Raw genomic sequence first — 115,343 nt, 5'->3', positions numbered from 1 at the left:
CGCGGTCACGGAATTCGTCGGTACCCATGACGCCCGGTGTCCGATTGCCCAGCGCGACGACCTGAGCGCCGGTGAGAGTTGCCGTGTCGATGAGGTAATCCGGGTCGTCCTCGCACGCACGCACTATGGCGTCGGCGAGCACGAGGCGTCCCTCGGCGTCGGTGTTGATGACCTCGACGGTGATGCCGCCGTATTGGGTGAGTACGTCACCCGGGCGCTGAGCGGTCCCTGACGGCATGTTTTCTGCCATCGGTACGGTGGCGACGACGTCGAGGGGCAGTCCGACCTTCGCGGCGAGGATGACCGTCGCGATGACTGCCGCGGCGCCTGCCATGTCGGAGGTCATGTTCTCCATGCCGGCTGCGGGCTTGATGGAGATGCCGCCGGTGTCGAACGTGATGCCCTTGCCGACGAGGGCAACCTTCTTCGACTTTCTTTTGCCTCCGGAATGCGTCAACCGCACCAGGCGTGGCAGGCGCGAAGATCCCTTCCCGACGCCGTGAATTCCGCCGTACCCGCCCTTCTCCAACGCTTTGTCGTCGAGGATCTGCACGCTGAGTCCCACGTCGGTACCGAGTTGCTTCGCCCGGTCCGCGAATTCCTCGGGGTACAGGTGACTTGGGGGAGTGTTGACGAAATCGCGGGCGATCGCGACGGATTCTGCGATCGCGATCGACCGCGACAACTCCGCTTTGGCTTCGCGTGCGCGAGGGTCGGTCACCAGCAACTCGACGCGAGCGAGTGGTCCTGCGTCGGGTCCCGGTGCGGACAAGGCCGACTTGAACTCGGTGAAGGTATAGGCGCCGAGGAAGAATCCTTCAGCGGCAGCGCCGAGATCGAGTGAGCCGAGCGTGGTGGCCGCGGTTGCGGTTCCAGCCAATGCTCGCGCGGCGGTGCCTGCCGATCGACGGATCCGCTCGGTGTCGATGTCGGCGGACGTGCCGAGTCCGACAGCGAGAACGCTCGCGACACCCAGTGAAGTGGGTGCGGGAATGCGAGTGAGCTCGTCGGCCTTGCCGGTCGCTCCGACGGCCTCGAACGAATCGAGTAGCGCCGACGCATCGGCGTCGGAGATGGAATCGGTGACGACGAGTTCGAGGCCGTCCTCGCTCGTGCTCAGTGCGACGACCAGGACGTCGATGTTCTTGCCGACGCGGTCGGCCAGCACCAGCTCGGGTCCGAGGGTGCGGGGTGAAGTCGAAGGCACGGGGCAGCTCCTACAGAAATGGGATCGATTGTGTCGGTCGCATTCGATCGTAGTGACCTCAACCCGGGCGCCGGTGGTCCGCTAGCGTTGGCCAGCATGAGTGCAGCCGAACTTGTCCACGGTCCCGCCCACGGCGCCCACGTCGAACTCGGTGCCACATTCGCGCCGTTCGGAGGCTGGGAAATGCCGGTCTCCTACTCGGGCGTGGTCGCCGAACACAAAGCGGTACGGCAGTCCGTCGGAGTGTTCGACGTCAGCCACCTCGGAAAGGCGCTCGTCAGTGGCCCCGGCGCCGCGGAGTTCGTGAACGGCGCCCTGACAAACGATCTCGGTAGGGTCGGGCCAGCTAAGGCCCAATACACACTGTGCTGCACCGAATCCGGTGGCGTAGTAGACGATCTGATCGCCTACTACGTCAGCCCCGACGAGGTGTTCCTCGTTCCGAATGCAGCAAACACCGCTGCTGTCGTCGCGGCGTTGACCGCCGATGCGCCGGACGGGGTCAGCGTGATCGATCAACACCGTGACTTCGGAGTTCTCGCGGTGCAGGGGCCGGGCTCGCGCGCCATCGTCGAGCAACTCGGCGTCCCCGTGGATATGGAGTACATGGCGTTCGTCGACGCGCTGTGGAACGGGAAGCCGGTTCGTGTGTGTCGCACCGGATACACCGGTGAGCACGGATACGAGCTCCTTCCCGACTGGGCGGGTACCGAGGCGTTGTTTCGTGCGCTCGTCGAACTCGTCCGCGCCGGCGGCGGAGAGGTCGCCGGTCTAGGCGCACGAGACACGCTGCGGACCGAGATGGGATACCCGCTGCACGGTCACGAACTGTCACTCGATATCTCGCCGCTCCAGGCGCGGTGCGGATGGGCAGTCGGCTGGAAGAAGGATCGATTCTGGGGCAAGGCGGCCCTGACTGCAGAGAAAGAGGTAGGCCCGTCGCGGGTGCTACGGGGCGTCAAGGCTCTCGACCGCGGAGTCCCACGACAGGGCCAAACGGTGCTGCGCGACGGTGTTGCAGTGGGTGTCACGACGTCGGGCACGTTCTCGCCCTCCCTCGGAATCGGAATCGCGTTGGCACTGATCGATTCGAGCGCCGAGCTTGCCGCGGGAGACCTCGTCGAGGTCGACGTGCGCGGCCGTGCTCTGCGGTGCGAGATCGTAGCTCCGCCGTTCGTTTCGGTGAATACCAAGTGAGGTGAATGCGAAGTGAGGTGAACACCAAGTGAGTGGTCATGACCGCGTTGGATAAGATCGGATCATGACTGGCCTACCCGACTTCACCCGCGCGGCCCATCCGTCTCCGGCACCGTCCGAGGCACGAGAGGCCGTACTGGCTGCGCCGGGGTTCGGGAAGTTCTTCACCGACCACATGGCAATCATCGATTACTCCACCGACAAGGGGTGGTACGACCCGACGATCGCCCCGTACGGTCCGATCCAACTGGATCCAGCAGCGATGGTTCTGCACTACGGGCAGGCCATTTTCGAAGGACTGAAGGTCTATCGGCAGCCAGGCGGTGACTTCGCGTCGTTCCGCGTTCGGTCCAACGCCGAGCGATTCCAGACGTCGGCACGGCGGTTGGCAATGCCCGAACTGCCCGAGGAATTGTTCCTCGCCTCGATCGAACAGCTTCTCGCGGTCGACCACGAGTGGGTGCCGGAAGCGGGCGGCGAAGATGCGTTGTACCTGCGGCCGTTCATGTTCTCGACCGAGGCGGGCCTCGGTGTCCGTCCCGCTGACGACTACCGATACATGCTCATCGCTTCACCCGCTGGCGCGTACTTCCCCCGCGGAGTCAAGCCGGTCAAGGTCTGGCTCTCGACCGAATACGTGCGTGCAGCTCCCGGCGGTACAGGAGCGGCCAAGTTCGCCGGAAACTACGCGGCATCGCTTCTGGCGCAAGCGCAAGCAAGCGACGAAGGGTGTGATCAGGTCGTGTGGCTCGACGCCATCGAGCGTCGCTTCGTCGAGGAGATGGGCGGGATGAACCTGTTCTTCGTCTTCGGCTCGGGATCCGACGCCCGCCTCGTCACACCGTCGCTGTCCGGCTCCTTGCTCCCCGGCATCACTCGCGATTCGCTGCTGACGCTCGCAACCGATTCCGGCATCCCCGTCGAAGAGCGTCGAATCTCTACCGAGGAGTGGCAGAAAGGCGCCGAGTCGGGTGAGATCACCGAGGTGTTCGCGTGTGGAACTGCCGCTGTGATCACCCCGGTTGGCACCGTGAAGTCCGCTGAAGGGGAGTACACCATCGCAGGCGGCGAGCCGGGTGAGATCACCCTTGCGTTGCGAGACACACTGACCGGTATTCAGCGGGGTACCTTCGCAGATACCCACGGTTGGATGACCAAGCTCGGCTGAGAACTCACCGACCGATCAGGAGGCCGACCACCGCGATCGCGGTGGTCACCTCGATCGCCGCGCCGAGGACATCGCCGCTGATGCCCCCGAATCGCCTGGCGCAGTGCCGAACTGCCAGTACCACTGCGGCGAGCGCGAAAACCACCACCGCCGGACCCTGCCACCAACGGCCGTCGACAGTTCCTGCCGCTGCGACCACGGCCAACACGGTCCACGCCGCGACGGGGACGGCCGATTGTGTGTCGGCGACGAGCGCCCCGAAGCCGGTGGTCCCGGCTGGGGGAATCCCGCGTCGGCATGCGAGAACCACCGAAACGCGACCGACCGATACGGCAAGAACGATCGACCACCAGGAGCCGTCGGCGGCGAGTTCACCGAAACCGACTGCCTGGATGGCCAGAACGAGGGACACGGCTGCTACCCCGAACGGTCCGGCGCCTCCGGATTGCATCACTTCGCGCGCCCGCTCGGGTGGCCCGTAACAACCGAGACCGTCGGCGGTGTCCGCGAGGCCGTCGATGTGCATGCCCCGGGTGAGAAGGGCTAGTGCCGACACCGTCAGCAGGCCCGCGAGCAGGCTGGGAAGCGACGCTATACCGATCAGCCACAACAGAAGCGCCGACACTGCCCCCAACAACAATCCGACGAGGGGAGTAGCCGATATTGCTGCACGTCCATGGCCGCGATCTATCTCACGCGGGCCGTCGATAGGCACGACAGTCAGCCACGACAGTGCCAATCGTGGTCCGGCGAGCACGTCACTCGGCCGTATCGGCGGTGATTTCGGTACTGACCCCTGCATCGGCAAAGGTCGACATGTTCGAGAGCGTCGCGACTGCCGCGTGTACGAGACCGAGAGCCACGAGCGCTCCCGATCCCTCACCCAGGCGCATGTCGAGTTCGAGCAGTGGCTCGATCCGCAAGTGCTTCAACGCAATCGAGTGCGAAGGTTCGGTCGATCGGTGGCCAGCCACCCACCATTCGCGGGCGCCGCGCGCGGACTCCTCGGCCACGAGCGCTGCTGCCGTCACGACGAGTCCGTCCAGGATGACCGGCGTACGGCGGTGCGCAGCCTGCGCGAGAAACCCTGCCATCGCGGCGATGTCGGCACCGCCGGCTACACGGAGGAGCGCGATCGGGTCCTTCACGACCGGGCGTGCTCTGCGCATCGCGTCGCGAATGGCAGCGGTCTTGCGAATCCACCCGGCGTCGTCGACACCCGTTCCGCGCCCCACGGCCGCGACCGGTTCGGTGTCGGTGAGTGCCGCGATCAAAGCGGTTGCAGGCGTGGTGTTTCCGATCCCCATGTCGCCTGCGATGAGAAGGTCGGCGCCGCTGTCCACTTCTTCGTCGGCTATTGCGCGTCCGGCGTCGATGGCGGCCAGGACCTCGTCATGGGTGAGCGCGTCCTCGCGATCGATGGATCCGCTCGACTTCCTGATCTTGTGGCCGCTCACCGACGGGTCCGTGTCGGTGAGTACCGAGATGTCCACGACCCGTACCGACGCTCCCGACACTTGCGCCAACGCATTGACCGCTGCGCCTCCCGCAGTGAAGTTGGCTACCATCTGCGCGGTGACCTCGGGTGGGTACGCGGACACGCCGTGTACCGCGACGCCGTGATCTCCGGCGAACACAACGACGCGGGGACGAACCAGCGGAGAAGGCGGGCATCGATCCTGGCATGCGGCGATCCATTCACCGACCGCTTCGAGTCGGCCGAGGCTCCCGGACGGTTTCGTCAGCGAGAGTTGGCGCGCGGCAGCGTCGTTCCGAGCTCCCGCAGAAGGTGGAGGTACGGGCCGGAGGGGTGTCGAGTTCGTCTCCGGCTCGGGAGTGGCTGTCACGGTGGGCCTTTCGTCATGAGGGTCCATCGGTGCTGCGATCACTGGACCGCGGATTTCAAGGTCAAGGGTTGGCCTGCGACGACCAGTACGACCGAATCGCATACCGCTGCCAAACGGCGGTTGAGCGTGCCCATCTCGTCCTGGAACAACCGGCCGGAACGCGTTTCGGGAACAACACCCCAGCCGACCTCGGGGCTCACCAGGACCATCGTTCCGATTCCTTGTGAGACCGCGTTCACCAGTGCATCGGACTCGGGCGTGATCGTTCCCCTCGGCAGGTCCCAGGCCTCGCGGTCGTCGATCGCCCCGGTGAGCCACGTACCCAGATCGTCGACGATCGTCGCGCAGTCAGTCGGTGTCGCAAGAACATCGGAAAGGCCCCGGGGGCTTTCCACGGTCGTCCACGACGACGGTCTTCGAGCGCGGTGGGTGTCGATGCGGGCTTCCCAGTCGATGTCCGAAGGGTCTCGTCGCCCTGTCGCCACGTATCGAACGTGCTCGTAGTGCGCGACGAGATTCTCGGCGTACGCCGACTTGCCCGACCGCGTGCCGCCGAGAACGAGTGTGCGTGTCGCCGACGTCACGTGGGGACGTGTCGTCAGACTGCGGCGCCGCGGTCGACGCGGGGCTTGGGCGCGCGCATCTTCCGCAGCTGCGATGCACGGACGAATGCGTACCAGCCGAGTTTGAAGCCGCCGTCGGGGGTGTCCGGGAAACGCTCGCGAACGCGATTGTTTATCTGACGGCCGATGAAAATGCCCTCGATGACCATGAACAGCATCATGACGAACATGGCCAAGGTGACGAAAGCCTGCACGGCGGGGCTCAGGAACAACGCGAAGATCAGCAGCAACGCCAGTGGCATGAACAGACCGACTAGATTCCGTCGGGCATCGACGAGGTCGCGAGCGAACGCGCGAACGGGGCCCTTGTCGCGAGGCAACAGGTACTTGTCCTCACCGGCGAGCATGCGCTCGCGGCGTTCCGCCGACGCGGCACGTCGCTCGGCCGACGCCTGCTTGCGATCGGTCTTCGATCCCTTGTTCGCCTTTCGGCGCTCGCGGGCTTCCTTGCTCGTCATCGGGGGCGGAGCAACCGGACCACGGCGTCGCGCCTCGGACTCACGGCGTTTGGGAGTCGGGCGCCCCTTGCCGACAGCCTCGGTGGACGAAGCCGGGATCGAGGCGGAGGACTCGGTTGATTTCGAGTCGTCTCCGTCCGAATTGTCAGAGTTTCCGCGACGTAGCAACTTCACCCTCCCAGGTTATGGGATGGCGACGCAGCAGAGAACACCGGCCACGTCGGAGCGCTGACGTGCCGCCGGAAGGCGACCGACCTACACTGCTGACGATGCGAGTGATGGTTGCACCCGATTCGTTCGGCGAGACGCTGACTGCTACCGAGGCGGCAGCGGCGATAAGCAGAGGATGGAGTGCGGCGCGGCCGTCCGACGACGTGATTCTCGCGCCACAATCCGACGGTGGACCGGGGTTCGTGGACGTCGTTGCGAGCCGGCGCGGGACCGTGCGCACGGTGGAGGTAGAAGGGCCCCTCGGCCAAGTCGTGTCGGCGTCCTGGCTGCTCGACGGCACTACCGCGTACATCGAGGCGGCTGCGGCCTGTGGTCTCGGCGTCCTCGGCGGGCCGCCGACGGCGCACAGCGCGCTGAAGTCCTCCAGCTACGGCGTCGGTCAGTTGATCGAAGCGGCCCTCGCAGAAGGCGTCGCGACCATCTACGTCGGCCTCGGTGGGAGCAGCTGTACCGACGGCGGGCGAGGGATGGTGCGGGCGCTCGGTGGACTGGGCGAGGCGGCGGCGCGGCTGGGCGGCGTCGATCTGGTGGCCGCGACAGACGTCGAGAATCCGCTTCTCGGAGAGTTCGGCGCGGCGCGCGTGTTCGGTCCACAGAAGGGTGCAGATCCCGCGCTGGTCGACATGTTGGAAGAGCTGAACAGGGATTGGGCGACGGTGCTCGAGCTCGAGTGTGGACGAAACGTGGCCGACCTGTCGGGCGCAGGCGCAGCCGGAGGCATCGGTGCCGCACTCTTCGCGCTCGGCGGGCGGAGCGAGTCCGGCGCATCGGTGGTCGCCGAAGTGACCGACCAGAGTGCCCTGCTGGCTACCGTCGACCTCGTCCTGACGGGGGAGGGCAAGTTCGACAGTCAGTCATTGCGCGGCAAATTGGTGACCCGTCTGGCAACGGCGGGAGCAGGCTCAGGTGTGCAGACGCTGGTGTTCGCAGGTCAGGTGCAGCTCGACGACGCCCAGCTGCACTCGACGGGAATCACCGCTGCGTACTCGATCACCGAGTTCGCCGGATCGGTGGAAAAGTCGATGTCGGACGCCGAACACCAGCTCGAATTGCTTGCACGAGAGGTGGCGGGATCGTTCTCCGCTCGATCTTCTCGTCCGACCGCGTACGGACCGTGAGGAATAACTGCATCCGGAGTACGGTTGAGGCGTTCACGGGTTTGGTACGACTGACAGGGAGAGCCCATGACCGTCTCGAACGAGACCATCACGCACAAGGTCACGATGACAGAAGCTGCGTCGTCCAAGGCCAAGGCGTTGCTGGATCAAGAAGGCCGCGATGATCTCGCGTTGCGTATTGCTGTTCAGCCTGGCGGCTGTGCAGGACTGCGCTATCAGCTCTTCTTCGACGACCGTAGCCTCGACGGCGACCTCGCAGTGGACTTCAACGGAGTCACGCTCGCAGTCGACCGGATGAGCGCTCCGTACGTCGAAGGTGCTTCCATCGATTTCGTCGACACCATCGAGAAGCAGGGCTTTACGATCGACAACCCGAACGCGACAGGCTCATGCGCCTGTGGTGATTCGTTCAACTGACGCTCGATCGTCGTCACGTCTGACCGGTATTCGCTCCGCGGGTACCGGTCAGAAGTGTGTTCACTCACTTTTTCCTCGCCCTGCGCGGAACGCCTTCGGTCTAGCATGGGTGTTCTGCCGGCTACACGACCGAAAGGCCCAAGCACGTGACTCTCGCGGTATCGGGATCCATAGCGACCGATCACCTGATGCGATTCCCAGGCAAGTTCGCCGACCAGTTGGTTGCGGACCAGTTGAAGAACATTTCGCTCAGTTTTCTCGTCGACGATCTGGTGATTCGCAAGGGTGGAGTCGGCGGAAACATCGCGTATGCACTCGGCGTCCTCGGCGGTTCTCCGCTGCTGGTCGGCGCAGTGGGACCGGACTTCGCCGAATACCGGTCGTGGTTGGAGTCCAACGGGGTGGATTGCGACGGAGTCCGTGTGTCGTCCACCGCTCACACTGCGCGATTCGTGTGCACCACCGACGAGGACATGGCACAGATCGCGTCGTTCTATCCCGGTGCGATGAGCGAAGCTCGCGAAATCTCGATCATCGACCTCGCATCCAAGACGCCACTCGAACTCGTCCTGATCGGAGCCAACGATCCGGACGCCATGCTCGCTCACACCGAACAATGCCGGACCGCGGGCATCCCGTTCGCAGCTGATCCGTCGCAGCAGCTGGCTCGTCTGAGCGGCGAGCAAGCGTCTGCGCTGATCGACGGCGCTGCATACCTGTTCACCAACGAATACGAGTGGGGCCTGCTTCGTCAGAAGACCGGGTTGTCCGAGGCCGAGCTCGAGGCCAAGGTGGGCATTCGAGTCACCACGTTGGGCAAATCCGGCGTCGAGATCGTCTCCGCCGACGGAACCACAACACACGTCGACGTCGTGCCCGAGACGAGCAAGGTCGACCCCACGGGTGTCGGCGACGGCTTCCGTGCCGGTTTCCTCGTCGCTCATCTGGCTGGAGCATCGGTGGAGCGCGCTGCACAGCTCGGATCGCTCGTCGCCGTGCTGGTTCTAGAAACAACCGGCACGCAGGAATGGACGTTCGTCCGTGACGATGCGCTCAAACGTCTGGGCGCGGCCTACGGTTCGACGGCCGCCGACGAAATCGGCGCACTTCTGCCTGCTTGATCTAACTTCCAACACACGAACGGCCCGTGGCGATCGCCACGGGCCGTTTTCATGCGAACAGGTCTTCAGAGATCGACGGGGTACGTGGGCTCGGCAATCTCGGGCACGATGCGCTTCTCGACGAAGATGCCGTGCCACACCATGAAGATCAACACCGTCCAGAGGCGTCGACTGTGGTCGGATTTGCCGTCTCGATGCTCGTTCAGCATCGCGGTGACAGCGGCCTTGTTCAGAATGTGATCGGTCTCGGACTCCGCGATCTGCTGATGCGCCCAGTCGAAGAGTTCCGTGCCGCGCAGCCAATGCCGAAGTGGCACTGGGAAGCCGAGCTTCGCACGGTGCAGAACATGGGCAGGGACGATCCCCTCCAGCGCCTGTCGGAGTGCGTACTTCGTGGTGTCCTTGGTGATTTTCTGTTCCAGCGGCAGCTTCTCCGCGACGGCGAAGACCTCGTTGTCGAGAAACGGCACACGCAGTTCCAGCGAGTTGGCCATCGTGATCTTGTCGGCCTTGACGAGGATGTCGCCTCGCAGCCACGTGAACAGGTCGAGGTGCTGCATCCGTGCCACTGGATCCCAGCCGCGGGACTGTGCGTAGATCGGTGATGTGACGTCGGTGTGCGTCCACTCGGGCCGGAAGTCGCGGAGCACAGCCCTGAGTTGCGCGTCGCCGAAACTGCGGGCGTTGCCGTAATAACGCTCCTCGAGGGACATCGAACCGCGATGGAGAAGGCTCTTGCCGCGCGTCCCGTCAGGAATTTTGTCGCTCAGTGCGCCCGCGGCCCGGCGAAGTCCCTTGGGGAGGTATTCGAATGGTTTGAGCGACAACGGTTCCCGGTAGATCGTGTAACCGCCGAACAGTTCGTCTGCGCCCTCGCCGGACAGCACGACCTTGACGTGTTTGCGCGCTTCTTTCGCGACGAAGTAGAGCGGAATCAGCGCCGGGTCGGCGACCGGGTCGTCGAGATACCACACGATCTCGGGAATGGAGGCGGCGAACTCGGCAGGGCCGACGACCTTGACGACGTGGCGTGCGCCGATGGCCGCAGCGGACTCGGCCGCGACATCGACCTCGGAGTACCCCTCGCGTTCGAAGCCGGTAGTGAACGTGATGAGGTTCGGGTTGTGACGAATCGCCAGCGCAGCGATGGCAGTCGAGTCGATTCCGCCGGAGAGAAAGGAGCCAACCGTGACGTCGGCGCGCATGTGCTTGGCAACGGAATCTTCCAGGGCTTCGGCGATCTCCTGGTATCGAGCCGACTCGGAACCGGGCGCGAACGGCTTCACCGGGAACTTCGGTGTGAAATAGCGCGTGATCTTCAGCTCGGCACCCGGGGTGAGCGTGGCGTAGCTGCCGGATTCGAGACGGCGAATCTCGGTATGGAGGGTCTCGGGTTCGGGTACGTACTGAAGGACTGTGTAGTGCTCGATCGCGCGTGGGTCGAGTTCGGTTCCGATTCCGATGAGATCGGTCAATTCCAGCAGGCTCTTCTTCTCGCTACCGAACGCTGTGCCGCCGGTGCCGGTGGCAACGAACAACGGCTTGATTCCGAACGGGTCGCGTGCCAGAAACAGCTCACGAGTATCGGTGTCCCAGATGGCGAAGGCGAACATGCCGCGGAGGCGTCGAACAGCCTCGGTGCCCCAGTAATGGAACGCTGCGACGATGGACTCGCCGTCCCCCTCGGTGAAGAACTCCGCACCGTGCTCGCGGGTCAGTTCTTCGCGCAACTCGAGGTAGTTGTAGATCTCGCCGTTGAACGTCAGTGCATAACGGGTCGGATTCTCGGGCGGACCCCAGCGAAGCGGCTGGTGAGAATGCTCGATGTCGATGATCGACAGTCGGTTGAACCCGTAGATGACGTCGTCGTCGTGCCACGTTCCGGGCTCGTCGGGGCCGCGGTGACGCATGCAGTGCATGGCGCCCTCGACGAGTTCGACTCCCGCAGCGTCGGTGCCGGTCGACGTCAGAACACCCAGTAGTCCACACACAGCGTCTACTACCTCGTTTCGCAATCGGGAGTAGTGCCGGCACTGGCGATCGTGCATGACGCCCGTGGCGGCACGGAAAGTACGAGTATGCCGTAGACACGGACGAAGAAAGGTAACGACCCGACAGTGGAGTTGCGACCGCTTTGGTCTACGCTGCGTAGTACTAGGGCATCCGCATGTGGAGGCCCTCATTCTTCAGTGGTGAGCGATCAGGAAGGCGTGAACGTGGCGCAGAGTCGGATCCTTCGGCGAGCCGGGCTGACAGCATTTCTCGGCGTAGCCGCGTTGCTGTTGTCGGGCTGTTCCATCGACAACGAGGTCCTGCGCTTCGGCTTTCCGGTGGGAGTCACTCCCCAGGGGAAGTCGATTCGCGAATTGTGGACGTGGTCCGTGGTGGCAGCCCTGATCATGGGCATCATCGTGTGGGCTCTGATCTTCTGGGTGGTCATCTTCCACCGTAAGAAGAAGGATTCGCCGGAGTTCCCACGCCAGACGGCGTACAACGTCCCGCTGGAGCTCTTCTACACAGCGGTTCCTTTCGTCATCATCGCGGTGCTGTTCTACTTCACCGTCGTCGTGCAGAACTACGTCGACGAGAAGCAGCCGAACCCCGACGTCACGGTCGATGTGACGGCGTATCAGTGGAACTGGAAGTTCGGCTACCAGACGGTCGACCTCAAGGACGGCGTCGCCAAGTACGACGGCACCGACGTCGAAGCTCAAGAAGCAGCCGAAGCAGCCGCGACTCCGCCCGAGGGTGAGGCCGAAGGCAGCGAAGACGGTGAATTCGTTCCAGGAGCAATCCACGGCGTCAGCCCGCAGGATCTTTCCTACCTGCATTACAACCAGATCGAGACCGTTGGCACGAGCAACGAGATCCCGGTCCTGGTTCTCCCGACTGGCAAGCGAATCGAGTTCGTGCTCGCGTCTTCGGATGTCATTCACGGTTTCTGGGTTCCGGAGTTCCTGTTCAAGCGCGACGTCCTTCCCAACCCGAAGGAAAACCACTCGGACAACGTTTTCCAGATCTCCGAGATCGAGCGTGAGGGTGCGTTCGTCGGACGTTGCACCGAAATGTGCGGCACGTTCCACTCCATGATGAACTTCGAGGTTCGTGCGGTGTCCCCGGACGACTTCCAGGAGTACATCGAACTCCGTAAACCGGAGTCCGACGGTGGAGAAGGTTTGACCAACGCTCAAGCTCTCGAAGCGATCGGCCAGTCTCCGGTCGCCACCAGCACCTACCCGTTCACGACGGATCGTGGACTCAAGTCCGAATCCGTCGCCGAAGGCAACTGACCCAGGAAGATTGCTGAAATGAAAATCGAAGCCAAGATCTTCGAGATCCTGACTGTCTTCTTTCTTCTCGTCGGGATCGTGTACGCCCTCTTCACCGGCTTCTCGCGCACCGGCGTCGAATGGGCAGGTGTTACGGCCATCGCTCTGTCGGTCGGTCTAACGCTGATCATCGGAACTTACTTCCGGTTCGTCGCGAGGCGTCTCGACACGCGTCCCGAGGACTTCGATGACGCCGAAATCAGCGATGGAGCTGGTGACCTGGGCTTCTTCAGCCCCGGCAGCTTCTGGCCGATCGTTCTCGCGGGCGCCGCTTCCGTCACCGCCATCGGGTTCGCGTTCTTCCTGTGGTGGCTCATTGCGTTCGGAGTCGTGCTGATCCTGTCCGCTGCGGCCGGCCTGGTGTTCGAGTACCACGTGGGACCCGAGAAGCACTGACCTGCCAGCTGGCTAGACGTTCCACAAGCGCCGACCTCGTTACACGGGGTCGGCGCTTTTCGTTGTATGTGAGGGTGCCTGGGGTCAGGAGGCGTCGGCCCGCGTACAAGCGCGCGACACCGTCGCCGCGACGTCGTCGAGTGAGAGACCCAGTGCTCTGCACAGCGCTGACACCGTGAAGAACGCCGGTGTAGGAATTCTGCCGGTCTCGATCTTTCGAAGCGTCTCCACCGAGATCCCAGCCTCGCCGGCAACCTCCGTCATGGTCCGCTGACCCCGGGTGGCACGGAGCAGCTCACCCAGTCGCAGTCCACGAGAGAGCTCTTCGGGGGACAGGGGGATTCTCACCATGAGTCCAATAGTAATACCGGGACAGCTGTCGATGCCGCGGACATTGCTGAGCGGGACACTCGTGGGTGTCGGCGATGGTGACGGGTAGGGCGTCGGCGATGGGGTCGCGTGGGCGTCGGCGATCTACCCTCGCGTTGTACGGTGCTGGGCTCGTTCAGCGCACAATGCGAGGGTAAGTGTGAGCGAGGGTCAGCGCTTCTCGACGCGATTGCAATGTGCTCACGCTGCCGGTGGGGGAGCGGGGTAGGCGCCACCGCTGGGCGAGACCGCTGGGCAAGACGCAGAAACGCCACAGGGCGGCACCCGTGTTGGGTGCCGCCCTGTGGCTGTGAAGCTGTCTTCTAGTGCTCGCTATCGCTCTCCTGGCGGGCGGGAGCATGATCGCCGTCGCCGTTCGAGTGACCGTTGCCGTTCGCGTGTCCGTTGGAACCATTGCCGTTCGAATGACCGTTGCCGTTGGCGTGGCCGTTGCCGTTCGAATGGCCGTTGGAACCGTTGCCGTACAACGAAGCCTGGTAGTTCTTCAGCATCGTCAGCTGCTCGACCTCGCCGTGGTGCAGAGCTTCTTCCAAAGCCTTGCTCTCCGAGACGGGGTCGGGACGGAAGATCGATCCCGAACCCGGCTTGCCGGCAGAACCGAGTTTGCTCATCTTCTTCGGAACGGCAGCGCCCTGGTACTCGAGCGGAATCGGGTGTCCGTGATCGTCGACCGGTCCGAGAGGCTGATGAACCTCGACGTACTGGCCGTGGGGCAGGCGCTTGATGATTCCGGTCTCGATTCCGTGATCGAGAACCTGGCGGTCGCTGCGTTGCAGACCGATGCAGAACCGGTATGCGACGAAGTACGCGATCGGAGGAAGCACCAGCATGCCGATGCGTCCGATCCACGTCATCGCGTTCAGAGAGATGTCGAACTTGTACGCGATGATGTCGTTGACGCAGGACAGCGTGAGCACGATGTAGAACGCCAGAACCATTGCGCCGATGGCGGTACGGACCGGCACGTCGCGCGGGCGTTGAAGCAGGTTGTGGTGCGCGGTGTCACCGGTGAGACGCTTCTCGATCCACGGGTACGCAATCATGACCGTGAACACCAGACCCATGATCAGGGCGACGGCGAACACTGCGGGGATCGTGTAGCGGCCGGCGATGTAGATATCCCATGCCGGCCACAGTCGAGCGAGACCGTCTGTCCACATCATGTAGAAGTCCGGCTGCGATCCTGCGGACACCTGGGCCGGGTTGTACGGACCGAGGTTCCACACCGGGTTGATCTGGAACAGACCACCCATCAACGCCAGCACACCGAAGGTGACTGCGAAGAATGCACCGGACTTGACGGCGAAGACCGGGAGGATACGAACGCCGACGACGTTCTTCTCGGTGCGGCCCGGTCCGGGGAACTGGGTGTGCTTCTGGTACCAGACCAGCGCGAGGTGGGCGGCGATCAACGCAAGGATGATCGCGGGCAACAGCAGTACGTGTGCAACGTACAGACGCGGAATGATGATCGTGCCGGGGAAGTCACCGTCGAAGATCAGCCAGTGCAGCCAAGTGCCGACGATCGGAATGCTCATCGTGATTCCGGAGAACGCGGCACGGAGGCCGGTGCCCGAGAGCAGGTCGTCGGGGAGGGAGTAACCGAAGAAGCCCTCGAACATCGCGAGGATCAGCAGCAGGCAACCGAGAACCCAGTTGGCTTCACGCGGACGACGGAACGCACCTGTGAAGAAGATGCGCAACATGTGCACGATGATCGAGCACGCGAACATCAGTGCGGCCCAGTGGTGAATCTGACGCATGAACAGTCCGCCGCGCACCTCGAACGAGATGTTCAGCGTTGTTTCGTACGCACGCGACATCGACACACCGCGGAGTGGTTCGTAGATGCCGTTGTACTCGACTTCGCTGAGCGAAGGGTCGAAGAACAACGTCAGGAACACTCCCGAGATCAGCAGGATGACGAAGCTGTACAGCGCGATCTCACCGAGAAGGAAGGACCAGTGTGTCGGAAAGACCTTGTTGATCTGTCGACGTAGGCCTGGCGCCAGGTGGTAGCGACTGTCGACGTCGTTGGCCTGTTTGGCTGCAAGGGTTTGCAACGAGGGACTCATAATCAGCTCTCCCTACCGGTGGGACGCTCCCAGAAGGCGGGTCCCAGGGCTTCGATGAAGTCGCCGTCGGCCACGAGGAATCCATCCTCGTCGACGGTGATCGGAAGTTGAGGCAGCGCGCGCGCAGCCGGTCCGAAGATCGGCTTGCCATATTCCAGTGCATCGAACTGCGACTGGTGGCATGGGCACAGAATGCGGTTCGTCTGCTGCTCGAACAGGGAGGTCGGGCAACCCAAATGCGTGCAGATCTTCGAGTAGGCGAAGTAGTCGCCGTAGTTGAAGCTTTCTTGACCCTTGCGCTTGATGACCTTCTGCGCGTCCTCGGTGCGTAGGCGGATGAGCATTACGGAGTTACGAATTCCCCGCAGCGAAGCGAGTAGCGCGTGGTCGTCGTCGCGGTCGGCCTCGCGGAACGGGAAGACAGTCTCCATGGCTCCAGCATCCATATCCTCGGGGCGAACCAGCACGACGTCGTGTGGACGTCCTGTGTCGCGCCGAAGGTAGATCGTTTCTCCAGGATAGCGCGGGGTCCAGCCCGAGACCCAGAGCGGAGATTTGTCACCTTCCGCCCACGGGTTCTTGATCAAGCCACCGAGGGGGAGCAGCGCCATGATTCCGAGAGCTCCACCACCGAAGAACAACGAACGCTTGATGACCTTGCGTCGACCGATCGTCGAGGTGTCGAGCGAGTCGCCGAGTTCTGCGACGACCGTCCGACGGTCGACCTCGGACGATCCACCGTCGTGACGGTCCTGGATCGAAACCTCTTCGGGAATGAACTTCTTGGTGAACTGGACGGCACCGACGCCGACGCCGAGGATGGCGAGGCCCATGGTGAGACCGATGAGAGGCGTGTACAGCGAGTACGCGTCGTAGTTCTCCTCGCCGCGGCCCGCGTACTGCCACGGCCAGAAGAGGTAGATACCAATGAAAGCCACCGCGGAGATGCCTGCGAGCGTGAACCATGCTGCGACACTTCGCTCGGCGCGCTTCTCGGCCTTGGTGCCCTTGACCGCCCAACGGTCACGTCGGAAAGCGACGTCGACGTGGTCGAGGTTGGTGCCGAGCTCGACCAGCTGGTCGCGGCTCATTCCCGCCAGTTCTTCGTCGGTGTACTTCTTGTTCACATCCACCTTGTCGACCTTTGCGCTGTCAGCGTGGTCGCTGCCGGTACGCCCGGAGTCAGCATCGCTCATGACCTTGATCCGATCCATAGTGTCGCGCCGACCACGGCGGCGATTCCGACTACCCAGATGGCGACCATTTCGGTACCGGGTCCGAAGCCGCCGAGACCCCATCCGCCGGGGGCCTTCGTCTCCTGCGCCGACTTCACGTAGGAGATGATGTCGACCTTCTCCTCCTGGGTCAGCTGGCGGTCCGAGAACTTGGGCATGTTCTGGGGTCCGGTGATCATCGCTGTGTAGATGTCCTGCTCGCTGGCAGGCCCGAGAGCGGGGGCGAACTTGCCCGAGGACAACGCGCCACCCTCACCGGTGAAGTTGTGGCAGGACGCGCAGTTGAGTCGAAACAACTCACTGCCCCTGGCGATGTCTCCACCCTGCAAAGAGGACTGAGCAATTTCGCCGTTGCTGTCACGGATGACCGTGGGTCCGCCGCCGTTGGCCTGGATGTACGCACCGAGGGCATCGACCTGCTTGTCGTCGAACTTCGGTGGCTTGCGCATGATTTGAGCTTCATTGCGGACTGCGGGCATACGACCGGTCGAAACCTGGAAGTAGACGGCTGCCTCGCCGACGCCGATGAGGCTGGGCCCACGATCCTGTACGCCCTGGAGGTTCACGCCGTGGCATGTAACGCAAGACGTGTCGTAGAGCTGCTTGCCTTCGCGGATCAACGCTGCCGAATCCTGATCGGCAGTGGCGACCTGGGGCGTCGGGGTGAGTGCGGATGCGAGGAATCCAGCGCTGAGGAGACCCAGCATCAGGACGAGTGCTCCGGTCACACGACGGCGGGTCTTGCGCTTCCGTCGGCTCTTGACGGCAGACACGGACTCGGCTGCTTCGAGTCCATGTGTGCTGTCACCGGATGCTGCTGGGGGAGATGAACTCATCTTCTATCCCTTGTCGTGTCGGGACGGACCGAACGTCGGGGGCTGAGACCGGACGTCCGCTGCGGTTGGCGAAGTGAAAACACGTGATCTTTAACGTTGACTAGCGAACGAAGTAGATGGTGGCGAACAGCGCGATCCAGACGATGTCGACGAAGTGCCAGTAGTACGACACGACGATCGCGGCGGTTGCCTGAGCCGGCGTGAACTTACTGACCAGCGTTCGCGTGATGAGGAATACGAATGCGATCAGTCCGCCGATGACGTGCAGTCCGTGGAATCCGGTCGTGATGTAGAAGACCGATCCGTACACGCTCGACGACAATGTCGTTCCTTCGTGCACCAGGTGGTAGTACTCGTAACCCTGGCCTGCCACGAAGAACGCGCCCATGGCCAGCGTGATGATGTACCAGCGTCGCAGTCCGAAGACGTCACCTCGCTCGGCGGCGAACACACCGAGCTGGCAGGTGAACGACGACGCAATCAACACGGCAGTGACCGGGACGGCAAGCGCGAGGTTGAGCTCGGTCGGTTCCGGTGGCCAGTTGCCGTTCGCTTGCGCCCTCGCGACGAAGTACATCGCAAAAAGTCCAGCGAAGAACATGAGTTCGCTCGACAGCCACACGATGGTGCCGACGCTGACCATATTGGGACGGTTCAGCGAGTGCACGCGTTGGGTGATTGCCGATCCTTGAGTCCCTACAGCGCTCGTCACAGAAAGAAGTATGACTGCCCGTAGTACCGAACGCATACCCGGGTCCGGTCTTGGCGCGTCGCCGCATGGGCCTTACGCGGGAACCGCTACGAAAGGCCAGCTCAACAGGTGGGAGCGGACGTTCGGAAGCGTTGCGTGGAAGGCTTGCCTAATGGCAACGAACGACGGTAGATCCTGGTTCCGGCGACTTTTCCGCCGAGCGAAGCCGGCTCCTCTCGACCCCACAAGAGCAGATTTGGTGATAGTGGCTTTCTCGTTCGACGACGCCGAGTCCGCGTCGTCGGCGCTGGATCGAGCCAGTGCGTCGGGAGGGTGGAATGAAACGCAGGAAACGGTCTTCCGGCACCACCTGGTTCTGCCGGCCGATGCGGTCTCCGACGCCGAGGCAGTTGCATCGCAGGACGACTATGTTCGGGTTTCCCACCCGACGCCTGCCCCGGAAGTCCCGACCTCCGGGTACCGCGCCGATGTGGCGGACGGCGTCGAGGTCACCCTTCAGCGCGTTCAGGTCGTCGATGCGCTGCACATCTCACAGGAGCGGTCGCGGATGGCCGGGTTGGCTCAACGCCGCGGAGGGATAGTCACGGGCTGGGATGCCTTGCAACCGGGGGAGGCTGGTGCGGGCGTCCCTGACTAGGATTTCGTGCGTACGGGTCTCGCCCGCCGGGAGCTCGAGAAAGGCATGTGCCGAGGATGACCTCATCGAAGAGTGTCGACGCGATCAGATCCTGGAAGAAAATTCTCGGAACACTGACGTCGAATGCCGATCTTTCCAGCGAGGACACGAGCTGGGCGATGGACGAGATCATGTCGGACAATGCGACCGCGGCGCAGATCGCAGCCTTCGGAGTCGCGCTCAAGATGAAGGGCCCGACGCCTGCCGAGGTTCGCGGGCTCGCCGATTCCATGCTCGCCCACGCGACGTTGGTGGACAGCGACGCCACGGCGGTCGACGTCGTGGGAACGGGCGGCGACGGTGCCGATACGGTCAATATCTCCACGATGGCAGCGATGGTGGCGGCATCAGCAGGTGCCCGCGTGGTGAAACACGGAAACCGCGCCGCGTCCTCCCAGAGCGGAACCACGGACGTTCTCGAGGCACTCGGGGTGAAGTTCGGTCTCGGTCCGGTCGGAGTAGCGACCACGGTGCGCGAGGTGGGCATCGGGTTCTGTTTCGCGCCCGTCTACCACCCGGCTTTGAGGTTTGCAGGTCCGCCGCGCAAGGAAATCGGCATCCCGACGGTGTTCAACGTATTGGGGCCGCTCACCAATCCTGGACGACCGAGGGCCGGGCTCATCGGCTGTGCGTTCGATTCGCTCGTACCCGTTGTTGCGGCCGTTTTCGCCGAGCGCGGTGCGAGCGCGCTGGTGGTACGAGGCGACGACGGTCTGGACGAGATCACTCTGTCCACCACGACCACGGTTCACGTCGTCTCCGGCGGCCAGGTGACCACGACGACAATCGATCCTCGGAACTTCGGGTTCGATCTTGTTCCCATCGACGCGCTGAAGGGCGGAGATGCGGCATTCAACGCCGATGTCGCGCGCTCGGTCTTCGGCGGCGCCGACGGACCGGTCCGCGACGCCGTTCTTCTCAACGCCGCCGCAGCAATCACAGCGTTCGACGGTATTTCCGACGGTATCGATCCGCATGCCCTCGACGTGCAGCTAACGCGCGGGATCGAGCGCGCCGCCGAGGCGCTCGACTCGGGCGCGACCTCCGAGTTGCTGAACCGTTGGGTCGCGCGGTCGAACGAACTGGACTGATCGACCTACTCGCCGATGGAGAACCCTGCCTCGATATCCGCGCTGGAGTAGGACTGAAACGCGATGTGGGTGGCGGTGTTGACGACGCCGGGAACCTTGTTGATTCGCTGTGTGACTACTTCGGCGATCTGTTGGTGGTCACGGACCTTGACTATCGCGATGAGATCGACATCTCCGGCGCACGAGTACACCTCGGTGACCCCGTCCACGTCTGCGACCGACTGCGCGGTCTCGGGGATCGCGTGAGCCTCGGCGTCGATCATGACGATTGCGTTGATCATGGTGCTCCTTCACAGCTACGAACGAGTTCGTCGAACACGTGAAGCAAGCTTAGAACGCTCGTCCGCCGCTATCGTCGATTGCGTTGCGCTCGCGGCGTGACACCGTCTTGGCGGTGATGCACCAGTCCCTCCACGAACCTGCCCCGTGGACGGGCTCGCCGTAACCGTCCGTAGTGCGCACGATTCTGACGCCGTCCGAATCGAGCCATCGTGCGACCAAACCGACTTCCTCGGGCGATGCGCCGCGAAGCGGGGTGCCGTCGGGAATCACGGTTTCGGCTGCGGCAACGATCGCCTCGACAACAGGCATGGGATGAACCCGCCGCGGCGTGATCGCGGCTCCGGTGAGCCGGCCGTACCGCACTACTGCCAGTTCCCAACCGCCGTCCGGGGCTCGGCGCGCGACGACGAGTTCTGTTATCGCTGCGATCGCGCCGAGGCGGTGCATTCTGCGCAGGACATCGGCGAGAATTGCGAGCCTGTCTCGCAAGCGGGTGGCGGACTCGAAAAGCTCGGCGTCGGCCAGCGTTGTGATTCTGTCGCGGATGGTGAACAGCACTCGATCGTCGAGCCCCTTCGCGAGCGTCACGAAGCGGCCGGGTGCTGCGGAGTACTCGTCGGGTGCGACGGCACCGGATGACGCTGCGGCACATCCACCTACTGCTGCAGGCAGGCAATCGTGAACGGTCGACCGGGGGATTCGATTGGTGCATGTGCGGATGCCACAGAACTCGGCGATCAGGGCTGCGGTGTCGGCTGCGTCGGATCGAGCGGTGAAAGGGCCGATCGAATCGGGTGTGGGTGTCCGCACCACGGACAACCGAGGAAACGCCTCCGTCGTGATCGTGATCCACCAGCCCTTCTTGGGGAACTTGGACCGGCGGTTGTACGGCGGGATGTGGGCGGACAACAATCTCAGCTCTCGAACGCCCGCTTCGAGTCCGTGGGCGCATTCGACGTAATCGACGTCGACGGCGAGCCCCACCATCTCTTTCATGCGCCCGCGTGTCTCCGAGCCGGTGAAGTAGTTGCGAACACGCCGCTGCAGATTGGTCGATGTCCCGACGTACAGGACTTCGTTGCCCGGTCCCTTGAACAGGTAGACACCAGGCGACCTCGGTAGGTGGGCGGCAAGCGAACGTTTCGCGCGTTGCCCCGCCGATACGCCGGGGAGGTAATCCACGAGCTCTGCGTAGCTGTGAACGCCTTGATTACCCACCCGCTCGATGAGTGCGTGCAGAACATCGACGGTGGCTCGTGCATCGTCGAGTGCCCGGTGTGTCGGTTGTGTGCTCACTTGGAACAGTGCCGACAAAGCCGACAGCTTGACCGACGGTGCCTCGTCGCGTGTCAGCACCCGTCGCGCGAGCTTGACCGTGCACAGGACTTGAAACCGGGGCCAGGCGATGTCGAGCCGCGACGCGGCAGCCTTCAGGAATCCCATGTCGAAACGGGCGTTGTGGGCCACCAGAACCGAGCCGCGTGCGAATTCGAGAAAACTGGGAAGCACGCGCTCGATCCGCGGCGCCCCGATCAGCATCGCGGTGGTGATGCCGGTCAACTCCACGATGTACGGGGGAATGGATCGGCCGGGGTCTACCAACGTGGCGAATTCGGCGACGACTTCCCCGCCTCGGATCTTGACCGCGCCGATCTCGGTGATTGCTTCGGTGTCCGCGCTGCCGCCCGTGGTCTCGAGGTCCACGACGACGAAGGTCGTCTGGTGCAACGGAGTATCGAGTTCGTCGAAACTCAGTTGAATCGGCAGGCTCACGAATCAGGACGGTATAGCCGGGTACCGACATGGCCGGTTCGAGAGTGCGCTTCGTGCTTCGTCGAACCCGAACATGTCGGAGGGCGACGTTAGGTTCGTGAACAAGCGACCGGAAACGCGTACTGACCTACGAAAGAGATGAGGATCACATGATCGTCGATTGCGGTGATTGCGCAGTGCGGGGTGACGCATGCGCCGACTGTGTCGTGACGGTACTTCTCGGGGCCCCTGGATGGCTTGTGGGCGTGGAGGCGCGAGTCGGATCGAAGCTGCCGCGAATTGCCCTCGACCAGGAAGAGTTGGGTGCGATGGACGTGTTGGCCGAGGGCGGTCTGGTGCCTCGCCTACGGCTTGTCACCGACTCGGCGGAGGGCTCGACCGGCGGGTCGTTATCGTGCCGTGACACACCGGACGGAAGGCGCGCGATCTAGCGCCGAAACGGGCTGATTTCGGATCTTCGGCGCGTTGGGGTCGACACAGGGGTATGCCATTTCGTAATCTTCCTGAGACCTTGCGGAGTCTCGCCAATCCAAACCGGAGCGGCGTCGCAAGTCACCGCCTAATCGGGACCACTCGTGAGAGTGCCCGTACCGGGAACCCGATTTCCACTGGGGTGAATCCTGCTTCGATCGCAATACGCGGTCGAGTGGGTAGGGCTGATCTTCCCAGCCCGAACCCGTCAGCTAACTCGGTCGGCGGATGATTGGAAGAAACGGAGCATCCCCTTCTCGTGGCGTCACACACTTCTCCCCGCTCATTGCGACGAATACTCGTAGCCGGCGCGATCACTGCCGGCGTGGTAGTTCTTCCCGCAGCCCCCGCAATGGCGGCCCCCATCACCATCCCCGGAATCGGTACGTTCGAGGTTCCGGAAATTCCAGGTCTTCCGCCGCTTCCGACCGCAATCCCGGGCCTCCCCGGTGTTCCGGCTCCGGTGGCTCCGCAGGTGACCCCGGCTGCCAAGGCCGTGCAGGCTGCAGAGTCCAAGATCGGCGCGCCCTATGTCTACGGCGCATCGGGCCCGAACTCGTTCGATTGCTCGGGACTCGTCCAGTGGGCGTACAAGCAGGCCGGAATCAGCCTGCCTCGCACCAGCTACGACCAGGCCGCTGCCGGAACTCCGGTTTCGCAGGCCGACCTCCAGCCAGGTGACGTCGTGTCCTTCTACGGCGGTTCCCACTCGGGCATCTACGCGGGTGGCGGCAACGTCATTCACGCGTCGACGTCCGGTGTCCCCGTGAAGGTCGCCCCGGTCTCCTCGATGCCGTTCGACGGAGCGCGTCGCTACTGATTTCGATGAACTGCAGGATGAGCAGCACCAGATTGTGTCGCGAGGCGGCGCCATCTGGTGCTGTTCTCTTTTTCGGAGCAAATGCGGTCCGGATGGACTACGACGACACCGTTCCGTAACCTTGCCGAGACCATCGGGGATTGGTGAAGAATCCCAAGGTTCACCCAGGCCCGATCTTTCCGACTGCATTCCTGCCCGCGGTGCGTTACCAGTGGGTAGGGTTTGTTTTCTGCATTCGGCTGGTTCCAGACGGGACGGCCGTCGGGTGCAGAACACGCCGAAACTTCATCTCGTTCGATCCACCTGCTAGGAACGGAGAGTCACCTTCCGTGGCGACACCGACGATCAAGCGCATCACCCGCTCCAAACGGAGCATTCTCGCCGCGGCGGCCCTGGCGGCTTGCCTGATGGTCGCGCCGACCATTCCGGCCACCGCGCAGCCGGGCGTCGACAGTTCTTCCGATGCGCAGACCCGACTGGCGGACCTGTCGAGGGAGTCGGAGCAAACGAACGAAGCGTTGCACAACGCAGAGATCGATCTGGAGGCGAAAACAGTCGCACAGCGCGACGCCGAAGCTGCCGTCACGGTTCATCAGCAAGCGTTCGATGCGGCGGAGGCCGCGCTCGCGCAGCTGAAGCCGGCTGTGGACAAGGTTGCCAACGTCAACTACCAGGGCGGCCGCACCAACCGTCTGTTCGCGGTGATGGTGAGCGATTCGCCCCAACAGCTTCTCGACCAGATGTCGGCGCTCGACATCATCTCAGCGGAGACCGCGCGTCAGGTCGAGCTTTTCAAGCAGGCTACGTCCGACGCTGCAGCAGCCGAGGAAGCCGCACGGCTTGCCGCGGACACTGCGCGGACAGCCGCCGAACAGGCCAAGGTCGTCAGTGACGATCTGCAGTCCAAGCAGAGCGAACTGCAGGGTCAGATGGCAGAGGTCATCGCGAGCTTCAACGCCCTCTCAGGAGCAGAGCAGGCCGATCTCGCCGGTTCGCCACTCCCGCCGGGATTCGACCTGTCCAAGATCTTGTCCACTCTCGTTCCAGGCTCGAGTTCGGGTGCTCTGCAGGCCGGACTCACGCAGATCGGCAAGCCGTATGTGTGGGGAGCGACTGGGCCAGACGGATTCGACTGCTCCGGGCTTGTGGTGTGGGCGTACAAGCAGGTCGGCAAGACCCTTCCGCGGTCCAGCCAAGCACAGGCGTCAGGTGGAACCCCTATCGATCAGAAGGACCTGCAACCAGGCGACGTCGTGCTGTTCTATCCGGATGCATCCCACGTCGGGCTGTATGCAGGAAACGGCAACGTACTGCATGCGTCGACGTTCGGCGTTCCGGTGAAGGTGCAGTCGATGGCGTCGTTCCCGTACTACGGCGCACGCCGCTACTGACCGCTGGGTCGGCTCCTCCGCAGTGATTTCACGTCCGTCGCGCCTGATCGTCTCCGTTCTCTGCTGCGGCTTGGTCGTGTCCGGGTGCGCCGCGGACGGCACGTCACCCGGATCCACGCAATCGGATTCACCGACGTCCACCGCTTCGTCCAGCCCCTACGAGACGCAGCGCCGCGAAGGCACACAGGACGTTCTCGACCGGTGGGCGGATGCGATCCGCAGCAACGACGTCGACGCGCTGAAAGCGACGCTCGATCCAGCGGCAAGCGAACAATTCGTACAGTCCGAGATCCGACGAGCTGCTGCTGTCTCGGCACTACCACTGACGGACTGGAGCTACGAGCTGCTCGACGAGCCCGAAACCCCGGTTCCGTCGGAAGTGGCAGGTCCGCTCGACGCCGCCGATGTGTGGGCGCCGTCGGTCGTACTGCGTTACGCGGTCTCGGGACCCGATGCCGAACCGACTTCGCGCCAGGTCTCGCTTCTGGTCGCCGAACGCGACGACGAGTGGAAGGTCGTGTCCGACGCGGATATTCCTGGTATCGAGCGCACTACGTGGCGCGGTCCCTGGGATTTCGGGCCCGTGATCACACGGTCGGTACCGACCTCGGGCGGAGTGTCCGTCGTTGTGGGCCATCCTGACCGGTCGGTGCTCGTCGACAATCTCGCAGCCGAACTGCCGGCGGCAGTCGATGCGGTCTCGGACTTCTACGGCGACCGATGGTCGCGCACTGCCCTTGTTTTCGTGTCGGATTCGGTAGAGGAGTTCGCGGCGTCTGCAGGCGATGCGTCGGCAGCAGCCGACGTTGCTGCTGTGACGGTCTCGGATGCGGTGGTCCCGGGGGCGCCTGTGACTGGACAGCGAATCGTGTTCAGTCCTGCGGCGCTGGAACGATTGTCCGAGTTCACCACGCGGTCTGTTCTGCGCCACGAGCTGACCCACGTCGCAGCACGCGCCGACACCGTCGACGGTTCGCCGATGTGGATGCTGGAAGGATTCGCCGACTACTCCGGTTACCGAGGATCCGGCGTTCCGTTCGCACGGATCGCGCCGACGTTGAGCCGAGTCGTGGCTGTCGGCGGACCGCCTATCGTCCTTCCTGAGGACTCGGACTTCGCAGCGGGCGGATCGAGATCGACTCTCGCGTACGAGTCCGCGTGGTCGGTCTGTGCGTTCGTCGCAGAACGGTTCGGTGAACCAGTCCTGTCGAACATGTACGAGCGTCTCGCGACCGGACCGAAGTCGGCCGCCGAGACAGCGGACGCCATTGGGGCGGCCACGGGTTCGAGCGCCGAGGACTTTTTGCAGGCATGGGGGTCGTGGGTGGTCGAGCAGTCGTCCTGACCTACGGTTGTCTCATGCGTCGGACCCTGCTGGTGACGAACGATTTCCCACCGCGCCCCGGTGGAATCCAGTCGTATCTGCACAGTTTCGCTACACGCTTCCCCGCCGACGAGTTGGTGGTGTACGCGCCCCGGTGGCGAGGGGACAGTCACGTCACGTTCGATGCACAGCAGCCGTTCGAGGTCGTGCGCCATCCGACGACACTCATGCTGCCGACGCCTCTCGTCGCCCGCAGAGCGGCCGAGCTGGTCCGGTCCCACGGCTGCGAATCGGCCTGGTTCGGAGCCGCAGCCCCGTTGGCTGTGATGGCGCCTGCGCTTCGGCGTGCGGGCGCAGGCAACATCGTCGCGAGCACGCACGGCCACGAGGTGGGCTGGTCGATGGTCCCTGGCGGGCGTGCGACGTTGCGGGCGATCGGCAATTCCGTCGACACGGTCACGTACGTGAGCAAGTACACAAGGGGGCGATTCGCGTCGGCATTCGGTTCTCGTGCCGCTTTGGAACACGTCCCGCCTGGGGTGGACACCGACCGCTTCACACCGGACCCGGCTGCCAGGGAAGAACTGCGGGCGCGCTACGGGCTCGCTGATCGTCCGACGGTGCTGTGTCTGTCGCGGCTGGTCCCGCGCAAGGGCCAGGACTACCTCATTCGATCGATACGAGGGATTCGAGACCGTGTCGACGACGCGGTCCTCGTCATCGTAGGAGGGGGGCCGTACGAGGGAACTCTGCGAGCGCTGGTCGACAAGGAAGGCGTCCAGGACCACGTGATCTTCACCGGCACAGTGCCTTCTGCGGAGCTTGCCGCCCACCACACCATCGCCGACGTCTTCGCCATGCCGAGCCGAACACGCGGAGCCGGGCTCGACGTGGAGGGACTCGGCATCGTCTATCTCGAGGCGTCGGCGTGCGGCGTCCCCGTGGTCGCAGGCATGTCCGGTGGTGCGCCGGAAGCGGTGCAGCAGAACAAGACCGGGCTCGTCGTCGACGGTCGTTCGGTCGAACAGATCACCGATGCCGTTGCAACGATCCTGTCCGATCGCGCGCTCGCCGCGTCCATGGGAAACGCGGGCCGTAGCTGGGTCGAAAACAATTGGCGCTGGGACGTTCTCGCGGGAAAGCTGCGCTCGTTGCTCTGAACGGTGCGTGGCATGCGCCGTTACTTGGTGTAGATCGCCTCGATCTCGTCCGCGTAGGTCTTGACGATCACATTTCTCTTCAGCTTCATCGTAGGTGTCACCTCACCGGCTTCCTCCGTGAAATCACCCGGCAGAATTCGGTATCTCTTGATGGCCTCGGCGTGCGACACCGATGTGTTCGCATCAGCGATCGCGGCGTCGATCTCGGCCGTCAAATCGGGGTCCTTCGCGAGGTCGGACGGGGTGGCCTCGGCTGGCTTGCCGTGCGAGTCCTTCCAGCCGGAGAAGGCGTCGTCGTCGAGGGTGACGAGTGCTCCGATGAAGGGCTTCTGATCGCCGACCACGATGGCCTGGCTGATCAGTGGGTGCGCGCGCAGACGGTCCTCCAGCCCGGCGGGGGAGACGTTCTTTCCTCCCGCGGTGACGATGAGTTCCTTCTTGCGCCCGGTGATCGTGATGTAGCCATCCTCGTCGACCGATCCCAGATCGCCGGTACGGAACCAACCGTCGTCGAGCGATTCCGCGGACGCATCGTCGTTTCGCCAGTAGCCGGCGAACACGACGGGTCCGCGGAGTTGGATCTCTCCGTCCTCGGCGATGCGTACCGTGTTCGCAGGCAGTGGGCGTCCGACGCTTCCCACGCGCTGATGCCCGATGGTGTTCACGGCGAACGCAGCGCTGGTTTCGGTGAGCCCGTAACCCTCGTAGATCGGTACACCGATTCCGCGATAGAAGTGGCCCAGGCGTGCGCCGAGTGGCGCTCCACCTGAGATCGCAAGCTGGCATCGACCGCCGAGAGCCGCACGCAGTTTGGTGTAGACGAGTTTGTCGAACAGTGCGTGCTTGATGCGCAGTACGAGTCCGACGCCGGAGTCCTGGGCTTCGCTCCATGCGACGGCGGTGTCTGCCGCTGCGTCGAAGATCTTGCCTTTGCCGTCGGCGTGCGCCTTCTGCTTCGCGGTGTTGTAGACCTTCTCGAACACGCGTGGGACGGAGAGAATGAAGTCAGGTTCGAATGCCCCGAACGTCGAGACGAGATTCGGGATATCGCTCGTATGACCCACGGCGACACCGGCATCGAACGCTGCGATCGTGACGGCCCTCGCGAGCACGTGGGCCAACGGAAGGAACATGAGGGTGCGATTGCCGGGGCGAAGCAGCGACTCGAGCGACGTCTCGCGGATTCCGCGAGACTCGGCGAGCAGGTTCGCGTGGGTGAGCTGCACACCCTTGGGGCGCCCGGTCGTTCCGGAGGTGTAGATCAACGTCGCGGGATCCGAGGAGCGCAAAGCTGCGACCCTGGCCTTCACGTCATCCCCGGATACGGTGTTGCCCAGTGCGGTCAGTTCGGCGATCGCGCCGGTGTCCGCAGTGGGCCCGTCGATGCGGAACGTGCGTCGGACCGTGTTCGCCGCGGCGACGACGTCGGCGGTTTCCGTCACGTGAGACTCTGTCTCGAGCACGAGGAGAACCGGTTCGGCGTCGCTGAGGATCCATTCGACCTGGCCCGCCGACGAGGTCTCGTAGATGGGGACGGTGACGCCACCCGACGCCCAGATCGCGTAGTCGATGACCGTCCACTCGTACCGGGTCGAGGACATCAGCGCAACGCGATCGCCCTGGTTCAGGCCTGCGGCGATCAAACCTTTCGCTACGTCGGTCACCTGAGCTGCGAACGTTTCGGCGCTCACGTCCGACCACTGACCGTTCACCTGACGGGAGAACGCTGTGGACCCGGGTGAATTCGCCGCGCGTGCGAAGACCGTGTCCACGGCCGACTCGCCTTCTTCGATGACGAACGCTGCGGGCGATGTGAACTCACGCACGGTGACCTCCAGGAAAGAAAAGGTTAGCTCTACTCACGAGTAGCTCGGATTCGCTTCACTGTAGACCTGACCGGACGCACCGATCGACCGCCTCGTGTGTGCAGCGTCTGGCCGATGTGTGAAGCTCATCCGATGAGCAGTATCCAAGTTGCCGATCAGACATTCGTCGCCGCTCCGGGTGCGGTGCTCGCCGCATCACTCGGGCAGCCGCGGCGCTGGCGGACGTGGTGGCCGGACTTGCGCCTCGAGGTCACCGAGGATCGAGCCGACAAAGGCATCAGGTGGGCGGTCGGCGGTGCATTGACCGGGACGATGGAAGTGTGGCTGGAGGCCGTTTCGGCGCTCGACGGCGTCATCGTGCATTATTTCCTCCACGCGGAGCCTGCAGGTGCAGCGAACACCGATCTCGCTGTCGAGAACCGCAGACGCCGTGTCGCGGGTAAGACCATGGCATTCGACCTCAAGCGTGAGCTCGAGGTAGGCCGCCCTGCTGGTGAACGTCCGCAGCACACGCAGCTCTGACCGACGGCCGTTGTGCGCCAAACGGCGATCGTGTGAGATGAACATGGATAAGAGCTCCACGAGCCGGGTATAGCCCGAGCCGAGAGGACTTCACGAGAACAGAAGGGACACCGAGAAACCACGATGGCCGAGAGAACACAGAGGTCGATCACTGTCGACGCTCCATCTGCGCAGGTGATGGACGTGATCGCCGATTTCGACGCATACCCGTCCTGGGTGTCGGCTGCGAAATCGGTGGACGTGCTGGCGACAGGCGTCGATGGACGAGCGGACCGTGTGAAGTTCGTGCTCGACGCAGGAATGGTCAAGGACACGTACGAGCTCAGCTACCAGTGGGCATCGGACGGAAAATCTGTTTCTTGGGAACTGGTGTCGGGTGAGATGCAGAAGTCTCAGACCGGGTCCTACACACTGATCGAGAACAAGGACGGTGGCACCGAGGTCACCTACGAACTCGCCGTCGACCTGAACATTCCGATGATCGGCTTGTTCAAGCGCAAGGCCGAAAAGGTCATCACCGACACCGCACTCAAAGAACTGAAGAAGAGGGTCGAAGGCTGACCGACGACCGCGCAGAGGTCCACACCACCGTCCGGCTGTTCGTCGGCAAAGGTGGTGTGGGCAAGACGACTCTTGCGGTGAAGGCGGCACTCGACCTTGCGAGATCCGGACGGCGCGCCCTCGTGGTGTCTTTCGATCAAGCTCACTCGCTCGGGGACGTTCTTGCCCTGCCTTCACGGCGGTCGGACTTGTCGGACGCGATGACGGTGGACGCCGGGTTGGACGCGCTGGAGCTGAACACGCTGGAGCTGGTCGCTACGCGGTACGCAAAGCTCACCAACCTACTGTCGATGACTGGCGCAGGTCATGAACACGGCGTTCGATTCGGCGCTGTAGACCCCGAGGAGATCGTCGGTGCGCCGGGCGTCCAGGAGCTGCTCGGTTTACACCGAATCGTGGAATTGGTCGACGAAAAGCGATGGGACACGGTGTTCGTCGACTTTCCGGCCACCGCTGACGCTGTTCGTTCGCTCCAGCTCCCCGATCTCGTCGGCGGCTATCTCGAACGTCTGTGGCCCCAGCACGATCGGATAGTCGCCGGTACAGGAACCGATCCGCGGTTGACGGTTCTCGTTGCCATGATCGAGAGCGTCGTGTCCGGTGCCGACCGAGTCCGCACATTGCTTTTCGATCGACAGCGGACCTCGGTCGCCGTCGTGCTGACCCCGGATCGAGTCGGACTCGCCGAGACGCGTCGTACCCTGTCGGCAGCGGCATTGACAGGGCTCCCCCTCGACACGGTCATGGTCAACAAGGTTCTGCCAACACTGAATTCGGCGTCGGTCGGTCTCGTCGGAGCACATCCGGCTGTCTTCTGGTTCGAGGCGTGGCGGTCGGCGCAGCAGGACGTCATGGCCGAGATCGAAATAATGGCTGCAGGACGTTCGCTGGTGGTCGTGGAGCAGACCTCGGCCGAGCCGGTAGGGTTGTCCGGTCTGGGCGCACTTGCGCCGCGATTCGACGCGTCGCACGCGTCCGAATACGTGGGTGAGGATGGACCGACGGTTGTGCACGAATCCGGTACGGGGTTGGAGTCGATCTACACGATGACGATGGTGCTTCCGCTCGTCGATCCGTCGACGCTGACACTCGGCCGGGTCGAGGACGACATGATCGTCGGCGCAGACGGCGTTCGTCGTCGTGTGCACCTGGCTTCGGTATTGAGGCGGTGCATCGTCGTCGGCGCTGATTTCGAGGCCGGGTCGCTCGTCGTTCGTTTCCGTCCCGACGCGTCCGTGTGGCCGGTATGAGAGGGGAGCGGACCGTTGGCTGATCGACATTCCGACGTGTCCGCCGAACTCTGGGCGCTTGCCGAGACGGTGCTGACTCGTCTCGAGCCCGTGTTGCGCCAAGCGGTCGAGGACCAACGACAACGCCCCCAGCAGGGATGTAGTTGGTGCCCGGTCTGCGCGATGGCTGCGCTGGTACGAGGCGAACAGCACGACCTTCTCACCCTGGTGGCATCGGAGGGGGCAGCCGTGATCGCACTGCTTCGTCAACTGATGAGCGAACACACCGGCGCACCCGGCCCGAGCGGGACCGAGCGAGCGGGGCGGGAGGATCGGCCCTCCGGTGGCGAGGCTCACAGCGACGACCCGGCTGTTCCACGCGACACGGAAGACCCAGTAGTGCGACGGGCGAAGTTCGTACCGATTACCGTTACCGTGAAAGATCCGAATCCGCAGGATTCACCGAACTGACACGCAGTCGGTCTCTGTCCTGGGTCGGGAAGCACAGTTCTGCACGCCGTTGGGGGGCGGCCGAGAAAGGTCCGAGAATGAAGCGGCAGCGAGAATCGCACACGATCGGCATCGATGTGGGCGGCACCAGTTTGCGGGCATCCGTCGTCGATGCGTCCGGCCAGGTCATCGATTCGACGCAGTCTCCGACTCCGCATTCGGCCGAAGCGCTCGAGCAGGGACTGGAGCGAGTGGTACGCGAACTCGCGGCACGTCACCATGTCGCCGCGGTCGGCCTGGCGGTGGCCGGCTTCGTCGATTCGGACCGAACGTCGGTCCGATTTGCTCCTCACCTGCCGTGGGTCGACAGCCCGGTCGCACGCCGCATGAGCGATCGTATCGGCCTGCCGGTCCTGCTCGAGCACGACGCGAACTCGGCGGCATGGGCCGAATACCGTTTCGGGGCAGCGGCAGACGGCCACAACGTCGTCATGGTCGCGATCGGCACCGGAATCGGAGCGGCTCTGCTGATCGATGGCAGGATCTACCGCGGCAGTTATGGCGTCGCGCCGGAGTTGGGGCATATCCAGGTGGTACAGGACGGCCGCGCGTGCCCCTGCGGAAAACGTGGATGTTGGGAACGCTATTGCAGTGGAACAGCTCTCGTGGATACAGCGGTCGAGTTGCTCGCGGCGGATCACGGATCGTCCACGATCCTTGCGCGTGAGGTATTTCTCGACCCGGGTTCGTTGACCGGCCGGAGGATCGCGTCGGCAGCCCAGGACGGCGACGAGATCGGCAAGCAAACGATGCACGAGTTCGCGCGGTGGCTCGGAATCGGGCTGTCCATGGTGAGCGACCTCTACGACCCGGATCTGATCGTGATTGCGGGGGGTGTGGCGACGTCGTCGAGCCAGTTCTTGAACGAAGCAACCGAGCACTGTGCACGGTCGGTCACCGGCGCGGGTCACCGCCCCCTCGCACGGATCAGAGCCACCCAACTCGGTGAGGCGGCAGGGATGATCGGTGCGGCGGATCTTGCCCGGTCTGCGTTCCTGACCACCGTGCGCTGACGGACTCGATGTGAAGTCCATCGCCCCTCGGCTGTTGGTGTGGCTGGCGTCATAAACGGTAGGTACAGTTTCCCGTGGACCCTCGCCGTGTTTGTTTTCTCCTCAGGAAGGACGCCATGTGGTACTGGCTGTTCAAGTACGTCTTCATCGGTCCGATCCTGATCGCGCTCGGTCGGCCGTCCATCGAGGGCGTCGAGAACATCCCGGCACGTGGTCCCGTGATTCTGGCGAGCAACCATCAGGCCGTTCTCGACTCGTTCTATCTTCCCCTGAAGGTGCAGCGACGCATCACATTCCTGGCGAAGAGTGAGTACTTCACCGGATCCGGAGTCAAGGGCGCATTTCAGAAATGGTTCTTCACCGCGGTAGGCCAAGTTCCGATCGACCGAACCGGAGCGGACGCGGCCCAGGACGCACTCAATGCCGGCGTTCGGGTGATCGAGAAGGGCAAAGTGCTCGGCATCTACCCGGAAGGGACTCGGTCGCCCGACGGCCGGTTGTACAAGGGCAAGACCGGAATGGCGCGGCTGGCGCTGCAAACCGGCGTTCAGGTGGTGCCGGTGGCCATGATCGGGACCGACAAGATGAATCCAATCGGTTCGAAAGTATGGCGTCCGGCGAAGATCACCATCAAGATCGGTAAGCCGATCGACTTCTCCCGGTTCGAGGGGCTCGCGGGCAATCGGTTCGTCGAGCGTGCTGTAACAGACGAGGTCATGTACGACCTGATGTTGTTGTCCGGCCAGGAGTACGTCGACGTGTACGCCGCGTCTCTCAAGAAGACCGCCACCGCGTCGACCGAAGCTGCGACCCCGGTCGACCCGGAGCGTGTCCCTGACACACGCGCTAGCTGACGGCGGCGTCCTTACTGGGCGGTGGAGCGCGCGGGCGCGTCGACGAGACGCAGGGTCACGGCTGTCACGCCGAGTGCTGCAATTCCCCACCAGACGTACGACGACGCCGCCACCTGATCCCACAGCGGCCATCCGAGTCCCGAATAGCGACCGACGGACAGCGTCCAGTGTGGCGCGAAATGCAGTATGACCACGCCTGTTCCGACAAAGGCCAGCACCGCGTAGCGTCGCTGCCGGTACGCGAGGGTTCCCAGGGCGACCACGAACGGCACTGCCCATACCCAGTGATGCGACCAGGACACCGGCGACACGAGTAGACCGAAGATCGCGTTGGCGCCGAGAGCAAGGGCGGTCTGGCCCGACGAGAACGCTCGGCGCATGGCTACGGCTGCGAGTGCGAGAAGGGCGAGCGACAGCACAATCCACAGGATCGAACGCAGCGAATCATCCAGACCCAGTCGGGCGAGCACACCTGTGACGGATTGATTCGCTGGGTACGCCGGCCGCCCGATTCTGTCCGAATCGATCAACGTGTCGGTCCAGTACGTGATCGAGTCGGAGAAGGTCGCGAGGAAGCCGAGCGCGGTGAATGCCGCGAAGCTGACGCCCGAGATCACCGCGGCACGAAAGTCTCTGCGTAGCAAGAAGAACAACACGAACACAGCTGGTGTCAGCTTCACCGCAGCCACGAAGCCGATCAGAACTCCGCGCGGCCACGGTGTCTTGCGGGGCAAACAGTCCGCCGCGACGAACGCCATCAGCACGATGTTGATCTGTCCGTAGTCGAGCGTCGAGAACACAGGTTCGAGGATCAGCGAGACGGCGAACACTGCGCCTGCCGCCCACAACAGAAGGGTTCGCGGGGCGTACCCGAGAGACCTGAGCGTGAGAACGATCGTCCCGAAGAGGAGCGTCAGAGACAGAACAGTCACCACGATGCCGGCCCAGTACAGAGACAGGGCGGACAGGGGACTGAACAGGACAGCCGCGATGGGCGGGTACGTGAACGGAAGGGTGTTGCCCAACTGAGTCGGTGGCATCTCGCCGTACAGCGGTGCGTGTGCCGCGAAGACGCCACCACCGAGACGGTAGACATCGAGATCGATTCGGTAGTACGAACCCAGCGCGCGAAGTCCGGGTAGGCCGACGAGGTTGTAGGCGATTCCGGCCAGGGCCGCCGCGGTGATCGACACACACGCGATCACCGCTACCGCGTGTGGAACGGCGCGCCGGGGCGTCCTGGGGGTCGCCGGCACATGCGCGGTGGTCTCGGGTGTGGTCAACATCGTTCCTTGGTTAGGGTGATCGGTGTGCGCTACTTCTATGACACCGAGTTCATCGAGGATGGTCGCACAATCGACCTGGTCTCGATCGCCGTGGTCTCCGAGGACGGTCGCGAATTTTACGCCGTCTCCACCGAGTTCGACCCCGAGCGTGCAGGTAAATGGGTCAAGCGCAACGTGCTTCCCAAGCTGCCACCTTACTCGTCGCCGCTGTGGAAGAGCAGATCAGCGATCCGTGACGAGTTGCTCGACTTCCTCGTGCCGTACCCCGGCGCGGAGGTCGAATTATGGGCCTGGATCGCCGCCTACGATCACGTAGCGCTGTGCCAACTGTGGGGGTCGATGACCGAACTGCCGCGGGCGCTCCCCAGATTCACGCGCGAATTGCGTCAGCACTGGGAAGATCGTGGAAGCCCGTACCTGCCGCCCGCGCCCGACGACGCGCATGATGCTCTCGCCGACGCCAGACACAATCTCGTCAAGTTCAACGCTGTCGAGGCTGCGTCGAGTTGACTGAAGGCCGCGGCGACGAGGGTGCCGCGCGCCGACACCGGAGCGAGAGGCAATATCCTGTAGCGGTGAACTGGACTGTCGACGTACCCATCGATCGCTTACCCGACCTTCCGCCGTTGCCGGGTTCGTTGCGTCAGCAACTCGACGATGCTCTGGCCAAGCCCGCGGCGCAACAGCCGTCCTGGGATCCTGCCCAGGCTGCCGACATGCGCAAGGTGCTCGAAAGTGTTCCGCCGATCACCGTCGCAGGCGAAGTCGAGACTCTGTCCGATCAGCTGGCCGCCGTCGCGCGCGGTGAAGCGTTCCTGCTGCAGGGCGGTGACTGCGCCGAAACGTTCGTCGACAACACCGAGCCGCACATCAAGGGCAACATCCGCACTCTGCTGCAGATGGCAGTGGTGCTCACCTACGGCGCCAGCATGCCGGTGGTGAAGGTCGGCAGAATTGCTGGGCAGTACGCCAAGCCGCGCTCGGCCGATGTCGATGCCCTCGGTCTGAAGTCGTACCGGGGTGACATGGTCAACTCGATCGTCGCCGACGAGGCCGTCCGCAAGCACGATCCGTCGCGATTGGTACGTGCGTACGCAAATGCCAGCGCAGCTATGAATCTCGTGCGGGCACTGACCGGCGCGGGCATGGCCGATCTGCACAAGGTGCACGACTGGAACCGTGAGTTCGTTCAGAATTCGCCCGCAGGTGCGCGATACGAGGCGCTGGCCGAGGAAATCGATCGAGGTCTGCGGTTCATGGATGCCTGCGGCGTCAACGATCCGAACCTGGAAACAGCGCAGATTTTCGCCAGCCACGAAGCGCTGGTTCTGGACTACGAACGCGCAATGCTGCGGCTCGACGACGCGAACGCGGAACACCCGAAACTCTACGATCTGTCCGCGCACTTCCTGTGGATCGGCGACCGAACTCGTCAGCTCGACGGCGCCCACATCGCTCTTGCAGAGTTGATCAACAACCCAATCGGTCTCAAGATCGGGCCGTCGACTACTCCGGACATGGCAGTCGAATACGTCGAACGACTGGATCCCACCAACAAGCCTGGACGGTTGACTCTCATCTCTCGTATGGGCAACGGCAAGATCCGTGAGCTTCTTCCGCCCATCATCGAGAAGGTCCAGGCAACCGGGCATCAGGTCATTTGGCAGTGCGACCCCATGCACGGCAACACGCACGAAGCGTCCACCGGTTACAAGACGCGGCACTTCGATCGTATCGTCGACGAAGTACAGGGGTTCTTCGAGATTCATCGCTCTCTGGGAACGCATCCAGGGGGCATGCACGTCGAGCTGACCGGTGACGACGTCACCGAGTGTCTCGGCGGCGCACAGGAGATCTCGGATCTCGATCTGGCCGGACGTTACGAGACAGCGTGCGACCCGCGACTCAATACACAGCAGTCGTTGGAACTGGCGTTCCTCGTCGCCGAAATGCTGCGTGGCTGATCGTCACGGCAGCGATACGACGGTGACGCTCGATCCCGGGGCTACGCGAGAGCCTGGCCCTGGGGTCTGCGACACCACGAGTGAACCGTCGGTGTCGAACACCTGACGGACACGAACATCGAGTTCGAGACGCTCCAACGTCTCACGCGCCGACCCGACCGACCGGCCGAGCAGCGACGGCACTTGAATCGCGTTCGAGACCTGCAGGCGCACACTGCTTCCCGCAGTCACGCTCGTACCGATCTCCGGCGATGTCGCGCTGACCTTGCCACCGTCCGTGCTGTCGTCGAACGCGATGTCGGTGGCGGACACCGTAATTCCCACCGAATCCAAGGCCGCGACTGCCTCGTCCGCCGACATTCCCGACACATCCGGGATGTCGACTGGGGGAGCGCCTTTGGAGCGCAGTATCTTGACCGAATCACCGACCGAAAGCGTGGTTCCCGGCGGGGGTTCGAGCGCGGCGACCCCACCCACCGGAGTCGTCGTGCTGAAGGCATCGCCGCCGTCGACCGGTTCGAATGTGCGCTCGCGCAATTGATCCTGCATCTCGCCGATCGACACGCCCGGTGACACATCCGGCACGCGTGGCTGCCCGAGTGAGACCAGTAGGTACACCGTTTGGCCCCTGGCGACGCGCACACCGGTTGTGGGATCGCTGCCCAACAGCGAATCGACCGGGACCGAATCGGAATACGTACCTCGGGTCGCACTGGTGAGATCGGCTGCCACGATGGCACTCTCGGCCCCGGTGAGATCGAGGCCACCTACCTCGGGAACGGTCGTGTACCGACCCGAACCCATCCACCAGCCACCTACTCCGACAAATACGGCCAGCAACGCGACGACGGTCAACCAGATGACGATCGCGCGACGTGAGCGCTGCCTGTCGGCGTCGAAATTCGGGAATTCGTACTGTCGACGTCCGCCGCGGTCTGGAACCTGGACCTCGGAGTAGTCGTTGCCGCGCGAGGTCGGCGCAGTATGCACGCGGGTGTGATTGGGCTCGATGTCCTGCTGTACCGGCGCCGGAACTGCGCGAGTCGGGGGAGCGGGCGGCGGCCGGTGTCGATCACCGGCGAAGGTGGTGGGCGCCCCCAACGCTGCGGCGCTCCTGTGCTCCGCCGACCGCTTCGGCGCGGGGACGCGATACGGAGGTAGTTCGAGCCGTGCGCAGACCGACCGAAGTGCACGGGCCATGTCGTCGGCGTTCTGGAAACGGCCGGCCGGATCGCGGTTCGTCGCGCGCGAGACGAGTTCGTCGAACTCCTGCGGTACGCCTGCGATGAACGTGCTCGGCCTGGGGACGTCGTTGTCGATTCGCTGGTACGCGATCGACAGCGACGTGTCACCGGAGAAGGGTGTGCGCCCGGTGAGCAACTCGAAGAGTACGACTCCTACGCCGTACACATCGCTGCCTGCATTGGCCGACCCAGTCGTGACCTGTTCGGGCGACAGATACGCGGCTGTGCCCAAGATCACCGAACTCGATGTGGCGTTCGACGCCGCAACCGCGCGCACGAGCCCGAAGTCGGCAATCTTCACGTCGCCCGAATCGGACACGAGAATGTTCTCCGGCTTGACATCGCGGTGGACCAGACCGGCTCGGTGCGCCGTACCGAGTGCGTCCAGGACCGGACGAATCACCGCTGCAGCGGCATGCGGAGGCATCGGACCGCGCTCTCGCAGGAGCTCGCGCAGTGTTCCACCCTCGACCAACTCCATCACCAGAAATGCGAACTCGCCGTCGCGGCCGTGGTCGTATACGGCCACCAAACCCGGGTTGTTGAGCCGCGCGACCGCCCGGGCCTCGAACTCGAATCGCGCGACGAACTGGGGATCCTCGGCGAATTTGGGATCCATGATCTTGACGGCGACCGGACGATCGAGGCGTGTGTCGAGCGCGCGGTACACCGTGGACATACCGCCGCGGGCGATGGGGGCGTCTATCCGGTAGCGCCGATCCAGTAACGAACCTGCCAACACGGATGCACGCGGGTCTCCCCGCAGGCTCCACTCCTGGCCGGATGTCACGTCGTCTACCTCCTGAAAGTTCACTGGCGTTTTCGTTCCCGTCGCGCTACCTAGGCGATGGTAGCCAGATTTGGTATCGGCTTCGTCTCGGAACCGACGGCACGCGTACGGCATTTTCGTATCTCGAGACCCAACCCGTTAACGTTACTGCAGTGAGCACAATCCCTTACTCCGACGACGTCCTGGATCCATCGGTTTCGCTGTTGCAGCTGGCCGACGTGAGCAAGATTCTCGAGGTCCCCAAGTCCAGGGTCGAACAAATGCTCCGAGATCGTCAGCTTCTGGCCGTCAAACGAGACCGAGTGCCCGGTGTGCCGGAGGTCTTCCTGAACGCAGCAGGGAAACAGGTTGTCAAAGGACTCCCCGGGCTTCTCGCCGTTCTGCACGACGGGGGATACGAAGACGAAGAAATCCTGAAGTGGCTGTTCGAAGCGGACGACAGTCTTCCGGGCACTCCGATCGACGCCATGCACGGCGATTTGATGCGTGAAGTGATCAGACGCGCGCAGTCGATGGCATTCTGACGGAAGAGTGGGTTCGGAGAGCGGTCCACCCGGTGGACACCAATCGTGGACCCGCGACCGAGAGACGGCGCCACCCTGGGACACGCGCTCGCTCGTACAGCACGCGGTAGCCGTTGTCCTCGACCTCGCGCAGGATTCCGCCGTACAGCAGTAACGCTGTTCGCATTCCTGGGCGTACCCGCGGGTCGAGCATGTCGATGCCGGGCTCGGCGACGCGGTAGATCGCGCGCGTGTGGGCGATGAGGTGGGCAAGTGCTCGGTCGATGCGAGGATCGGTCCGAGACTCACGCCTGCACCAGCGCAGAAGCTCCTCGTCCACCCCGAACGCGGCCAGCTCGTCGGTCGGCAGATAGATTCGGTCGCGATCGAGGTCCTCGCCCATGTCGCGAATGAAGTTCGTCAACTGGAACGCCTCGCCGAGCGCAGCGGCAGGTGCCTCGGCGTCCGCGCTTGTCGACCCGAGGATGGGAAGCATCTCGAGGCCGATGACAGCTGCGGATCCGTACATGTACTCGGACAGCTCCTCCATCGTTCGATACCGCGATCGGAAGACCTCCGACCCCGGTATGTCCATCCGCATCGAGTGGAAGAACGCGTAGAAGTACTCGTGGGGGATTTGGTATCGATCGACGGTGTCGACGAATGCCCGTAGGACTTGGTCGGAAGGGCTGATTCCGAGTTGCTCACCCCTCAGAGCGTCCCGGACTCGTTGCTCGAGCACGTCAACCTCGGCGCCTGCGCGTCGGTCGGCGGGTGCGATTCGAGCGTCGGGCGACGGATCTTCGGTGAGTGACCCGTCGACATCGACGTCGATGATGTCGTCGACCATTCGTGCAAATCCGTACAGCGCGTGCACCCCTGCCCGTCTGTCGACGGGAAGTAGACGTGTGGCGAGAAAGTACGTCTTACCGTGGCGGGCGTTGAGGCTGCGGCACAGCATGTACGCATCGTGCAGAGCTGGGTCGATCGCGTCGAGTTCACCCACGGCTTCGCCCGCTAGTCTCGCGTGCCACCGACGAATCTCCGGGTGCGGAGGTGGTGGCCGGCTTACCGCGCAACCTCAGTGGATCGACCTTCGTCAGCGACAGCGCAGCGACAACTGCGGCGAACGTAGCGAGTGCGACGTGCGCGACGGTGTAAAGGCCGATCGAGCCGTCGGGACGGAAGACGAGCATCAACCAGGTGGACAGCCCGACCAGAATCATCAACGTTCGCGTGGACAATGCGAAACCCGCAGCCAGGGCCAGGGGCCACGAGTAGTACCACGGCAACGCCGCAGGGGAGAGAACGACGATCGCGACGAGAGCGATGACTATGCCTTTGACCGCATCACGCTCGGTACGGCGATAGAGCCACCAGGTTCCGACGATGATCACGGCGAGCGCTACGGCACACAGCAGTCGGGTCACTTCGAGAACGGGGCCCAGGCGCGAGTCGAGGAACCACGAGGTACTCACGGTGACCAGGTGCGCCAGAATCGTGGGGAGGGACAGCCAGTTGATGATCTTCGCCGAGCCGGACAACGCGGTGAGCCAACCGATGCCGACACCTGCCGCCAACGATGCGACCGCGAATACCGCAGCGAACACACCTGTGCCTGTACCCGCTGTCTTGACGAAGGACATGACGGGGGACATGGGCTTTCTGCCTTCGGCTTCAGCTTTCTCGCGTTCGTGAATCATCCAGATCCAGACCATGAAGGGAAGTGCCAGACCTGCGGTCGCCTTGATCGCGACCGCAATCGCAACGAGGGCAACTCCTCCGACATGTCTGCGTTCGAGCACGAGCACAACTCCGGCAGTCATCAGTCCGACCATCAAGAGTTCGTTGTGGACTCCGCCGATGAGATGGATGAGTACGAGCGGATTGAGAACTGCGAGCCACAACGCGATCGTCGGCTTCCCACCGAGATGAGACGCGAGCTTCGGCACCGCCCACATCATCAGCGCGAGTCCGGGCAACATCGTGACGCGGAGCAGCATCGTGCCAGCGATCACGTTGTCGCCGGTGACGGCGGTGATCGCCTGACCGAGAAGGAGAAAGAGTGGGCCGTACGGCGCGGTAGTCGTCGTCCAGACATTGCTCACGTTGTCCAGGAGAATTCCGGGATTGGCCACCGGTCCGACGGCATACGGGTCGAAGCCGTCGCGCAGCAAGGCCCCCTGCGCGAGGTACGAATAGGCGTCGCGACTGAACATCGGTACGGACAGCAGCAACGGCGCAGTCCATGCAGGAACAACCCAGCGGAGTTCGCGGAGAGTTGTTCGCCCACCCAGCGTCGCGCGCCCGAGCCGTACCCACGCCACGATCATCAGGACGACGCCGAGCCACACGATGATGCTCGAGAGAATGAGCCCGTGTCCGAAGCGAAGCCACGACAGATGCATCGATTCCAGCAACGGGTCACGGCGTCGGACGCTTCCTGCACCGAAGCCGCCGAACGTGATGAGGGCGGCGCCGACGAGACCGAGGATCGCTGCGTGACCTTCCGGGCTGCGTAGGAACAAGCCCAGGTGGCGAACGGACGACTTTTTCGAGTCCACGGAGGACGCTTCGGTTCCGGTGGTCGGGTCGGGTTGCGCCGTACCCGAGGCCGGGGAACCGTGGACCGAGGACATAGCGGCGTCCGTCCTCCTCTCCAGATACTCGACCCATGCTCGATAGCACGGAATGGACGGCCGCCGGGTGAACACGAGGTTCACGCTCGATGGCCGCAGTCAGTTTAGTGGGTACGACGCGATAGTCCGAACCATCCCGACGCAGAACGTCGATGTCATCGCATCTCGGCCGCCGCGTCGCGTAGTCAGCGGATTCGTTCTGCGGCCAGTTTGCCCGACACGAGGACAGTCGGCACCCCGACCCCTGGAGTGGTCGCCGAACCAGCGAGCACCACGTTCTTCAGGCCGCGCACGACGTTGTGTCTGCGAAACGGGCCCGTCTGTCGGAAGACGTGTGCGGATGAGAAAGGACTTCCCAACAGCATTCCTCGGTCGGCCCACGTCTGCGGCGTGTCGACGTGGTCGACCGTCATGGTGGACATACCGCGGTAGCCACGGCGCTCCAACTCTTGTTGAAGTTCCCGAACGTAGGGATCCTGCAGACGAGTCCAGTCCAGGGGCGCGCTCCTCAGGTTGGGGCACGGCGCGAGGACCGAGACGGGTTCGCATTGTTCGCCACCTCGTTCGACGAGCAGAGCCCGATCGGTCACCGAGGGCCTCGTGACGAGCAACGAGGGGTCGGCCATGAGAGTGCCCTTCCCTCGGCGGGCGGTGATTCGTGCGAAGGTCGACGACCATTCTGCGCCGAAGTCGATCGTGTGGTGCGACGAAGCGGGCCACATGTCCGTGACGCGAGTCGGAACCGTGCCGTGGAAGACGACGGCCGACGGCGACACTGTCCCGTATCCGCGCCCCCGTCCACGCGCGGACACGGCGGCACCGTCGAGCAACGCGTCGACGACGGGGAGGTCTGGAGTCAGGATCAGGGCGTCACACGGGTAGACGGTTCCATCGGACGTTCGAACCGACGTTGCTCGCCCTTCCCGCACGTCGATATTCGTCACTTCGGCGCCGGTGACAACGGTTCCGCCGTTTCGGGTCACGGCGTCGGCCATACCGGCTGCGACGGTTGCCATGCCTCCTTCGGGGAAGTACACGCCGAGGGAGGTGTCCATGTGCGCGATCGCTCCGTAGACCGCGAGGGCCTTGGCGGGCGCCATGCCCGCATACAACGCTTGGAAGGTGAACACGCGTCGAAGTCGTTCGTCCTTCAGGAATTTCTCCACCCGCGGTCCGAGCCGGCCGAATCCCCCCAGCCGCGTGATTGCGAGTGTGTCGCGAAGCGCTGACGGCGTGGACACCAGGTCGAGGGGAGAATCGAAATTGGAGTCGATGAACCGATCGAATTCGGCGTCGAAGATCGATGCCAGCCACCGCCGAAGTGCGCGGTACCCCTCGGCCTCGGCGGATCCGCATTTTCGCGCGACCTCCTCGGCCATCGCTTCGGGGTCGGAGAAGACATCGATCGACGATCCGTCGGCATACCGCGTGTGATAGCTGGGGGAGAGGGCACACAGCGAGATCTTCGGAGACACCGAGTCGAACGACTCTCCCACCGCGGCGAGGGCGGACTCGATGAGATCGGGCATGGTGAGAACACTTGCCCCGTTGTCGATCTCGTACAGGGTCTTGCCGTCGTCGCCCGTCACGGGGTAGACCCCGACTCGGCCACCGACGGCGGCCTCGCGTTCGATGATCGTGACGCGTTTGCCTGCACCGATCAGATGCAGCGCCGCCGAGAGTCCCGCGAGGCCTGCGCCTACTACGACGATCGTGTCCGTCGGACCGTTTATGGTGCGCACGTGTACCTTTCGTAAATCTCTTCTCGAGCTCAGTACGATCGCTGGGTTGCGGCGATGGCCATTCCACGAAGCTGCTCGGCGGCCTTTGCTTCGACAGTACTGGCGTCGAGAGTGGCCAGTGCTCGCTCGGTGAGGTGGGAGATGCGCTGCTCGACATCGGCGACGGCGCCCAACTCGGTCAACGCGGTTCGAACTGCTTCGATGCGGTCCTCCGACTGTTGCTCGTCGCCGAGGCTCTGTCGGAGCAGGGATGCCGACGGCGGATCGACCTCGTCCGCCCGTGCCATCGCGACGGCCATCAACACTGTCCGTTTGCCCTCGCGGATGTCGTCTCCCGACGGTTTGCCCGTCACTTCTGGGTCCCCGAACACGCCGAGCAGGTCGTCCCGGAGTTGAAAAGCGAGTCCGATATCGGTACCGAAGGACCGCAAGTCGGACACCAGCTGCGGCGGAGCGTCGGCGAGAACGGCGCCGATCTGCAACGGCCGTTCCACCGTGTACGCGGCCGTCTTGTACCGGTTGACCCTCATGGCAGCGTCCACCGACTCGTCGAGGCCCGCTTCGGCCTCGATGTCGAGGAGCTGGCCACCGAGCACCTCGGTTCGCATCGCGGACCACACGGGCGATACGCGCGCCGCGGTCGTGCCGTCGATTCCGGACTCGCGCAGCATGTCGTCGGCCCAGCACAGTGCGAGATCGCCGAGCAGAATGGCGGCCGACTCGCCGAAGCGAGCGGAGGAACCCGACCATCCTGCGTCACGGTGACGGTCGGCGAGGCCGATGTGAACCGTCGGAAATCCGCGACGGGTGATCGACGCGTCGATTATGTCGTCGTGGATGAGAGCGCACGCCTGCACGAGCTCGAGAGATGCGCACGCGCGGATCACGGCAGCCGCGTCGTCGCCGTTCGGGTTGCCGCCGGCGCCGAGCCATGCGGTCCACGCGAACGCGGGCCGGATGCGCTTTCCCCCGCGCAATACGAACGTGGTGAGGTCGCGCACGGCCGAGGTGTATCCACCGCCCACAGCAGCAACTTGTTCACTTCGTGACTCGAAGAATGTGGTCAGTGCCGATTCGACGAGCGTACGAACTGTCGGCGCGCCGTCCGGCGAGTATTCGGTTCTGGGCGTGGTCAGTTTGCCGGACAGGAGATCCTCCAGTCGATCCGAGTGGGCCGAAGTGCAGTTCAACACTAGCTGGCTCGTGCCGAGTCGCTCGTCGAGCGTTGGCCTGTCGTCAGTGAGTGATGCCGAGGAATCTATGATGACGCTGTGACATTTGATTCCGTCAGGGGGCGGTCGAGCGACGGGTGGACCACTCGAACTCCGTCGATTGTCGATAATCTGCGCTCGGACTCGACGAGTTCGATCCCGTTCTCGGTCGAGTTCTCGCCGCCTCGCGACGAGGCCGCCGAGGCCAGGCTGTGGCGCGCAGTACGCGAATTCGAGCAGATGCGCCCAGCATTCGTGTCGATGACGTACGGAGCCGGCGGGTCCACTCGGGATCGAACAGTGCGCGTCACCGGGCAGATCGCCGAGGAGACGACTCTGCTTCCTGTGGCTCACCTCACAGCCGTCTCGCACAGTGTCGACGAACTCCGATCGATGGTGGGCGCCTACGCGGACCGCGGCATCTCCAACATCTTGGTTTTGCGGGGCGATCCGCCAGGGGACCCACTCGGAGATTGGGAAAAGCATCCCGAGGGCGTCGAGTACGCCGAGGAACTGGTCAGCCTCGTTCGTGAGCTCGGCGATTTCCACGTCGGAGTCGCATCGTTTCCAGAGGGCCACTATCGTGCGCTCGATCTGGAACAGGACACTCGTGTTCTTGTCGACAAGCTCCGGGCAGGCGCCGAGTACTCCATCACGCAGATGTTCTTCGACGTCGACGACTACCTGCGTCTGCGAGACCGCGTCGTAGCCTTCGACCCCGAACAGGGGGCCAAGCCGATCATTCCCGAGATCATGCCGATCACATCTCTGGGAACCGTTCGACGTGCGCTTGCACTGTCGGGTTCGGCACTACCCAAGGCGCTCGACGACCGATTCACTGCAGCCGCCGGAACAGGTCAAGAAGAAGATCGCGCGGCGGTGCGCGAGGTAGGCATCGAATTGGCGACGAACATCGGTGAGCGGTTGATCGCAGAGGGCGCTCCCGCGCTCCACTTCATCACCCTCAACTTCTCTCGCGCCACCCGGGAAGTGCTGACCAACCTCGGTCTGTGCCCGGCGAGGGTCTGACTAGGCGTCGATCCACCCATACCGAGATCCAACGGAGCGCGGCGTCTCAGGCCGCGACGAGTGACCTGCCCTTCCACCTGGTCGTTCCGTTGCGACGTCGACGGAGAGAATCGACTGTGAGCGCTGCGTAAATCAGTGCGGAGACCGGGTGGGCGCTCGATACGGCCAGCGTTCTCGACACCGAGGTCTCCGGTCCCGAATCTGCACGCGCGGACACCGCACGTGCCAGGACCGCAGCTGCATATCCGGCTGCTCCCCACATCCGGGTCCGGCCCGAACCGACGACTGCGGCGACGGGCGGCGCGAGGTAGGCCACCGAAACGGCGCTCAGAACCGCGACGGATCCAGCGGGACCACCGAACGCGCTCCACAGCCAGCGGGTGTATCCCTCTCGGACATCGGCCCACCCGTCGTACATGCGGCAGCGAACCAATCCGCCACCGGACACCACGGCTGTCCGGTGGCCGCGGCGGCGGAGAACCCGAGCGATGTCGAGATCCTCGGTCGGGCTGCCGAAGACGCTGCGATGTCCTCCGATCGAGCGATAGGCGTCGGCATCGAACATCAGGAACTGGCCGCACGCCACCACCGTCGACGGCATGTACGACGCGTTGGCTACGCGCACCGGAAGCGTCGACATCCAGGAAAATCTCAGCAAAGGTTGGACCAACGCTTCGGCGAGGGTGTTGGCCTCCTGCCGGGGCCAGGGACTGACCAGTGAGGCTCCGCTGGAACGAACCTCGGACACTGCCGCGGCGATGGCGCCCGTGTCGAGTCGCACGTCGGCGTCGACGAAAGCGATGAACCGGACTGGCTGTGCACACGCCAGTTCGGCGAGTACATGGCACGCGGCGGCCTTACCCGTCCACCCAGCCGGAGGCGCCGCCGTCGACCGCTCGATCGTGAACCTCCGGTCGGATCCGACCACGGACATCGCGGCGTCCGCGGTTCCGTCGACGGAACCGTCGTCCAGAACGAGCACTCGTAGTGAGCGGCAGTGAGTCTGGGCTCGAAGGTCGCGCAAGAGGTCGGGGAGTGTAGCGACTTCGTCTCTGGCCGGAATGCACACGACCACGGGATCGTCGATGTCGTCCTGCGGGCGGACGAGCGCGCGCATCGTTGCCGCATTCACGATGGTCGCCGCTGCGGCGAGGCCGGACAGCACACTGCCAGCCGCGACGATTCGCCGGAACGAAACGGAGTTCTCGATCACGCAGCAGTTTCGCGGCGCCGGATCGGGGGATTGCGCGTTACCCATGCCATTGCACCGACGATCGCCGCCACGCCGACTGTGACGCCCCCGACGATTCCGGCCCAGCCGGCGAAACTACGCGTGTTCGGGTCCGGGTAGCTCACCTCGGCGCGCATGGACGTCACTTCTCCCGCAGGGAGTTTCCACGTGATGATGTTGTCGCCGTCGCGGGTGCCGTTGGTCGTACCGATGCGGGCCGGAAAAGCGATGGTGAACTGGACATCGGTCCCTTGGACAGGGACCGACTGCAAATCTGCCTTGCCGTCGAGCGTCACCGTGTCGCCCGATCGCTGCAACACCAATTGGTAGCTCCCCGTTGCCTGCTCGGACATCGACCCGAGGGTCTGCACGTCGCCGAAGGACAGATCACTGAACCGAGCTTCGCTGCCCACGTACCCGTCCTGCCGATACTCGGATATGCGGATTTTGTTCGCGAGCGAGGACGGCGCGGTCAGCATCGGACCCGTGTCGGCCTCGGAGGTGGGGATTGTTGCCGCGACGATCTGTCCCGAGACTCGGTCGTCCGCGGACACACCCATCGATACCTGAGCCCTGAGGCACCCGGTCAGCAAAGGAGCCAGAAACAACGCCAGCGCGAGGGCGGACAGAAGTTTGCGGCGATTACGGGACTTGCCTTCACGGGATGTCGACTGCACAGCGACATCGTGCCAGACGGCACGCGGTGGCGGCGTGGAGGTGGTGCTCAGGAGAGTGGGGTCGCCGAACTTCGTCTGAATTGACGCGTCCAGACCCAGATCACGGGTACGCCGATCACGCCCATGGTGACAAAGCCGTAGACAGCCGAGAATCGGAGTTCGGGTCCGGTCAGAAGGACAGCATGGGCTAGAGCCGATCCGAGCCAGGTCCAGAAGAACAGCAGGCCGGGTACGGCGTCGGACACGCCCGCCCGCGGCGCTCGAATCCGGTGACTCGTGACTTCGATGACCGTGGCCATGAGCAGTGCAACCAGGAACCAACCGAGATAGTTGGTGAACGGAATCGACGGGAGGCCGGGCAATCCGGGGAACGACGAGGTCCACGTCCATTGTCCGTCGGTCACCATCTGGGTATCGAGATACAGATCCCATCCGACCATGCCGATTGCCGTTGCAACGATCCGACGACGAGACCCCGCGGCGGGTGACCCTCCGGTCCTGTTCACCAGGTAGGTGACCATGCACCACACCGGGTAGAACCCGGCAGTCCACGCCAACGGAACGATCGCAGGGACTCCGACGACGTCAGGTCCGAGACGGTCGGCGGCATAGAAGTAGCTGCCGAACGGATAACCGGTGGCGGTTCCCACCATTTCGGCGAGGAGGCCGATGCCCGCGGTGGTGAGGAACAGAATCGTTGCCCACAGCGCCCCTCGCGAGTACCCAGCGTGGACAAGGGCTGTCACCGTGAGCAGAACGACCACCGCGACAGTGACTGCATCACGAACCGATCCAGAGACGAGTGGGTACACGATCTGCGCGGCAATCGCGCATCCGGCGAGGATCCCGATGACCTTGTTCATCGCAGCTTCGCTCCCAACCATCGACGGATGGGCCCCGCCGAGAAGTCGGCTGTCGCGATCTTCGCGGCGCTTCGCCCGCTCGCCGCCGACACTCCGCCGCCCGGATGTGTGGAGGCCCCAGTCAGATACAGACCCGGTGCGCCGGGGACACGATGCTGGGCCAGCGGCGGTATCGGCCGCCACATCATCATCTGATCCAAGGACATCTCGACGTGCATGATGTTGCCGCCGATCATTCCCAGTTCACGTTCGATGTCGACCGGCGACTGGACGTGCCGGTGCAGAATCGAGGACCGGAAGCCGGGTGAGTAGGTCTCGAGCTGGTCGACCACGCGGTCTGCTTCGGATTCGGCGAGGTCGGCGGCATGGACCTCCGAATCGGCTGTGCGCCAGCGTCGTCCGTCGGCGAGAGTGTGCGGGTGCCATTGCGACCACAGTGAGATCTGGTGTTCGCCTGCCGGGGCGACGCTCGGTTCGATGGCTGTGAACGACATGCCGAGAACTGCTGGGGTGGGGGGAAGCTCACCGGCCAGGGCGTTCCCGTGTGCGCGCCGCAACTGCGCACGGTCGCGAACCAGAAGCTGCAAACCCGACGTCGCGAATTCCGGTGTCCGAATACTCGAATATCGGGGGAGTGCCGAGGTCGCCAGTCGAACAGCCATCCCCAGTCCAGGGCCGACACGGATGCCTCGACGCCAGCGATCGATCTGTTTCCCGTCGTGTCCGCCGGCCTCCAGCAGGTCGAGCGTGGTCAGGATGTGACACCCCGCGATGACCATCGCGCTGCGAACCATCCGTCCCGACTCGGTACGCGTGGACCACGACTCTCCATTCCGGGTCAGCGACTCGACGCCGTCGCCCGCCGTGACCTTGCCTCCGTCGGCGACAAGTTTCGAAACGAGGGCCTCGGTCAAAGCGCCGCTACCGCCGACGGCTCGCCCGGGTGGAAGGGTGTGCATCAGAGCGGCAAATCCGACCATCGGTGCGGTGCCCGGCTCGGACATCGGCGGGCCGGACTGTGCCCCGAACCACGCCAGTGCGGCCTTGAGTCTTTCGGATTCGAACATTTCGTCCAGAAGAGCGTCACCTGTGGTGAGGAACTCGCGTGAGAGTGCACTGGCTCCGTCGGGGGCGCCGAGTCCCCAGAAGGAGCGGAGTAGCGAGCCGCCGGTCGGTGGCGACGAGAACGCGCGCATCGTCCGAGCGCTTCGCGGTCCCCAGATGTCGACGAATCGCCGGTAGGCGCGCGCGTCGGCGGTGCCGCACGCATGCGCGATCGATTCGACGGTGGCCTCGAGATCGCGGTGGAACACAATGGCGGGCTCGTCGGTCGCCGGGGCGCCTGGCGCGAACGCCCATGGGTCACATTCGACGTATCGCAATCCGTGTTCGGCCAATCCGAGTTCTTCGATGACCCCTGTGTGTCGGACCATGATGTGGGCGGAAGACCCGCGGTCGACGCGGTGCCCGGGGAATCGGTCCGTGGAGGAGACCCCGCCGCCCACGATCGAATCCTTCTCGAGGACTTCGACCGACAATCCGGCCCCAGCGAGGTAGCAGGCTGAAGTCAGGGCGTTGTGGCCGGAGCCGACAACCACAACGTCGATCACTTCATCAGGCTATAGGTCGTTGGGAAGTGCGCTGGTCGAGGCCGGCTCGAAGGGCAATGAGCGACCGAGGACGGCGAACGGTCGTCGATCACCGGCGAAGGTGAAATTGCGAAGGACGTCCTCGAATCCGAGTCTGCGATACAGGCGCCACGCTCTGTTGTCCTCGCGGTCGACCTCGGGTGTGGACAGAAGCACGGTGCTCTCGGGGGTGCCGTCGAGCAGACGACGGGTGAGCGCGGTACCGAGCCCGTGGCCTTGGGCTTTGGGGGAGACATGCAGTTCGGTCAGTTCGAAGTAGTCGGCGAGCACCGAATCGATGTGGTCGACGTCTCTTCCCGAGCGGCGCAGGCCTTCCCTTACCTGCTGGTGCCACCACTGGTGGCGAGCGCCTCGATACCCGTAAGCGACCGCGACCAGAGGTGATCCCTCGGTGGGTAGGACTGCACCGACGCCCCGCCAGCCGGGACGGAGAACGTGTTCGGCCCACATGGGGGCCCGGTGGTACTCGGTGCCCTGCGGGTACCCCATGGCGTCGACGTAGATCGCCAGGGCCTCGGGTAACCGTCGGCGAATCTCCTGGGCGGACAGGTCGACCAGGTACGGGGTCGTTTCCGCGTCGGTAGCGACTGTTCTCAACCTTTCCTTGACTACTTGTCGGTGTGCACAGCTATATTGAATATGTCGAACGGATGTTCGATGTCGGTGATCCGGCGAAGACCCCGAGGGAAGCGGGGCTCGCCGGATTCCGACCTTAGATCGTCGTCGACGTCCGAGCGTGTCGGATCTGCGGTACCGAACGGCGAATGCAACGGGAGGTGTTCGAGTATGGCCACGAAAGTTCTCCGCGGCGATGTACGTCCGCCGGTTTCGCCGCGTGCCCGCGTTCTACTGGGCCGTGCGGATGCTCTGCTGTCCGGTTCCGTCGGCGCCGAGAGCGTGTCCGATCAGTTCCTCGACTGCTACATGGCCGCGTTGCGTGGGGCGGCTGCGATTCTGGAGGTCGCACCGATCTCCCCGTCGCGCGCGCGGTCGAGGAGTGCTTGGGTTCTTCTTGCGAAGGCGGCACCCGAGCTCGAATCGTGGGCCGAGTACTTCGCCGGATACTCCGCAACGAGGGCTGCGCTGCAGGCCGGAGTTTCCAGACCCCTCGATGTGATTGCGGCAGACGAGTTCTACCGCGAGGTCGGTCGGTTTCTCCACGTCGTCGAGGACTTCATCGGCGCCGAATCGAGGCTCGACCGAGTGACGCTGTATCCGCGGTCGATGTCGGCGTGATCAACGTGCTCGACGCCCTTGTCGAGTTCGGTGAGGACGACTTCAGTGCCGAAATGACCTTCCGGGGCGTGTCCGCCATGTCGGGTTCCGGGGCCCTCCTGGACCGCTGTGCAGGGAAACTTCGGACATTCTCAGGAACACATCGGCCGAGTAGGTGGTAAGCAGCCCAATCTGCTCGTATTATCAGTGGCAGGTAGCCGCCAAGGTCAGCTTCCCGTCGTTTCGCAACCGAAATGACTTTCAATATCAGTGCAGGGGGAGGTACCGTGCCACTCTCCGAGCACGAGCAGCGCATGCTCGATCAGATCGAGAGCGCTCTCTACGCCGAGGATCCCAAGTTCGCATCTCACGTGAGAAGCGGCCGTATGCGTACGGCATCGAGCAAGCGACGCTTCCAAGCGGCAGCATTGTTCGTATTGGGGCTTGTCTTGCTCGTAGCCGGGCTGGCGCTGCCGTTCAAGCCCGCCGGCTTTCCGGTCATCAGTCTTGTCGGCTTCGCCTTCATGTTTGGCGCAGGCGTGTTGTTTCTACTCGGTGGTCCTCGCAAGGGCGCGCCCGCGCCGGAGAGCGAAGCCGCACCCGGTAGTACGTCCGGGCCCAAAGCCTCGGGTCGACAACCCAAGCCCGGTAAGAAGGGCGGGGGCTTCACCTCTCGAATGGAGGACCGCTTCAGGCGGCGATTCGAGCAGGAGTGACCCACCGCGTTCGTCTGGCGTGACACCACACCCGACGACGAGTACGGAGAATCTTTCACCCAAGATCATGAGAGCGGCGCCTACCTTCGGGTAGGCGCCGCTTTTGTGTGCGTCGACCCGCGCCCGCAGTTCGCGTCGGCGGGTTCTACGCAGCCGCCGAGACACTGAATCGGGCCACGCCCCCACTTTCCTCCACCGCCACAAGGCTCATTCACACCGATCCCCACTTTCACCCACCATCATCGTCCCGGGTGCCGCGCCGGTGTCTTGCATGTACTCAACCTGGCCTTTTGCGCGCCGTCGGCGGAGCGGTGGCGGCAGGTCGTATCGCCACTCGGTAGTGTCTAGAAAAACATCCCCACAATGAACCACTACGCTGACCTGGCTTTTTTGGGGTACATCCCAATCTTTTACGCCTGCGGGGATTGAAAGTGGAGCAAAGTGGGGTAAAGTGGTGGCAGCGGCGAGAGTGGGAGGTGCTGAGTGTTCCTCGGTACCTACACGCCCAAGCTCGACGACAAGGGTCGGCTCACGTTGCCGGCGAAGTTCCGTGAGGCATTGGAGGACGGAGTGATGGTGAGCAAAGGTCAAGATCACAGCCTCGCCATCTACACCCGAGAGGCCTTTGCGGAAAAGGTCAGGAAGCTGACCGAGGCTTCGCGGTCCAACCCGGTGGCGCGCTCCTACATTCGCCAATTGGGTGCAGGAACAGACGAGCAGAAACTCGACGGTCAGGGACGGATCACTCTCAGTCCCGATCACCGACGGTATGCAGATCTGGAACGCAATGTCGTCGTCAACGGATCGATCGAGTTCATCGAGATCTGGAACGAAGACGCATGGGCTCGTTACTCCTCCGAGAGCGAACAGAGCTTCTCGGATGCTGTCGACGAGTCCTTGGAAGGAATTTTGTAACCGCTTTCGGTCAACAGCCGAGTGCCGCGAGGCCTCTGCCCGATCAGAACCCTGACGTTCTTCCCCAACGCCAGGTTTCGAAGATCAGGACCCTGACGTTCTTCCCCAACGCCAGGTTCCTATCGGACAGGGACCTCGAGGCATTCGCCACCACCAATTTTCTACTTGCGCACGAATTCTGTCGCGCAGAGGTACGACCGGGAGGAATCATTGTGGAAGGCGAATCGAAATCGCCAGTCCCGGCGAATAAGTCGGAGCACACCGGCGACGTCGTCGGATCTGAACCGCGGCATATTCCGGTACGCCTCGATCGCGCAGACGAGCTTCTCGGTCCGGCACTGATTGCCGCTGCTGCCCAAGGCGCAACGCCGGTGATGATCGACGCAACCCTCGGTCTCGGCGGACACGCGGAGCATTTCCTGCGGTCGTACCCCACGCTTCACCTCATCGGCCTCGATCGCGACCCCGACGCACTGTCACGTGCGAGTGCACGTTTGGCCGAGTTCTCGGACCGAACCACGTTCGTGCACACCACCTATGACGGGATCGCCGAGGCGTTGGACGAGGCCGGGCTGAATCAGACGGAATCGGTACATGCAATTCTGTTCGATCTCGGCGTCTCGTCGATGCAGCTCGACGAAGCGGATCGTGGATTTGCCTACTCGGTCGACGCGCCACTCGACATGCGCATGAATCCCACGGTCGGCCTCACCGCCGCCGACATACTCAACACCTACTCACACGGTGACATCGCTCGGGTACTCAGCACCTACGGTGAAGAACGTTTCGCCGGACGGATTGCCTCGGCCGTCGTGCGTCGCAGAGAGACCACGCCGTTCACCACGAGTGCCGCCTTGGTCGAACTTCTGTACGCATCGATTCCGGCGGCAACTCGTCGTACCGGCGGTCACCCGGCGAAGCGGACTTTCCAGGCGCTGCGGGTGGAGGTCAACGGCGAACTCGATTCTCTCGAATCAGCCGTCCCAGCAGGTCTCGATGCCCTTGCCGTCGGTGGGCGGGTGGTGTTCATGTCGTACCAGTCGCTCGAGGACCGAGTGGTGAAGAAGGAACTTGCACCGCGGGTCAAGTCGAGAAGCCCAGAAGGCCTACCGGTCGAACTTCCCGGCATGGGACCCGAGTTCCGACTGTTGACCAAAGGCGCCGAACGGGCGTCCGAAGACGAAATCGAAGAAAACCCGCGTTCGGCACCGGTGCGATTGCGCGCGGCCGAGCGAATCGCGAGGAGATCGGCATGACTATTGCCTCGAGTTCGCCACGTACGATGCGTCGCCCTCGGGCAACGGGATCTGCTCCGGGTTCGGGACGGTCGGGAGCGGCGGCCAAAGCCTACGAGCGCCGCCAGCAACGGGCGACGACTCATGGCGGAGAGTCTCCGAGCGCTCGCACGACTGCCCGTTCGGCTATGTCCACCACAGCAATCGCTGCCAAAATTCCGTTCGTATCTCTCATCATCGGTTTACTGACTCTGGGGCTTGGGCTCACTCTGTTGCTCACGACGAGATCGGCGGGTGACTCGTACGCGCTCAGTGACGCGAAAGCGCAGAACGAGCGTCTGGTCCAGGAGCGGGCATCGTTGCAGCGGGACGTGGAGTTGGCCGACTCGGCGCCCGAATTGGCGCGAAAAGCTGCGGAGCAGGGCATGATCCCGGCCGCTAACGCCGCAAGAATCGTAGTCGGTGCAGACGGCGCAATACAGATCGTCGGTACCCCTGCACCTGCGCAGGGAAATCCGGTTGCTCCGTTGGATCCCGCTGAGACACAGGGGACTTCTCAGTCGTTGAACTCGGAGTCCAGGAATTCGTTGCAACCGCGCAATCAGACTTCCGCGCCGAGCCGGGCGAGTGCAGCATCGGTGGTTCCGCCCACTTCGGCCCCACCAGTCACTTCCGCCACGCCGAACGCGTCGAATAACGCGGCAACCGCCGCGCTCGGTGAACAATTGGTTCCCATGAGCATCCCGTCGGCAAGTCCTTCGGGTAGCCAGCAGTGACACGGCCGGCCCCCGGAGCGTCTCGTCGTACATCGTTGTCGCGTAACGCATCCAACCCTCGATCTACAGCCCCGGGTCGGCGTCCGGCGTCCTCGCATGCCGCAGGTAGGCACCCCGCACGCCCGTCCTCGCGTAGTCGGTTCGACGCGTCGTCGTTCGTATTCCGTAACGGATTCGGGCGCATCGTCATGTTCGGGGTCCTCGCCGTCGTGGCCTTGCAGTTGTTGTGGATCATGGGTATCGACGGCCACCGTTTGTCCGCCGAAGCGGCGTCGCAACGAACGACGACGCTCGTCGACCCGGCTTCGCGTGGATCGATCATGGATCGCAACGGCAAACCGATTGCATTCACCATGGAAGCGAAAGCTCTCACCTTTCAACCGATTCGAGTCCGTCAAGAGCTGGACGACGCCCGCACGAAGGATCCGAGCAAGCCGGCGACGGACGACAGGCTCGCCGAGATCGCGGCCGGCATCCATGACGAACTGGGCGACATCGCGAACGAAAAAGACATCCTTGCCAAATTGAAGAGCAACGAGACGTTCGCGTACCTCGTCCGGGGTGTCGATTCGACGGTCGCCACCGAGATCAGCGAGAAATTCGAGGAAGTCGGACTGGAGCGTCAGGACATCCGTGAGTACCCGGGTGGATCGCTCGCCGCGAACATCGTCGGCGCCACCGGTTGGGACGGACACGGGCTACTCGGCTTGGAGGACTCTCTGGATTCGACGCTTGCCGGAACCGACGGATCACAGACCTACGACCGGGGATCGGACGGCGCCGTCATCCCAGGCAGCTGGCGAGACAAGCAGACCGCCGTCAACGGCTCCGGCGTGGAACTGACCATCGACGCGGACCTCCAGTACTACGTACAGCAGCAGGTACAGCTGGCGAAGGATCTCTCCGGCGCCAAGAATGCCTCTGCATTCGTACAGGATGCACACACCGGTGAAGTGTTGGCGATGTCCAACGACAACACGTTCAACCCGGGAATCGGTGTCGGCAACAACGACAGGAACAAGGAGATGGGCAACCTGGCCGTCTCCACACCGTTCGAGCCTGGCTCGGTCAACAAGATCATCACCGCCGCCGCAGCGATCGAATACGGCCTCACGACCCCCGACGAAGTTCTGCAGGTACCGGGGAACATCTTCATGTCGGGTGTGTCGGTGAAAGACGCCTGGGAGCACGGCGTCGTGCCCTACACCTCGACCGGAGTGTTCGGAAAGTCGTCCAACGTAGGAACGTTGATGCTCGCGCAGCGCGTAGGCGAGGATCGGTACGCGGACATGCTGTCCCGGTTCGGGCTCGGACAGCGCAGCGATGTCGGGCTGCCCGGTGAGAGTGCCGGCAGTGTTCCGAGCCGCGACCAGTGGTCGGGTGGCACGTTCGCCAACCTCCCGATCGGTCAGGGCCTGTCGATGACTTTGCTGCAGATGACGGCGATGTACCAGGCGATTGCCAACGACGGAACCCGTATACCTCCCCGCATAGTCAAGTCCACCGTCGATCCCGACGGCAACAAGACCGAGACGCAGCAGCCCGAAGGTGTCTACGTGGTCAGCCCGCAGACGGCGTCGACCGTGCGCGACATGTTTCGTTCCGTCACCCAGGACGACACCGGCAACCAGCGGGGAACCGGCGTCGGCGCTGGAATCCCGGGCTACCAGATCAGTGGCAAGACCGGAACCGCGCAGCAAGTGGATCCGGCCTGCAAGTGCTACTCCAACTCGAATTACTGGATCACCTTCGCCGGCATCGCGCCGGCGGACGATCCTCGCTACGTGATCGGAATCATGCTCGACGCCCCATCGCGCAGCGCGGACGGATCGGGCGGCCAGTCGGCCGCACCGCTCTTCCACAACATCGCGAGCTGGATGCTCCAGCGCGACAGCGTGCCTTTGTCGACACCAGGGCCGAGGCTCGTACTGCAAGCAGACTGACCGTTTTTGTCGCTGCGAAGCAATGGGTCGGGGGTTCGACCGTCGGCCACTCGCCGGTAACCTGATTCGTCGGCCCTCGCACGGAGACCGACGGCAGCGCCGTGTGCTCTGTCCGCCTGGGTTTGTGCAGTCCCGTGCGGGTCGAAGTCAAAGTTCGTAGTCGAGCAGAAGGGAGCACAGTGTCTGTGCCAGCAGAACCGCAGCCTGCGCGATCCTCGTTCCGACCGTCGAGGCCACCGCAGACGTCGGTCGAGGATCTCGCCGCGGTAGCGGGAGCGACTCTCCAACCGGTGTCGGACGGAACGCACCGCCTCGTCACGGGCGTGGATCTCCGTGCCCAAGGAATTCTCGACGGCGACCTGTTCGCCGCGCTCCCGGGAGCCTCGGCTCACGGGGCCTCGTTCGCAGCCGACGCAGTCGAGCGCGGTGCCGCCGCGATCCTGACCGATGCTGTCGGCCTCGACTTCGTGCGCGAGCAGTTCGCACAGCTACCGGTGCCAGTTCTCGTCCACGAGCGACCGCGGTCGGTGCTCGGTCTGCTTTCGGCGTCGATCTACGGTAATCCGTCGGACAAGATGACGGTCATCGGAATCACGGGAACGTCGGGCAAGACGACAACGTCCTACTTGTTGGAAGCCGCGCTGACCGCCGCAGGACGTCGGACCGGCCTGATCGGCACGATCGAGACCAAGATCCCGGGCCTGAGAGTCCCCAGTGCCCTGACCACGCCCGAGGCACCACACCTGCACGCGTTGTTCGCATTGATGCTCGAGCGCGGAATCGACACGGTGGTCATGGAAGTCTCGAGTCACGCGCTCTCGCTCGGACGGGTCGACGGGACGGTCTTCGCGGTCGGTGCATTCACCAATCTTTCGCAGGATCATCTGGATTACCACGGCACTCTCGAGGAGTATTTTCTGGCCAAGAGTCGGCTGTTCGCCGCGGACTCTCGGGTGAGCACGCGATCGGCCGTGGTGTGCATCGACGACGAGTGGGGTCGGCGTATGGCTGACATCGCTGCCGACGCCGGATCCTCCCTGCTGACCGTGTCGGTGAACTTCAGCTCCGATTGGTCGGTGAAGGACTGGTCGAAGGATCCAGCTGGGACGCAAACGTTCACCGTGGTCGAGCCCACAGGAGAAAGTCATCCGGCGTCGATAAGACTGCCCGGACGGTACAACGTCGCGAATGCGATCCTGGCTGCCGCAACGTGTGCCGCAGCAGGTGTCGACGTTCAGCGCGCGATCGGTGGGATGGCGGAGGTCGACGTTCCCGGTCGGGTCCAGAGGATCTCGCGCGGCCAGAAGTTTCTCGCCGTGGTGGACTACGCGCACAAGCCGGCAGCGGTGGAGGCCGTCATCGACACCCTTCGGGAACAGACCACGGGCCGGATAGCCGTCGTACTCGGCGCCGGGGGAGACCGCGATCGCGCAAAGCGGCCACTGATGGGTGCTGCTGGTGCGTCGGGAGCGGACCTGTTGGTGATCACCGACGACAACCCCCGTTCCGAGGATCCCGCCGCGATCAGAGACGCCGTCGAAGCCGGTGCGCTCGGTGTCGAGGCGGACCGACGCGGAGAGGTCAGGAAAATCGCCGGACGCGGTGAGGCGATCGCGAATGCGGTCGAGTGGGCACAGGACGGTGACGTCGTTCTCATAGCGGGCAAGGGACACGAAACCGGCCAGGACATCGGCGGAGTCAAGTATCCCTTCGACGACAGAGTCGTGCTGGCCGCCGCCATCGATCGCAAGATCACCGAACACGCAGGAGCCGGCTCGTGAAAGCACTGACCATCGCGCAGATTGCCGAGATCGTCGGTGGTCAGCTCCACGACGTCGACGATCCAACCCGTCTCGTCGATGGAACGGTCGAGTTCGATTCTCGCAAGGTGACGGCTGGAGGACTCTTCCTCGCCTTGCCTGGTGCACGGGTGGACGGGCACGATCACGCAGCCGCAGCAATCGCGTCGGGTGCGGCCGTGGTTCTTGCCGCTCGACCGGTCGGAGTACCAGCCATCGTCGTCGAACCGGTCCCGCACGATGGCCGTGCCATGGCACTGGAACACGACGTCGACGGCTCGGGCGCCGCTGTACTGACCGCGCTCAGTGCCTTGGCCCGTGCGTCTGCGCTGGAGCTGACCGCGCATGCCGGCCTCACGGTGCTCGGGGTGACGGGCTCGTCGGGAAAGACCTCGACCAAGGATTTGATCGCGTCCGTACTGAGGCCGCTGGGTGCGGTCGTAGCACCGCCGGGCTCGTTCAACAACGAACTCGGACACCCGTGGACCGTCCTCCGTGCCGACGAGTCCTCGGATTTTCTCGTGCTCGAACTGTCGGCCCGCGGCATCGGCCACGTAGCAGCCCTGGCGCGAGCAGCCCCGCCGAGGATAGGCGTCGTACTCAACGTCGGTACTGCCCATCTGGGTGAATTCGGCTCACGAGAACGAATCGCACTGGCCAAAGGCGAACTCGTCGAAGCACTTCCGAGTGCGGCCGACGGCGGCGTCGCAGTGTTGAATGCCGACGACCGGCTGGTGCTCGAGATGCGGTCGAGAACATCGGCGCGTGTGGTGACCGTCGGCCTGTCCCCAGAGGCGGACATCCGCGCGGAGAACGTCTCGCTCGACGCGAACGCGCGCGCTCGATTCACGATGGTGACTCCCGTGGGGTCGATCGACATCGCCTTGGCCGTCCACGGTGAGCATCAGGTCGGAAACGCACTCGCCGCGGCCGCGGTCGCTCTCGAGTGCGGCGCGACGCTCGATCAGATCTCGTCTGCGCTCGCCGGTTCGTCCGCTGCATCGGTGCGCAGGATGGACGTCTCCACGCGAACGGACGGCGTCACCGTCGTCAACGATTCCTACAATGCCAATCCGGATTCGATGCGGGCTGCGTTGAAAGCCCTTGTCTCGATGTCCAGATCGGGCACTGGATCCAGGCGGCGTACCTGGGCCGTTCTAGGTGAAATGGGCGAGCTAGGACCGGAGTCGGTCACCGAGCACGACGCTATCGGTAGGTTGGCCGTTCGCCTCGACGTAAGCCGACTCGTCATCGTCGAGTCAGGGCGACCGACGAGGGCGATGCACCAGGGAGCTGTGATGGAGGGGTCCTGGGGTGAGGAATCGATGTTGGTTCCCGACAAGGAATCGGCAATCGCGGTTCTGCGCGATCAGCTCGAGCCCGGGGACATCGTATTGGTGAAAGCATCGCAGTCGGTCGCGCTGTGGTCGGTGGCGGACGCCCTTCTCGACAACGAGACTGTGCCGGACGCCGGAAACGGGGAGAGGGACATCATGACAGCGGAGGAATCACAGTGAGACAGATTCTCTTCGCCGGAGGCATCGCGCTCGCAGTGGCGATACTGCTGACCCCGGTGTTGATCAAGACCTTTTCCAAGCAGGGGTTCGGCCAGGAGATTCGTGTCGAAGGGCCCGCGAGTCATCAGTCGAAGAGAGGCACACCCACCATGGGTGGTGTTGCCATCCTCGCGGGCCTGTGGGCCGGTTACTGGGGTTCGCACCTGATCGGAATCGGCTACGACGCCGACGGCCCGTCCGCGTCGGCACTGCTCGTGCTCGGCCTGACCACCGTGCTCGGCGTCGTCGGCTTTCTCGACGACTTCATCAAGATTCGCAAGCAGCGCAACCTCGGTTTGAACAAGACAGCCAAATTGGTCGGGCAGCTGTTCGCCGCTGTTCTCTTCGGCATCCTCGCCCTTCAGTTCAAGGGCCCGAACGGGTTGACACCTGCGAGTCAGCAGCTGTCCTACGTTCGGGACATCGCCACGGTCAGTCTTGGGCCACTGGTATTCATCGTCTGGTGCTACTTCCTGGTCACCGCCTGGTCGAACGCAGTGAACTTGACGGATGGTCTGGACGGACTCGCTGCGGGGTCGATGACCCTCGTGCTCGGCGCGTATACGGTCATCACGTTCTGGCAGTACCGGCAGGCCTGTTCCACCAACCCAGGTCCCGGTTGCTACGACGTTCGTGACCCTCTCGATCTGGCGTTGATCTGTGCATCTGCAGCGGGAGCGTGCATCGGCTTTCTCTGGTGGAACGCGGCACCGGCCAAAATATTCATGGGCGACACGGGTTCGTTGGCGCTCGGTGGGCTCATCGCGGGCCTGTCGATTGTCACGCGAACCGAACTGATCATGGTCGTCATCGCCGCTCTCTTCGTGGCAGAGGCTGCCTCGGTCGTCATTCAGGTCGCGGTGTTCCGGTCCAGTCGGCGGAGGGTGTTCCGAATGGCACCGTTCCATCATCACTTCGAACTCGCAGGCTGGGCAGAGACCACGGTGATAATCCGGTTCTGGCTGCTGGCGGCAATCGCATCGGCGGTCGGACTGGCGCTGTTCTACAGCGAGTACCTCGCCGCAGTCGGCGGGTAAGCGGCTATGTCGGAGGTGCCAGGCGTATTCGAAGAGCCAGGCGTGTCGCACGATCTCGCGTGGTTGGCGGGCAAGACGGTTCTCGTCGCCGGCGGGCGCGTGTCCGGACTCGCGACCGTCGGTCCGCTCCTCGACCTCGGAGCGCAGGTGATCGTCACCGATTCCGATCCAGCCGCCGTGGAGAAAGCGCGTGGGCTTGGTGTAGGTGGGATCCGCCAAGGCGACTTCCTCGCCGACGACACCGCCTTCGACGGCGTTGCGCTGGTAGTGACCAGTCCTGGTTTGCGACCCGACTCGCCGCTGCTCGCGGCCGCCGCAGCTAGAGGAATCCCGATCTGGGGCGACGTCGAACTGTCCTGGCGAATAGACCGTGTCGGCCTGTACGGGCCGCCGACACAGTGGCTGGTGGTCACCGGAACGAACGGTAAGACCACCACGACGTCGATGCTGGCGTCCATTCTCGACGCGGCGGGTCTCGCGAGTGCGGCCTGCGGCAATATTGGGCTTCCGATACTGGACGCGCTGCGGTCGACACCTCACCCCGCGGTCCTGGCGGTCGAGCTGTCGTCCTTCCAACTCTTCTGGGCGCCGTCCGTCCATCCGTCTGCTGGTGTGGTTCTCAACATCGCCGAGGACCATCTGGATTGGCACGGCGGCATGGACGGTTACGTCGAGTCCAAATCGCGCGCTCTGACCGGCGGTGTCGCTGTCGTAGGGCTGGACGACGCGCGCGCGGCTGCGCTCGGTCCGACGGCGAGCGCCGATCGGGTTGTGGGTTTCAGGCTGGGGGAACCGAGCAGGAACGAGTTGGGAATCGTCGACGGCAGGTTGGTGGACAACGCGTTCGGCAGTGCCGTCGACCTGTTGTCGGTCGGCGACGTGGTTCCAGCCGGCCCTGCGGGTCTGATGGATGCTCTGGCTTCGGCCGCTCTGGCCCGGTCCGTCGGGGTACCTCCCGAGTCCGTCGCGGAGGGTCTGAGGACGTACGAGGTCGGGCCTCATCGCGCAGCCGTCGTGAGGACTGTCGGCGGGGTGACGTTCATCGACGATTCCAAAGCCACCAATCCGCATGCTGCGCGGTCGTCACTGCTGGCCCACGACCGTGTCGTCTGGATCGCCGGTGGGTTGCTCAAAGGTGCGTCCGTGGACGAACTGGTAGCGGAAGTTGCTCCTCGGCTCGTCGCTGCGGTCGTGATCGGCCGCGATGGGACGCAGATCGCACAGGCATTGGCGCGACACGCCCCGGATGTTCCCGTTGCGACGTATCCGCTGAGAGACGATGCTGGTGTGACTCATGTGGCGGAAGATGCTGATGTCGTGATGCGTGGCGCGGTACGAGATGCGGCACGACGGGCGGAGCCGGGTGACACCGTTCTACTCGCACCCGCCGCGGCGTCACTCGACATGTTCGTGGACTACGGACACCGAGGCGACAGCTTCGCCGAGGCCGTGCGGTCACTGGATGCAGCAGAGATCGGCTCCACGGGCGGGAACTCCTGATGTCTCGCGGTCCGGACGGGAAGACCTCTCCACGTACGCGTATCGGATTGTGGTTGGGACGGCCGCTGGCCTCGTTCCACCTGATCGTGACGATTGCCGCCCTACTCACCATCCTCGGATTGGTGATGGTGTTGTCGTCCTCGGCGGCAGAGGCGTACGCGACCGATGGATCGGCCTACTCGTTGTTCACCCAGCAGTTGATCGGCGTCGGGCTGGGGGTCGTGGCGTTCTACGTTGCTCTGCGCGTGCCGGTGCGGGTCTTGAGAAAGCTGTCATTTCCGCTCTTCTGCCTATCCGTCGTCATGCTCATGATGGTTCTCATCCCGGGAATCGGTTCCGAGGGCGCGGACGGCGCCCGTCGCTGGTTCAACATTGCCGGTGTGTCGTTTCAGCCCTCCGAGCTCGCGAAGGTCACGTTGGTCCTGTGGGGCGCGCATTTACTTGCGTCGAGACGAAGTGAACACGCGAGCCTGAAGTCGCTGCTCATTCCTCTCGTGCCGGCAGCGTTGCTGATGGCCGGATTGGTCGTGTTGCAGCCGAACCTGAGTACCGCCATTGCTATCGGCATCATCCTTGTCTCGCTGTTGTGGTTCGCCGGTCTCGACGCCCGCTTGTTCGCGGTCGTCGTGACCGGAGGTATCGCCGCCGCCACGGTATTGGCCTTCACGGCCGGTTACCGATCGAACCGCATCAAGGCGTGGCTCAACCCGGGAGACGATCCACAAGGGCTCGGCTACCAGTCGAATCAAGCCAAGTTCTCGCTCGCCGACGGCGGCCCGTTCGGCGTCGGGCTCGGGCAGAGTCGTGCCAAGTGGAGCTACCTTCCCAACGCGCACAACGACTTCATCTTCGCGATCATCGGAGAAGAGCTCGGCTTCATCGGTTGCCTGGCCGTCCTCGGTCTGTTCGCCTTATTCGTCTATGCCGGACTGCGAATCGCAATGCGATCGGTCGACCCCTTCCTCCGCCTCCTTGCTGCCGGATCGACCACGTGGATCTTCGCTCAGGCCATGATCAACATCGGGTACGTCGTCGGGCTGTTGCCCGTGACGGGTCTGCAGTTGCCACTCGTGTCCTACGGCGGGTCGTCCACCGCCATCACACTGTTGATGTTCGGCATCATCGCCAATGCGGCGCGGCACGAGCCCGAAGCGATCGCGGCGTTGCACGCAGGTCAGGATTCGCGTCTCGACCGCATTCTCCGACTACCGATGCCTGCCTCTTTCTCACCTCTTCGAGCCGCAGCAGCGCGGTCCAAGTCGACGAGGCCCGCGCTCGACCGTGAGGATCGACGTCGTTTGGAGAGCCGCGAGGCAGCGGGTAGGCGTCTACCCGAGCGCGACCGTGCCGGCGCCGCGACCACGCCGACCGGCATCGGCCGTTCCGGTAGCCCTCAGCGATCCGGCGGCCCTCAGCGTTCCGGGACTGCTCAGCGTTCCGGCAGCCCTCAGCGTTCCGGGACTGCTCAGCGGCCCTTCGATCCCCAGCGCCGCGATCGGGAGCAACCCGGTGGCGTGCGCCGACACACCGATGGGCGAGGATATCGACGGTGAATGCACCAACCACACCGTTGTCCGTAGTCGTTGCAGGTGGAGGGACGGCAGGCCATATCGAACCTGCGATGGCCGTCGCCGACGCGCTCCGTGAACTCGACGGGTCCGTCCGCATCACTGCCCTCGGTACAGCCCGGGGCCTCGAGACCACGCTCGTTCCCGCCCGTGGCTACCAGCTGGCCCTGATCACCCCGGTCCCGCTTCCGCGTAAGCCTTCGCTCGATCTGCTGCGACTTCCGGGCCGAGTCCTACGTTCGGTGCGCGACGTCAGAGCTGTGCTGCGCGACGTCGACGCCGATGTTCTGGTCGGGTTCGGGGGATACGTGGCGCTTCCCGCGTACCTCGCCGCGAAACGGATGGTCGGGCGCTCACGATCGATTCCGATCGTCGTCCACGAGGCGAACGCGCGCGCTGGCATCGCCAACAAGGTCGGCGCAAGGGTTGCGACTCGTGTTCTCGCAGCGGTGTCGGGTTCGGGCGTGCACGCCCGCGGGCGCGACGAGGCAGAACTGGTAGGAATTCCGGTGCGTCCTACGATCACCGGGCTCGATCGCGCTGCCACGAGGGCGGAGGCGCGACAGCACTTCGGACTTCCCGCCGAGGGGCCGGTCTTGCTCGTGTTCGGGGGGTCGCAGGGGGCCCGGTCGCTGAACGACGCCGTGTCGGGGGCGGCGCAGGAATTGGCTGCAGCCGGGATTTCGGTGCTGCATGCACACGGACCGAAGAACTCGGTCGAGGTCACTACAACAAAACCCTCGGCGCCTTACGTCGCTGTGCCCTACCTGAACCGCATGGATCTCGCCTATGCCGCAGCGGATCTGACCATCTGCCGATCCGGGGCGATGACGGTTGCCGAGGTCTCGGCGACCGGTCTGCCCGCGGTGTACGTACCGTTGCCGCACGGTAACGGTGAGCAGGAGCTGAACGCACGTCCCGTGGTCGACGCCGGGGGCGGCATACTCGTAGCAGATGCGCAGCTGACATCCGACTTCGTGGGAACCGATGTGGTCGAACTGATCACCGACACCGAGCGCCTGGCACGTATGTCGGCAGGTGCTGCTGGAGCGGGGCATCGAGACGCGGCGAATGCGGTTGCACGGATCGTCCTCGACATCGCGTCGAGGCGACAGAACGAGACGTCACCGAAGTGACGAGCGAAAGGACGGACATGGCCGAGCTTCCGGCAGAGCTCGCACGGGTGCACATGGTCGGAATCGGCGGCGCCGGGATGTCGGGGATCGCACGCATTCTGCTTGCGCGCGGCGGCCAGGTGTCCGGTTCCGACGCGAAAGAGAGCCGCGGGGTGCTCGCGCTCCGCGCCAGAGGCGCACAGGTTCGCGTGGGACACGACGCTTCGGCGCTCGACTTGATTCCAGGGGGGCCCACTGCAGTGGTCACCACGCACGCAGCGATACCCAAGACGAACCCGGAGCTGGTGGAGGCCAGGCGGCGAGGAATCCCCGTCGTTCTACGGCCGACGGTGCTGGCATCGCTCATGACGGGCTACCGCACACTGCTTGTGTCCGGAACACACGGGAAGACGTCGACGACGTCGATGCTGATCGTCGCCCTGCAGCACTGCGGGTTCGATCCGTCGTTCGCGGTGGGCGGGGAGCTGAACGAGGCGGGAACCAACGCGCATCACGGCAGTGGTGACGTGTTCGTCGCCGAGGCCGACGAGAGTGACGGCTCGTTGTTGCAGTACACCCCGAACGTCGTGATCGTGACCAACATCGAGGCAGACCACCTCGACTACTTCGGTACGGCCGAGAATTACGTACAGGTCTTCGACGACTTCGTCGCGCTGCTCGGGCCGGGCGGCGTGCTCGTGGCGTGCATGGACGATCCAGGCTCCGCTGCCCTCGCTCGTCGTGTGGTGGCGCGCGATCTCCCGGGTGTTCGAGTGCTCGGATACGGGTCGGCCGAGGTGGACAGCGGCGACGTCGAGATGGCGGTACGGCTGTTGCAGTGGGAGCCGGAAGACGTCGGCGGAGTTGCGCAACTGATCGTTGCAGGCGAGGAATCACCTCGAACCCTGCGTCTCGGGGTGCCGGGCAGGCACACCGCGTTGAATGCACTGGCCGCATTCACCGCAGGCGTTCAGGCAGGTGCCGACGTTACGGACATGCTGGCCGGGCTCGCAGGCTTCGGGGGTGTACACCGGCGGTTCCAGATACGAGGTCGTGAACACGGCATTCGGGTGTTCGACGACTACGCACACCACCCGACCGAGGTGAGGGCTGTTCTCGACGCCGCTCAGCAACTCGTGGCAGGTGCAGCCGGCGACGCAGGCCGTGGTCGCGTCGTCGTGGTCTTCCAACCGCACCTGTACTCGAGGACCGAGACCTTCGCCGACGAGTTCGGCGCCGCACTGAGCATTGCCGATGAAGTGGTTGTGCTCGACGTCTACGGCGCGCGTGAAGAGCCGTTGCCCGGCGTCACCGGTGCCTTGGTTGCTTCCGCGGTGACCAAACCCGTCAACTATCAGCCCGATCTGTCTCTGGTGGCCAAACAGGTCGCGGCCCTTGCCATGCCAGGTGATGTCGTGATCACGATGGGTGCCGGCGATGTCACCATGCTCGCCGGACCGATTCTCGATGCTCTTCGTTCGAGGACCGACTTCCGGGCAGGGCAAGGCAAGGCATCGACGTGAGCTCGCGTCCCGGGCGGTCGAAACGGTCGACCCCGGACGATGCCACGGCGCGATCCTCGCGCCGGTCCGCCCCCGAGAAGGTCGGCGCCGCCGGTGCGTCCCCGGCCGATTCCGACCGTGAGGCACGCCGTCAGGCGCGCGAAGAGGAACGGCGTCGGGTGTCGAGGTCGCGCCGCCGCGCTGTGCTCGTCGTGATGTCGGTCGTGGCGTTGATCGCTGGAGGTTTCGCCGTCGCGTATCTCAGCCCTGTTCTGACCGTGCGCACCATCGACGTCGACGGTGCAGTGACCGTATCCGAGGAACAGGTGGTTACCGAACTTGGTATACCGCTGGGGGAGAAGCTCGTTCGTGTGGATGCAGGTGCAGCGGCGCAGCGGGTGGCCGCGATTCCCGCGCTCGCTTCGGTTCGCGTGCAACGGATGTACCCCTCGACGGTGAGGGTAACCGTCGTCGAGCGAGTTCCGGTCGTGTTCGTCGACGAGGCGGACGGAACGCATCTACTGGACTCGGACGCGGTCGACTTCGCGACCGCACCTCCTCCGCTCGGCGTGGTTCGACTGGTCGCCGAGAATCCGATCCCAGGAGACCCGGCCACGACAAGCGCACTGGCCGTGCTCGATTCGCTTCCTCCGCCACTACGCGATCAGGTGGGAGAGGTTCGTGCGAACTCTGTGTCGGACGTGTCGCTGGTACTCGTCGACGGGCGTATTCTCGTGTGGGGCGACAGTGGAAAATCCGAGCGGAAATCTGCTGTGGCTCTTGCGCTGTTGTCTCAACCGGGACAGATCCTCGACGTGTCGAGTCCGGACCTCCCGACCACGAAGTAGCGAACGGATCGGCTGGAACGGCATGGCCGAAGCCGGGCAAATCTCGATCGCACGCAAAATCTTTCGGTGTCCTCGGCGCGCCTAGTGGCGCATCGAGGCGCCGGTGCATAGCGTTCCGAGCGTCGAGTACTTGACATAACTCTAAGCCTGTGGTTTAGGTTGAGAGTTTTGGATCGATCATCGGCAGCACAGAGCGACACCTACACAACCACGGAAGGCGAGAGCCAATGACGCCCCCGCACAACTACCTCGCCGTAATCAAGGTCGTCGGCATCGGCGGCGGCGGCGTTAACGCGGTCAACCGCATGATCGAACAGGGACTCAAAGGAGTCGAGTTCATCGCGGTCAACACCGACGCCCAGGCACTGCTGATGAGCGACGCCGACGTCAAACTCGATGTCGGCCGTGAACTCACGCGCGGATTGGGCGCAGGCGCCGACCCGGAGGTCGGCCGCCGAGCCGCCGACGACCACAAGGACGAGATCGAAGAGGTCCTCAAGGGTGCCGACATGGTCTTCGTCACGGCAGGCGAAGGCGGAGGCACCGGCACCGGTGGTGCGCCCGTCGTGGCCAACATCGCACGCAAGCTCGGTGCCTTGACCGTCGGAGTCGTGACGCGTCCGTTCTCCTTCGAGGGAAAGCGTCGCGGGGGACAAGCCGATACCGGGATCCAGCAGCTCCGTGAGTCCTGCGACACGCTCATCGTCATCCCCAACGACCGTCTCCTGCAGCTCGGTGACGCAGCAGTGAGCCTCATGGACGCGTTCCGCAGCGCCGACGAGGTTCTGCTCAACGGCGTCCAGGGAATTACCGACCTCATCACGACGCCCGGCTTGATCAACGTCGACTTCGCCGACGTCAAAGGCGTGATGTCCGGTGCGGGAAGTGCATTGATGGGCATCGGTTCGTCCAGGGGAGAAGGCCGGGCTATCAAGGCTGCCGAGTCGGCAATCAACTCGCCGCTGCTCGAGGCGTCGATGGAAGGCGCACGTGGCGTGCTCTTGTCCATCGCGGGCGGGTCGGATCTCGGTTTGTTCGAGATCAACGAAGCCGCTTCGTTGGTTCAGGAGGCGGCGCATATCGACGCCAACATCATCTTCGGCACCGTGATCGACGATTCGCTCGGCGACGAGGTTCGGGTGACCGTCATTGCGGCCGGTTTCGACGGTGGGACTCCGACTCGTCGTCCCATCGAGGCAGCCCCAGGTGCCTCGCGCAGTTCCATCGGTTCTGCACGCTCGGGCGAGGTTTCTTCGTCGAGGTCGTCCGACACATCGGAGTCCGGCAGCGTGTTCCGCGATCCGGTTGGCGCCGGCTCGGGGAGCAGTCTCCCGCCGTTGCAGTCCTCGAGTTCCGCCGCTGGATCGAGTAGCCAGGGCAGCTCGGGTCGTCGCGTCCCGGTGACCGAGGATGACGGCGAAGACGACGTCGACGTTCCCTCGTTCATGCGTCGCTGATCACGAATGTCTTCGAGCAGCACCGCGTCGAGCTTCAGGGTTCGCCGAGTCACCACTACGCGCGCAGGCGGTGTCTCGGCGCCCCCGTTCGACAGCTTCAATCTCGGTGACCACGTCGGCGACGCGCCGGCGGCCGTTGCCGCGAATCGAGAGCGCCTCGGACGTGAACTCGGCGTTGGGGCGGATCGCCTTGTGTGGATGGAACAGGTACACGGTAGGTCGGTGACCGTGGTGGATGGTCCCGCCGCCGAACCCGTCGAGTTGACGGATGCGCTCGTCACCTCGGTGCGTGATCTCGCGCTCGTCGTTCTCACTGCAGACTGTGTTCCGGTGCTCCTCTCCGACGACGAGGCAGGCATCATCGCCGCTGTACACGCCGGGCGTGTCGGTGCACGCATAGGAATCATCCCGCGGGTGCTGGAGACGATGGTGGCTCAGGGTGCTGACCCCCGACGTATCGGAGTGTTCCTCGGTCCTGCGGCAAGCGGGAGGCAGTACGAAGTTCCCGCACACATGCAGGCCGACGTCGAGCGTCATCTCCCCGGCAGTGCCAGCACCACAGTCCGAAAAACCCCGGGTCTCGACATCCGGGCAGGCATCGCACGCCAACTGCGTGAGGCCGGCGTCACATCGATCGCTGTCGACCCACGGTGCACCATCGAGGACCGCACGCTGTTCAGTCATCGACGGGGCGCCCCGACGGGCAGATTGGCCAGCGTGATCTGGATGGACACCGAGCCTGCTTGACTGGTGACATGAACACTTCGCATGACAGGGCAGCGGGAATCAGCTCGGCGCTGAGTTCGGTTCGCGAGCGCCTGGCCGCAGCCTGCGCCGCAGCGCACCGCGACAACGATGCCGTCACGTTGTTGCCGGTGACCAAATTCTTCCCGGCCAGCGACGTGGAAATTCTGTACGGCCTCGGCTGCCGGGAGTTCGGTGAGTCGCGTGAGCAAGAAGCGTCGGGCAAAGTCGACGAGCTTGCGGGAACGCTGGACTCGGCAGACGTGCGGTGGCACATGATCGGGCACCTGCAGCGCAACAAGGCGAAATCGGTTGTGCGGTGGGCGTCGTCCATTCATTCCGTGGACAGCGCACGCCTCGTCAACGCACTACAGACTGCGGTTGCGCGAGCGGTCGACGACGGATTTCGGTCGAGCGCGCTGGACGTGATACTTCAAGTCAGCTTGGACGGCGACGTTCATCGTGGCGGAGTCGAACGCGACGACGTGAGCGAGCTGGCCGATCTCGTTGCAGGAGCGGACAATCTGAGGTTGTCGGGGCTCATGGCCGTTCCGCCGCTCGGTGCCGATCCGGACGCCGCGTTCGCCGATTTGCAGGAGATTCACGACGCGTTGGTGCAACAGCATCCGGGCGCGACGGAACTGTCGGCAGGCATGACGGGCGACCTGGAAGCGGCAGTGCGACATGGATCGACCTGTGTGCGTGTCGGTACCGCAATACTCGGGTCGAGGCCGATAACCTCGCCATTACAGTCTCCGGATCACACCAGTCACAACTGACACACACGGTGCGAGCCGAGGGCATGCAAGTGAAGCCTGCGGAACGACCGGACTGCAGGAGTGAAGCCTGCGGAATGACAGGACTGATGGAAGGCAGATCGATGAGCACCCTGCACAAGTTCAAGGCGTACTTCGGCATGGTTCCGCTCGCGGACTACGAAGACGACTATCTCGACGAGCCGGATTCGCATCGGTCCTCCCGCGGGCGCGACCCGTACGGAGATATCGACGACCGTGGGGATCGCGAGTTTTCGAAGCCGTCGTTCTCTTCTCGTCGGAGTTCACGCGCCGAGGTCGAGGATCTGGGCGACGACTACGACGATTACGAAGCGCCCCGCTCGGCTCCGACGCTCGCGCCGATCGGGGGTCGCTCTGCGCGGCCTGCGTCGATGTCAGGCCGCGGCGCCAGCACCCGAGGCAATCTTGCGGTGGACACCCGGATGGACGTCCGCGCAGAAACGAGGCGAAGCCCAGTGGTGGATGACGGCGGTCCCCTGTCCAAGATCACGACACTGCGTCCACGTGACTACAGCGAGGCGCGGACGATCGGGGAGCGGTTCCGCGACGGAACTCCAGTCATCATGGATCTCGTCGAGATGAGCAACGCCGATGCGAAGCGACTCGTCGACTTCGCGGCAGGCCTGGCATTCGCCCTGCGCGGATCGTTCGACAAGGTCGCCACGAAGGTGTTCTTGCTCTCGCCTGCAGACATCGACGTGTCTCCTCAGGAACGCCGTCGCATCGCCGAGACCGGCTTCTACAGCCAGCAATGATCACTGGTTCCAGAAACGACCTTCGTCGGCTCGATCGAATCGGACAGGCCTCTGACCTGGTCGCTTTGATCGGGCCGGTCTTTTCGGGCAGAGTATGACCTGTGGCCTTGTTCGCGGTGATCTACTTCATATTATTCATATTCTGGCTTCTGCTCATCGGCCGCATCATCGTCGAATTCATCAGAACATTCGCGCGTGATTGGCGCCCGTCGGGAATCGTCGTGGTTTTGCTCGAGGCAATATTCACGGTGACCGATCCGCCCGTCAAGCTGCTGCGAAGGCTGATTCCGCCGGTCAATCTCGGTGGGGTTCGACTCGATTTGTCGATCATGGTTTTGCTGTTCGGGGTATTCATCCTGATGACAGTGGTGCGAGGCCTGGGATCGTGAACACGGCAATCTTGCCGAAAGACATCGGGGACGCGCTCGACCTGCGCGACCGGTGTGACAGAATGGACGCCAGTTACAGTTTGATTGTTCCGGTACGTGCGGAATGGGATATAACTGAATGCTTGCTCTACCGCCCTAAAACGCGTGAAGGGATCCTTCCATGCCGCTGACTCCAGCTGATGTGCACAATGTCGCGTTCAGCAAGCCGCCTATCGGTAAGCGTGGCTACAACGAAGACGAGGTGGACGCTTTTCTCGACCTGGTCGAGCAGGAGCTGTCTCGACTGATCGAAGAGAACGCCGACCTCCGACAGCGGGTCGGAGAGCTCGACCAGGAGCTTGCCGACGCCAAGAGCGCCGTCCGTCAGGGTGGCCCGCAGCAGGCTGCTCCGGTCCAGCAGAAGGCGCCCGAGCCGCAGCGGCCCGTCGAGCCGCCCAAGCCGGCTCCGGTTGTTGCACCCGCACCTGCACCCGTCGCTGCTGCCGCCCCATCGCAGGGCGGCGACTCCAACATGCAGGCGGCCAAGATTCTCGGCCTCGCCCAGGAGATGGCCGATCGCCTCACGAGTGACGCGAAGACCGAATCCGAGCAGCTGCTCGGTAATGCTCGCACCAACGCCGAGCGCCTGGTCACCGATGCGCGTACGCGGTCCGAAGCTATGGTGTCGGACGCTCGCCAGAAGTCGGATTCGTTGCTGTCGGATGCACAGACTCGCTCCGAGACGCAGCTTCGCCAGGCAAAAGAGAAGGCCGATGCTCTGCAGGCCGATGCCGAGCGCAAGCACACCGAGATCATGGCGACGATCAACGAGCAGCGGTCCGTGCTCGAAGGTCGCATCGAGCAGCTCAAGACGTTCGAGCGCGAGTACCGCGTGCGGCTAAAGTCGTACCTGGAGTCGCAGCTCGAGGAGCTGGAGAACCGGTCGTCTGCTTTACCGGTCGACAACGGTTCGGACAGTTTCAACCAGAACGACCAGTCCTCCGGATACAGCCAGTCCTACGCCAAGGGCAACAACTGAAGCTCCGGTCTGACGATCGCCGCGAGGCGGATTCGGAACGAGGAGCGGCGTGCTGGTCCTGACCCTCTGTGCAGCGGGAGTTGGCTTCGGTCTGCTGGTCATCGCCTTGATGACGGGCTCGGTTCTCTGGGCCTGGGGTTGCATCGCAGTGTGTGCCGTCGGGGCGGTCCTGCTTCTCGCAGGAGCCTTGACGGGGCGAAGGCCGCCACCCGAGCAGTAGTCGGCGTGACGCTGTCGTAGTATCAGCGGTGGACTTGTACGAGCGATACTTGAAAATCAGACTGCGATCCGGCCATCACCGGGGAGTCTTCGGAAGAACGGCGCGCGTGCGCGCTCAGTAGAACCGGACGGGTAAGCCCGACACAGCTGTGCGAGTGGCGTCGATGTTCGCGCGAACGATGCGAGTCTCGATGCAAACGGGGTGGTACCGCGGTACCGGCGTCCCGTGACGCCGGTTGTCGTCCCCGTGCCGAAGCTGAAAAGAACCGTTCCGCGTGACTGGGAACGGTCGGCACGGAGGAGACCGAAGAATGAGCACTACGTCACCCGATCGCGATTCTTACCCGCTCGTCGACATCTCGGGCACCAGAGCCGGAAGTGTGTCCTTTCCCGAGCTCGAAAAGAAGGTGCTCGACGCGTGGGCCGCTGACAGCACGTTTCGTGCGAGCATCGACAACCGTGAAGGTGCCGAGGAGTTCGTCTTCTACGACGGTCCGCCCTTCGCCAACGGCCTCCCGCACTACGGCCACCTGTTGACCGGGTACGTCAAGGACCTTGTACCGAGGTTCCAGACCATGCGGGGCAGAAAGGTCGAACGGCGCTTCGGTTGGGACTGTCACGGTTTGCCCGCCGAACTCGAAGCCGAGAAACAACTCGGGATCAAGGACAAGTCCGAGATCGACGAGATGGGACTCGCCAAGTTCAACGCGTACTGCAAGCAGTCCGTGCTGCAGTACACCGGCGAGTGGCGGGACTACGTCACCCGCCAGGCCCGGTGGGTCGATTTCGACAACGACTACAAGACCCTCGACCTCGACTTCATGGAGTCGGTCATGTGGGCGTTCAAGACCTTGTTCGACAAGGGATTGATCTACCAGGGCTACCGAGTACTGCCGTACAGCTGGTACGAGCAGACTCCTCTGTCGAACCAGGAAACACGTCTCGACGACGCGTACAAGATGCGCCAGGACCCCGCGGTCACGGTCACGATGCCGCTGTCCGCGCCAGGTTCGCCCCTCGACGGTGCGAACGCTCTGATCTGGACGACGACTCCGTGGACCTTGCCCTCCAATCTCGCGATGGCAGTCAACCCCGAGGTGGCCTACGTCCAGGTCCGCGGCGCGGACGATCAGCGCTACGTTCTCGCTGCGGCCCGCCTGTCGCACTACTCGCGTGAGCTCGGCGAGCAGCCCGAAGTTCTGTCGGAGCACACGGGAGCGGAATTGGTAGGCCTCTCGTACGCACCGCCGTTCGATTTCTTTATCGGACACGAGAATTCCCACAGGGTGTTGCAGGCCGATTACGTCACCACCGATTCCGGCACCGGAATCGTCCACCTCGCACCGGCATTCGGTGAGGAGGACATGGACGTCGCGACTGCCAACGGTATCGAGGTAGTGCAGCCCCTCGATCCAGGCGGCAAGTTCACGTCCCTCGTCCCGCCATACGAGGGCCTTATGGTGTTCGACGCCAATCCCGTCATCATCAAAGATCTCAAGGCCTCGGGCCGACTCCTGCGTCACGAAACCATCGAACACTCGTATCCGCACAGTTGGCGCAGCGGTCAACCGCTGATCTACATGGCGGTGCCCTCGTGGTTCGTCGCCGTGACGAAGTTCCGTGATCGCATGGTGGAGCTCAACCAGCAGATCACCTGGGTTCCCGAACACATCAAGGACGGCCAGTTCGGCAAGTGGCTCGAAGGCGCGCGTGACTGGAACATCAGTCGAAACCGGTACTGGGGCAGCCCCATTCCGGTGTGGACGTCCGACGACCCCGAGTACCCGCGGCTCGACGTGTACGGCAGTCTCGACGAGCTGGAGCGTGACTTCGGCGTCCGCCCGGACGATCTTCACCGACCGTACATCGACGATCTGACCCGTCCGAACCCCGACGATCCGACGGGAAGATCCACTATGCGCCGGGTGCCGGAGGTGCTCGACTGCTGGTTCGAGTCCGGGTCCATGCCGTACGCGCAGGTGCACTTTCCATTCGAGAACGAAGAGTGGTTCCACACGCACAATCCGGGTGACTTCATCGTGGAGTACAACGGTCAGACGCGCGGATGGTTCTACACGCTGCACGTGTTGGCAACCGCGCTCTTCGATCGACCTGCGTTCAAAACCGTTGCGGCACACGGCATCGTGCTCGGTGACGATGGTCTGAAGATGAGCAAGTCCAAGGGTAACTACCCGGACGTCAAGGAGGTCTTCGACCGCGACGGCTCCGATGCCATGCGGTGGTTCCTGATGTCGTCCCCGATCCTGCGCGGCGGCAACCTCATCGTCACCGAGCAGGGCATCCGCGAGGGAGTGCGGCAGGCACTGCTGCCGATCTGGAATGCCTGGAGCTTCCTGCAGCTCTACGCGCCCAAGCCGGGGACGTGGCGCACCGATTCGCCGAACGTGCTCGATCGCTACGTTCTGGCGAAGCTCTCGGCGACCCGCGATGCGATCACCGATGCGCTCGAAGGCAACGACATCGCCGGCGCGTGCGACGAACTCCGGATCTTCTGCGATGCCTTGACCAACTGGTACGTCCGCCGATCACGGTCGCGGTTCTGGAGCGAGGACGTCGACGCGATCGACACGCTCCACACCGTGCTCGAGGTGCTCACACGTATTGCCGCGCCGCTGCTCCCGCTGGTGACCGAGGTCGTCTGGCGTGGTCTGACCGGTGGGCGTTCGGTACACCTGACAGATTGGCCTGCAGCCGAGGACCTCCCGTCGGATCCCGAACTCGTCGATGCGATGGACGAGGTTCGGACCGTGTGTGGGGCGGTGCTCGGTCTTCGTAAGGCGCAGAACTTGCGCGTGCGGTTGCCGCTGCCCGAGGTGACGGTCGCTGCCGAGGATGCCGAGCGTCTGCGTCCGTACGCCGACATCATCGCCGACGAGGTCAACGTCAAGAAGGTCGATCTCACCGACGACGTGGCGGTGCACGGCAAGTTCGAGCTCGTCGTCAACGCGCGTGCCGCGGGACCTCGTATCGGCAAGGACGTCCAGAAGGTCATCAAGGCTGTCAAGTCGGGGGACTGGAGCGAGGACGAGTCGGGGACCGTCGTCGCGGCGGGCATCGAACTGCTGCCCACGGAGTACACGCGCAAACTGGTTGCAGCCGAACCGGATTCGACGGCAGCGCTGCCGGGAAACATCGGTCTGGTTGTGCTCGACTCCCGCGTCACCGCCGAGCTCGAAGCCGAAGGGTGGGCCAAGGACCGCATTCGCGAGTTCCAGGACGCGCGTCGCAACCTGGGACTCGACGTGTCGGATCGAATCGACATCGTGGTCGCCGTTCCTTCGGACCGACAAGAGTGGCTCGATACGCACCGGGACTTGATCGCGGGCGAAGTCCTGGCGCTGACGCTCGTCGACGGTGACCCCGGCGTCGATGCTGTCGAACTCGGGGAAGGCGTTCGCGCCCTCATCACTCGAGCACCGATCAGTCCTGGACGATGACCGCGGGAGAATCCGTCGAAGACGCCGTTCGCGAGCTCCTGTCGGGAGCTCGCGACGGGGTCGTGCCCATCGTCACTGTCGGTGAACCGGTCTTGCGTACGCCTGCGGCAGCGCTCGACGGTCAGCTCGAACGCCGCACGCTCGCTCGTCTGGTCGAGGTCATGCGTGCCACCATGCACGACGCACCCGGTGTCGGGCTCGCTGCGCCGCAGATCGGCATTCCCCTGGCCCTTGCGGTCATCGAGGACATGTACGACGTGAGCGAAGAAGTATCACGTGTTCGTGAGCGGACTCCGCTTCCGTTTCGAGTGGTGATCAATCCGACCTACACCTCGGTGGGCCACGAAAAACGAGAATTCTACGAAGGCTGCCTCAGCGTGCCCGGTTATCAGGCAGTAGTCCCGAGGGCGGCCTCTGTCCATCTGCGGTGCGTCGATGACAGTGGCACCGATATCGACGAGGTGTTCCACGGTTGGCCTGCTCGAATCGTCGCGCACGAGACGGATCACCTTTACGGCACCGTCTACATCGACCGAGCGGTCACCAGGTCGTTGACCGCCAACGACGTCTATGCGGAGAGATGGGCAGAGCCGTCGCCTGGGCGGGCTGCGTCTGCGCTCGGATTCCCCCTCTCGAAGACGTGACGTGTCCTTGCTCAAGGGTATTTTTTGGTTGTGACCGACTCACGCAGTAGGCGTTGGGTGCTGCATCTCGACATGGACGCATTCTTCGCGTCGGTCGAGCAGCTCACACGTCCGACGCTGCGCGGTAGACCCGTACTCGTCGGCGGAGCCGGCGGCCGAGGGGTAGTTGCGGGGTGCAGTTACGAAGCTCGAGTGTTCGGTGCACGGTCGGCGATGCCCATGCATCAGGCACGACGCCTCGTAGGTGCGGGCGCCGTGGTGCTGCCGCCGCGCGGGGCTCTCTACCAGGCACTGAGTCGACAGGTCTTCGACGGTCTGCGCGTGCGGATGCCGGTCATCGAACAGCTGTCGATGGACGAGGGCTTCGGCGAACCCGCCGAACTTGCGGGCGCGACCGCGGCGGAAGTCGCCGAGTTCTGCGAGATGCTGCGGACCATCGTCATGAACGAAACAGGGCTCGTGGCATCGCTCGGCGCGGGCACCGGGAAGCAGATCGCCAAGATCGCGTCGGGACTCGCCAAACCCGACGGCGTCCGAGTCGTCTCGCCCGCCGAGCAGACTGCGCTGATGGCGGCATTGCCGGTGCGAAAGCTGTGGGGGATCGGTCCGGTGGCGGACGACAAACTTCGACGTCTGGGCATCGACACGATAGGCAAGTTCGTCGCGACGCCCGAATCGGAGGTCGCGTCGATCCTGGGTGCGACGGTCGGGCCGGCATTGCACAAGCTCGCGCGAGGCATCGACGACAGGGTCGTTGCGGAACGCGCCGAGGCGAAGCAGGTCAGCGCCGAGACCACCTTTGCGCATGACCTCGTCACCCTCGCTCAGCTTCGAGCAGCCGTGGAGGCGAGCGCGGACGCGGCACACCGGCGGTTGCTGAAAGACGGTCGCGCCGCTCGAACCGTCGTGCTGAAACTCCGCAAATCGGACATGAGCATCGTGACCCGGTCGGTGACCCTTCCGTACGCGACGGTCGACAAGCAGACCATTGTCGCGACCGCACAGCGTCAGGTCCTCGATCCCGTCGAACTCGGTCCCGTTCGCCTGGTCGGAGTCGGTTTGGCCGGACTGTCCAGCGTCCAGCAAGGGTCGTTGTTTCCCGAGCTGGACCACGAAACGGATGTTGCAGTGGGCGACGAACCTGCGGTGGGAGACATTGTGGCTTCGGTAAGAGAACAGGGCCCGAACTGGCAACCTGGTATCGATGTAAGGCATCCTGAATACGGACACGGGTGGATCCAGGGGGCCGGTCATTCCGTAGTGACCGTCCGTTTCGAGACGCGGTCGTCAGGGCCGGGTCGGGCTCGGACTTTCGCCGAGCGAGACAACCTACTCGTTGTGGCGGATGCACTCGACAGCATGAAATGACAGTGATTCCTACCGGTGAGTAGCCTTGCTTCTTTCCGGTCGACCTCCCGGATGGCATAGTGGAGCAGCCGGGATGAACTCAGGCCGACGTCGCTCCGTGCGGGCGACAGCACATGACCGAGAACCAATACCGCGATAAGCACTACCGAAGGGACAGAGCACTTGAAGCTTCGTAACACCCGTAAGGCCATCGTTGCAGGCGTCGCAATCGCCGCAGCGTTGACAATGACGGCATGTAGCTCCGATAACAGCAGCGACACCAAGACGACGACGACGTCCTCGGCAGCGTCCTCGGCGGCCACCCCGCCCGCGGGAGATCTTCCTCCCGTCCCCACTCCCGAAGAGCTCAACACCGAACTGCTTCGCGGTCTCGACCCGGCTGTTCCGGTCGAGGAGAAGGCGCAGCTGATCCAGGGAGCGGAAGCAGACCCTGAGCTCATCAACCAGGTCGCCGCAGCTGCCGTACAGAACGGTGCACAAATCCAGATCACGAGCGTCGACGACCTCGGTGACGGCACCCTCAACGCAGGTGCGACCTTGACCATCAACGGTCAGGCCAACCCGGGAAGCTTCGTCTTCGTCGCCGAAGACGGCGTGTGGAAGCTCTCGAAGGACAACGCGTGTGGTCTGGTTCAGCTCGCGCAGCTGACCTCGCCTGCGTGCGCTTGATTCACTAGCGTCGCCCCGATATACCGATGCCGGTGCCGCCTCCGAACGGGAGGCGGCACCGGCATCGAGTCGTTTCGGGGTAGTCCGGTTGCGGTCAGAGACCGGCGCCGACGCCGCGGATTCGATCAGCGGCCGTGCGAGCCAGCTCCGTGAGAGAGCTGGGATCGACTCCCTCCTGACTGGTGGCGACGAGCTGAACGACGGTGTGATCGACGACGGTCACCACCGCATCCGATACGAGTGTGTATCCCTCGCTTGTCGTCTCCAGTCGAACGGACGTCGACGCATCCCCGATCGTCTCCTGTTTGCGTGCACTGACCGAGTATTCGACTGCGATGCCGTCGGCGTCGGTGCCGGAGTACTCGGAGCAGGACCCCAGGGTCTGCTGGACAGCGGAGAACGCGTCGGCAGCACCGTCGCCGAGGTAACTGGCAGCGTCTTGGTCGATCGAGGAAAAGTCGGGTCCGGAGTATCGAACCTTGGCGTCGACCGCGGCGCCGGGGGACTGCCGGGTTATTTCGGCGAGCACGTCGGCACAACGCTGTGGATCGGTGCCGGACTTGTCCTCCGCGTCGTACTGAGGCGCCGGATCGAGTCCGAGATCGCGAACGGGATCGGCGACGACGGTGAAGCCGGCCGGTAGATCGTCGGTCGTGAGCAAACGGGACTGTAGATCGGCTTCGTCGGTGATCGCGGCACCGGTCAAGGGGTTCGGTGCGGCGACTTCTGGTGCCGCCTCCACGCGCGCAGCGTCGGAGGCATTGTCGTCGGTTCCGCCGCACGCGGTCAGTCCGAGAATCGATACCGCGGCAACGACGATCGACCACCGGTTCACGCGGTAGTCCAACGAAGCGTGTCGGCGATGTCCTGACGCAGCACTGTCGTACCTTCCGGATCCGAGTACTGCTGGTTTCCGCCTACCGTGACCTCGCCCCCTACCGGGAGCGGTTTGGTCAGGTCGATTTGGAGCGTTCCGGTCCCCGTCATCGTGTACGTGTCGATTGCGAGCTGGCCCCCGTCGTCGGGGAGTTCGAGCGTCGTCGACTCAGGTGTTTGATCGATTCGGATATCGACCGTCATCACATCACCGGTGCGTTCGCGCAGTGTCGCCGTGGTGGTCTGGTTCAGCGTGAGGCCGCTGATCACCTGCTGTTGTGCCGTCCAGACTGCCCCGATGCCTACCTCGCCCTCCGGGAACGAGATCGAGCGGTATACAGCCTGGTTCAGCGCTTGTTCAATGGCTGCTCGCGCCGAGTCCTGAGCAGCGTCGGCCGGTGTGATCCGCAGCGCCGTGACTGCACCCGTGTCGGTCACCGTCAGCCCGGCTTCGGAGCCGTCCGCGGCCGCCAGTGCCTCGGTGAGTCTCTGGTCGGCGGACGTAGCGGTGCCCACGCGGAGATTCACTTCGCGGTCGTCGTCGGATTCGGGTGCTCGCGCGACGAGCGGAATTGTCAGCTCGGGGGTCGAGAAATCCTGGACCGCCTGGTCGTCGATTTGTTGTGTGACCGACGAGCTGGTCGTCAGCGTGACCGACTGCTCGCCGGAAAGGTCGGGGGTGACGGGACTGCGCGGTTCGGTCCCCGGATCTACGAGTTCGATCGTCACGGGGGTGACGGGCAGCGACACTCCCGACGTCGTCGTCGCCGGCGACGACTCGTCACCGCTTGCGTCGTCGTCCGCACTTCCGCACCCGGCAAGCAGCGCAGTTGCGGTGACCGCGACGGCAAGATATCGGATACGTAGCGGCGGGGTCTTGATAGTCGAGATCACGGGACCAGGCTACGGACAGTCGGTCGGAGCGCGCGGCCGACTCGGATCCGGGTGAGGGCTGCGGGGCTTCGATGCGCCATGATGGGGGTGTGAGTGACGACCGTCCGACCGATTCGACCAGTCCAGAGCCGGGTCCCGATCCCGGTGCCGATCAGCCGACCAGCACGGAACAGGCCAGCGCCGAGCCCAGTCACACAGAGCTCGGTAATACAGAGCCCGGTGACACAGAGCGCAGCGTGCCCGCAGAGGGAATGGCTCCCCGCGCACTGCGCACGAGGCTGCTGATACTGATTGCGTTCGTCGTCCTCGCATTCGATCTGGTCACCAAGATTGCGGTCGTGCATTGGATCACGCCAGGCAGGCCGGTCTCGATCATCGGCGACGTGGTGACGTTGCGTCTCGTTCGGAACCCAGGCGCCGCGTTCTCGATGGCGACAGGGATGACGTGGCTCCTCACGATCGTCGCGGTATGCGTCGTCATCGGGGTGATCCGCATCGGTCGTACGCTGCGGTCGACGCCCTGGGCGCTCGGATTGGGTCTTGTGCTCGGTGGAGCACTCGGCAACCTCATCGATCGCTTCTTCCGTTCTCCCGGCCCGCTTCAGGGCCATGTCGTCGACTTCGTCTCGGTCGGTTGGTGGCCGGTGTTCAACGTCGCCGACTCCTCGATCGTGTGTGGCGCGATCCTGTTGGTCCTGCTCAGCCTGTTCGGATTCGAACCGAACGGTGAACGGGCGTCGTCGAAGAAGGACGTCGCCGACGCCGGTTCGGCCGGTGGCAAGTGAGGGAATCGCGATCGATGCCCGTTCCCGACGGGTTGGACGGCATGAGGGTCGATGCGGGAGTCTCCAGGCTGCTCGGGCTGTCGCGAACCGTCGTGGCCGCGTTGGCCGAGGAGGGGTCGGTGTCCGTCGGCGGGGTGGCCGCGGGTAAGTCCGATCGGCTGTCGGCTGGATCGTGGCTCGAGGTTGTTCTGCCCGAACCGGCGCGTGAACTGACCATCGAAGCAGAACCTGTGGACGGCATGGAGATTCTGTATGCCGACGACGACATCGTCGCCGTCGACAAGCCCGTCGGTGTCGCAGCTCACGCCAGCGTCGGCTGGACCGGACCGACGGTCATCGGTGGCCTTGCCGCGGCCGGGTTCCGCATCTCGACGTCGGGTGCGCACGAGCGGCAGGGCATCGTGCATCGTCTCGACGTCGGTACGTCGGGTGTCATGGTCGTTGCCACGTCCGAACGGGCGTACACCGTGCTCAAACGAGCATTCAAGCAGCGGACCATCGAGAAGCGGTATCACGCACTCGTGCAAGGGCATCCGGATCCGAGCAGCGGTACGATCGACGCTCCGATCGCCAGGCACGGCAGCAACGACTGGAAGTTCGCGGTGCGGGCCGACGGCAAGGCGAGTGTGACGCACTACGACACGATCGAAGCGTTCCAGGCGGCGAGCCTGCTCGATGTCCATCTGGAGACGGGGCGAACACACCAAATTCGCGTCCACTTCTCCGCGCTGCGCCACCCGTGCTGCGGCGACCTGACGTACGGCGCCGACCCCCGACTGGCCGAACGCCTCGGTCTCGAACGTCAGTGGCTGCACGCCAAGTCTCTTGGATTCGCACACCCGTCGGACGGTCGTTGGGTGGAGATCGAGAGCGAATACCCCGCCGATCTGAAACATGCACTCGAGGTGTTGCGCTCGGCATGACGAGGTGGAGACGTGTCGGTGAGTTAGGGGTGCTCGTCCTGGCGTTTCTTCTTCTGTTCTGGTTCGTCGGCGTCGCGAATCCGATTCCGAGGCCCGGCGTGAACACCGACCGCCTGGGCCCGGACAACGGGGAAACGGTGGACGAGTACATCGCTCGTTCATGGGAGAGTGTCGACCTGGCTTCGGCTGATGACGATCTGCATTGGAGCCTCGTCTCGTTCACCGCTGAGACATCCCCCGTCGGTGCCTTCGAGGCGGCTGGTGGTGTGCGTATCGCTCAGGTCCTCGTGCGAGTGCCGTTGGAGCGCGTACAGACTCAGGTGATCGCCGTCGGTGTTCCCGGCACCGAACGATCTGTCACGGAAGCCGGCGATGTTGCGGCGTCGCGTCTGCAGGGCTCGATGGGTCAGTGGGACCGCCAGGCGCAGATCGACGGCGTGTCCGCGTCCCGGCTTGCCGCGGGCTGCGACTGCGTGGTGGGTCTCGTCGTCCATGCACCGGCGACGGCACTCGATTCGATTCGGTCGAGACCCGACGTGAGGGCGGTGGAGTCACTTCCCTCCGACGCGAGGGCTGGGAAGTTCGCGGTCCGAGCGTTGCTGCCGGACTACGTCGATGTCGTCGGTCCGCTACCGGACGACGGGCCGATTCCGCCGGCGTAGGCAGGTTCGCCGCCACCCGGATTCCCTACATGCGTCTCTTCCGTCACACCCGTCACGACGCCGCCAGGGCCGACACGCTGGTGGGTCGGACACACCGAGAGTGCGGGAGGATCTGTCGGTTCGAACGCCTAGAGTGAGTAGCGCTTCGGCGTCAGAAATTTAGACCCGTGTGACCCTCAGGAGACAACTTCGTGGCTGACTCGTTCGTTCATCTGCACAACCACACCGAGTACTCGATGCTCGACGGCGCGGCCAAGATTGCACCGCTGTTCGCGGAGGCGAATCGGTTGGGAATGACCGCTGTCGGTATGACAGATCACGGCAACATGTACGGAGCGAGCGAGTTCTACAACGAAGCCAAGAAGGCAGGCATCAAGCCGATCATCGGCATCGAGGCCTACATAGCCCCCGAGTCACGATTCAACAAGAAGCGTGTTCTGTGGGGCGACCGAAGTCAGAAGTCCGACGACGTTTCCGGTAGCGGCGCGTACACCCACATGACCATGGTCGCCGAGAACGCGACGGGCGTCAGGAATTTGTTCAAACTCTCGTCCCTGGCATCCATCGAGGGCCAGCTCGGCAAGTGGGCACGGATGGACGAGGAGATCATCGCCTCGCATGCCGAAGGCATTATCGCCACCACCGGCTGCCCTTCCGGCGAAGTTCAGACGCGACTGCGCCTCGGACAGGACCGCGAGGCCCTCGAAGCCGCAGCCAAGTGGCGCGAGATCTGGGGACCGGACAACTTCTTTCTCGAGCTGATGGATCATGGATTGTCGATCGAGCGACGTGTCCGTGAAGGCCTGCTCGACATCGGACAGAAGCTCTCGATTCCGCCTCTCGCGACCAACGACTGCCACTACGTCACCAAGGATGCAGCGGAGAACCACGAAGCGCTGCTGTGCATTCAGACCGGTAAGACACTCAGTGATCCGACCAGGTTCAAGTTCGACGGTGACGGTTACTACCTGAAGTCTGCCGCCGAAATGCGCGAGCTGTGGGACGACCAGGTCCCGGGAGCCTGCGACAGCACTCTGCTGATCGCCGAACGCGTTCAGCCCTACGACGAGGTCTGGGAGCACCGCGACCGGATGCCGATCTTTCCGGTGCCCGAGGGACACACTCAGGGCACGTGGCTCGAACACGAGGTCATGACCGGGCTCGACCGACGGTTTCCGGGCGGACCGACCGAGGAGTACCTCTCGCGCGCGAAGTACGAGATCGGCGTCATCCTCGAAATGGGATTCCCCGCCTACTTCCTTGTGGTCGGCGACCTCATCAACCACGCGAAGACTGTCGGAATTCGCGTGGGACCGGGCCGTGGATCGGCTGCAGGTTCGCTCGTCGCATACGCGATGGGCATCACCAACATCGACCCGCTGCCACACGGCCTGCTGTTCGAGCGATTTCTCAACCCCGAGCGTGTGTCGATGCCCGATATCGATATCGACTTCGACGACCGGCGCCGCGGAGAGATGGTTCGCTACGCCACCGAGAAGTGGGGCAGCGACCGTGTCGCACAGGTCATCACCTTCGGAACCATCAAGACCAAGGCCGCCATCAAGGACTCTGCGCGTGTGCAGTTCGGGCAGCCGGGGTTCAACATCGCGGACCAGATAACCAAGGCGTTGCCGCCGCCCATCATGGCCAAGGACATCTCGGTCGCGGGTATCACCGATCCCGCGCACGAGCGGTACAAGGAAGCGACCGAGGTTCGTGCGCTGATCGATTCCAACCCGGACGTGGCGACCATCTACAAGACGGCGAAGGGTCTGGAGGGTCTGATTCGTAATGCGGGCGTCCACGCCTGCGCGGTGATCATGTCCTCCGAGCCTCTCACCGACGCCATTCCCGTGTGGAAGCGTGCGCAGGACGGCGCGATCATCACCGGGTGGGACTACCCGTCGTGCGAGGCCATCGGTCTGCTCAAGATGGACTTCCTCGGTCTGCGCAACCTCACCGTCATCGGTGACGCCATCGACAACATCAAAGCCAACCGCGGCATCGACATCGACCTGGACTCGTTGCCTCTCGACGATCCGGCGACGTTCGAGTTGCTTTCCCGCGGTGACACACTCGGAGTGTTCCAGCTCGACGGTAGTGCGATGCGCGACCTGCTGCGACGCATGCAGCCCACCGGATTCGAGGACATCGTCGCTGTTCTCGCACTGTATCGCCCGGGCCCGATGGGCATGAACTCGCACAACGACTACGCCGATCGCAAGAACGGCCGTCAAGAGGTCAAGCCGATTCACGCCGAGCTCGAAGAGCCGCTCAAGGTCATTCTCGGACAGACCTACGGCCTGGTCGTGTACCAGGAGCAGATCATGCAGCTGGCACAGAAGGTTGCCGGATACTCGCTCGGTCAGGCCGACCTGCTGCGTCGAGCAATGGGTAAGAAGAAGCTGTCGGAGCTGGAGAAGGCGTACGCCGGATTCCGGCAGGGCATGTTGGACAACAGTTTCTCCGAGGCCGCCATCAAGGCGCTGTGGGACACCGTGCTTCCGTTCGCGGGCTACGCGTTCAACAAGTCTCACTCCGCCGGCTACGGGCTGGTGTCGTACTGGACCGCGTACCTCAAGGCCAACTACCCGAGCGAGTACATGGCCGGCTTGCTCACCAGTGTCAGTGACGACAAGGACAAGTCGGCGATCTACCTCGCCGACTGTCGCAAGCTCGGAATCACTGTGCTCCCACCGGATGTCAACGAGTCCGAGCTCAACTTCGCCTCGGTCGGCAAGGATATCCGGTTCGGCCTCGGTGCTGTTCGCAACGTCGGCACCAACGTGGTGGCGTCGATCATCAGGGCGCGCGAGGAGAAGAGCAAGTACACCGACTTCTCGGACTACCTGAACAAGATCGACGCAACCGCCTGCAGCAAAAAAGTGACCGAATCACTCATCAAGTCGGGTGCATTCGATTCGCTCGAGCATCCGCGCAAAGGCCTGATGCTCATTCACGCCGACGCCATCGACTCGGTGATGGGAACCAAGAAGGCCGAGGCAATCGGACAGTTCGACCTCTTCGGCGGCGAGGACGCGGACGAGTCAATCTCATCGGTGTTCAACGTCCGTGTGCCGGACGAGGAATGGGAGTCCAAGCACCGCCTCGCACTGGAGCGAGAGATGCTCGGCCTCTACGTGTCGGGGCACCCGCTGCTCGGCGTCGAGCACATGTTGGCTGCGCAGTCCGATACCAACATCCCCGCGATCCTCGAAGGCGACATCAAGGACGGGACCCAGGTCACCATCGGCGGAATTCTCGCGTCGGTCAACCGCAGAATCAACAAGAACGGCCTGACCTGGGCGTCGGCACAGCTCGAAGACCTCGTCGGCGGAATCGAAGTGCTGTTCTTCCCACAGTCGTACTCGGTGTTCGGTGCAGACGTGACCGAGGACTCGGTTGTGCTGGTGAAGGGGCGGGTCTCGGTCCGCGACGATCGCATCTCACTGATCGCCAACGACCTTGCCGTGCCCGATCTCTCGGCAGTCGGTGTCGCAAGGCCGCTCGCCGTGAGCTTGCCGACACGTCAGTGCACAGCTGACAAGGTCGGAGCGCTGAAGAAGATTCTGATGAGTCACCCCGGAACGTCGGACGTGCACCTGCGGTTGGTGAGCGGAGACAAAGTCACGGCCATGAAACTCGACGACAGTTTGCGCGTCACGCCGACATCGGCGTTGATGGGTGACCTGAAGGCACTCCTCGGGCCTGGGTGCCTGGCCGGCTGACGCCTGCCGCAGCCGGCTGTGGGATCCCTCGCGCGTGCGAAGGGAGCTAGCCGCGCTTGGTCGCCGAGGTCTCGACGATCAGCAGTGTCCACCACGTGACGACTGTGGCGGCCGCGCTCGCGAGCACCGAGGTCTGCAATGAGGTGGTGAGCGCGAGAGCGCCCAGGAAGACGAGCGCACCGAGAACCAGGGCTTCGATCTTGTACACCGGCCATGCGGTACCAGCGATATCGACTGCGTTGACCTTCGTGCGCGGACGAGCCGTGAGGCTCGGAATTGCGTACGTCATCGATTCACTCCTTCGGCGTGCTGCTATCTGTTGTCAGGCTATACCCAAGAAGTAGTTTCGGTCTACCGAACTCGACGATTCGGGCTCGTGTCGCGCGGTCGGGCGGGTAGCGCAGTCGGCAACGCAGGTGTTCACTGGAAGACATGCCATTGACAGGTGAATACGAACCGAGCACATCCGATTGGGCACGCAAACAGGCCGAGCTGTTGGAAGGCTCAGGCGGTACCGAAGGCACCACTCTCAACGGAATGCCAGTCATCTTGCTGACGACGAAGGGCAACAAGTCGGGAAAGCTGAGAAAGACGCCACTGATGCGCGTCGAGCACGACGGGGAGTACGCGGCTGTTGCGTCGTTGGGCGGGGCGCCGAAGCATCCCGTCTGGTACTTCAACATCAAAGCCGAGCCCCACGTCGAACTGCAGGACGGCACAGAAAAGGCGGACTACATCGCTCGTGAGGTGACCGGTGACGAGAAGGCCGTGTGGTGGGAGCGCGCTGTAGCGGCGTTCCCGCCTTACGCGGAGTACCAGACCAAAACCGATCGTGAGATTCCCGTGTTCGTCCTGTCCAGAACCTGAAGGAGACAAGCAAGTTGAGAACCGAGACCGTCGCCGACCAGATCGTCGCACAACTGATCGAGGCCGGAGTCGAACGAATTTACGGAATTGTCGGAGACAGTCTCAATCCCATCGTCGATGCGGTCCGGCGTAGTGGGGGATCCAAGTCGGGCGGCATCGACTGGGTTCACGTTCGTCACGAGGAGGCCGCAGCGTTCGCCGCGTCGGCCGAGGCTCAGCTCACCGGGAAGCTCGCGGTATGCGCTGGGTCCTGCGGACCGGGCAACCTGCACCTCATCAACGGTCTGTACGACGCCAACAGGTCGGGTGCGCCAGTATTGGCCATCGCGTCGCACATTCCGAGTGTGCAGATCGGGTCGAGCTTCTTCCAGGAGACGCATCCCGACAGATTGTTCGTCGAGTGCTCGGTTTACACCGAACTCATCAGCACACCCGAACAGTCGCCCCGAGTGGTGCATTCGGCACTGCAGCACGCCGTCGGCAAATCCGGAGTCGCGGTCATCACGCTGCCGGGCGACATCGCCGACGAGCCCATCGGGCGGCCCGCACCCGCCTATGTGCGTACTGCTGCACCGTCACTCGTGCCTGCTGCCGAGGACGTCGAAAAGTTGGCCAACGCGGTGAACGCGGCCGGCACCGTCGCAATCTTTGCGGGTGCAGGCGTCCGCGATGCACGTCCGGAACTGTTGGATCTCGCCGAGAAGCTGGGCGCGCCGATGGGACATTCACTGCGCGGCAAGGAGTTCGTTCAGTACGACAATCCGTTCGACATCGGGATGACCGGCCTGCTCGGATACGGCGCCGCCCACGCGGGCATCCACGATGCAGACCTGTTGCTCCTCATCGGAACCGACTTCCCGTACGACCAGTTCCTTCCGGACAAGGTCAGAACCGCGCAGATCGACAGTGCCGCAGACAAGCTGGGCCGTCGAACGAGCCTCGATCTCGCAGTGCACGGGGACGCGAAGAGCACACTGGCGGCGCTGCTGCCCCTCGTGGAGCGCAAGTCCGACAGAGCATTCCTCGAACGCACCCTCGATCGGCACGAGAAGCTCATGACCAAGGTGGTCGGCGCGTACACGAAGCCTGTCAAACAACGCACTCCGATCCACCCCGAGTACGCCGCGTCGATCCTCGACGATCTCGCCGCGGACGACACGATCTTCACGGCCGACACAGGAATGTGCAATGTGTGGACAGCTCGCTACTTGAACCCGAACGGCTCACGCCGGTTCATCTCCTCGGCGCTACACGGGTCGATGGCGAACGCATTGCCGCACGCCATCGGCGCCCAGGTGGCATTCCCGACGCGTCAGGTCGTGTCGATGTCGGGCGACGGCGGACTGTCGATGCTTCTGGGTGAACTCGTCACCGTCGCGATGTACAAGTTGCCGGTCAAGATCGTCGTCTTCAACAACTCGACGCTCGGGATGGTGAAACTGGAGATGCTCGTCGACGGCATTCCGGACTTCGGCGTCGACGTGCCGGCGACCGACTACGCAGCCGTCGCAGCGGCACTCGGTATCTTCTCGCGACGCATCGAACAGCCCGGCGATCTCGAATCGGGCATTCGTGCGGCACTCGATCACGACGGTCCAGCACTGGTCGACATCGTCACCGACCCCAATGCACTGTCGTTGCCGCCCAGCATCACCGGTGAACAGGTCAAGGGTTTCGCTCTCGCCATGTCGCGAATGGTCATGAACGGCGGCGTCGGCGAGGCGGTCCAGATGGCGAAGTCCAATCTGCGCAATGTCCCGTTGCCGTCGCAGTTCTCACCGCGAGGGTAGTCCCGGGTCGACGCTGGAACGACGCTGGTGGCAGCATGGACGGGTGCCCCACTCGCCTGAAGTCGTCGTCTCCAGCGCTCGTTCGTTCGCGGTTACCGCGGACGACATCGATGCGGCTGCCCGTCGAATTTCGGACGTCGTAGCGGCAACACCGTTGCAGTTCTGCGAGCGATTGTCCGCCATCACCGGCGCCAACGTGTACCTCAAGCGCGAGGACCTCCAGATCGTCCGCTCGTACAAGATCCGGGGCGCGTACAACCTGATGGCTCAGCTGACCCCGCATGAACTCGCCGTGGGGGTGGTGACGGCAAGCGCGGGCAACCACGCGCAAGGCGTCGCGTTCGCGTGCCGTTCGATGCAGGTGCGCGGCCGAATCTACGTCCCCGCCAACACCCCGAAGCAAAAGCGCGATCGGATCATCGTTCACGGCGGCGAGTTCGTCGAACTCATCGTGTTCGGCGATACGTTCGACGCCGCAGCAGCCGCTGCTGCCGAGGACGTCGCACGGACGGGGGCCACGATGGTCCCTCCGTTCGACGACGAGCGGACAGTTGCCGGACAGGGAACCATCGCAGCGGAAATCGTCGAGCAGCTCGGTTCGGCGCCGGACACGGTTGTCATGCCGGTAGGCGGCGGCGGATGTATCGCGGGCATCTCGACCTACCTTCGCGAACGCTCTCCTTCGACCGCGTTGGTCGGCGTCGAGCCGGCCGGTGCCGCATCGATGACCGCGGCACTGGTGGCGGGCGGACCGGTGACGCTGAACGAGATCGACCCCTTCGTCGACGGTGCGGCAGTGCGGCGGATCGGAGACGTCCCGTACGAGGCGCTGCGTGCTCTCGGCGCCGAGGTCGTCTCGCATGCGTCGTTACCTCTGGTCGCAGTACCCACTTTCCCGGCGGGCGACGAGACGAACGGACCGTTCCTGATGACACAGATCGACGAGGGTGCGATCTGTACGGCGATGCTGGACCTGTATCAGAACGAAGGCGTCATCGCCGAACCTGCAGGTGCGCTGAGCGTGGCTGCGCTGCAACATGTTTCGGTAGCCCCGGGAAGTACCGTCGTGTGCTTGATCTCCGGCGGCAACAACGATGTGTCGAGATACGGGGAAATCCTCGAACGGTCGCTAGTGCACCTGGGACTCAAGCACTATTTCCTGGTGGACTTCCCTCAGGAGCCCGGCGCGTTGCGGCGCTTCCTCGACGAAGTTCTCGGGCCGGACGACGACGTCACGTTGTTCGAGTACGTCAAGCGCAACAACCGGGAGACCGGAGCTGCGCTCGTCGGTATCGAACTCGGCGTGGCGTCCGGGCTCAGCGCGCTGCTCGAGCGTATGCGGACGTCCCGCTTGACGGTGGAGCAGTTGGAGCCGGGTTCGCCTGCGTATCGCTATTTGACCTGATCGGGTCCGAGAAGTCTTTCCACGACCTTCTGGTGTAGTTCCGGGTCGACGGGGGGGAGGTCGAGCAACGCCCCCAGATAGATTCCGTCGCCGACGAGGCGAACGATTTCGGCAGTGACCGGGTCGTCGATCTCGGCGCGCAGGCCCTCGTCCCACAGTCGCATGACCTCGGTGACGGCCTGCTGAATCTCGCCTGGTTGTCCGTCGACGCTGCGGAGCATGGCAAGGGTCGAACGGTACAGAGCGGTTTCTTTGTCGGAAATGGACGCCGGCGGCTGCAAATACCAGTGAGCGACGGTTGTGCCTCCCTCGGCGGCGAGGGCACGCTGCCGGTCGGAGAGGTCGCCGAGGCGTCGGACCATCGCGGCGAGCATCGCGTCCTTGGTGTTGAAGTGGTACAGCAGACCACCTTTGGACACTCCGGCCTTCGCGGCGACGTTCTCGAGCGTGACCTTGGTCAATCCCTGATCCAGCAGCATCTCCTCGAGGGCGTCGAGTATTCGGTCTCGTGTGTCGGACGACATGGCGCAACCCTACCGAAAAGAGCTTTACCGGCTGGACGGTTCACTGCTAGCCTCACTGTACCGGCTGGACGGTTCAGTCGCCGGTGAAAGATCATAGGAGAAGTCAGTGAGTGAGTTGCGGGTACACGGGGCGGTCGAAACCCAGCGGGCGACGCCGAAGGATTGGCTGGGCCTCGTCGTCCTTGCTTTCGCGGTGCTGCTGATCGCGGTCGACGGTACGGTCCTCGATCTCGCGCTGCCGTTCATCAGTTCCGACCTCGCGCCCAGCAGCAATCAGCTCCTGTGGATCATCGACGTGTATTCGTTCGTGCTGGCAGGTCTACTCATCACGATGGGCACTCTCGGCGACCGAGTCGGGCGGCGCAAACTGCTGCTCATCGGTGCCGCAGGTTTCGGCGTCGCCTCCGTCGTTGCTGCGTTCTCGGTCAGCCCCGAGATGTTGATCGCCGCGCGCGTACTTCAGGGCGTCTCCGGAGCGACGCTGATGCCGGCGACCCTCGGCCTGATCAGGACCATCTTCACCGACCCGCGCCAGCGCGTCATGGCCATCGGCCTGTGGGGAGCAATGGCAGGCGGTGGAGCCGCCGCCGGACCTCTGGTCGGCGGGTGGTTGTTGGAACACTTCTGGTGGGGATCGGTGTTCTTGATCAACATCCCGGTGATGCTCGTGCTCATCGCTCTCGGTCCGCTTGTCATCCCGGAATCGAAGGACCCCAACCCGGGCAAGTTCGACCTCGTCAGCTCGGGTTTGTCGATGCTGGCGCTCGTTCCGCTGGTCTACGCAGTGAAAGAGACCGCTGCACACGGAATCAGCGTTATCAACATCGCTGCAGCGGTCTTGGGTGTTGTCGCGGGGATTGCATTCGTCCGTCGGCAGAAGCGCTCGGCCGACCCGATGATCGATCTTCGACTGTTCGCCAATCCCGCGTTCTCCACCGCGGTGTTCACGAACTTCCTATCCGTGTTCGCGCTTGCGGGTGTGCTGTTCTTCGGCGCTCAGTATCTGCAGTTGGTGCTGGGAAACAGCCCACTCGAAGCAGGGTTGCTGCTGTTGCCTGGTACGGCATCGTCCATCGTGGCTTCTCTCGTGGCGGCGTACTTGATCCGGATCTGGTCACCGGGAACAGTTCTCGGTGGCGGGCTGGCGGCCGCGGCCGTCGGCGCCGCATTGCTGTTCGGGCTGCGGGTCGACAGCGGTCCCGCACTGTTCATCGTCGGTTTCGTCCTTGTCGGCGCAGGCGCCGGCATCGCGTTGACGCTGACGTCCGATCTTGTTGTCAGCGCGGTCGAGCCGGAGCGTGCCGGTGCTGCGTCCGCAGTCTCGGAGACGGCGTACGAACTCGGCATTGCTTTGGGAGTAGCTGTGCTCGGGACGGTTGTGATGTCGTACTTCAGGCGCGGTCTCGACGTATCCGCTCTCGGAGGAGAACAGGCTGCAGCCGCCCAGGAGACTCTCGGTGGTGCGGTGAGCGTCGCCCGCAGTACGCCGGGCGAGATCGGCGACGCTCTGGCGAATTCCGCACACGTGGCGTTCGTGAACGGCATGCACGTGGCTTCCCTTGCGACGGCCGCGGTGATGGCGCTTGCCGCGATCGTGGTGTTGGTGCGGCTCCGCCGCCTGTGAACGAACAATTACGACGGGCGGTAATTACCCACTCACGAGCAGATCCAGGCTCGTGAGTGGGTAATTACGTCGGGCGGTAACTACGCACGCACGGGCGGCGTAGCCGCCAACACCGCGAACGAATGACCGGGAATCGACGTCGCAGAACCGGTTTCGTCGGAGGTCGGGTCTTCCCACGCCAACAGTGTCGTGCCGCCGACGGGCACCGTGACCTCGCGCTCCGACAGATTGCAGACCACGCGCAGCGAACCGCGATGCACGACGATCCACCGTGCGTCCTCGTCGTAATCGATCTTGACGTGTCCGAGCCAAGGATCGGAGAGTTCCGCGAACTGTCTGCGGAGCGCGATCAACCCTCGGTAGTTATCGAGAAGCCGTGCGTGATCACCGGTTCCGAGTTCCGACCAGTCGAGTTTGGAACGAGTGAACGTCTCCGGATCCTGCGGGTCGGGAATGTCTTCCTTGTCCCAGCCGTGTTCGGCGAATTCCGCCTTGCGGCCTTCGGCAGTCGCCTTGCCCAGCTCCGGCTCGGGGTGCGAGGTGAAGAACTGAAACGGGGTCGACGCGCCCCACTCCTCGCCCATGAACAACATCGGCGTGTACGGCGACGTGAGCACCAGTGCAGCTTTGATCGCGAGTTGGCCGGGGGAGAGGTAGAAGCCGGGACGGTCGCCTATCGCGCGGTTGCCGACTTGATCGTGCGTCGTGGTGTACGTGACGAACGAGCTCGCGGGAATTCGCCTCGTGTCGACGGCGCGGCCGTGGACGCGTCCCCGGAAGCTCGAGTAGGTCCCTGCATGAAAGAAGCCGTGCCGCAACGTTGTTGCGAGCCCCTGGAGCGAACCGAAATCGCCGTAATAGCCCTGGCGCTCGCCCGAGACGGCAGCATGGATCGCGTGGTGGATATCGTCGTCCCACTGTGCGTCGAGGCCGTACCCACCCCCTGACCGTGCAGTCACCAAACTCGGATCGTTCAGATCGCTCTCCGCGATCAGCGTCAGCGGCCTCTGAAGGTGAGCTGCGAGCCTACGAGTGTCGACGGCCAACTCTTCCAACAGATGAACGGCCGTGTGATCGACGATCGCATGCACGGCATCGAGCCGTAGACCGTCGATGTGGAACTCGGAGAACCAGCGCAACGCGTTCTCGATTGCATACCGACGCACAACCCCCGAGTTCGCCTCGGCGTAGTTGATCGCCTGACCCCACGAGTTGGCGCCCTGCGCCATGTACGGGCCGAACCGCTCGAGGTAGTTCCCGGATGGGCCGAGATGGTTGTACACGACGTCGAGGATGACCGCGAGGCCGCGCGCGTGACAGGCGTCGACCAGTCGTTGCAGCCCGTCCGGTCCGCCGTATGCCTCGTGCACCGTATACCAGAGGACGCCGTCGTAGCCCCAGTTGTGGGTACCGTTGAAACCGTTGACCGGCATGATCTCGACGAACGTCACGCCCAGGTCGACGAGATGGTCCAGGCGTTCGACCGCCGCATCGAAAGTTCCGCCGGCAGTGAACGTTCCGATGTGCAGTTCGTAGATGACCCCGCCCTGCAGCTGACGGCCCGTCCATGCCGAGTCGGTCCAGACGCTGTCGTCGAGGCGGTGCAACTGCGACGGCTCGTGCACACCGTCCGGTTGTCTCGGAGACCTCGGATCGGGCAGCACAGCGGTGTCGTCGTCCAGTACGAAGCCGTAACGTGCATCCTCGGCGGCATCGACGTCGGTGAACCACCACCCGTCGGCGCTCTTCTGCATCGGGTGCAGGGAGCCGTCGAGATGCAGTTGCACTGTGGTCGGTGTGGGTGCCCATACCTCGAAACGGTGGGTCATGCGTCACGTTCTCCTGAGGTCTCGCTGACGATCTTGTCGCGCACCAGCAGTGCAACCGGCAGAGCCGAGAACACTGTGCTCACCTGAGCTTTGCCGTAGTGCACGGTGCCGGTCAATCTGTCCAGCCACTGTCCCTCGGGGAGTACCACACTCGTGGTTCCCCAACCCTCGGTCTCGAGTGCGAGCGAATGGCGGGTTGCCAGGGCAATCACGTCCGGCTCACCGAGGACGGGTCCGCGGGCGAAACCGACGACGTGCGACGCGGCCGATCCCGTCGCCGAGACGGGTGTGTAGGTTCCGCCTACGAAGCTGTCCGGGCGTTCCCGCCGAACGTGAAGAGTTTCGGTGACTACCTTGAACTTGGCTGCTTCGGACGTATGGGGTACCGAGGCGGAGCCGTCCTGCAGATGCGTTCTCCGCACCGAATAGTCCACCGGCCGACGGTTGTCCGGGTCCACGAGCGAGTCCTCCCACAGTTCCGTGCCTTGGTAGACGTCGGGAACGCCGGGGCCTGCGAGGTGCAAGAGCTTTTGACCGAGCGCGTCGCTCCGCCCGTGCGGGTCCAGGCGGGCGACGAGCATCGACACGGACTCCGAGATGGTGCCCCGAAGTATCGAATCGAGCCAGTCGTGAACCTCGCGCTCGAATACCTCGTCGGGCTCGGTCCATCCGGTTCGCGTCCCGGCTTCGCGGAGTGCCTTCTCGGCGTAGGCGTGGATGCGGCCTCGCAACTCGTCGGTGATGACACCGTCCGCGGGCCACACGCCGAACAAGTTCTGCCACAGGAAGAGTCCGGTCGCGCCGTCGGGACTCGGTGCGAGCAGTTCCCAGTCGGCGATGCACCTGGCCCACAGTTCGGGAGTCTGCGACAGAACGCCGATGCGCGCGCGCACGTCCTCGCCGCGCTTGGTGTCGTGAGTGGACAATGTCGTCATCGCGGCGGGCCACGTTCTTGCACGATCGGCATTGGCCAAATGGAATTGCGCAGGTTCAACTCCGAACTCGGCGGGGTCGCCGCCCACCTCCTGCAACGAGATCAATCGAGTGGCACGATAGAACAGGCAGTCCTCGACGCCCTTGGCGGTGACCGCCCCGCACACTTGCTCGAAGCGAACCGCTGATTCGCCGCGTGCGATCAGAGCGGTTGCCAGGGCGTCGAAAGCAGGTTCCAGAGAACGACTTTCGAGGATGAGAGAACCGATCACGCCCCCGACAGTCCCGGTGAGGGGCGCGTAGTCCGAGCGGTAGTACGGCATGCGCGCGACCACCGCGACGAGGCCGTCGATCACCGATTCGACTCCGATGCCGGTGCCCGACTCACGCACGACTGCTCGCGCCAGCCGTCTGACTTCCGGCGCGAGGTCGCCTCGCGCGACCGCGGTCTTCAACGATTCTTCGGCGGCATGCAGCCACGCCGCGTCGCCACGTGCACCGGACCGCGACATCGACAGTTCCCCGAGAGCCGCCGCACCGGACGGTGCGACGAACACACCGCCGAGGTCGGCCAGAGCGTCGTAACCCGTGGTGCCGTCGACGGGAAGCGACTCGTCCAACGGCTCGCCGCGCGCGAGAATCTTCTCGATGACCAGCCAGCGATCCTCGCCGATCAGTTCGCGCAGTTCGGTGAGATAGCCTGCGGGATCGGCCAATCCGTCCGGGTGGTCGACGCGAAGGCCGTCCACGAGACCGTCGTCCATCCAGCTCTTCACCTGGGTGTGCGAGGCGGTGAAGACGTCGAAGTCCTCCTGGCGAAGACCCGCGAGTCCGTTGACGGAGAAGAATCTCCGGTAACCGACGAGACCCGATTTCCAACTGACGAGGCGGTACGCCTGGCGGTCGTGGACTGCCTGTGCGTCGTTTTCGTCGGTACCGACAGAGATAGGAAGTCTGTGTTCGTAGTAGGCCAACAACGGCACGTCGCCGGTCCGATCGACCGTCAGCTCCGAGACGTCCTCCGCAGATCCCAGGATCGGAAGTGCGATCTTGCCGTCGACTCCGTTGTCCTCTGCCCAGTCGATGTCGAAGAACGCCGCATGATCGGACGACTTTCCTTTGCCCAGCACGTCCCACCACCACGCATTCTGGCGTGGATCGTCGACTCCGACATGGTTGGGAACGATGTCGACGATCACACCCATTCCGCGTGAATGTAGTTCTGCCACCAGCGCTTCGAAGCCCTCACGACCGCCGAGAGCGGAAGAGACCGAGGTGGGATCGGTGACGTCGTACCCGTGAGTCGAGCCGTCGGTTGCCGACAGGATCGGCGAGAGGTAGGCGTGAGTCACCCCGAGGTCGTCGAGGTAGTCCACGATGCGGCGCGCGTCGCCGAACGTGAACTCGTCCCCACGCAGTTGAAGTCGATACGTGCTGGAGGGGATCGGCATCGTGTCAGTCCGTCTTTCGTAGAACAAGGAGCGACCGGGCGGCCACCTTCACCGGTGTACCCGCTTCTATGACATTCTCACTTGCTCCCGTCGGGACCGCCGTATCCAGCGCGACGGTCCACTCGTTGGCGTACTCGCCGTCCGGCGTCAGGAACTCGATGGTCTCGTGATGTGCGTTGAAGCACAACAGGAACGAGTCGTCGACGACGCGTTCTCCTCGCTGGTTCGGCTCGGGAATGCCGTCGCCGTTGAGGAACACGGTCAGACTCTTGCCGAAGCCGCTGTCCCAGTCCTCGGGTGTCATCTCCTCGCCCGCAGGGGTGAGCCACGCGATGTCTCGGGCTTGTTCGCCCGTTCGGATCGGTCTGCCCTCGAAGAATCGTCGCCGACGGAACACCGGGTGATCGTTGCGCAGTGCAATCGCGTTGCGTGTGAACTCGATGAGGTCGGCGTTGGTTTCCGCCAGCGACCAATCCATCCAGGCGAGTTCCGAGTCCTGGCAGTACACATTGTTGTTGCCCTGCTGCGTTCGCCCGAGTTCGTCCCCGTGGGCGATCATCGGTGTGCCCTGGCTCAGCAGCAACGTCGCCATGATGTTGCGGATCTGCCGTCCTCGGAGGTCGAGGATCTCGGGATCGTCGGTGGGACCCTCTACTCCGCAGTTCCACGAACGATTGTGGCTCTCGCCGTCGTTGTTGTTCTCACCGTTGGCTTCGTTGTGCTTCTCGTTGTACGACACCAGGTCGTTGAGGGTGAACCCGTCGTGGGCGATGACGAAGTTGATACTCGCACCCGGGCGTCGCCCTGTTGCTTCGTAGAGATCCGAGGAGCCGGTGAGCCTCGATGCGAACTCGCCGAGAGTTGCGGGCTCACCGCGCCAGTAGTCGCGGACGGTATCGCGATACTTTCCGTTCCACTCGGTCCACAGGCCTGGAAAGTTACCGACCTGGTAGCCGCCCTCGCCGATGTCCCACGGCTCGGCGATGAGCTTGACCTGACTGACGATCGGATCCTGCTGGACCAGATCGAAGAAGGCGCTCAGGCGGTCGACGTCGTGCAACTCACGAGCGAGAGTCGATGCGAGGTCGAACCGGAAGCCGTCCACGTGCATCTCGGTGACCCAGTAACGAAGCGAGTCCATGATCAACTGAAGTGTGTGCGGGTGGCGAGCGTTGAGACTGTTGCCGGTGCCCGTGTAATCCATGTAGTGCGCGGAATCTCCGTCGACCACGCGGTAGTAGGCGGCGTTGTCGATGCCGCGGAAGCTGATGGTCGGGCCCATGTGGTTGCCCTCGGCGGTGTGGTTGTAGACCACGTCGAGGATCACCTCGATCCCTGCGGCGTGGAAGGCGCGCACCATCGCCTTGAATTCGGTCACGGCGGCGCCCGCCGTCGGATTCGACGAGTAGTCCGCGTGGGGGGCGAGGAACCCGAAGGTGTTGTAACCCCAGTAGTTCCGTAGGCCCTGGTCGAGGAGTGTCTGGTCCTGCATGAACTGATGAACGGGCATCAGTTCGATCGCGGTGATACCGAGGTTGAGCAGGTGGTCGATGATCGCCGGGTGGGCGAGTCCCGCGTACGTGCCGCGAAGTGTCTCCGGCACGTCCGGATGCGTGATCGTCATGCCCTTGACGTGTGCCTCGTAGATGACCGTCTCGTGGTACGGACGCCTCGGTGCACGGTCGTTCTGCCAGTCGAAGAAGGGATTGATCACGACCGTGGTCATCGTGTGCCCGAGCGAATCGTGCTGGGGGAAGTCGTCACGCGGGGCGTCGTCGTGCGCAACAGGCTCCGGTTCGACGACGGTCTCGTCGGGATCTTCCAGATCCAGCTCGTCCTCGAAGGGCTTGGCGTCGACATCCGCCTCCGACTCCGATTCGGACTCCGGGGCTGCGGCGGGGACATCGAGACTGTAGGAGAACAACGAGCGATCCCCGTCGAACTCACCCTCGAACGCTTTGCCGTACGGGTCGACCAGAAGCTTGCTCGGATCGCAGCGATGGCCGTTCTCGGGATCCCACGGACCGTGTACTCGGTAGCCGTACTTCTGTCCCGGGATGACGGAGGGCAGATACGCGTGCCAGACGTAACCGTCGGATTCCTCGAAACGGATTCGTGTCTCGGTGCCGTCATCGTGAATCAGGCATAGGTCGACAGCTTCTGCTACCTCGGAGAACAACGCGAAATTGGTGCCTGCGCCGTCGTAGGTCGCTCCCAGCGGATAGGCGGACCCGGGCCAGATTTCGATCGCGGGTGTTTCGGTGGGTGCATCTACAGACATGGATGAAACCCTACTGTGACCGGATCGAACTCCGCTCACCACCAAGCGGTCTGCTCTGCGATCTGTCTGCCCAACTCGCTGGTCAGGGTGCGCATGTAGGTCGCCGTGAGGTGATGTTCATCGCGGTAGATCAGCACGTTGCCTTCGATGGCGCGGCATACCTGTCCGTCGCACAGCGCATTCGTGAGGTCCAGCGGTAGGACCGTCGGGAGTCGGAACGAGGCCGCCAGCGTCGGGTTGATCGTGTCGAGAGCCTGGCTACGTCGTACGCCGCAGGAGGTCGCGCTTCCACCGTCGGACAGGCAGTCGATCGCGCGGAAGGCCAGCCCGTCCTGTTCCAACCACGGGTTGTCGCGCATCGCAAGAACGGGGATCCCCTTCGATGCCAGTTCGGCCCAGACGTCCACGTACCAGTCCGGGGTGTAGTCACCCGCGCCGTCCTCTCGTGGCCTCGTGGACGTCGTGAAGACGAAGTCGGGTTGCGACGACGCGATCGAGTCCAACACCGAGCGGGACCACACCGGGCAACCGGAGAAGTCGCCGTCGCCGTACTCCGACAGGTACTCGACCATGAGCGGGCAGCCCATTTTCAGATACGTCGAAATTCGGAAGCCGTGCTCCTTGCCGAGGAGGTCCAACGCGTCGATCCAGTGTTCGGCGTGTGACCCGCCTGCGAGCACCATGAACCGATCGGCATCGAGATCGCCGTACTGGCAACTGATCGGGTCCTCGGTTTCGAAGTCGGCTACACAACCGTCCAGGGCAGCAGCGGGAATGTCGTCGGGCGCCGACAGAAGGGAAGGCGACAGTTCCGCCGCGGGCACCACGACGCCGTCCGTGAGCTCGAGGGCGCCTGGATGGGTGTATCGGTCGACTGCATTGTTGGCTTGCAGATCGGCCACCGATTTCTGCACGTACTGGTTCCACCCGACGGCGCTACAGACGAGGACGACCGCCAGTGTCGCTGCGGTTGCGGTGACAGCGATGCGTGGGAGTGATCGAGGTGGCAAGTTCATCGGCTTCTCGACGAGTCGAACGGTGAGCATCGCGAGCAGAACGGACGCCGCAACGATCAGCATTCCGGTCGTCAGGTCGGCCGTCGGCTCGCCGGTGTAAGCGAGAACGAAGATCAGAACCGGCCAATGCCACAGGTACAGAGGAAACGCGATGGAACCGAGCCACAGTCCGAAGCGCGTGCGCAGCAGATGCGCGACGGGGGTATCGGGCCCCGCCACCACAAGCGCGAGCGTCGCGAGAACCGGGAACAGAGCCCACGGTCCCGGGAACTCGTTCACTCCGTCGAAGAGGAACCCGCAGCTGACGACGGCGAGTAGTCCGGCAGTGGCCAGCGCAGCCCGGCCGGCTCGGGGGGCCCAATCGGTGCGCGGCGCCCTCCGGCTCGGAAGCGCTGCGTAGTACGCCGCTACCGCCCCGCCGAGCATGATCTCCCACAACCGAGCGCCGGTGTCGTAATAGTTCCACGACTGCAGACGCGATGTTCCGTCCGCGGCATACGTAAACGACATGATGGACGCGCCGGCGAAGATCAGAAGGTAGAGGCGCGGCGGCGGGCTGGTTCTCACACCTCCGCGCGATCGCCGAACTATCCATGCCAGGCCGAAGACGACACCGACAGCCACCAAGTAGAACTGAAACTGAACGGCGACCGACCACAGGTGCTGAAGGGGGCTGACTGTGGGGTCTGCGGCCAAATAGTCTTGCGAGGTCCAGGCGAGCTCCCAGTTGGCGTAGAACAAGAGCCCCGACACCAACTGGTTACCGATGTCGACCCAGCGTGTGCGCGGAAGTAAGAGCGCCGTGGCGACTGCAACCCCGACGAGTACGAGGACGAGTGGCGGTCCGAGACGACGCAGTATTCGGGTCACTCGCGTGATCGGGTTCAGCGAACCGCCCGACTGAGCAGAGCGGATCAGGGACGCCGTGAAGAAGAATCCAGTGAGGACGAGGAAGACATCGACGCCGCCCGAGACTCGACCCATCCAGATGTGAAAAACGACAACGAGCGCGATCGCGATGCCGCGGAGTCCGTTGAGATCTTGGCGAACAACTGATCCGGTCCGAACCGTCGAAGCCGTAGGTGCCGCGACGGAAACACCGCCAGGTTGGTACTGGGCGTGCATAAGAGGGAGGAAGCTCCAGCGGTCGACGGGTATCGGGGTTCGAAACTGAATATTTCGCCCAACGGTACTTTGCTTGCGCCTGATGTGAACAATCAGCCAACGGGTGACGGCAACCGATGCAAGGCTTCGGCGAGCGGCGCCAATTCGGGTACGAGCTGAGCGGCCGCCAACGATTTTTCCAGAACGTCGTCGTGCGTGGGGCGTGACCGTTCCAGTAGCGCCCGTCCCTCTTCGGTCAGTTCGGTGTAGATGCCTCGACGATCGTCCTTGCACAGAAATCGCGTCAGGATGCCGCGGTCTTCGAGACGGTTGACCAATCTGGTGGCTGCGCTGCTGCTCAAGGCGCTGGCTCTGGCCAACTGCTGCATGCGCATATGCCATCCATCCTGACGGCCCAGTGCGTCGAGGACGGTGTACTCGACGACCGACAGGGTGTGCTCGGACTGCAGGGCCCGCTCGAGGTCGGCCTCGATGTGGGCGTGCAATGCCGCCAACGTTCGCCAGCCCTGGGCGCGGATGAGCGATGAATCGTCGGCGATTGCCACGGGTCCTCCTCGTACACGTCGAATTGACAACGCAAGGTTACCAGCTTGCGCAGTTAGCAAGCGCGTGCAACTATTTATGACGCGTCTGCAATTACCTGCTTACGCTCTATGACTGCTCATGCATCTATCGAAAGGATCGCCGTCATGCCGTTGGGACTGCTCGCGTTGGCCATGGGGGGTTTCGGGATCGGACTCACCGAATTCGTCATCATGGGGTTGTTGCCCGAAGTGGCGTCGGATTTCGGAGTCACCGAGGCGGAGGCAGGGTGGCTGATAACCGGATATGCACTCAGTGTGGTGGTCGGGGCTCTCGTCGTCACCGCACTTGTCACTCGGTTTCCTCGCAAGAATGTCCTCATCTCCCTGATGGGACTGTTCATTGCAGGCAACCTCATTTCCGCGCTGTCGGGGTCGTACGAGGTGATGATGCTTGGACGCGTCGTGGCCGCGTTGTGTCACGGCGCGTTCTTCGGCATCGGTGCTGTCGTCGCTGCGTCGCTCGTCTCACCGGAGAAGAAGGCGGGGGCGATTGCGATGATGTTCGCCGGTCTCACCGCGGCCAACGTGCTGGGAGTTCCTTTCGGCACGCTTCTGGGCCAGTCCTATGGATGGCGGTCCGCGTTCTGGGCTATCAGCGTCATCGGGATCGTCGCCTTGATCGGCATCGTGGCCCTGGTTCCCGGGGCTACCGACGCCGAAGCCCCCGGAAGTCTCCGATCGGAACTCGGTGCATTCCGACGCGTGCAGGTGTGGCTGTCCATCGCGATCACGGTCCTGGGGTACGGCGGAATGTTCGGTGCATTCACCTACATCGCCTTCACTCTCACCGACGTCAGCGGATTCTCGTCGAGTTCGGTGCCCTGGCTGCTGATCTTGTTCGGTGTCGGCCTGTTCGTCGGAAACTACCTCGGTGGCAAAGCCGCCGATCGCAACCTCACTGTCACGTTGCTGGTGCTGCTCGCAGTACTGACCGTCGTGCTTGTGTTCTTCGCCTCGACTGCCGAAAGCCAAGTGGCAACGGTCGTATCGCTGTTCCTCATGGGTGCGTTCGGCTTCGCAACCGTGCCGGGACTGCAGATGCGCGTGATGTCGTTCGCGAACGACGCACCGACGATGGCGTCGGGTGCCAACATCGCGGCGTTCAATCTCGGCAACGCACTCGGTGCGTGGATCGGTGGCGTCGCCATCACGGCGGGACTGGGATACACCTCGCCGATCTGGGCGGGCGCAGCCATTACTCTGACCGGTCTCTTCGTGCTGGTCTTCGCTGCTCGGTTGAATCGCGCGTCAGAGCAGCTATCAGGGCGCCTGGATCGTCGACCTGTACCGAACAGGACATGATCGGGCCACTCCTTCGCCAGCGGGGGAGCAGGGCGGGAAGTGACGCGTCGACGGCGCGCGTCAGGTCGATGTCGACGCTGGTTCCATCCTGGTTGGGAAGCATGAGCCGACCGTGTTCGATTGCAGCAGAGACAGTTCCGTAGCGTCGATGAATTCGAGCGCTCGCTACCGAATCGAGATCGATGTCGGCGACGATCTGCCCCGACGTCCGCAGGGTCAACAGCGCACGCGTGACCGTGTGCGGATGCATCCGATGCCGGATCCGGAACGACGTCGTGAAGTGAAATCCTGCAAGCTGTCGGCCATGGCGTCTGCGAGCGCGTCGGGCTGAAATTCCGATTCGAATGACGCAAGTGTGAACCTTGACGCTATGTCAAGGTCAAGCCTGAATGCGGTGAGGATCACGAGTTGCGCGTGGTCTCCCCGCTTTGGGCAATCACGAAAGATGGTCCCGAGCCTCGGCTCGGGACCATCTGTTCGTGCTGTCTGCGAAGTCGACTAGCTCACGGCGTCCGCGCGGCGCGGCAGTTTCCAGCCGGGCCGGACGAAGTGGCACGTGTACCCGGTCGGGTAATTCTGCAGGTAGTCCTGGTGCTCGGGCTCGGCTTCCCAGAATGGGCCGACCGGCTCGACCTCCGTCACGACCTTGCCGGGCCACAAGCCTGACGCGTCCACGTCGGCGATGGTGTCCAGCGCAACACGCTTCTGCTCGTCGTCGGCGTAGTAGATAGCGGATCGGTAGCTCATACCGACGTCGTTGCCTTGGCGGTTCTTCGTCGACGGATCGTGAATCTGAAAGAAGAACTCCAAAATGTCGCGGTACGAGATCACGGAGGGGTCGAAAACGATCTCGACGGCCTCCGCGTGGGTTCCGTGATTACGGTAGGTGGCATTGGGAATGTCTCCACCCGAGTACCCGACGCGCGTCGACACGACACCCGGCCGATGGCGGATCAGTTCTTGCGCTCCCCAGAAGCAACCTCCGGCGAGGATGGCGGTCTCGGTCGTAGTGCTCACTGCGTCGCTCCTTCGTCTGTACTTTCATCGATCTCGGTGCGGAATTGTGCTGCGTACTCACCGTATCCCTCGGCTTCGAGGCGATCCACCGGTACGAAACGCAACGCGGCCGAGTTCATGCAGTAACGGAGTCCACCTTGATCCTTCGGTCCGTCCTTGAACAGGTGTCCCAGGTGGGAGTCTCCGGCCGCCGACCGTACTTCCGTGCGCAGCATCAGGTGGCTGAAGTCCCGCTTCTCGACAACGTTCGTTTCGTCGACGGGCTTGGTGAAGCTTGGCCATCCCGAATGGCTCTCGAACTTGTCGGCGGACGAGAACAAGGGCTCACCGGTGACCACATCGACGTACAGCCCTGGTTCGTGGTTGTCCCAGTACTCGTTGGCGAATGCACGTTCGGTGCCGTCCTTCTGAGTGACGCGGTATTGCTCGGGCGTCAACTTCTCGATCGACGCGGGATCCCTTACATACGAGCGTGTCATCGTGTCCTTTCTGCTGCTGTGGAGCATTTCGGCTCCGCATGTCTCAACGTCGACGACGTGCGCCGATATTCCGAGCGCTCGGTCGCGTGCGTGCTGCATCAGTAGGCTTGTTACGGCGGTACCTTCGTCGCACGCGCTCTGCAGCAAAGAAATGGTGGTTTTTCAAACGTGGCTTCCGATCGGTTCTGGCGCATACTCGGGCGTTCTGCGCAGAAGGGGCAAGCGCGCTCCCGCGCCGGCGTCGATCGAGCGACCGATCACGCGGAATGGGCTAGCGCCCTGTCCGATGCCGATCTCGCGGTCGCTGCTTCCGAGCTCAGGGTCGATGAAGCCGACCGCCTCGATGTTCCCCGGTACCTCGCACTGGTTCGTGAGGCGGCTACACGTGCGCTCGACCTGACGCCGTTCGACGTACAACTCCTCGCTGCTGTTCGCATGCGTGAGGGCGACGTGGTGGAGATGGCAACCGGCGAAGGCAAAACGCTGGCCGGCGCGTTGGCCGCGGTCGGATACGTGTTGTCCGGGCGCTCGGTTCACATCATCTCTGTCAACGACTTCCTGGCTCGTCGTGACGCCGAATGGATGCGCCCGTTCTACGAGTTGCTCGGTCTCACAGTCGGGTCGGTGGCGGAGTCGTCCACGCCCGTGGAGCGACGAGCCGCGTACAGCAGAGACGTGACATACGCCTCGGTCAACGAGATCGGAATCGACGTTCTGCGAGACCATCTCGTGGATGACGCCGCCGACCTGGTGACTCCGACCCCGGATGTCGCCATCGTCGACGAGGCGGATTCCGTTCTGGTCGACGAAGCCCTCGTGCCGCTCGTTCTGGCCGGGTCGGTGTCGACCGACGTGCCGACGGAGAAGGTGTTCGGTGCGGTGCGAACGCTGGACGTCGGAGCGCACTACGACACCGACGCCGAAGGCCGCAACGTCTTCCTCACCGACGAGGGCGCGGAGAAGCTGGAGGAAGAGCTCGGTGGTATCGATCTGTACTCGGAAGAGCACGTCGGGACCACACTCGTAGCAGTCAATGTCGCATTGCATGCCCAGGTACTCGTCAAGCGCGACGTTCACTACATCGTCCGTGACGGACGCGTGCGGCTGGTCAATGCCTCTCGCGGCCGCGTCGCCGAACTGCAGCGATGGCCCGACGGATTGCAGGCCGCGGTCGAGACGAAGGAGGGCCTGAAGCCTACGGAAACCGGCGAAATTCTCGACACCATCACCGTCCAAGCTCTGATCGGACGGTACGCGACAGTGTGCGGAATGACCGGAACCGCTCTCGCTGCGGGTGAGCAACTCAAGACGTTCTACAGGCTAGGTGTCTCACTCGTTCCGCCTAATCAGCCCAACATTCGGATCGACGAGGAAGACCGCGTCTACGACACCGTGGCGAACAGGAACGCGGCCGTCGTCGAATTCGTCCGCGAGGTCCACGAGACCGGTCAGCCGATTCTGATCGGCACCCACGACGTCGCAGAGTCCGAGGACCTCGCCGAGTTGCTCGATGCTGCAGGTGTGGCGGCCGTGGTGCTCAACGCCAAGAACGATGCCGAGGAAGCCGAGGTGATCGCCCGCGCAGGCGTGCGGGGTTCGGTGACGGTGTCCACGCAAATCGCCGGTCGCGGAACCGATATCAGGCTCGGGGGACCGAGCGGCGAAGGTTCGGCCAAGGACGAGGTGGCCGACCTGGGTGGTCTGCTCGTCGTCGGCGTAGGGCGTCACTCGACCGAACGGCTCGACAATCAACTGCGCGGCAGAGCCGGCAGGCAGGGCGATCCAGGACGGTCGGTGTTCTTCTCGAGCTGGGAGGACGAGGTAGTCACCTCCAACCTGGGTCCGAAGGAACAGCCCAAGAAGCACGACGAGACAGGACTCATCACCGCCGGTGGTGTTGCGAGCAAGATGGACCATGCGCAACGAATCGCCGAGGGCACGATGCTCGAAGTGCATTCTCGTACATGGCGATACAACCAATTGACTGCGCAGCACCGAGACATTCTCGATGCGCGCCGCGCCGCGCTGCTGTCTTCGGACGAGGCGCTCGAACTCTTGAGCTCGGCCGCGCCGGACCGGGTTGCGGAGCTACGAAAGACCGTGTCGGAGGCGACGTTGGCCGTTGTGGCGCGAAAAATAGTGTTGTTCCATCTGGACCGTTCGTGGTCGGAGTATCTCGCCCATCTGGCCGATGTGCGCGAGAGTATTCACCTACGTGCACTGGGTCGGGAGAACCCCCTCGACGAGTATCACCGGATCGCCGTCGAGGCTTTCAAGACCGTATCGGAGAAGGCAGTCGAGTCTGCTGTGTCGACGTTCGAGTCGGCCGACATCACCGAGGATGGAATCGATCTGGGCAGTGCCGGTCTCCAGCGGCCGACGTCGACGTGGACCTACATGGTCCACGACAACCCGTTCGCCGGTAACACCGCGAACAATGCGGGGCTCGGGCCCGTCTTCGGCGGTTAGGCCCGGGCACGGTCACCCAGTCTCAGCCGCACGCCGTCCACGAAGAGCCCGAGACCGAAGTCGAATCGGCTTGTCGGGTCGGGCGTTTCGAACAGGGGAGACGCAGCGTCGCCGAGCGCTCCCGCAGAATCCATCTGCATCCGCGCCTGTTCGTCGACGGTCTGTCCGAGGATGTAGTACAGCAGCGTGTCCGCGGCAAGTTCGGATTCGCTGCGGGGCAGACCGGCGCGGATGCACACGGCGGCAATCCTCTCGCGTATCCGATTGGTCACCAGCCGCGACGCGTAGGTCGCCGCAACGAGCTCGGCGCCGTCTCGGTGCGACAGCAGCGCATCTCGAAGCCGATGAGCGACATGACAGAGCTGTTCGTCCCACGCGTTCGTTGTGGGCGGGGTGTCGACGTCGGCCAGAAGCGCGTCCGCGATGGCGCCGAGCAATGTCTGTTTGTCCTTGAAGTGCCAATACAGAGCCCCGGGCTGAACATGCAGTGAGGTTGCCAGTCGACGCATCGTCAAATCTGCGAGCCCGTACTCGTCGAGGATGGAGATTGCGCCGTCCAGGACGTCGGCACGCCGCAGCTGCACGTGATAGCTCCTCGGTGTTCGGTCGAGTGTCGGCTTTGACACTATCCAACGCCCAGCATAGCCTGAACGCCGTTCAACTTGAACGCTGTTCAAGTATCCGCGACCAAGCTGCAGGAGGCGTCGATGACGCAGGGATCCGTTCGAACCGACATTCTCGACATTGCCCGTGATCAGGTCGTGGACGGTGGCGTCGGGTTGAACGAGGAGCAGGTTCTTGACGTTCTCCGCCTCCCCGAAGAACGCCTCGAGGAACTGCTCGCGGTCGCACACGCGGCGCGGCTCGCATGGTGCGGCCCGGAGGTGGAGGTAGAAGGCATCATCAGCCTCAAGACCGGCGGTTGCCCGGAGGATTGCCACTTCTGTTCTCAGTCGGGGTTGTTCGAATCGCCGGTGCGTGCTGCCAGGTTGGACATCCCCAGCCTCGTAGAAGCGGCCAAGCAAACGGCCAAATCCGGTGCGACCGAATTCTGCATCGTCGCAGCAGTGCGTGGGCCTGACGAGCGCCTGCTGGCACAGGTCGCGGCGGGGATCGAGGCGATCCGCAACGAGGTGGAGATAGACATCGCGTGCTCGCTCGGAATGTTGACCCAGGAGCAGGTCGATCAATTGGTGTCCATGGGGGTTCATCGTTACAACCACAACTTGGAAACCTCACGGTCCTACTTTCCCAACGTGGTCACGACGCACACGTGGGAGGAGCGATGGGACACCCTGCGGATGGTGCGCGACGCCGGGATGGAGGTCTGCTGCGGCGGCATTCTCGGCATGGGTGAGTCGTTGGCGCAGCGTGCCGAGTTCACAGCGGACCTGGCGCGGCTCGAACCCGACGAGGTGCCGCTGAACTTTCTCAACCCGCGACCCGGTACACCGTTCGGAAATCTGGAAGTGATGCCCGCGTCCGACGCCTTGCGTGCGGTCGCCGCATTTCGACTGGCGTTGCCGCGCACCATTCTTCGGTTCGCAGGCGGACGAGAGATCACGCTCGGTGACCTCGGTGCTCAGCAGGGAATTCTGGGCGGGATCAACGCCGTCATCGTCGGCAACTACTTGACCACCCTCGGTCGTCCGGCCGAACAGGATCTCGATCTGCTCGGCAGCCTGAGTATGCCGATCAAGGCACTCAATTCGACCATCTAAGGTGGACTGCGTGATCATGAGCGGCGGCGGATTCGATCCACATACAGGTCGAGAGGTCGGACTTGGCTCGAACCCGTCCGACCACAGCCCAGCGGTTCTGCTGGGGCTCGAACCGCCGCGCTACTGCGCAGACTGCGGGCGCCGCCTGGTGGTCCAGGTTCTGCCGAATGGGTGGCACTCGACCTGTTCGCGTCACGGCGACATCGACTCCTCGTCGCTCGGTCGGCGATGACAGCGACCGAGCAGTATTTGTCCGAGGTCCGGCCGGTCAAAGTTCTCGCGACGGCTGTCGCCGCATCGACGATCGCGGGAGTCCTCGGCGGTCTCGTGTGGGCCGCGCTTGCGCCACCGGAGAAGTTCGTCGTCGTCGATCCCGGTCGCGGTGCGGCGTTGACCGGAGAGAGCATGCACCGGTTCGATGGCCTTGCACTGTTCGTCTGCATCGCATTCGTCGGGGGAGTCGTACTTCCCGTGGCGTTGTGGGCTTGGACCGCGGCAAGAGGGCCGGTTCTGTGCGTCGGTGTTTTCGTCGGCGCAGCGATCGGCTCGGTGGTCATGCTCGGAATCGGAATCTGGGTCGCAGGCGTTGTCCACCCCCGTCCTGTCGATCCACCCGCGGGTTCGGTGGTGACGCTGGCACCCGGATTCGAGTCGGCGCTCGTCCTCCTGGTTCAACCCCTCGTCGCCTCGCTGGTGGTGCTCTTGCTTGCAGCGATGAACCCGCACGACAATCTCCGCTTCACCGCGGAGGACGACCAGAACACCAACGGCGCCGACGAGGAAACAGGAGCCGCGGCGGCTGGAGCGAACTAGCTCGGCGGTCGGAGAGCGGCGAACTCGTCGGTCACGCGGAGGGACGATTCGACGAAGCGGTACAGCGCAGGGGGCCGGCCTCCAGCGCGTCCCGACGGCGATGTCTTGCCGGTTGGTTCGACTACCTTCCGCCGCCCGAGCACGCGTCCGAGATTCGTTGCATCCACCTGGTATCCGAGCGCGGCGGTGTAGATCTCTCGCAACGTCGACATCGCGAATTCGACCGGCGCAAGGGCGAAGCCGATGTTGGTGTACGAGAGCTTCGCGACCAGCCGGTGCCGAGCGTGGCGCACGACGGTCCCGTGATCGAAAGACGTCTCGGGGAGGCGCGCGACCGGATGCCACGCAGTGTCCGAAGGCAACTGCGGCTCAGAGTAGATCGGAACTAGCCCGATAAAATTCGACGCGATTCTCCGGTCACCCGGCACGCGGTTCGGATCGCTGAAGATCGACAATTGCTCCAGATGCGCCACCGTGGTGACGTCCACCTTCTCTGCGAGTTGGCGTCGAGCCGAGGTCGGTAGGTCCTCGTCGTCCTCCAGGATCCCCCCGGGTAGTGACCAGAATCCCTTTTCTGGATCTTGCGCACGTTGCCACAGCAGCACCCCGAGTTCGGGGCTCTGGCCTGGGGCGAAGCTCCTGACTTGAAATACCGCGATGAGTACTTCGTGCACAGTGCTACGATGTGTCATGTTTTCGATTGTAAGTCGAAAACCCCGACGAAGGAAATCTGGACCGGAAATCGAGCCCGCAGGACACGAGCGGGCCACGAGGGACCGGACGATGGATGAAGGAGCAGCGCCATGGCGAGCAATGCAACCCAGCTCGGAACCAGTGGTCCGGCAGTAGCCGATCGGGCCGTCGCCGATATGGCGTGGGCCGGCATCGCGGACATCGTCGACGGACCTGGAGGGTTCAGCGGCGTCGAGGCGACCGAGGAGTGGGCCGCCGAGGTCAAGCGACTCGCACGCGCTCGGGGCGCGACCATTCTCGCTCACAATTATCAGCTCCCTGCGATACAGGACGTCGCCGACCACGTCGGTGACTCGCTTGCGCTCTCACGCTTGGCGGCGGAAGTGCCCGAGGACGAGATCATCTTCTGTGGTGTGCATTTCATGGCAGAGACGGCCAAGATCCTGAGCCCGGCCAAAACCGTCCTGATTCCCGACCAGCGCGCTGGTTGCTCGCTGGCGGACTCGATCACCGCCGAGCAGTTGCGTGAGTGGAAGGCGGACTATCCCCACGCCGTCGTGGTGTCCTACGTCAACACCACGGCCGAGATCAAGGCGTTGACCGACATCTGCTGCACGTCGTCCAACGCAGTCGAGGTCGTCGAGTCGATCGATCCTGCTCGGGAGATTCTGTTCCTTCCCGACCAGTTCCTCGGGGCGCACGTCAAACGCGTCACGGGACGTGAGAATCTGCATATCTGGGCGGGCGAATGCCACGTCCACGCCGGAATCAACGGTGACGAGCTGGCCGCGAAGTCGCGCTCGCACCCCGACGCCGAGCTGTACGTTCACCCCGAATGTGGGTGCGCCACCTCGGCGCTGTACCTCGCCGGCGAAGGATTCGTCACTCCGGACAAGGTCAAGATCCTCTCGACCGGTGGCATGCTCGACGCCGCTCGCACCACCGGAGCCAAGCAAGTTCTGGTCGCGACCGAGATCGGCATGCTGCACCAATTGCGCCGTGCGGCACCGGATGTTGACTTCCAGGCGGTCAACGACCGCGCCTCGTGCGGGTACATGAAGATGATCACGCCTGCTGCTCTGCTCAGGTGCCTCGTGGAGGGCAAGGACGAAGTGCACGTCGACCTCGATACCGCTCATATCGCCAGCAAGTCGGTTCAGCGAATGATCGAGATCGGCAACCCTGGTGGCGGCGAGTGACCATGACCGTCGGACCGGACATTCGCTGGGAATGTTCGGCCGATCTGGTCGTCGTCGGCGGCGGCATCGCCGGGCTGAGCGCGACCATCGCTGCATCCAGACGTGGCTTGAATGTTCTGACGGTGGCCAAGGCGGGCTCGTCGGATACCTCGACGCAGTACGCGCAGGGTGGCATCGCGGTGCCGGGCGACCTGAGCACAGCTGATTCCGTCGATTCCCACGTCAGCGATACGTGTGACGCAGGTGGCGGTCTGTGCGACCCGGACGCGGTGCGGTCCATCGTGTCCAGTGGGCCCGACGCCGTGAGAATGCTCGAATCGCTCGGCGCGGTGTTCGACAGGGGAGCCGATGGACGGGTAGCGCGCACCAGGGAAGGCGGGCACCACGCTCGGCGGATCATTCATGCCGGCGGTGACGCCACAGGCGCCGAAGTTCAACGCGCGTTGGTCGAGGCCACCGGGGTGTCGGGTCAGGCCGTGCTCGTCGGTGCATCCGCAGTGCGCGTGTTGACCGATCGCGGCGGGGTAGTCGGACTGCTTGTGTCCTCGGCAGACGGCTTCGGTGTCGTTCGTACGCCCGCTGTACTCCTTGCCACGGGCGGCGCCGGGCAGCTGTACTCGTGCAGTACCAATCCGCCTGCGGCCACGGCGGACGGAATCGCGCTCGCTCTGGATGCGGGGGCAGAAGTGTCGGACCTCGAATTCGTTCAGTTCCATCCGACCGTTCTGTTCGCGCAGGGATCAACCGGTCGCAGACCGCTGATCAGCGAAGCCGTCCGCGGAGAAGGCGCCCACCTGCTAGACCTGGACGGCGCACGATTCATGACCGGTGTGCACCCGCTCGGAGATCTCGCGCCACGCGATGTCGTCTCGCGTGCGATCGCAGAGCGGCTGCGCGCGACCGGTACCGACCATGTGCTCCTCGACGCCCGCTCGATCCGCAATTTCCACACCAGATTCCCGACGGTTGCCGGGTCGGCTCTGGCCGCCGGTCTCGACCCGCTCGAGGACCTGATACCGGTTGCCCCCGCAGCCCATTACTCGTGCGGCGGGGTGGTGACCGACGTCTGGGGCAGGACCGGCATCCGCGGGCTGTACGCGGCGGGCGAGGTTGCTCGAACGGGACTGCACGGCGCCAATCGACTTGCGTCGAACAGTCTTCTCGAAGGACTCGTCGTGGGTCAGCGTGTCGGGGCAATCGCTGCGGAGCGTCGGGGGAGCCCGACCACCGATGTCGCGGTGGAGCTTCCGTCGATCCGCAGTCTTCCACGCGCAGAACTCCAACAGCTCATGACCGAGCACGCCGGAGTGGTGCGCGATGGCGCCGGGCTCGCCTTCGCAGGCTCCGCGCTCGCGACACTGGCGCGGGATCGGGCAACCGTCAGCGCGGAACCGAACTCGGCGAGAACAATTTTGGAGGACTCTGCTCTGACGCTTGCAGCGACCGCACTCGTCATGGCGGCGGCAAAGCGTCGGGAGAGCCGCGGGTGCCACACTCGAATGGATCACCCGGGCGAGGTGGAGAGCCTGCGCGGCAGCATGCGGATCCGACGTGGTTCCGGCGGTGAGCTCGAAACGGTGTTCGCGCCGATCGGCCAATCACTTTCATCGGCTATGACAGGAGTGAGTTGACAGTGAATGCCGTTACAGCGCAGGGCCTCGACCTCGACGAAGTGCGTTCGCTCGTCGCGACGGCTCTCGCGGAGGACTTGAAGTACGGGCCCGATGTCACCACGAATGCGACTGTTCCAGCCGGCGCGGTCGCGACGGCATCGGTTGTGTCGCGCCAATTCGGCACGATCGCGGGCCTCGACGTCGGACTCGTCGTACTCGACGAGGTACTCGGAGCGGGCAACTACGACATCGTCGATCGCGTGGTCGACGGAGCCCGAGTGGAACCGGGGACATCGGTGTTGACCGTCACCGGACCGATCCGTGGGTTGTTGACGGCTGAGCGGACAATGCTGAACTTGCTGTGCCACCTGTCCGGTATCGCGACCGCAACGGCGGCGTGGGTAGCCGAGGTGTCCGACACCGACACCAAGATCAGGGACAGTCGAAAGACGTTACCCGGGTTGCGCGCGCTGCAGAAATACGCGGTTCGCGCCGGAGGCGGCGTCAATCACCGGATGGGGCTCGGCGACGCGGCGTTGATCAAGGACAATCATGTCGCGGCAGCAGGCTCGGTGGTCGCCGCTCTACGGGCTGTGCGGGCCGCGGCCCCCAGCATCGAATGCGAGGTGGAGGTCGACAGCCTCGAACAACTGGACGAGATCCTGGCCGAGGACGTCGAATTGGTGCTGCTGGACAATTTCCCGCTGTGGCAGACACAAATGGCAGTCCAGCGGCGCGCCAAGCTTGCACCGTCGACACGGCTCGAATCGTCCGGTGGTCTGACCCTCGACGTTGCTCACGACTAC

104 protein-coding genes and 1 riboswitch (2 of these 105 only partly in view) are annotated in these 115,343 nt (G+C 63.8%); of the genes, 66 read left to right on the top strand and 38 right to left on the bottom strand.

Annotated elements, in window-relative coordinates:
- Positions 1–1,207 carry the 5' portion of a leucyl aminopeptidase gene (locus D8W71_RS19020; protein WP_121115623.1) on the bottom strand. 308 nt of this gene lie to the left of the window's left edge, so 1,207 of the gene's 1,515 nt are visible here — the first part of the coding sequence; it begins with the start codon at positions 1,205–1,207; its stop codon lies off the left edge, out of view.
- A gap of 96 nt (positions 1,208–1,303) precedes the next feature.
- On the opposite strand from D8W71_RS19020, the gene gcvT reads away from it, so the two are divergent.
- Positions 1,304–2,404 (top strand): glycine cleavage system aminomethyltransferase GcvT, encoded by a 1,101-nt coding sequence (gcvT, locus tag D8W71_RS19015; RefSeq protein WP_121119553.1) that lies wholly within the window; start codon positions 1,304–1,306, stop codon positions 2,402–2,404.
- Between the two features lie 64 nt (positions 2,405–2,468).
- Positions 2,469–3,572, top strand: coding sequence for a branched-chain amino acid aminotransferase (locus tag D8W71_RS19010; protein WP_121115621.1), 1,104 nt, complete (start codon positions 2,469–2,471; stop codon positions 3,570–3,572).
- Between the two features lie 4 nt (positions 3,573–3,576).
- Here D8W71_RS19010 and D8W71_RS19005 read toward each other — a convergent pair whose 3' ends face one another.
- The 4 genes from D8W71_RS19005 to D8W71_RS18990 are packed head-to-tail and all read right to left on the bottom strand — an operon-like array spanning position 3,577 to position 6,674.
- Complete coding sequence (locus D8W71_RS19005) at positions 3,577–4,329, bottom strand: adenosylcobinamide-GDP ribazoletransferase (protein WP_121115619.1); 753 nt, start codon at positions 4,327–4,329, stop codon at positions 3,577–3,579.
- Between the two features lies 1 nt (position 4,330).
- Positions 4,331–5,419 (bottom strand): nicotinate-nucleotide--dimethylbenzimidazole phosphoribosyltransferase, encoded by a 1,089-nt coding sequence (gene cobT, locus D8W71_RS19000; RefSeq protein ID WP_121119551.1) that lies wholly within the window; start codon positions 5,417–5,419, stop codon positions 4,331–4,333.
- A 38-nt stretch (positions 5,420–5,457) separates the two neighbouring features.
- Entirely contained in the window at positions 5,458–6,003 is a 546-nt protein-coding gene (cobU, locus tag D8W71_RS18995; RefSeq protein ID WP_121115617.1) for a bifunctional adenosylcobinamide kinase/adenosylcobinamide-phosphate guanylyltransferase, read from the bottom strand.
- Positions 6,004–6,017: 14 nt separating this feature from the next.
- Entirely contained in the window at positions 6,018–6,674 is a 657-nt protein-coding gene (locus D8W71_RS18990; protein WP_121115615.1) for a DUF3043 domain-containing protein, read from the bottom strand.
- 95 nt (positions 6,675–6,769) lie between these two features.
- Here D8W71_RS18990 and D8W71_RS18985 point away from each other — a divergent pair, with 95 nt between their 5' ends.
- From D8W71_RS18985 to D8W71_RS18975, 3 genes are all read left to right on the top strand, one after another.
- A complete protein-coding gene (locus D8W71_RS18985; protein WP_121119549.1) occupies positions 6,770–7,849 on the top strand; it encodes a glycerate kinase family protein in 1,080 nt (359 codons plus the stop codon).
- 66 nt (positions 7,850–7,915) lie between these two features.
- Positions 7,916–8,266, top strand: coding sequence for a HesB/IscA family protein (locus tag D8W71_RS18980; protein WP_019665976.1), 351 nt, complete (start codon positions 7,916–7,918; stop codon positions 8,264–8,266).
- Between the two features lie 146 nt (positions 8,267–8,412).
- Entirely contained in the window at positions 8,413–9,387 is a 975-nt protein-coding gene (locus D8W71_RS18975; protein ID WP_121115613.1) for a carbohydrate kinase family protein, read from the top strand.
- A 65-nt stretch (positions 9,388–9,452) separates the two neighbouring features.
- On the opposite strand, the gene asnB is transcribed toward D8W71_RS18975, so the two are convergent.
- On the bottom strand, positions 9,453–11,378 hold the full coding sequence (gene asnB, locus D8W71_RS18970; RefSeq protein WP_121119547.1) for an asparagine synthase (glutamine-hydrolyzing): 1,926 nt from the start codon (positions 11,376–11,378) through the stop codon (positions 9,453–9,455).
- A gap of 219 nt (positions 11,379–11,597) precedes the next feature.
- On the opposite strand from asnB, the gene ctaC reads away from it, so the two are divergent.
- Positions 11,598–12,677: an aa3-type cytochrome oxidase subunit II gene (gene ctaC, locus D8W71_RS18965; protein WP_121119545.1), complete on the top strand. Its 1,080-nt coding sequence runs from the start codon at positions 11,598–11,600 to the stop codon at positions 12,675–12,677.
- A gap of 18 nt (positions 12,678–12,695) precedes the next feature.
- Entirely contained in the window at positions 12,696–13,112 is a 417-nt protein-coding gene (locus D8W71_RS18960) for a cytochrome c oxidase subunit 4 (RefSeq protein ID WP_121115611.1), read from the top strand.
- An 84-nt stretch (positions 13,113–13,196) separates the two neighbouring features.
- On the opposite strand, the gene D8W71_RS18955 is transcribed toward D8W71_RS18960, so the two are convergent.
- From D8W71_RS18955 to ctaE, 5 genes are all read right to left on the bottom strand, one after another.
- Positions 13,197–13,463, bottom strand: a complete 267-nt coding sequence (locus D8W71_RS18955; RefSeq protein WP_121115609.1) for a helix-turn-helix domain-containing protein — start codon at positions 13,461–13,463, stop codon at positions 13,197–13,199.
- 341 nt (positions 13,464–13,804) lie between these two features.
- Positions 13,805–15,577 (bottom strand): cytochrome bc1 complex cytochrome b subunit, encoded by a 1,773-nt coding sequence (gene qcrB / locus D8W71_RS18950; RefSeq protein WP_121115607.1) that lies wholly within the window; start codon positions 15,575–15,577, stop codon positions 13,805–13,807.
- Between the two features lie 2 nt (positions 15,578–15,579).
- Positions 15,580–16,791 (bottom strand): cytochrome bc1 complex Rieske iron-sulfur subunit, encoded by a 1,212-nt coding sequence (gene qcrA, locus D8W71_RS18945; RefSeq protein WP_121115605.1) that lies wholly within the window; start codon positions 16,789–16,791, stop codon positions 15,580–15,582.
- On the bottom strand, positions 16,770–17,648 hold the full coding sequence (gene qcrC / locus D8W71_RS18940) for a cytochrome bc1 complex diheme cytochrome c subunit (protein WP_236077505.1): 879 nt from the start codon (positions 17,646–17,648) through the stop codon (positions 16,770–16,772). The genes qcrA and qcrC overlap by 22 nt, the downstream gene beginning before the upstream one ends.
- Before the next feature lie 100 nt (positions 17,649–17,748).
- Positions 17,749–18,360, bottom strand: coding sequence for an aa3-type cytochrome oxidase subunit III (ctaE, locus tag D8W71_RS18935; protein ID WP_121115601.1), 612 nt, complete (start codon positions 18,358–18,360; stop codon positions 17,749–17,751).
- A 244-nt stretch (positions 18,361–18,604) separates the two neighbouring features.
- Between ctaE and D8W71_RS18930 the strand changes: the two genes are divergently transcribed.
- Positions 18,605–18,997 carry a hypothetical protein gene (locus tag D8W71_RS18930; protein ID WP_328588794.1) on the top strand — a complete coding sequence of 131 codons (393 nt, stop codon included), beginning with the start codon at positions 18,605–18,607 and terminating at the stop codon, positions 18,995–18,997.
- Positions 18,998–19,053: 56 nt separating this feature from the next.
- The gene (trpD, locus tag D8W71_RS18925; protein ID WP_121115597.1) at positions 19,054–20,127 is read left to right on the top strand and encodes an anthranilate phosphoribosyltransferase; all 1,074 of its coding nucleotides are present in this window, start codon (positions 19,054–19,056) and stop codon (positions 20,125–20,127) included.
- Between the two features lie 5 nt (positions 20,128–20,132).
- On the opposite strand, the gene D8W71_RS18920 is transcribed toward trpD, so the two are convergent.
- Together D8W71_RS18920 and D8W71_RS18915 are read right to left on the bottom strand one after the other, a co-directional pair.
- The gene (locus D8W71_RS18920; protein ID WP_121115595.1) at positions 20,133–20,408 is read right to left on the bottom strand and encodes an Lrp/AsnC family transcriptional regulator; all 276 of its coding nucleotides are present in this window, start codon (positions 20,406–20,408) and stop codon (positions 20,133–20,135) included.
- A 49-nt stretch (positions 20,409–20,457) separates the two neighbouring features.
- Positions 20,458–22,182: a DEDD exonuclease domain-containing protein gene (locus D8W71_RS18915; protein WP_121115593.1), complete on the bottom strand. Its 1,725-nt coding sequence runs from the start codon at positions 22,180–22,182 to the stop codon at positions 20,458–20,460.
- Between the two features lie 149 nt (positions 22,183–22,331).
- Between D8W71_RS18915 and D8W71_RS18910 the strand changes: the two genes are divergently transcribed.
- The 5 genes from D8W71_RS18910 to D8W71_RS18890 all read left to right on the top strand — a co-directional run bounded on the left by D8W71_RS18910 (position 22,332) and on the right by D8W71_RS18890 (position 27,348).
- Positions 22,332–22,613: a hypothetical protein gene (locus tag D8W71_RS18910; protein WP_121115591.1), complete on the top strand. Its 282-nt coding sequence runs from the start codon at positions 22,332–22,334 to the stop codon at positions 22,611–22,613.
- A 115-nt stretch (positions 22,614–22,728) separates the two neighbouring features.
- A riboswitch (cyclic di-AMP (ydaO/yuaA leader) is annotated at positions 22,729–22,896 on the top strand.
- Between the two features lie 16 nt (positions 22,897–22,912).
- On the top strand, positions 22,913–23,473 hold the full coding sequence (locus D8W71_RS18905; RefSeq protein WP_201265132.1) for a C40 family peptidase: 561 nt from the start codon (positions 22,913–22,915) through the stop codon (positions 23,471–23,473).
- 407 nt (positions 23,474–23,880) lie between these two features.
- Complete coding sequence (locus D8W71_RS18900; protein WP_201265431.1) at positions 23,881–24,864, top strand: C40 family peptidase; 984 nt, start codon at positions 23,881–23,883, stop codon at positions 24,862–24,864.
- Positions 24,865–24,886: 22 nt separating this feature from the next.
- Entirely contained in the window at positions 24,887–26,209 is a 1,323-nt protein-coding gene (locus tag D8W71_RS18895) for a hypothetical protein (RefSeq protein WP_121115585.1), read from the top strand.
- A 14-nt stretch (positions 26,210–26,223) separates the two neighbouring features.
- A complete protein-coding gene (locus D8W71_RS18890) occupies positions 26,224–27,348 on the top strand; it encodes a glycosyltransferase family 4 protein (protein ID WP_121119543.1) in 1,125 nt (374 codons plus the stop codon).
- Positions 27,349–27,368: 20 nt separating this feature from the next.
- On the opposite strand, the gene D8W71_RS18885 is transcribed toward D8W71_RS18890, so the two are convergent.
- Positions 27,369–29,174, bottom strand: coding sequence for an AMP-dependent synthetase/ligase (locus D8W71_RS18885; protein WP_201265131.1), 1,806 nt, complete (start codon positions 29,172–29,174; stop codon positions 27,369–27,371).
- A gap of 132 nt (positions 29,175–29,306) precedes the next feature.
- Here D8W71_RS18885 and D8W71_RS18880 point away from each other — a divergent pair, with 132 nt between their 5' ends.
- The 6 genes from D8W71_RS18880 (at position 29,307) to D8W71_RS18855 (ending at position 33,863) form a co-directional block, all read left to right on the top strand.
- Entirely contained in the window at positions 29,307–29,696 is a 390-nt protein-coding gene (locus D8W71_RS18880; protein WP_201265130.1) for a polyketide cyclase / dehydrase and lipid transport, read from the top strand.
- A gap of 123 nt (positions 29,697–29,819) precedes the next feature.
- Complete coding sequence (locus D8W71_RS18875) at positions 29,820–30,257, top strand: SRPBCC family protein (protein ID WP_121115579.1); 438 nt, start codon at positions 29,820–29,822, stop codon at positions 30,255–30,257.
- Positions 30,254–31,507, top strand: coding sequence for an ArsA family ATPase (locus D8W71_RS18870; RefSeq protein ID WP_161965510.1), 1,254 nt, complete (start codon positions 30,254–30,256; stop codon positions 31,505–31,507). The genes D8W71_RS18875 and D8W71_RS18870 overlap by 4 nt, the downstream gene beginning before the upstream one ends.
- A 15-nt stretch (positions 31,508–31,522) precedes the next feature.
- On the top strand, positions 31,523–31,957 hold the full coding sequence (locus D8W71_RS18865) for a hypothetical protein (RefSeq protein ID WP_121115575.1): 435 nt from the start codon (positions 31,523–31,525) through the stop codon (positions 31,955–31,957).
- 77 nt (positions 31,958–32,034) lie between these two features.
- Positions 32,035–33,009: an ROK family protein gene (locus D8W71_RS18860; RefSeq protein WP_121115573.1), complete on the top strand. Its 975-nt coding sequence runs from the start codon at positions 32,035–32,037 to the stop codon at positions 33,007–33,009.
- 116 nt (positions 33,010–33,125) lie between these two features.
- Complete coding sequence (locus tag D8W71_RS18855) at positions 33,126–33,863, top strand: lysophospholipid acyltransferase family protein (RefSeq protein WP_121115571.1); 738 nt, start codon at positions 33,126–33,128, stop codon at positions 33,861–33,863.
- An 11-nt stretch (positions 33,864–33,874) separates the two neighbouring features.
- On the opposite strand, the gene D8W71_RS18850 is transcribed toward D8W71_RS18855, so the two are convergent.
- Positions 33,875–35,149: a glycosyltransferase 87 family protein gene (locus D8W71_RS18850; protein ID WP_121115569.1), complete on the bottom strand. Its 1,275-nt coding sequence runs from the start codon at positions 35,147–35,149 to the stop codon at positions 33,875–33,877.
- A gap of 24 nt (positions 35,150–35,173) precedes the next feature.
- On the opposite strand from D8W71_RS18850, the gene D8W71_RS18845 reads away from it, so the two are divergent.
- Positions 35,174–35,659 carry a polyadenylate-specific 3'-exoribonuclease AS gene (locus D8W71_RS18845; RefSeq protein ID WP_121119541.1) on the top strand — a complete coding sequence of 162 codons (486 nt, stop codon included), beginning with the start codon at positions 35,174–35,176 and terminating at the stop codon, positions 35,657–35,659.
- A gap of 65 nt (positions 35,660–35,724) precedes the next feature.
- The gene (locus D8W71_RS18840; RefSeq protein WP_121115567.1) at positions 35,725–37,113 is read left to right on the top strand and encodes a class II 3-deoxy-7-phosphoheptulonate synthase; all 1,389 of its coding nucleotides are present in this window, start codon (positions 35,725–35,727) and stop codon (positions 37,111–37,113) included.
- 3 nt (positions 37,114–37,116) lie between these two features.
- Here D8W71_RS18840 and pknB read toward each other — a convergent pair whose 3' ends face one another.
- Complete coding sequence (gene pknB / locus D8W71_RS18835; protein ID WP_268959873.1) at positions 37,117–39,096, bottom strand: Stk1 family PASTA domain-containing Ser/Thr kinase; 1,980 nt, start codon at positions 39,094–39,096, stop codon at positions 37,117–37,119.
- A gap of 203 nt (positions 39,097–39,299) precedes the next feature.
- Here pknB and D8W71_RS18830 point away from each other — a divergent pair, with 203 nt between their 5' ends.
- Entirely contained in the window at positions 39,300–39,671 is a 372-nt protein-coding gene (locus D8W71_RS18830; protein WP_121115563.1) for an Rv2175c family DNA-binding protein, read from the top strand.
- Here D8W71_RS18830 and D8W71_RS18825 read toward each other — a convergent pair.
- From D8W71_RS18825 to D8W71_RS18810, 4 genes are all read right to left on the bottom strand, one after another.
- Positions 39,643–40,656 carry a phytoene/squalene synthase family protein gene (locus D8W71_RS18825; RefSeq protein WP_121115561.1) on the bottom strand — a complete coding sequence of 338 codons (1,014 nt, stop codon included), beginning with the start codon at positions 40,654–40,656 and terminating at the stop codon, positions 39,643–39,645. The genes D8W71_RS18830 and D8W71_RS18825 overlap by 29 nt on opposite strands.
- Positions 40,649–42,289: an alpha-(1->6)-mannopyranosyltransferase A gene (locus D8W71_RS18820; protein ID WP_236077503.1), complete on the bottom strand. Its 1,641-nt coding sequence runs from the start codon at positions 42,287–42,289 to the stop codon at positions 40,649–40,651. Before D8W71_RS18820 ends, D8W71_RS18825 begins: the two co-directional genes overlap by 8 nt.
- A 185-nt stretch (positions 42,290–42,474) precedes the next feature.
- Entirely contained in the window at positions 42,475–44,031 is a 1,557-nt protein-coding gene (crtI, locus tag D8W71_RS18815; RefSeq protein WP_121115559.1) for a phytoene desaturase family protein, read from the bottom strand.
- A gap of 29 nt (positions 44,032–44,060) precedes the next feature.
- Positions 44,061–45,167: a polyprenyl synthetase family protein gene (locus tag D8W71_RS18810; RefSeq protein WP_236078081.1), complete on the bottom strand. Its 1,107-nt coding sequence runs from the start codon at positions 45,165–45,167 to the stop codon at positions 44,061–44,063.
- Between the two features lie 135 nt (positions 45,168–45,302).
- Here D8W71_RS18810 and D8W71_RS18805 point away from each other — a divergent pair, with 135 nt between their 5' ends.
- Positions 45,303–46,271 carry a methylenetetrahydrofolate reductase gene (locus tag D8W71_RS18805; RefSeq protein ID WP_201265129.1) on the top strand — a complete coding sequence of 323 codons (969 nt, stop codon included), beginning with the start codon at positions 45,303–45,305 and terminating at the stop codon, positions 46,269–46,271.
- Positions 46,272–46,317: 46 nt separating this feature from the next.
- On the opposite strand, the gene D8W71_RS18800 is transcribed toward D8W71_RS18805, so the two are convergent.
- The 5 genes from D8W71_RS18800 to D8W71_RS18780 are packed head-to-tail and all read right to left on the bottom strand — an operon-like array spanning position 46,318 to position 51,288.
- Positions 46,318–47,529, bottom strand: a complete 1,212-nt coding sequence (locus D8W71_RS18800; protein ID WP_121115557.1) for a glycosyltransferase — start codon at positions 47,527–47,529, stop codon at positions 46,318–46,320.
- Positions 47,481–48,179 carry an LppM family (lipo)protein gene (locus D8W71_RS18795; RefSeq protein WP_121115555.1) on the bottom strand — a complete coding sequence of 233 codons (699 nt, stop codon included), beginning with the start codon at positions 48,177–48,179 and terminating at the stop codon, positions 47,481–47,483. Before D8W71_RS18795 ends, D8W71_RS18800 begins: the two co-directional genes overlap by 49 nt.
- Before the next feature lie 47 nt (positions 48,180–48,226).
- Positions 48,227–49,042 carry a carotenoid biosynthesis protein gene (locus D8W71_RS18790; protein WP_201265128.1) on the bottom strand — a complete coding sequence of 272 codons (816 nt, stop codon included), beginning with the start codon at positions 49,040–49,042 and terminating at the stop codon, positions 48,227–48,229.
- Positions 49,039–50,652, bottom strand: coding sequence for a phytoene desaturase family protein (locus D8W71_RS18785; RefSeq protein WP_121115551.1), 1,614 nt, complete (start codon positions 50,650–50,652; stop codon positions 49,039–49,041). Before D8W71_RS18785 ends, D8W71_RS18790 begins: the two co-directional genes overlap by 4 nt.
- A 9-nt stretch (positions 50,653–50,661) precedes the next feature.
- The gene (locus D8W71_RS18780; protein ID WP_121115549.1) at positions 50,662–51,288 is read right to left on the bottom strand and encodes a GNAT family N-acetyltransferase; all 627 of its coding nucleotides are present in this window, start codon (positions 51,286–51,288) and stop codon (positions 50,662–50,664) included.
- A gap of 189 nt (positions 51,289–51,477) precedes the next feature.
- Here D8W71_RS18780 and D8W71_RS18775 point away from each other — a divergent pair, with 189 nt between their 5' ends.
- The 25 genes from D8W71_RS18775 to D8W71_RS18660 all read left to right on the top strand — a co-directional run bounded on the left by D8W71_RS18775 (position 51,478) and on the right by D8W71_RS18660 (position 79,934).
- The gene (locus tag D8W71_RS18775; protein ID WP_121115547.1) at positions 51,478–51,927 is read left to right on the top strand and encodes an SAV_6107 family HEPN domain-containing protein; all 450 of its coding nucleotides are present in this window, start codon (positions 51,478–51,480) and stop codon (positions 51,925–51,927) included.
- A 266-nt stretch (positions 51,928–52,193) separates the two neighbouring features.
- Positions 52,194–52,622: a DUF3040 domain-containing protein gene (locus D8W71_RS18770; RefSeq protein WP_121115545.1), complete on the top strand. Its 429-nt coding sequence runs from the start codon at positions 52,194–52,196 to the stop codon at positions 52,620–52,622.
- Between the two features lie 483 nt (positions 52,623–53,105).
- Positions 53,106–53,537, top strand: a complete 432-nt coding sequence (mraZ, locus tag D8W71_RS18765) for a division/cell wall cluster transcriptional repressor MraZ (protein WP_121115543.1) — start codon at positions 53,106–53,108, stop codon at positions 53,535–53,537.
- Positions 53,538–53,830: 293 nt separating this feature from the next.
- Positions 53,831–54,793, top strand: a complete 963-nt coding sequence (gene rsmH / locus D8W71_RS18760; RefSeq protein ID WP_121119533.1) for a 16S rRNA (cytosine(1402)-N(4))-methyltransferase RsmH — start codon at positions 53,831–53,833, stop codon at positions 54,791–54,793.
- A 167-nt stretch (positions 54,794–54,960) separates the two neighbouring features.
- A complete protein-coding gene (locus tag D8W71_RS18755) occupies positions 54,961–55,548 on the top strand; it encodes a hypothetical protein (protein ID WP_121115541.1) in 588 nt (195 codons plus the stop codon).
- Positions 55,549–55,583: 35 nt separating this feature from the next.
- Positions 55,584–57,491, top strand: coding sequence for a peptidoglycan D,D-transpeptidase FtsI family protein (locus D8W71_RS18750; protein ID WP_153275442.1), 1,908 nt, complete (start codon positions 55,584–55,586; stop codon positions 57,489–57,491).
- Positions 57,492–57,670: 179 nt separating this feature from the next.
- Positions 57,671–59,272 (top strand): UDP-N-acetylmuramoyl-L-alanyl-D-glutamate--2,6-diaminopimelate ligase, encoded by a 1,602-nt coding sequence (locus tag D8W71_RS18745; RefSeq protein WP_121115537.1) that lies wholly within the window; start codon positions 57,671–57,673, stop codon positions 59,270–59,272.
- A complete protein-coding gene (locus tag D8W71_RS18740; RefSeq protein ID WP_121115535.1) occupies positions 59,269–60,807 on the top strand; it encodes a UDP-N-acetylmuramoyl-tripeptide--D-alanyl-D-alanine ligase in 1,539 nt (512 codons plus the stop codon). The genes D8W71_RS18745 and D8W71_RS18740 overlap by 4 nt, the downstream gene beginning before the upstream one ends.
- Complete coding sequence (gene mraY / locus D8W71_RS18735; protein WP_121115533.1) at positions 60,804–61,883, top strand: phospho-N-acetylmuramoyl-pentapeptide-transferase; 1,080 nt, start codon at positions 60,804–60,806, stop codon at positions 61,881–61,883. Before D8W71_RS18740 ends, mraY begins: the two co-directional genes overlap by 4 nt.
- 42 nt (positions 61,884–61,925) lie before the next feature.
- Positions 61,926–63,383, top strand: coding sequence for a UDP-N-acetylmuramoyl-L-alanine--D-glutamate ligase (gene murD / locus D8W71_RS18730; protein ID WP_121119531.1), 1,458 nt, complete (start codon positions 61,926–61,928; stop codon positions 63,381–63,383).
- A complete protein-coding gene (gene ftsW / locus D8W71_RS18725) occupies positions 63,383–64,936 on the top strand; it encodes a putative lipid II flippase FtsW (RefSeq protein ID WP_121115531.1) in 1,554 nt (517 codons plus the stop codon). Before murD ends, ftsW begins: the two co-directional genes overlap by 1 nt.
- Complete coding sequence (gene murG, locus D8W71_RS18720) at positions 64,933–66,087, top strand: undecaprenyldiphospho-muramoylpentapeptide beta-N-acetylglucosaminyltransferase (protein ID WP_201265126.1); 1,155 nt, start codon at positions 64,933–64,935, stop codon at positions 66,085–66,087. The genes ftsW and murG overlap by 4 nt, the downstream gene beginning before the upstream one ends.
- A gap of 17 nt (positions 66,088–66,104) precedes the next feature.
- The gene (gene murC / locus D8W71_RS18715; RefSeq protein WP_121119525.1) at positions 66,105–67,589 is read left to right on the top strand and encodes a UDP-N-acetylmuramate--L-alanine ligase; all 1,485 of its coding nucleotides are present in this window, start codon (positions 66,105–66,107) and stop codon (positions 67,587–67,589) included.
- Complete coding sequence (locus D8W71_RS18710; protein ID WP_236077502.1) at positions 67,586–68,416, top strand: cell division protein FtsQ/DivIB; 831 nt, start codon at positions 67,586–67,588, stop codon at positions 68,414–68,416. Before murC ends, D8W71_RS18710 begins: the two co-directional genes overlap by 4 nt.
- A gap of 227 nt (positions 68,417–68,643) precedes the next feature.
- A complete protein-coding gene (ftsZ, locus tag D8W71_RS18705; protein ID WP_121115529.1) occupies positions 68,644–69,873 on the top strand; it encodes a cell division protein FtsZ in 1,230 nt (409 codons plus the stop codon).
- A 6-nt stretch (positions 69,874–69,879) separates the two neighbouring features.
- Positions 69,880–70,620 (top strand): peptidoglycan editing factor PgeF, encoded by a 741-nt coding sequence (pgeF, locus tag D8W71_RS18700; RefSeq protein WP_121115527.1) that lies wholly within the window; start codon positions 69,880–69,882, stop codon positions 70,618–70,620.
- Between the two features lie 8 nt (positions 70,621–70,628).
- Positions 70,629–71,396, top strand: a complete 768-nt coding sequence (locus D8W71_RS18695) for a YggS family pyridoxal phosphate-dependent enzyme (RefSeq protein WP_121115525.1) — start codon at positions 70,629–70,631, stop codon at positions 71,394–71,396.
- Between the two features lie 101 nt (positions 71,397–71,497).
- Positions 71,498–72,169, top strand: coding sequence for a cell division protein SepF (locus tag D8W71_RS18690; RefSeq protein ID WP_121119523.1), 672 nt, complete (start codon positions 71,498–71,500; stop codon positions 72,167–72,169).
- Positions 72,170–72,270: 101 nt separating this feature from the next.
- Positions 72,271–72,558: a YggT family protein gene (locus D8W71_RS18685; protein WP_121115523.1), complete on the top strand. Its 288-nt coding sequence runs from the start codon at positions 72,271–72,273 to the stop codon at positions 72,556–72,558.
- A 160-nt stretch (positions 72,559–72,718) separates the two neighbouring features.
- Positions 72,719–73,576, top strand: coding sequence for a DivIVA-like cell division protein Wag31 (gene wag31 / locus D8W71_RS18680; protein WP_121115522.1), 858 nt, complete (start codon positions 72,719–72,721; stop codon positions 73,574–73,576).
- A 49-nt stretch (positions 73,577–73,625) separates the two neighbouring features.
- A complete protein-coding gene (locus tag D8W71_RS27655; protein ID WP_201265125.1) occupies positions 73,626–73,796 on the top strand; it encodes a hypothetical protein in 171 nt (56 codons plus the stop codon).
- Positions 73,797–74,106: 310 nt separating this feature from the next.
- Positions 74,107–77,253: an isoleucine--tRNA ligase gene (gene ileS / locus D8W71_RS18675; RefSeq protein ID WP_121115520.1), complete on the top strand. Its 3,147-nt coding sequence runs from the start codon at positions 74,107–74,109 to the stop codon at positions 77,251–77,253.
- On the top strand, positions 77,250–77,897 hold the full coding sequence (locus D8W71_RS18670; protein WP_121115518.1) for a peptide deformylase: 648 nt from the start codon (positions 77,250–77,252) through the stop codon (positions 77,895–77,897). The genes ileS and D8W71_RS18670 overlap by 4 nt, the downstream gene beginning before the upstream one ends.
- 72 nt (positions 77,898–77,969) lie before the next feature.
- Entirely contained in the window at positions 77,970–79,265 is a 1,296-nt protein-coding gene (locus tag D8W71_RS18665) for a DNA polymerase IV (RefSeq protein WP_236078079.1), read from the top strand.
- Between the two features lie 162 nt (positions 79,266–79,427).
- Positions 79,428–79,934 carry a hypothetical protein gene (locus D8W71_RS18660; RefSeq protein ID WP_121115514.1) on the top strand — a complete coding sequence of 169 codons (507 nt, stop codon included), beginning with the start codon at positions 79,428–79,430 and terminating at the stop codon, positions 79,932–79,934.
- A 94-nt stretch (positions 79,935–80,028) separates the two neighbouring features.
- Here D8W71_RS18660 and D8W71_RS18655 read toward each other — a convergent pair whose 3' ends face one another.
- Positions 80,029–80,769, bottom strand: coding sequence for a hypothetical protein (locus D8W71_RS18655; RefSeq protein ID WP_236077501.1), 741 nt, complete (start codon positions 80,767–80,769; stop codon positions 80,029–80,031).
- On the bottom strand, positions 80,766–81,704 hold the full coding sequence (locus D8W71_RS18650) for a hypothetical protein (RefSeq protein ID WP_236077500.1): 939 nt from the start codon (positions 81,702–81,704) through the stop codon (positions 80,766–80,768). Before D8W71_RS18650 ends, D8W71_RS18655 begins: the two co-directional genes overlap by 4 nt.
- A gap of 236 nt (positions 81,705–81,940) precedes the next feature.
- Here D8W71_RS18650 and lspA point away from each other — a divergent pair, with 236 nt between their 5' ends.
- From lspA to dnaE, 4 genes are all read left to right on the top strand, one after another.
- On the top strand, positions 81,941–82,489 hold the full coding sequence (lspA, locus tag D8W71_RS18645; protein WP_236078077.1) for a signal peptidase II: 549 nt from the start codon (positions 81,941–81,943) through the stop codon (positions 82,487–82,489).
- The gene (locus tag D8W71_RS18640; protein ID WP_121115508.1) at positions 82,486–83,412 is read left to right on the top strand and encodes an RluA family pseudouridine synthase; all 927 of its coding nucleotides are present in this window, start codon (positions 82,486–82,488) and stop codon (positions 83,410–83,412) included. The genes lspA and D8W71_RS18640 overlap by 4 nt, the downstream gene beginning before the upstream one ends.
- Positions 83,409–84,074 (top strand): hypothetical protein, encoded by a 666-nt coding sequence (locus D8W71_RS18635; protein WP_121115506.1) that lies wholly within the window; start codon positions 83,409–83,411, stop codon positions 84,072–84,074. The genes D8W71_RS18640 and D8W71_RS18635 overlap by 4 nt, the downstream gene beginning before the upstream one ends.
- Before the next feature lie 191 nt (positions 84,075–84,265).
- A complete protein-coding gene (gene dnaE / locus D8W71_RS18630) occupies positions 84,266–87,802 on the top strand; it encodes a DNA polymerase III subunit alpha (protein WP_121115504.1) in 3,537 nt (1,178 codons plus the stop codon).
- Between the two features lie 46 nt (positions 87,803–87,848).
- Here dnaE and D8W71_RS18625 read toward each other — a convergent pair whose 3' ends face one another.
- A complete protein-coding gene (locus D8W71_RS18625) occupies positions 87,849–88,091 on the bottom strand; it encodes a hypothetical protein (RefSeq protein ID WP_121115502.1) in 243 nt (80 codons plus the stop codon).
- A 143-nt stretch (positions 88,092–88,234) separates the two neighbouring features.
- On the opposite strand from D8W71_RS18625, the gene D8W71_RS18620 reads away from it, so the two are divergent.
- The 3 genes from D8W71_RS18620 to ilvA are packed head-to-tail and all read left to right on the top strand — an operon-like array spanning position 88,235 to position 91,864.
- Positions 88,235–88,669: a nitroreductase family deazaflavin-dependent oxidoreductase gene (locus tag D8W71_RS18620; protein ID WP_121115500.1), complete on the top strand. Its 435-nt coding sequence runs from the start codon at positions 88,235–88,237 to the stop codon at positions 88,667–88,669.
- A 14-nt stretch (positions 88,670–88,683) separates the two neighbouring features.
- Positions 88,684–90,459: a pyruvate dehydrogenase gene (locus D8W71_RS18615; protein WP_121115498.1), complete on the top strand. Its 1,776-nt coding sequence runs from the start codon at positions 88,684–88,686 to the stop codon at positions 90,457–90,459.
- A 43-nt stretch (positions 90,460–90,502) separates the two neighbouring features.
- On the top strand, positions 90,503–91,864 hold the full coding sequence (gene ilvA / locus D8W71_RS18610; protein ID WP_121115495.1) for a threonine ammonia-lyase IlvA: 1,362 nt from the start codon (positions 90,503–90,505) through the stop codon (positions 91,862–91,864).
- Here the strand turns inward: ilvA and D8W71_RS18605 are convergent.
- Positions 91,852–92,388 (bottom strand): TetR/AcrR family transcriptional regulator, encoded by a 537-nt coding sequence (locus tag D8W71_RS18605; RefSeq protein ID WP_121115493.1) that lies wholly within the window; start codon positions 92,386–92,388, stop codon positions 91,852–91,854. The two genes, ilvA and D8W71_RS18605, sit on opposite strands and share 13 nt — an antisense overlap.
- 106 nt (positions 92,389–92,494) lie before the next feature.
- On the opposite strand from D8W71_RS18605, the gene D8W71_RS18600 reads away from it, so the two are divergent.
- On the top strand, positions 92,495–94,012 hold the full coding sequence (locus D8W71_RS18600; protein ID WP_121115491.1) for an MFS transporter: 1,518 nt from the start codon (positions 92,495–92,497) through the stop codon (positions 94,010–94,012).
- A gap of 80 nt (positions 94,013–94,092) precedes the next feature.
- Here D8W71_RS18600 and treZ read toward each other — a convergent pair whose 3' ends face one another.
- From treZ to D8W71_RS18575, 5 genes are all read right to left on the bottom strand, one after another.
- Positions 94,093–95,841 (bottom strand): malto-oligosyltrehalose trehalohydrolase, encoded by a 1,749-nt coding sequence (gene treZ / locus D8W71_RS18595; protein ID WP_121115489.1) that lies wholly within the window; start codon positions 95,839–95,841, stop codon positions 94,093–94,095.
- On the bottom strand, positions 95,838–98,225 hold the full coding sequence (gene treY, locus D8W71_RS18590) for a malto-oligosyltrehalose synthase (RefSeq protein ID WP_121115487.1): 2,388 nt from the start codon (positions 98,223–98,225) through the stop codon (positions 95,838–95,840). Before treY ends, treZ begins: the two co-directional genes overlap by 4 nt.
- 4 nt (positions 98,226–98,229) lie before the next feature.
- Positions 98,230–100,506 (bottom strand): glycogen debranching protein GlgX, encoded by a 2,277-nt coding sequence (gene glgX, locus D8W71_RS18585; protein WP_121115485.1) that lies wholly within the window; start codon positions 100,504–100,506, stop codon positions 98,230–98,232.
- 35 nt (positions 100,507–100,541) lie between these two features.
- A complete protein-coding gene (locus D8W71_RS18580) occupies positions 100,542–102,647 on the bottom strand; it encodes an acyltransferase family protein (RefSeq protein ID WP_121115483.1) in 2,106 nt (701 codons plus the stop codon).
- Between the two features lie 92 nt (positions 102,648–102,739).
- Positions 102,740–103,192: a MarR family winged helix-turn-helix transcriptional regulator gene (locus D8W71_RS18575; protein ID WP_121115481.1), complete on the bottom strand. Its 453-nt coding sequence runs from the start codon at positions 103,190–103,192 to the stop codon at positions 102,740–102,742.
- Positions 103,193–103,336: 144 nt separating this feature from the next.
- Between D8W71_RS18575 and D8W71_RS18570 the strand changes: the two genes are divergently transcribed.
- Together D8W71_RS18570 and D8W71_RS18565 are read left to right on the top strand one after the other, a co-directional pair.
- Positions 103,337–104,533 (top strand): MFS transporter, encoded by a 1,197-nt coding sequence (locus tag D8W71_RS18570; RefSeq protein ID WP_121115479.1) that lies wholly within the window; start codon positions 103,337–103,339, stop codon positions 104,531–104,533.
- A 148-nt stretch (positions 104,534–104,681) separates the two neighbouring features.
- Complete coding sequence (locus tag D8W71_RS18565; RefSeq protein WP_121115477.1) at positions 104,682–104,864, top strand: hypothetical protein; 183 nt, start codon at positions 104,682–104,684, stop codon at positions 104,862–104,864.
- Between the two features lie 167 nt (positions 104,865–105,031).
- Here the strand turns inward: D8W71_RS18565 and msrA are convergent, their stop codons facing one another.
- Positions 105,032–105,550, bottom strand: a complete 519-nt coding sequence (gene msrA / locus D8W71_RS18560; RefSeq protein ID WP_121115475.1) for a peptide-methionine (S)-S-oxide reductase MsrA — start codon at positions 105,548–105,550, stop codon at positions 105,032–105,034.
- Entirely contained in the window at positions 105,547–106,029 is a 483-nt protein-coding gene (gene msrB, locus D8W71_RS18555) for a peptide-methionine (R)-S-oxide reductase MsrB (protein WP_121119519.1), read from the bottom strand. Before msrB ends, msrA begins: the two co-directional genes overlap by 4 nt.
- A 138-nt stretch (positions 106,030–106,167) precedes the next feature.
- On the opposite strand from msrB, the gene secA2 reads away from it, so the two are divergent.
- Positions 106,168–108,498 carry an accessory Sec system translocase SecA2 gene (secA2, locus tag D8W71_RS18550; RefSeq protein WP_442972060.1) on the top strand — a complete coding sequence of 777 codons (2,331 nt, stop codon included), beginning with the start codon at positions 106,168–106,170 and terminating at the stop codon, positions 108,496–108,498.
- Here the strand turns inward: secA2 and D8W71_RS18545 are convergent.
- On the bottom strand, positions 108,495–109,082 hold the full coding sequence (locus D8W71_RS18545; RefSeq protein ID WP_121115472.1) for a TetR/AcrR family transcriptional regulator C-terminal domain-containing protein: 588 nt from the start codon (positions 109,080–109,082) through the stop codon (positions 108,495–108,497). The two genes, secA2 and D8W71_RS18545, sit on opposite strands and share 4 nt — an antisense overlap.
- Positions 109,083–109,205: 123 nt before the next feature.
- Between D8W71_RS18545 and bioB the strand changes: the two genes are divergently transcribed.
- Genes bioB through D8W71_RS18530 form a run of 3 tightly spaced genes read left to right on the top strand, consistent with a single transcriptional unit; the run spans position 109,206 to position 111,032 of the window.
- On the top strand, positions 109,206–110,219 hold the full coding sequence (gene bioB / locus D8W71_RS18540) for a biotin synthase BioB (protein ID WP_121119517.1): 1,014 nt from the start codon (positions 109,206–109,208) through the stop codon (positions 110,217–110,219).
- A 16-nt stretch (positions 110,220–110,235) separates the two neighbouring features.
- Positions 110,236–110,451 (top strand): biotin synthase auxiliary protein BsaP, encoded by a 216-nt coding sequence (bsaP, locus tag D8W71_RS28020; RefSeq protein ID WP_121119515.1) that lies wholly within the window; start codon positions 110,236–110,238, stop codon positions 110,449–110,451.
- Positions 110,391–111,032, top strand: a complete 642-nt coding sequence (locus D8W71_RS18530; RefSeq protein ID WP_236077499.1) for a DUF2567 domain-containing protein — start codon at positions 110,391–110,393, stop codon at positions 111,030–111,032. Before bsaP ends, D8W71_RS18530 begins: the two co-directional genes overlap by 61 nt.
- Here D8W71_RS18530 and D8W71_RS18525 read toward each other — a convergent pair.
- The gene (locus tag D8W71_RS18525) at positions 111,029–111,724 is read right to left on the bottom strand and encodes an NUDIX hydrolase (RefSeq protein ID WP_121115468.1); all 696 of its coding nucleotides are present in this window, start codon (positions 111,722–111,724) and stop codon (positions 111,029–111,031) included. The genes D8W71_RS18530 and D8W71_RS18525 overlap by 4 nt on opposite strands.
- Positions 111,725–111,901: 177 nt before the next feature.
- On the opposite strand from D8W71_RS18525, the gene nadA reads away from it, so the two are divergent.
- The 3 genes in view from nadA to nadC are tightly spaced (at most 2 nt apart) and all read left to right on the top strand, a layout consistent with a single transcriptional unit that may run on beyond the window.
- Positions 111,902–112,924: a quinolinate synthase NadA gene (gene nadA / locus D8W71_RS18520; RefSeq protein ID WP_121119513.1), complete on the top strand. Its 1,023-nt coding sequence runs from the start codon at positions 111,902–111,904 to the stop codon at positions 112,922–112,924.
- Between the two features lie 2 nt (positions 112,925–112,926).
- Entirely contained in the window at positions 112,927–114,555 is a 1,629-nt protein-coding gene (locus D8W71_RS18515; RefSeq protein ID WP_121115465.1) for an L-aspartate oxidase, read from the top strand.
- A gap of 2 nt (positions 114,556–114,557) precedes the next feature.
- Positions 114,558–115,343 carry the 5' portion of a carboxylating nicotinate-nucleotide diphosphorylase gene (gene nadC, locus D8W71_RS18510; protein WP_121115463.1) on the top strand. The gene runs 81 nt beyond the window's last position, so 786 of the gene's 867 nt are visible here — the first part of the coding sequence; it begins with the start codon at positions 114,558–114,560; its stop codon lies beyond the right edge, outside the window.

It is taken from the genome of Rhodococcus sp. P1Y, assembly GCF_003641205.1.
Taxonomy (GTDB): domain Bacteria; phylum Actinomycetota; class Actinomycetes; order Mycobacteriales; family Mycobacteriaceae; genus Rhodococcoides.
The sequence above is the reverse complement of the archived record's forward strand: the minus strand, read 5'-3'. Positions and strand labels throughout refer to the sequence as shown.

Coding starts and splice junctions, on each gene's coding strand:
- gcvT (WP_121119553.1), top strand. CDS start 1,304: ATGAGTGCAGCCGAACTTGTCCACGGTCCCGCCCACGGCGCCCACGTC.
- D8W71_RS19010 (WP_121115621.1), top strand. CDS start 2,469: ATGACTGGCCTACCCGACTTCACCCGCGCGGCCCATCCGTCTCCGGCA.
- D8W71_RS18985 (WP_121119549.1), top strand. CDS start 6,770: ATGCGAGTGATGGTTGCACCCGATTCGTTCGGCGAGACGCTGACTGCT.
- D8W71_RS18980 (WP_019665976.1), top strand. CDS start 7,916: ATGACCGTCTCGAACGAGACCATCACGCACAAGGTCACGATGACAGAA.
- D8W71_RS18960 (WP_121115611.1), top strand. CDS start 12,696: ATGAAAATCGAAGCCAAGATCTTCGAGATCCTGACTGTCTTCTTTCTT.
- D8W71_RS18955 (WP_121115609.1), bottom strand. CDS start 13,463: ATGGTGAGAATCCCCCTGTCCCCCGAAGAGCTCTCTCGTGGACTGCGA.
- qcrB (WP_121115607.1), bottom strand. CDS start 15,577: ATGAGTCCCTCGTTGCAAACCCTTGCAGCCAAACAGGCCAACGACGTC.
- qcrA (WP_121115605.1), bottom strand. CDS start 16,791: ATGGATCGGATCAAGGTCATGAGCGATGCTGACTCCGGGCGTACCGGC.
- qcrC (WP_236077505.1), bottom strand. CDS start 17,648: ATGAGTTCATCTCCCCCAGCAGCATCCGGTGACAGCACACATGGACTC.
- trpD (WP_121115597.1), top strand. CDS start 19,054: ATGACCTCATCGAAGAGTGTCGACGCGATCAGATCCTGGAAGAAAATT.
- D8W71_RS18920 (WP_121115595.1), bottom strand. CDS start 20,408: ATGATCAACGCAATCGTCATGATCGACGCCGAGGCTCACGCGATCCCC.
- D8W71_RS18910 (WP_121115591.1), top strand. CDS start 22,332: ATGATCGTCGATTGCGGTGATTGCGCAGTGCGGGGTGACGCATGCGCC.
- D8W71_RS18900 (WP_201265431.1), top strand. CDS start 23,881: ATGGTCGCGCCGACCATTCCGGCCACCGCGCAGCCGGGCGTCGACAGT.
- D8W71_RS18890 (WP_121119543.1), top strand. CDS start 26,224: ATGCGTCGGACCCTGCTGGTGACGAACGATTTCCCACCGCGCCCCGGT.
- D8W71_RS18880 (WP_201265130.1), top strand. CDS start 29,307: ATGAGCAGTATCCAAGTTGCCGATCAGACATTCGTCGCCGCTCCGGGT.
- D8W71_RS18875 (WP_121115579.1), top strand. CDS start 29,820: ATGGCCGAGAGAACACAGAGGTCGATCACTGTCGACGCTCCATCTGCG.
- D8W71_RS18860 (WP_121115573.1), top strand. CDS start 32,035: ATGAAGCGGCAGCGAGAATCGCACACGATCGGCATCGATGTGGGCGGC.
- D8W71_RS18855 (WP_121115571.1), top strand. CDS start 33,126: ATGTGGTACTGGCTGTTCAAGTACGTCTTCATCGGTCCGATCCTGATC.
- D8W71_RS18850 (WP_121115569.1), bottom strand. CDS start 35,149: ATGTTGACCACACCCGAGACCACCGCGCATGTGCCGGCGACCCCCAGG.
- D8W71_RS18820 (WP_236077503.1), bottom strand. CDS start 42,289: ATGTCCTCGGTCCACGGTTCCCCGGCCTCGGGTACGGCGCAACCCGAC.
- D8W71_RS18800 (WP_121115557.1), bottom strand. CDS start 47,529: ATGGGTAACGCGCAATCCCCCGATCCGGCGCCGCGAAACTGCTGCGTG.
- D8W71_RS18790 (WP_201265128.1), bottom strand. CDS start 49,042: ATGAACAAGGTCATCGGGATCCTCGCCGGATGCGCGATTGCCGCGCAG.
- D8W71_RS18775 (WP_121115547.1), top strand. CDS start 51,478: ATGGCCACGAAAGTTCTCCGCGGCGATGTACGTCCGCCGGTTTCGCCG.
- D8W71_RS18755 (WP_121115541.1), top strand. CDS start 54,961: ATGTCCACCACAGCAATCGCTGCCAAAATTCCGTTCGTATCTCTCATC.
- ftsW (WP_121115531.1), top strand. CDS start 63,383: ATGTCTCGCGGTCCGGACGGGAAGACCTCTCCACGTACGCGTATCGGA.
- murC (WP_121119525.1), top strand. CDS start 66,105: ATGGCCGAGCTTCCGGCAGAGCTCGCACGGGTGCACATGGTCGGAATC.
- ftsZ (WP_121115529.1), top strand. CDS start 68,644: ATGACGCCCCCGCACAACTACCTCGCCGTAATCAAGGTCGTCGGCATC.
- pgeF (WP_121115527.1), top strand. CDS start 69,880: ATGTCTTCGAGCAGCACCGCGTCGAGCTTCAGGGTTCGCCGAGTCACC.
- D8W71_RS18695 (WP_121115525.1), top strand. CDS start 70,629: ATGAACACTTCGCATGACAGGGCAGCGGGAATCAGCTCGGCGCTGAGT.
- D8W71_RS18690 (WP_121119523.1), top strand. CDS start 71,498: ATGAGCACCCTGCACAAGTTCAAGGCGTACTTCGGCATGGTTCCGCTC.
- wag31 (WP_121115522.1), top strand. CDS start 72,719: ATGCCGCTGACTCCAGCTGATGTGCACAATGTCGCGTTCAGCAAGCCG.
- ileS (WP_121115520.1), top strand. CDS start 74,107: ATGAGCACTACGTCACCCGATCGCGATTCTTACCCGCTCGTCGACATC.
- D8W71_RS18670 (WP_121115518.1), top strand. CDS start 77,250: ATGACCGCGGGAGAATCCGTCGAAGACGCCGTTCGCGAGCTCCTGTCG.
- D8W71_RS18665 (WP_236078079.1), top strand. CDS start 77,970: ATGGACGCATTCTTCGCGTCGGTCGAGCAGCTCACACGTCCGACGCTG.
- D8W71_RS18635 (WP_121115506.1), top strand. CDS start 83,409: ATGACGAGGTGGAGACGTGTCGGTGAGTTAGGGGTGCTCGTCCTGGCG.
- D8W71_RS18625 (WP_121115502.1), bottom strand. CDS start 88,091: ATGACGTACGCAATTCCGAGCCTCACGGCTCGTCCGCGCACGAAGGTC.
- D8W71_RS18620 (WP_121115500.1), top strand. CDS start 88,235: ATGCCATTGACAGGTGAATACGAACCGAGCACATCCGATTGGGCACGC.
- D8W71_RS18605 (WP_121115493.1), bottom strand. CDS start 92,388: ATGTCGTCCGACACACGAGACCGAATACTCGACGCCCTCGAGGAGATG.
- treZ (WP_121115489.1), bottom strand. CDS start 95,841: ATGACCCACCGTTTCGAGGTATGGGCACCCACACCGACCACAGTGCAA.
- treY (WP_121115487.1), bottom strand. CDS start 98,225: ATGCCGATCCCCTCCAGCACGTATCGACTTCAACTGCGTGGGGACGAG.
- glgX (WP_121115485.1), bottom strand. CDS start 100,506: ATGTCTGTAGATGCACCCACCGAAACACCCGCGATCGAAATCTGGCCC.
- D8W71_RS18580 (WP_121115483.1), bottom strand. CDS start 102,647: ATGCACGCCCAGTACCAACCTGGCGGTGTTTCCGTCGCGGCACCTACG.
- D8W71_RS18570 (WP_121115479.1), top strand. CDS start 103,337: ATGCCGTTGGGACTGCTCGCGTTGGCCATGGGGGGTTTCGGGATCGGA.
- D8W71_RS18565 (WP_121115477.1), top strand. CDS start 104,682: ATGAATTCGAGCGCTCGCTACCGAATCGAGATCGATGTCGGCGACGAT.
- msrB (WP_121119519.1), bottom strand. CDS start 106,029: ATGACACGCTCGTATGTAAGGGATCCCGCGTCGATCGAGAAGTTGACG.
- bioB (WP_121119517.1), top strand. CDS start 109,206: ATGACGCAGGGATCCGTTCGAACCGACATTCTCGACATTGCCCGTGAT.
- bsaP (WP_121119515.1), top strand. CDS start 110,236: ATGAGCGGCGGCGGATTCGATCCACATACAGGTCGAGAGGTCGGACTT.
- D8W71_RS18525 (WP_121115468.1), bottom strand. CDS start 111,724: ATGACACATCGTAGCACTGTGCACGAAGTACTCATCGCGGTATTTCAA.
- nadA (WP_121119513.1), top strand. CDS start 111,902: ATGGCGTGGGCCGGCATCGCGGACATCGTCGACGGACCTGGAGGGTTC.
- D8W71_RS18515 (WP_121115465.1), top strand. CDS start 112,927: ATGACCGTCGGACCGGACATTCGCTGGGAATGTTCGGCCGATCTGGTC.